Below are 110,471 nucleotides of genomic sequence, written 5' to 3' on the forward strand. Positions count from 1 at the left end.
GGGGCGGCACTCGCGTGCAGCGTGGCGGGCATGCCGATCGCCGACAGCGCCACCAGCACCTCGGTCTCGACCACGCCGTCGTGGTGCAGCGTCACCGTGCGCTCGATGTAGTTGAAGGACAGGTCGTTGACACCGGCCAGCGGGCGCAGCACCTTGGCGATCAGCTGGCCCTCGGTGGGGCAATCCATCGCCGGGATCGCCAGCTGCAGGCGGGCGCTGGCGGCGTTGGCCGGCGGCGGGGTCTCGGCGTGGGCGGCATGATCGTGGCCGCTGTGGTCATGGCCGTGGTGTTCCGGCGTGGCGCAGGATGCGGCCGCGCCGGCGGCGGGCTGGTGCTTGCAACAAGAGGACATGGCGGACTCCCGCAAATTTCATTCGTGTATTGCACACCCTGTAGCTACTATAGGGTCAAGCACGAATTAATGATGGCGGGAGCAGGCTGATGCAAATCGGGGAATTGGCCAGACAGACTGGCTGCGAGGTGGAAACCATCCGCTACTACGAGCGCGAGGGACTGCTGCCGGCACCGGCGCGCAGCGCCAGCGGTTATCGCCGCTACGAGCCGGGCCATGTCGAGCAGCTCAACTTCATCCGCCACTGCCGTTCGCTGGGCATGTCGCTGGCCGACATCCGCCAGCTGGCCGACTACCACCAGCATCCGGCACCGGAGCCCTGCGACCGTGTCAATGCGCTGATCGACGACCAGATCCGCCGCGTGCACAGCCAGATCGAGACGCTGCAGCAGCTGGAGCAGCAGTTGCTGGCCTTGCGCGGGCGCTGCCACAGCCCGCACACGCTGGCCGATTGCGGCATCCTGAAAACGCTGGAAGACGCCTCCAGCGGCGAGCCGTGCGCCTGCCATCCGACGGCGACGGACAAAAAAATAGCCGGCTAAGAAGCCGGCCTAACAACGCTCGTAAGGGGAATCCAAGGAATAAACCTCGTACACAATCCCCGGATGTACGAGGCATCAGTCAATTCTGATTCAGCACTCGGCTGATGCCTTTCAGCGGTATCGCTACCACCGATCACAACCTGTCACTGGCGGCGCGAGTCGGGAGGAGAATCCGTTCTGCAGCCTGGGTGCCAGCGTCGGTTGTCGTTACGAGCCACAACACAACACAGAGAGTGATTGCAGTATAAGCAGGCCCTAGACATTCCGGAAATGAATTAAAATTATCAAAATCATTCCAATATGGAATCAACCAACGGTGGGCAAAAAAATAGCCGGCTAAGTAGCCGGCCTAACATGCTCGTAAGGGGAATCCAAGGAATAAACCTCGTACACAATCCCCGGATGTACGAGGCATCAGTCAATTCTGATTCAGCACTCGGCTGATGCCTTTCAGCGGTATCGCTACCACCGATCACAACCTGTCACTGGCGGCGCGAGTCGGGAGGAGAATCCGTTCTGCAGCCTGGGTGCCAGCGTCGGTTGTCGTTACGAGCCACAACACAACACAGAGAGTGATTGCAGTATAAGCAGGCGCTAGGCATTCCGGAAATGAATTAAAATTATCAAAATCATTCCAATATGGAATTAATCAACGGCGGGCAAAAAAATAGCCGGCTAAGTAGCCGGCCTAACATGCTCGTAAGGGGAATCCAAGGAATAAACCTCGTACACAATCCCCGGATGTACGAGGCATCAGTCAATTCTGATTCAGCACTCGGCTGATGCCTTTCAGCGGTATCGCTACCACCGATCACAACCTGTCACTGGCGGCGCGAGTCGGGAGGAGAATCCGTTCTGCAGCCTGGGTGCCAGCGGCTGGTTGTCGTTACGAGCCACAACACAACACAGAGAGTGATTGCAGTATAGGTAGCCGCCGTTCATTCTGGAAATGAATTAAAATTATCAAATCAATTCCATTAAGGCATAGTCAAGATGGACATCAAGGCGCTGCGTTACTTTACCGAGCTGGTGCGCCAGCAGAACTTTACCCGCGCCGCCGAGGCGCTGTTTGTCACCCAGCCCACCATCAGCAAGATGGTGAAACAGCTGGAGGACGAGATCGGCAGCCCGCTGCTGATCCGCGAAGGCAAGAGCTTCCACCTCACCGACGCCGGCCGCGTGGTCTACCAGCGCGGCCAGGACGTGCTGGCGGCACAGCTGCGCCTCAACAGCCAGCTGGCGGAACTGGCGGAGCTGGCGCGCGGCGAGCTGGTGGTCGGCCTGCCGCCGATGACCGGCGGTGCCTTTTTCGCGCCGGTGGTCGGCGCCTTCCGCGACCGCTATCCCAATGTCGAGCTGAAGATGGTGGAAGACGGCGCCCGCGCCATCGAAAGCAGCGTGCGCAACGGCCTGCTGGAAATCGGCGCCGCGGTGCTGCCGGTGGACAACAGCGTGTTCGAAAGCCTGAGCCTGGTGCGCGACCGGCTGTGCCTGATCGCCCCCACCGGCAGCCCGTGGCACGGCATGAGCAGCGTCACCCTGCTCGACATCGCCGACCGGCCGCTGGTGTTCTATCCGGAGGACTTCTCGCTCAGCGCGCGCATCACCGACGCCTTCCGCCTGCTCGGCAAGAGCGTGCACATCGCCGGGCGCAGTGCGCACTGGGACTTCATCGCCGCGATGGTGGAAGCGCGGCTCGGCATCGCGCTGCTGCCGGAAGTGGTCGCCAGTCACCTGGAGCCGCACCGCTTCGACGTGGTGCCGGTCGACGAGGAGCGCATCATGTGGCACATCGGCCTGATCTGGAAGAAGGACAGCTACCTGTCGCACGCCGCCCGCGCCTGGATCACGCTGACCCGCGAAATCCTGCTGCCGGGACACTGAGCAGCGCACTGCAGCAGGTGCACGGACCGCACAAGGTTGGCCGCAGACGTTGCGGCCAACCTTGCGGTCATAACTCTGCCACACCACTTCCGTCACACAATGAAAAACGCCACCGCGAACGGTGGCGTTGTGCTTGGATCAGGCAGTCTTGCGACTTAGATCATGCCCTTGCTTTTCAGCAGTTCGAACATGGTCTTGCCGATTTCGGCCGGGCTGCGAGTGTAGGCGATGCCAGCCTGCTCGAAAGCCTTGAACTTCTCTTCGGCAGTACCCTTGCCGCCGGAGATGATGGCGCCAGCGTGGCCCATGCGCTTGCCTTTCGGGGCAGTCACACCGGCGATGTAACCAACAACCGGCTTGGTCACGTACTGCTTGGCGAATTCGGCCGCTTCTTCTTCTGCGGAGCCGCCGATTTCACCGATCATCACGATAGCGTCGGTATCCGGATCGTCCTGGAACAGTTTCAGCGCATCGATGTGGCTGGTGCCCGGGATCGGGTCGCCGCCGATACCGATGCAGGTCGACTGGCCCAGACCCAACGCGGTGGTTTGTGCCACGGCTTCGTAGGTCAGGGTGCCGGAACGGGACACGATACCGATGCGGCCCGGGTTGTGGATGTGCCACGGCATGATGCCGATCTTGCACTCACCCGGGGTGATGATACCTGGGCAGTTAGGGCCGATCAGGCGGATGCCGGCTTCGTCGACGGCTTTCTTCACGTACAGCATGTCCAGGGTAGGCACGCCTTCGGTGATGCACACGATCAGCTTCACGCCGGAATCGATGGCTTCCAGGATGGAATCCTTGGCGAAAGCTGCCGGTACGTAGATTACCGAGGCATCGGCCTGGGTCTGGCGTACAGCGTCCTTCATGGTGTTGAACACCGGCAGGCCCAGATGCTCGGAACCGCCCTTGCCCGGGGTCACGCCACCGACAACCTTGGTGCCGACTTTCAGCGCCTGTTCGGCGTGGAAAGTACCGTTCTTGCCGGTGAAGCCTTGCACCAGCACTTTCGTATCTTTGTTTACCAATACGCTCATTTTGAAATCCTTATGCGGTGCAGGTGATTAAAGCGCGGCAACGGCAGCAACGATCTTCTCGGCTGCGTCGTTCAGGCCCTGGGCGGATACCAGCTTCAGGCCGGAGTCGTCCAGAATCTTGGCGCCCAGTTCAGCGTTGTTGCCTTCCAGGCGCACAACGACAGGAACGGTCACGTTCACTTCTTTGACAGCAGCGATAATCGCTTCGGCGATCATGTCGCAACGAACGATACCGCCGAAGATGTTGATCAGCACGCCCTTGACCGAGGTATCGGCCAGGATCAGCTTGAACGCTTCGATCACGCGCTCTTTGGTGGCGCCGCCGCCTACGTCCAGGAAGTTGGCCGGCTGGCCGCCTTTCAGCTTGATGATGTCCATGGTGGCCATCGCCAGACCGGCGCCGTTCACCATGCAGCCGATGTTGCCTTCCAGTGCCACGTAGTTCAGGTCGAACTCGGAAGCTTTCACTTCGCGCTCGTTTTCCTGCGACTTGTCGCGCTGGGCCAGCAGCTCAGGGTGACGGTACAGGGCGTTGGAGTCGAGGTTGATCTTGCCGTCGACGCAGGCCAGTTCGCCGTTTTCACGCAGCGCCAGCGGGTTCACTTCGAACAGTGCGAAATCGTTGGACACGAACGCGTCGTAAGCGCCCAGCATCAGCTTGGTGAATTCACCGATCTGCTTGCCGGACAGGCCCAGGGCGAACGCGCAATCGCGTGCCTGGAACGGCTGCATGCCGACCAGCGGATCCACTTCCACCTTGATGATTTTTTCCGGGGTTTCTTCCGCTACTTTTTCGATTTCCACGCCGCCTTCGGTGGAAACCATGAACACCACGCGCTGGGAGCCACGGTCAACCACGGCGCCCAGGTACAGTTCGCGCTGTACCGGGTACATGTCTTCGCATACCAGTACGCTGTGAACTGGCTGGCCAGCGGCGTCAGTCTGGTAGGTCACCAGATTGGTACCGATCAGGCTCTTGGCAACTTCAGCGGCTTCTTCGCGGCTTTTCACCACTTTTACGCCACCGGCCTTGCCACGGCCACCGGCGTGGACCTGGGCCTTAACAACGGCAAATTTGCCGCCCAGAGTGTCGTAAGCAGCAGCAGCTTCTTCTGGCGAGTTCGCCAGAATGCCCTTTTGCACCGGCAAGCCGTATTTGGCCAGCAGCTCTTTCGCTTGGTATTCGTGCAGGTTCATTGAGTTTCCTTTCGGGTGGATAGTTGGCAGGCCTTGCGGCCAACCTTGCTATGCCTGTGATTCTGCGATTGTACCGCCCGCGGCGCGGGCGGTCTTGTTTAATCGTGTAGCGTGCTTAGCCGTGCAGTGCGCGCTTGTCGGCAGCCAGCGCCGCCTCGTGCACCACTTCCGACAGGCTTGGATGGGCGTGGACAATGCGCGCCAGGTCTTCGCTGGCGGCCTTGAACTCCATCGACACCACACCTTCGGTGACCAGCTCGGACACCATCGGTCCGATCATGTGCAGGCCGAGGATGCGGTCGGTCTTGGCGCAGGCCAAGAGCTTGACGGTGCCCTGTGCCTGACCCAGGCCCAGCGCGCGACCGTTGGCGGCAAAGCCGGAGGTGCCCTTCTTGTACTCGATGCCTTCGGCCTTGAGCTGCTCTTCGGTCTTGCCGACCCAGGCGATTTCCGGCGAGGTGTAGATCACCCACGGAATCACGCCGAAATCGACGTGCGGCTTCTGGCCGGCGATACGCTCGGCCACGGCCACGCCCTCTTCCGACGCCTTGTGCGCCAGCATCGGGCCACGCACCACGTCGCCAATCGCCCACACGTTCGGCAGGTTGGTGAGGCAGTGATCATCGACCACCACGAAACCGCGCTCGTCCAGCTGCAGGCCGACGGTTTCGGCGCCGAGACCGGCAGTGTGCGGCAGGCGGCCGATGGACACGATCAGCTTGTCGAACTCGGCCTTCACGGTTTCGCCGTTCAGCTCGTAGTTCACGGTCACGCCGTTATCGCCCTTGACGATCTCGCCGATCTTCACGCCCAGCTTGATGTCGAGGCCGGTATCCTTGGTCAGCGTCTTGAACGCTTCCTTGGCGATCTGCTGGTCGGCAGCGGCGAGGAAGGTCGGCATCGCTTCGAGGATGGTGACGTCGGCGCCGAGGCGCTTCCATACCGAACCCATTTCCAGGCCGATCACGCCGGCACCGATCACGCCCAGGCGGGCCGGCACTTCTGCCAGCGCCAGTGCGCCTTCGTTGTCCAGCACGATCTGGTTGTCGGTCGGCAGGCCCGGCAGCTGACGCGGGCTGGAGCCGGTGGCCACGATCACGTGAGTGGCTTCCAGGGTGTCGACCACGGCACCGTTGTCGGTCACTTCAATGACCCACTTCTCGCCCTGGCGGCCCTTGAGGCTACCCAGACCGTGCACGTTGGCAACCTTGTTCTTCTTGAACAGGAAGGCGATGCCACCGGCGTTCTTGGTGATGATGTCGTTCTTGCGCGCCAGCATCTTGGCCACGTCCATCTGGGCGCCGTCGACGCTGATGCCGTGCTTCTGGAAGTCGTGCTGTACCGCGTGGAAGTTTTCCGACGACTGCAGCAGTGCCTTGGACGGAATGCAACCGACGTTCAGGCAGGTACCACCCAGCGAAGGCTTGCCTTCCGGGTTCTTGGTGGCGTCCACGCAAGCGGTGCTGAAACCCAGCTGGGCAGCACGGATGGCAGCGACGTAGCCGCCTGGGCCACCGCCGATTACCACCACGTCAAACTGTTGACTCATGATTGTTCCTTGTATTCATTGCGGCCAACCCCTCAAGGTTGGCCGCAACCGGGAAAGCGGGACCAGCCGTCCCGGACAGGCTTACAGGTCGAGGATCAGGCGGGCCGGATCTTCGATCGCATCCTTGATCGCCACCAGCGACAGCACCGCTTCGCGGCCGTCGATGATGCGGTGGTCGTAGGACTGTGCCAAGTACATCATCGGGCGCACCACGACCTGGCCGTTTTCCACTACCGCACGCTCCTTGGTGGCGTGCATGCCGAGGATGGCGGACTGTGGCGGGTTGATGATCGGGGTCGACATCATCGAGCCGAAAGTACCGCCGTTGGAGATGGTGTAGGTACCGCCGGTCAGCTCTTCCACGGTCAGCTTGCCTTCCTGCGCACGCTTGCCGAATTCGGCGATCTGCTTCTCGATGTCGGCCAGCGACAGCTGGTCGGCGTTGCGGATCACCGGTACCACCAGGCCACGCGGGCTGCCAACGGCGACGCCGATGTCGAAGTAGCCGTGGTAGATGATGTCGTTGCCGTCAACCGAGGCGTTCACGATCGGGAATTTCTTCAGCGCGGCTACAGCGGCCTTGACGAAGAAGCCCATGAAGCCCAGCTTCACGCCGTGCTCTTTCTCGAACTTGTCCTTGTACTTGGCGCGCAGGTCCATCAGCGGCTTCATGTTCACTTCGTTGAAAGTGGTCAGAATCGCGTTGGTCTGCTGCGATTGCAGCAGGCGCTCGGCCACGCGCTGGCGCAGGCGGGACATCGCCACGCGCTGCTCCGGACGACCGGAGGCATCGGCAGCAACCGGTGGCAGCGGTGCCAGCGGCTTGGCAGCGGCAGGTGCCGGTTTGGCGGCAGCAGCGGCCACGTCTTCTTTCAGGATGCGACCGTCACGACCGGAGCCGGCCACGCCGGCCAGGTCCACGCCGCTTTCGGCAGCCAGCTTGGCAGCCGACGGCATCGCCGCGCCGCCAGGCGCTGCAGCCTGTACCGGTGCCGCGGCAACCGGGGCCGGGGCAGCGGCTGCTGCGGCCGGGGCGCTATCGCCGGCGGTAGCCGCGGTGTCGATGCGGGCGATCAGCTGACCGGAAACCACGGTCGCGCCATCCTGCTCGATGATTTCGACGATCACGCCGGCCAGCGGTGCCGGCAGTTCCAGCACGACCTTGTCGGTCTCCAGATCGATCAGGTTTTCGTCACGGGCAACCGCCTGACCGACACGCTTGTGCCAGGACATCAGGGTGGCTTCGGAAACCGATTCCGGCAACTGCGGCACTTTCACTTCGATAATGGCCATGTTCTTCTCCGTTTTGGGGCGGCTGGCAGCCGCCCTTTGTTCTACAGGTGTTATTTGTTAACCGACATGGCTTCTTCGATGAAGCCCTTCAGTTGCGCAACGTGCTTGCTCATGTAACCCACGGCCGGCGATGCCGACGACGGACGACCGGCAAACAGCAGGGTCTGCTTGGCGCCCAGCAGCGCCTCCAGACGGTGGCGGATCTGGTACCAGGCACCCTGGTTGCGTGGCTCTTCCTGCACCCACATGATTTCCTTCACGTGGGAGAAGCGTGCCAGCTCGGCCTGCAGCTGTTCGGTCGGGAACGGATACAGCTGCTCGACGCGGATGATCGCCACTTCGCTGTCCAGCTCGCGCTCCTTGCGGCCGTTGACCAGATCGTAGTAGACCTGGCCGGAACACAGGATCACGCGCTTCACTGCCTTGGCATCGCTGATGCCGGCATCGCCGATCACCGGACGGAAGCTGTGGGAAGTGAAGTCTTCCAGCGGGCTCATCGCATCCTTGTAGCGCAGCAGGCGCTTGGACAGGAAGATCACCAGCGGCTTGCGGAACGGACGCAGTACCTGGCGGCGCAGCACGTGGAACATCTGGCTGGCTTCGGACGGCATCACGATCTGCATGTTGTGCTCGGCACACAGCTGCAGCCAGCGTTCCAGACGCGCGGAGGAGTGCTCCGGGCCCTGGCCATCGTAGCCGTGCGGCAGGATGGTGGTCAGGCCGCACAGACGGCCCCACTTGGTTTCGCCGGAGGAGATGAACTGGTCGATCGCAACCTGGGCACCGTTGGCGAAGTCGCCGAACTGGGCTTCCCAGATCACCAGCTGGTCCGGTGCAGAGCAGGCGTAGCCGTACTCGTAAGCGAGGACCGCTTCTTCGTTCAGGATCGAGTCGATCACCAGGAAATCGGCCTGGTTGTCCGACATGTTGCGCAGCGGCACGTAGGTGCCCTGGTCCCAACGCTCGCGGTTCTGGTCGTGCACTACGGCATGACGGTGCGAGAAGGTACCGCGGCCGGAGTCTTCACCGGAGATGCGCACGCCGTAACCGTTGGTTACCAGCGAGGCGTAAGCCAGCGTTTCGGCCATGCCCCAGTCGATCGCCTGCTCGCCGGCAGCCATCGCGCGACGGGCATCCTGCACGCGCTTCACGGTCGGGTGCAGCTTGTAGTTTTCCGGCACCGAGGTGAACTTCTCGGCCAGACGCTGGATGTCGGCGTGCGGCAGCGAGGTGTCGGTTGGGTGTGCCCAGTGGGTGCCCTGGTACTGCGACCAGTCCAGCGCGTGTTCGCGGCGGTAGTTGGACAGCACGGTCTGCTCGACGTGTTCGCCCTTGTCCAGCGCATCGCGGTAGGCCTGGATGAAGTTGTCGGCCTCGGCGGCGGTCAGCACGCCTTCGCCCACCAGACGCTCGGCGTACATCGCGCGCACGCCGCCGTGCTTGGCGATCTTCTTGTACATCATCGGCTGGGTCAGGAACGGGTCGTCGCCCTCGTTGTGGCCCAGTTTGCGGTAGCAGACGAGGTCGATGACCACGTCCTTGTTGAACTTCATGCGGAAGTCCAGCGCTGCCTGCATCACGTAGCACACCGCTTCCGGATCGTCGCCGTTGACGTGGAAGATCGGCGCTTCGATCATTTTCGCCACGTCGGTACAGTACAGCGTGGAACGCATGTCGCGGGTATCGGAGGTGGTGAAGCCGACCTGGTTGTTGATCACGATGTGCAGCGTGCCGCCGGTACCGTAACCGCGCGTTTGCGACAGGTTGAAGGTGCCCTGGTTGACGCCGAGACCGGCAAAGGCGGAGTCACCGTGGATCAGCACCGGTACCGCAGCCTTGCGCTCGCTGTCCTTGCGGCGATCCTGACGCGCGCGCACCGAACCCTCGACCACCGGGTTGACGATTTCCAGGTGCGACGGGTTGAACGCCAGCGACACGTGCATCGGGCCGTTGGCGGTCGGGATGTCGGAGGAGAAGCCCATGTGGTACTTCACGTCGCCGGAAGCCAGCTCCTGCGCCGCCTTGCCTTCGAACTCGGCGAACAGGTCGCGCGGCTGCTTGCCCAGGGTGTTGACCAGCACGTTCAGGCGGCCACGGTGGGCCATGCCGATGATCAGCTCTTCCACACCCACCGAGGTGGCGTTCTGGATCAGGTGGTCCAGCGCGGCGATGGCGGATTCGCCACCTTCCAGCGAGAAACGCTTCTGGCCGACGTACTTGGTGTGCAGGTAGCGTTCCAGCGTTTCGGCAGCGGTGATCTGCTTGAAAATGCGCTTTTTCTTGTCGGCGTTGTAGTGCGGGGTCGACAGGTCACCCTCGAAGCGCTTCTGTACCCAGTGCTTTTCTTCGGAGTTGGTGATGTGCATGTACTCGACGCCGATATTGCCGCAGTAGGTCTGCTTCAGACGGGCAATGATCTCGGACAGCGGCAGCTTTTGCGGCGCCACCAGCGAGCCGACGTTGAAGTGTACCGCCATGTCGGCATCAGTCAGGCCGTGGGTGGCGTGATCCAGCTCGCGCAGCGTTGCCTGGTCCATGCGCTTCAGCGGGTCGAGGTTGGCCTGGCGCGAACCCAGTACGCGGTAGGCCGAGATCAGCTTCAGCACCGCCACCTGTTTCTGCATCGACTCCCAGTCGGTAGCGGCGCTGCTGCGCTGTGCCACCGGCGGGCGCTTGGCCAGCTGGATGAAGGATTCCTGGATCGGCTGGTGAGCGACATCACGGTCGGCAGCACCAGGCGCGGTAGAAAGCTTGTCGAAGTAGTCCCGCCACTCCGGCGAAACGACTGTCGGATCAGCGAGGTACTGCTCGTAGAGATCCTCGATGAACGGTGCATTCCCACCAAACAGGTAGGAATGACTGTACATGGATTGCATCATTATTCGACCCTTTTGTCTGCGTTGCTGCTTTGCAAAAACCGTTTTGACAAAGAGAGTGGGCGCTTGACACCCCCGCTCCCTTTGACAGAACGCTCTGCCCTGCCCCAGCGGGCAGAAAAAGGTTGGCCGCAAGCGTGCGGCCAACCTTGTCTACTGCTTAGCGGTTGCCTTCGTCGATGAAGTCACGACGCGGAGCACCGGTGTACAGCTGGCGCGGACGGCCGATCTTCATCGCCGGATCGGCGATCATTTCGGTCCAGTGCGAGATCCAGCCCACGGTACGTGCCAGCGCGAAGATCGGCGTGAACATCGATACCGGAATACCGATCGCGGACAGCACGATGCCGGAGTAGAAGTCGACGTTCGGGTACAGCTTGCGCTCGATGAAGTACGGATCGGACAGCGCGATCTTTTCCAGTTCCATCGCCAGCTTGAACTTCGGATCGTTCTGCAGGCCCAGCTCGGTCAGCACTTCGTCGCAGGTCTTCTTCATGATGGCGGCGCGCGGGTCCATGTTCTTGTACACGCGGTGGCCGAAGCCCATCAGTTTGTAGCGCTTGTCCTTCACGCCCTGCATGAATTCGGCCACGTTGTCCACGGAGCCGATTTCGTCCAGCATCTTCAGTACCGCCTCGTTGGCGCCGCCGTGCGACGGGCCCCACAGGCAGGCGATACCGGCGGCGATACATGCGAACGGGTTGGCACCGGAGGAGCCGGCCAGACGCACGGTGGAGGTGGACGCGTTCTGCTCGTGGTCGGCGTGCAGGGTGAAGATACGGTCCAGCGCGCGCGCGGTCACCGCATTCACCTTGTACTCTTCGCACGGGGTGGAGAACATCATGTGCAGGAAGTTCTCGGCGTAGGTCAGACCGTTCTTCGGATAGGAGAACGGCAGGCCCTTGTTGTAGCGATAGGCCTGTGCGGCAATGTTCGGCAGCTTGGCGATCAGGCGGTGCGCGGAGATGCGACGATGTTCGGAGTTATTGATGTCCAGCGAGTCGTGATAGAACGCGGACAGCGCGCCGACCACACCCACCATCACGGCCATCGGGTGCGCATCGCGGCGGAAACCCTTGTAGAAGCTGATGATCTGGTCGTGCAGCATGTTGTGGCGCATCACGCCACGTTCGAACTCGGCACGTTGCGCCGCGGTCGGCAGTTCGCCGTTCAGCAGCAGGTAGCAGACTTCGAGGTAGTCGCTCTTTTCGGCCAGTTGTTCGATCGGGTAACCGCGGTAGTACAGCTGACCGATATCACCGTCGATAAAGGTGATGGCGGATTCGCAGCTGGCGGTAGCCAGGAAACCCGGGTCAAAGGTGAACATGCCGGTCTTGGAGAAGGCGCGGATATCAACGACGTCCGGTCCCAGGGTACCCTTCAGCACCGGCATTTCCAGCGTGTCTTTGCCGTCGTTGTAGGTGAGCGTCACTTTACGATTGTTTTCCACAGCAATACTCCCAGTCTAATTTGTGGTCGTTGTAATAATTGTTTGCTGCTGCGGGCCTCAGGCTGCCCGCAAGATCCCGATGATGTGCGCCAGCTCGGGATCGTCCACTTCCGCCTTGCCGTTCACGTAGTCCAGAAAGTCGTTATCGCCCAGATCCAGGCATTTCTGATACGCAAACAGCTCGGCCGTGGTGAGCTGCTCGAAACCGTTGGCGAGGAAACGCTCCAGCACCAGGTCGAGTTCGAGCAGGCCACGGCGCGAGCGCCAGCGGATCCGTTTCAGTTCGATCGGATCAAAATCGGTCATACCGCACGCTTGACCATCAGGTCTTTGATCTTGCCGATGGCCTTGGTCGGGTTCAGACCCTTAGGACATACGTCAACACAGTTCATGATGGTGTGGCAGCGGAACAGACGGTACGGGTCTTCCAGGTTGTCCAGACGCTCGTTGGTCGCCAGATCGCGGGTATCGGCAATGAAGCGATACGCCGCCAGCAGGCCGGCCGGGCCGACGAACTTGTCCGGGTTCCACCAGAACGACGGGCAGGACGTGGAACAGCAAGCGCACAGGATGCACTCGTACAGGCCATCCAGCTCTTCGCGGTCTTCCGGCGACTGCAGACGCTCGCGCTCAGGTGGTGGCGTGTCGTTGATCACGTACGGCTTGATCGAGTGGTACTGTTTGAAGAACTGGGTCATGTCCACGATCAGGTCGCGGATGACCGGCAGGCCCGGCAGCGGACGCAGCTCGATCGGCTGTTTCAGATCGGCGACGTTGGTCACGCAGGCCAGACCGTTCTTGCCGTTGATGTTCATCGCGTCAGAACCGCAGATGCCCTCGCGGCAGGAGCGGCGGAACGACAGGGTGTCGTCCATCGCCTTGAGCTTGACGATCACGTCCAGCAGTTTCACGTCGGTCGGCGACAGCTCGACCTCGTAATCCTGCATGTACGGCTTGGCGTCCTTGTCCGGATCATAGCGATAGATGGAAAAACGTGCTGTTTTCATATAAGTCTCCGGCCGGCGCTTAGAAGGTACGCACTTTCGGTGCGATGTACTCAACCGACAGCGGCTTGGTGTGTACCGGCTTGTAGGTCAGACGACGATCTTCACCGTAGTACAGGGTGTGCTTCATCCAGACTTCGTCGTCGCGCTCCTGGTAGTCGGCGTGGGCGTGGGCGCCACGGGACTCTTTGCGCGCATCGGCCGAGATCAGGGTCGCCACGGCCACTTCGATCAGGTTTTCCAGTTCCAGCGCTTCCACGCGGGCAGTGTTGAACACCTTGGACTTGTCCTTGATCTGGGTGCGCTTCACGCGCTCGGCCACTTCCTGGATTTCCTTCACGCCCAGCGCCAGGTTTTCCGAGTTGCGGAACACGGCGGCACGCGCCTGTACCGTACGCTGCATTGCGGCGCGCACGTCGGCGACTTCTTCGCCACCGGTCTGGTTGTCCAGACGCGCGATACGATCCAGCGAGATCTGGCCGGCGTTGGCTGGCAACGGTTTCCAGGTCGGCATTTCGTTCTTGATGAATTCGACCATGCTGTCACCGGCCGACTTGCCGAACACCACCAGGTCGAGCAGCGAGTTGGTACCCAGACGGTTGGCACCGTGCACCGAGGCGCACGCGCATTCGCCGGCAGCGTAGAAGCCGTTGACGCGGGCTTCCGGATTGTCGCCTTTCGGGATCACCACTTCGCCACGGTAGTTGGTCGGAATACCGCCCATCATGTAGTGGCAGGTAGGGATCACCGGGATCGGTTCCTTGATCGGGTCGACACCGGCAAACTTGATGGCGATCTCGCGAATGCCAGGCAGACGCTGCTTGATGATGTCCGGACCGAGGTGGTCCAGTTTCAGCAACACGTGATCCTTGTTCGGACCGCAACCACGACCTTCCAGCACTTCCTGTTCCATCGAGCGGGCCACGAAGTCACGCGGGGCTAGGTCTTTCAGGTTAGGCGCGTAGCGTTCCATGAAGCGTTCGCCGTTGGCGTTGAGCAGAATACCGCCCTCGCCGCGCACGCCTTCGGTAATCAGCACGCCGGCACCGGCCACGCCGGTCGGGTGGAACTGCCAGAACTCCATGTCTTCCAGCGGGATGCCGGCACGCACGCTCATGCCCAGGCCGTCACCGGTGTTGATGAAGGCGTTGGTGGAGGCGGCGTAGATACGGCCGGCACCACCGGTGGCGAACAGCACGCCCTTGGCGTGGAAGTTGTAAACCTCGCCGGTTTCCATTTCCAGTGCGGTCACGCCAACCACGTCACCGTCTTCGTCACGGATCAGGTCCAGCGCCATCCACTCGATGAAGAACTGGGTGTTGGCGCGCACGTTACGCTGGTACAGGGTGTGCAGCATGGCGTGACCGGTACGGTCGGCCGCGGCACAGGCACGCTGCACTGGCGCTTCGCCTTCATTCTGGGTGTGGCCGCCGAACGGGCGCTGGTAGATCTTGCCGTTTTCCAGACGGTCGAACGGCATACCGAAGTGCTCAAGCTCGATCACGGCTTCAGGCGCCTTGCGGCACATGAATTCGATGGCGTCCTGGTCACCCAGCCAGTCCGAACCCTTCACGGTATCGAACATGTGCCATTCCCAGCGGTCTTCCTGCACGTTGCCCAGCGAGGCGGAGATACCACCTTGTGCGGCAACGGTGTGCGAACGGGTCGGGAATACTTTGGACAGTACGGCAGTTTTCAGGCCGGACTCGGACAGTTGCAAGGCAGCACGCAGACCTGCGCCACCGCCGCCAACAATTACTGCATCAAATCGACGAACGGGAATGGTCATTACAGCCCCCATACAACCTTAAGCGAATAAATAAAACAGGACACCAGCCAAACCGCAGTCAGGGTGTGCATGGTCAAACGCACGCCAACGGGTTTGATGTAGTCCATCCAGAGATCGCGAATGCCTACCCATGCATGCAGGAACAGCGCAATCAAGGTGGTCTGGGTCAGCACTTTTACCCAGGTCTGGCCGAACAGCAGCTTCCAGCCTTCATAGCCGGAAGGCATGGCCAGCAGGAACAGGATCAGTGCGGCGGTATACACCAGCATGATCACGGCCGTGGCGCGCTGGACGATCCAGTCTTTCAGGCCGTAGTGAGCACCGACAACTTGACGGTTTACCATAGGATGCCTCCGATGATGGCGGTCAGGCTCAGGCTAACGGCCAGAACCATTTTCGCGGTAGCGCGGGCAGTTTGCAGCTCAAGTCCCTTGTGGATATCCAGCAGCAGGAAACGGATGCCGGCGGCAGCGTGGTGCAGGAAGCCCCACAGCAAGCCGATCAGGATCAATTTCACCAGGGGATGGGCGACAACAGCGCGGTAGCTGTCAAAGGCGTCGGCGGAACTGAGCGAACCGCTGAGAAGGTAAATCAGGAGTGGCAGGGAGAAAAACAGTGCCACACCGCTGATCCGGTGCAGGATCGAGACAATACCCGGCACGGGCAGTCTGATCTTGCTCAGATCTAAGTGCTTTGGTCGTTGCTTCTGCATATAGCTTCCTTGGATGTGCATGAACCAAGTGGTTTTTTACGTTAGCGGCGGCCCGAAAACTGCCGTCGCCGTTAGGAGCCAGGGGCCACCCCTGATCCATCAAGATCATGCTGCACGATGCTGCACGTGCAACATAATCTGAAGATTCTACCAAATCTGCGCGTCGCTGCCGACCGGGCTATCCGAAATGCGACACAGAGAACCGCGTTTGCGACACATCGTCATGCCGGCAAATGCTGCAGCGTCAACGCCAGCCGGTCGGTCAGACACAAGCGCTGCCGCCACTCCACCGCCGCGCCGTTAACATCCACCGCCAGCCGCAGGTGCGACAGCACCGGCGTGCCGGACAGCGTCGCCAGCAACTGCGCCTCGTCGCGCTCCAGCACCACCGCCCGCCACTGTTCGGTGGCTACCCGCAAGCGGACGCCGAAATGCTGCTGCAGCACCGCCCACACCCCGGGCAACTGGCGCAGCCAGCGCGAATCCAGCGCCGGAAAACGCTCGGCCGACAACAGCACCTCGTCCAGCGCCACCGCCTGACCGCGCAGCCGCCACAACAGGCGGATGCGGAACAGCGGCGCCGCGCGGCGCAAACCCAGCGCCGCCGACACATCATCCGGCGCATTGCCGCGCGCGATACCGAGAAACTCGCGCTGCAGACGGTCCGGACTCTCCGACAACAGCCCCGGCGAGATCATCGACATCCCGGCCCAGTCATCGGCGCCGGGCGCCACAAAGGTGCCCTTGCCCTGCTGCCGGTACAGCACCCCGTCGGCCACCAATTCGGTCAGCGCCTTGCGTACCGTGCCCTGGCTGACGGACAGCTGTTCGGCAAGCTCCCACTCGCTGGGCAGCGACTCCGCCACCTGCCACTCCCCATCGCACAGACGCTCCAGAATCTGCTGTCTTGCCTGTCTATACAAAGGGATACGATTGAGACTCTTGCTGTTCATGGACTTTTTAACACCAAACGCGATCAAGGTAAACACTAGTCTTATATAAGACATAAGACAAAAAGTCACGTCCTGATTGCACAGAGCGGTGCAAGGGCAGCACAAAGGCGGTGCAGCATGCTAAACTCGCTGAAACTGTTGCAAAGCAGCATCCAAAGAGCAGTCATTCCAAAGTTCTAAAGGAGAGTACATCGATGAAAGCCCCCGTTCGCGTCGCCGTCACTGGTGCAGCCGGTCAGATTGGTTACAGCCTGTTGTTCCGCATTGCCAGTGGTGAAATGCTGGGCAAGGACCAGCCTGTCATCCTGCAACTGCTGGACCTGCCACAAGCCCAGACCGCCGTTAAAGGCGTGATGATGGAACTGGAAGACTGCGCGTTCCCGCTGCTGGCCGGCATGGTTGCGACCGACGACCCGGAAGTGGCTTTCAAGGATGTACAGGTTGCCCTGCTGGTTGGCGCCCGTCCGCGCAGCAAAGGCATGGAACGCAAGGACCTGCTGACCGCCAACGCCGAAATCTTCACCGTGCAGGGCGCCGCCCTGAACAAGGTGGCTGACCGCAATGTAAAAGTGCTGGTAGTCGGCAACCCGGCCAACACCAACGCCTACATCGCGATGAAGTCGGCGCCGGACCTGAATCCGAAAAACTTCACCGCCATGTTGCGTCTGGACCACAACCGCGCGCTGTCGCAAATCGCCGCCAAGACCGGCAAACCGGTTGCCGCCATCGAGAAGCTGGCCGTGTGGGGTAACCACTCGCCAACAATGTACGCCGACTACCGCTTCGCCACCATCGATGGCCAGTCGGTCAAAGACATGATCAACGACCACGAATGGAACCGCGACGTGTTCCTGCCGACCGTGGGCAAGCGTGGCGCCGCCATCATCGAAGCACGTGGCCTGTCCTCGGCCGCTTCGGCCGCCAACGCCGCCATCGACCACATCCGCGACTGGGTACTGGGCACCAACGGCAAGTGGGTGACCATGGGTATCCCGTCCGACGGTTCCTACGGCATCCCGAAAGACGTGATGTTCGGTTTCCCTGTGACTTGCGAAAACGGCGAGTACAAGATGGTCGAAGGCCTGGAAATCGATCAGTTCAGCCGTGACTGCATCAACGTCACCCTGAACGAACTGGAAGAAGAACGCGCCGGCGTTGCCCACCTGCTGGGTTGATGACTGAGCGTTCCGGCAAAAGCGCACCGCAAGGTGCGCTTTTTGTCTTTACCGAATTACCGAATCACAACGCAATCCCGCTCTTTTTGGAGGTCGAAACACCATGATTGAAGCCGAAGTACTCAATCAAATTCAGGCACAGATCGACGATCTGGCTACCCGCAACACTGATATCCGGGGGTATCTTTGACTACGACGGTAAAAAAGACCGTCTGGAAGAAGTTTCCCGCCTGACCGAAGATCCCGATATCTGGAACGACCCCAAAAAGGCACAAGAACTGGGCCGTGAGCGCAAGCAGCTGGAAGACGTGGTACTGGTGATCGAAGGCATCGCCGCCACCCTCGCCGATTGCGCCGAACTGTTTGAAATGGGCCGCGCCGAAGGCGACGACGACACCATCCTGGCGGTGAAGGCAGATCTGGACGAGGTCGAGGCCAAGCTGGCCAAGCTCGAATTCCGCCGCATGTTCCATGACCCGATGGACCCGAACCACTGCTTCCTGGACATCCAGGCCGGCGCCGGCGGCACCGAGGCCCAGGACTGGGCCGGCATGCTGCTGCGCATGTACGTGCGCTACGCCGAACGCAAGGGTTTCAAGGTCGACATCCTGGAAGAATCGGAAGGCGAAGTGGCCGGCATCTCCAGTGCCACCATCAAGATCGAGGGCGAGTACGCCTACGGCCTGTTGCGCACCGAAGTCGGCGTCCACCGCTTGGTACGGGTGTCGCCGTTCGACTCCAACGCCCGCCGCCACACCTCGTTCTGCTCGGTGTTCGTGTATCCGGAAGTGGACGACAGCTTCGAGATCACCATCAACCCGGCCGACGTGCGTACCGACACCTACCGCGCCTCCGGTGCCGGCGGCCAGCACATCAACAAGACCGATTCGGCAGTGCGCCTGACGCACATCCCGACCAATATCGTGGTGCAGTGCCAGAACGACCGCTCGCAGCACCGCAACCGCGACGAAGCGTGGCAGATGCTGCGCGCCAAGCTGTACGAGCGCGAACTGAAAATGCGCAACGAAGCCAAGCAGTCGCTGGAAGACAGCAAGACGGACGTGGGCTGGGGCCACCAGATCCGCTCCTACGTATTCGACCAGTCGCGCATCAAGGACCTGCGTACCAGCTATGAAGTTGGCAACATCAAGGGCGTGATGGACGGCGACCTGGACGGCTTTATCGAAGCCAGCCTGAAACAGGGCGTTTAAACGATACCCGAGGTTGGCCGCACGCGATGCGGCCAACCTTTTACATTGATGGAGATACCATGTCGGAACACGAATCCAGCCAGCCGCAGCACGACGAAAACCACATCATGGCCGAGCGCCGTGACAAACTGAAAGCCCTGCGCGAAGCCGGCGTTGCCTTCCCCAACGACTTCAAACGCGAAGACTTCAGCGGCGATCTGCACACCCGCTACAACGACAACAGCAAGGAAGAGCTGGAGCCGCTGAACGTGCAGGTCGCCGTCGCCGGCCGCATGATGCTCAAGCGCGTGATGGGCAAGGCCAGCTTCGCCACCATCCAGGACGTGACCGGCCAGATCCAGTTGTACATCAACGACCAGGGCGTCGGTCCGGAAGTCCATGCCGCGTTCAAGCACTGGGACATGGGTGACATCATTGCCGCGTGCGGCACCCTGTTCAAGACCAACAAGGGCGAGCTGTCAGTCAACGTGACCGAGCTGCGCCTGCTGACCAAGTCGCTGCGTCCGCTGCCGGACAAGTTCCACGGCATGACCGACCAGGAACAGAAATACCGCCAGCGCTACGTCGACCTGATCACCAGCGAACACAGCCGCAACACCTTCATCAAGCGCTCCAAGATCGTGCAGACCATCCGCGAAGTGATGGTCGCCCAGCACTATCTGGAAGTGGAAACCCCGATGATGCACCCGATCCCGGGTGGTGCCACCGCCAAGCCATTCGTCACCCACCACAACGCGCTGGACATGTCGCTGTACCTGCGCGTGGCCCCGGAGCTGTACCTGAAGCGCCTGGTGGTCGGCGGTCTGGAGCGCGTGTTCGAGATCAACCGCAACTTCCGCAACGAGGGGATGAGCACGCGCCACAACCCCGAGTTCACCATGATCGAATTCTACGAGGCCTACAGCGACTACCAGCGCATGATGCAGATGACCGAGCACATCATCCGCCAGTGCGCCATCGCCGCCACCGGCCACACCACCGTGACCTACCACGGCAAGGAAGTGGACCTCGGCAAGCCGTTCGACCGCTTCACCATCGTCGGCGCCATCAAGCACTACAACCCGCAGTACACCGACGCGCAGCTGTTCGATGCCGACTGGGTGGCCGCGGAGATCCAGCGTCTGGGCGGCAAACTGCCACCGGCACCTGGGCTGGGCAGCCTGCAGCTGACGCTGTTCGAAGAGTGTGCGGAAAGCCTGCTGTGGAACCCGACCTTCATCGTCGACTACCCGGTAGAAGTGTCGCCACTGGCACGCGGCTCCGATGCCGACCAGTCGATCACCGAGCGTTTCGAGCTGTTCATCGTTGGCCGCGAACACGCCAACGGCTACTCCGAGCTGAACGATCCGGAAGACCAGGCCGCGCGCTTCCTGTCGCAGGTCGAGCAGAAGGATGCCGGCGACGACGAGGCGATGCACTACGACGCCGACTACATCCGCGCCATGGAATACGGCCTGCCACCGACCGGCGGCTGCGGCATCGGCATCGACCGTCTGGTGATGCTGCTTACCGATTCGCCTTCTATCCGCGACGTCATCCTTTTCCCGCAGATGCGACTGGAAGGCCAGGCCTGAGCAACAGCTTCGCTGATGTAGGTTTGCAGAGTTGATGCAAATTTTCAGCATATAGCTGAAAAATTAAGTAGTCAGAAGAGAAAGGTCCAGTCAGAGATGGCTGGGCCTTTTTGTTTTTGCCCACCTTTCAGCTGGGTTGTTATTCGGTTCACAGTCTATCGATTCCAACCGCTGAAGTGGTAAACAGTAAGATATTTATATCATTTCCAAGGTTGGAAATGATTTCAGTGATTTATTTATATTACAGTACCAGCCCACAATAATGATTGGCCTGTATCTGAGATAATTTAATTGGAAATATCGTATCGAACAGACTAGAATATCCGTCCCGAAATCGGCAAAACAGAGCTACCATATAATTTGGTAGCTAGAGTTCAAAGAAGGGAGTGTGCAGCACACGGATTCGAGAAAGTATTTTGACACTACCCCAGATGCAAACAAGAAAGGGCGGGTGTTCCAGCACCCGCCCCTACTTGAACCTTTAGGAATACGAGCGAAACTCGATACATAAAGGGCTTCCACAAGCCAAGTATCGTTCTCTCGTTCCTCAAGGTCAAGTCCCCGTTTGTCTTTTTTAAGCTAACTCGTTGTGCCGAGAGGGGCTTCTGCGCCTTCTCGGCCGCGAGTCGGGAGATATCATGACCTTTCAAGTACATGCTACAGGCTGTTGGCAGGGCCGGCAGAGGGACGCACATACGCCTGCTCGGCAAGTAGTTACTCCATCCGGAACTATCATTCGTGGGCGCTTCCCATCCGTCACCGCAAGACGAATGGTTTCATTCGAACATTTGCTGGAGCGTGATGCACTATATCTGTTCGACTTTGCTCCACAAGTCGTTTGAATCGCCCCCGCTTTCCTAGATACCTCGTGAGCCTCGTAGGGCAGGATTGCCTACAGGAGCCGGGGCAGTCCACTAGAAATCGTCGCCAGAAACCTTTATGTGAAGAAGCCAGCCATCCTCAATTGTCATCTCAAAAAATTTTCCGTTCCACTGCACGGACAAGGCGTTTAACGTGAAATTCGCCCCGCCGATTTGAACGGCAAATTTCATGTTCTTGCTTAGTCTGGCAGGAAGCACTTGGTTTGCTACGGGATTAAGTATTGATGCGAATGGCGCAGGGCTATAATTCCCAATTATTTCTCGCAGCCTGAGCTCGTAATTTTCTTTCCCTACTTTGGCGACTTTTACCTTTATGGCTGTATCCTTTGGGAGGACATCTTGGGTTTGGTAATATCGAACATTGCTGGCTCCACCTACTTCCCAAGCGATTTGAATACTGTCAGAGAGAGTGAACACTTCGCAGCCTTCTGTCGTGTAATATGGCCCATCGGTGCACCCATCTCCAGCAAAAAAGAACTGCTCACGTACACCATCTACACATGGGCCAAGGTAGCATTCATCACCTATATCCTTGGCTTCGAGTTGAATGCCTCCTGGCACCTCGATCGGTTTTCCACACTTCATCTCTTGCCCAGGAAATAACTCTTGCTTGGTTTTCGCCATTGCACGCCCCTCCTTCAATGATGGAAAAATATACAATTATGCTAGTGCTAAGCTTTTTTTAGTCCAATCTTCTGCATTTGTCCAGATGGGGAAGCTAGTCCTGATCCGTATCCGCTGACTATGTCGTTTGTGTCGTTGTCAGGCCATTGTCTACGATATATTCCAACATGCCCCTTGGCCTTCTGTTGAGCAGGGATATCGAGGCACACGGCTGAGCTACATGCCGAACCAGATGGATTTACTACCATTCATTAAGCTAAATACCTCACGACAGGCCTAGGCGCTTTAATTCCTCTTCAAGGATATTATGCACTTCACTGGATATGCCAGGATAGCTCTGCATAGGGGTATTTCCTACATATCCAATAGCTTTCAAGCCAATATCTGACGTAAAATAGCCTCCGATAACCAGATAGCGAAATCGTTTGAAAAACAACCTTCCTGGTGTCCCTGATCCAGCTTCTGTGTCGCTAGCAATTCCCCACACAATCGTTTGCTTTTGATCCTCAGTCAGATCCACAAAGCCCTTGTTGAATTTTTGCCGTGATTGAGATTCAACTAGCTTCAGACCAGATAGAATCAATTTGTTGTCATTCTGTTGCTGCGGATACGGGGAACTAACCCATTCATCAAGAAAGTCTACTATCCCCATCTTGCTGGGTGCAGGAAATTCATTCTTGGCTGGAAGAATCGTATCGCTGAGTGCTGCAGCAAGCTTACGTTGTTCTTCGGAGAGAGTGTGTGACCAAGGCGTAGAAGGAGAGACAAGGTTAGGATCTGTGCCATAGCCAACTGTTAATGTAGATATGATGGGGATAGCTATTTCTTTGGGCATATTTATCCATCCAGCCGTTCATCGCTGATCATAGTTCACCTTGCCGTTCTAATTCCACAATGCGGGCAGCTCCGCGTGAGGCTATTGCAAGAATTGTTAAGGTTGGATTCTTATCAGGACTACTGACAAAGGTACTCCCATCGAGCACAAAAAGGTTGTGAATATCCCAGCATTGACCATATTCATCAACGACTGAGTCCTTTGATGAAGCCCCCATGCGGGCTCCGCCGACCTCGTGAATCGCTCCCCCTCCTTTCGGCATCTCAGGAGGAGTCTGATCTACGCTGCCACCAAGGCGCCGAAAGATCTCGTTGAATGTAGATTTCATGTGTGCGACTTGGCGATGTTCATAGTCGCTCCATTTCCAATGGAATTTCAGGATAGGGATCCCCCATCTATCTGTCTTGTCTAAATCAATTTCACAATATGTATTGTCATTTGGGACCATCTCTCCTTCACCACTAAGATAAACATAGCTTCCATAAGCACGACGAATCTCATCGTGAAGTGCATTACCGAAAATAGGACTCTCTGCAGGTATATAGCTGCCAACTCCCATTGTTGGCATACGTCGGCCACCTCGTGGTTCAATGTGGTAGCCACGCGGAAAGTCTAACTTTCCTGATGCTTGCTCCTTGTAGAGCCACCAGGGAACATAAATGTGGGGAGTTGAAATACCGTCGTCGTTCTGTGGAGGAATTTTTTCAAGAGATGGAATCCTGGACGACATTGTGAATTCGACAGTGTCCATAATGTACTTCCCGACCAATCCACTAGAATTACCCGCCCCCTTGGGAAAGTTGCTACTCGTTGAATTTAGAAGAATACGGACAGATGAGAATGCTCCTGCGGCGAGCACGATCACTCGCCCTTGTACCGAGCTATGTCCGCCGGTTTGGCGGTCAATGAAACTTACTCCTGTTGCACGCCCGACCGTATCAACATCTACACGATGAACTATTGCATCACAGCGGATAGTAAGTTTGCCCGTGGCTAGGGCAGGAGGAATTAAGACGGTCGTACTTTGGAAATTCGCGCGAATTGAGCATCCCCGAGTGCAGGGCGTAGCATAGAAGCAGGCCGGACGACCATTGATGGATTGAGTAAGTACAGCTGCTCGAATTGCCGCCACCCTCATCCCAAGACTCTCAAATGCACGCGACAGAAATATTTCATGTGCTCGTGGAGGGGGAGGGGGAAGGCAAATCCCTGGGGGGGAATCCGGGGTATTTTCTATGCCATGAGCGAGTCCCGTAACTCCGATGAAGCGTTCCACTTTGTCATACCAAGGAGCAAGATCATCATAACCAATTGGCCAGTCGAACCCCAAGCCATCCCTACTCTTAGGTTTGAAGTCATATGGGCCAAATCGCAGAGCGACACGGCCCCAATGATTAGTGCGCCCGCCTAGCATTCGTGGTCTCCACCAGCGGAATTCCTCAGAGCCGTCCGCTATTGTGTATGGTTCACCTTGAACCTCCCATCCCCCATTGACCGTTGCGTCATAAAAGCCTGCAGGCTTATCCGGCGTAGCACTTCCTCGTAAGGGCGCATGCTCTTGAGTATTGAACATGGGGGTTTCTGTCGCAGGATCGTAGTCACGTCCGGCTTCTAACATTAAGACGTTCAACCCTGCGAGAGTAAGGTCATATGCGGCCATTCCACCAGCTGCTCCTGAGCCAACGATAATGACATCAAAATGGGCAGAATTGACCATCAGCTTGCCTCTTAAATCGTATTTGCAAACACTTGACAGAAATGCTCAAAGAGGCAGCTCAGAGTTGAGTTCTTTGGCCACTACGTCACATGTAATAAGAGTAGTATATGATTAATAATTTGCAAATATCGTATATTGTAGATGATTGATTACTACCCTCGAGCACCACTGTATTGGCATTCTGACCACGTGAAGGGGCAAGTCACACAGCGAGGCGAGGCTGCCAGGCTTGTGTTTGCGGGGTGGGCTTGAGAAGCTGCAGCGAGGATAGAGGATAAAGGACGGTGTGACATGGCAAGTTGCTCCTAGCCCAGGACAGTCCTGTTCAAGCCATTGATTTTGCTTGTCTTGCTACTTTTTTCACAAAGAGAGCAAATTTTGTAGGAATTTTTCATGTAGTTTGCACATGAACAGGCTTGCCGAATGTGTACAGCAGTGAAAAAATCCTTGGAAATCAAGGGCCGCGTTTTTCACGAACTGTGCAAACCTACAGCTGAGTGTGTGAAGAAACTCAGCAGCACCTGAAAAACCAGACCGTGATCAGACCAAAGCCCCGGCAGCGATGCCGGGGCTTTTTGCATTTAACTGTCGTTCATCCCTTATTCGTCGGCGTAGCGCCGGGCGATGGCGCGGAACTCCTCGGCAATCGCGTCGAAGGCATCCACCATGTCGGGGTCGAAGTGCTGGCCGCGCCCGGCGCGGATTATCTCCACCGCCTGCTCGTGCGGAAACGGCGGTTTGTACACCCGGCGCGAGATCAGCGCGTCGTAAACATCGGCGACCGCCATTAGCCGCGCCGATACCGGGATGGCATCACCGGCCAAGCCTTCCGGATAGCCGCTGCCATCCCACTTTTCCTGGTGATAGTTGGCGATCTCGCGCGCCAGCCGCAGAAAGCTGCTGGGCGCGTCCAGCAGCCTCTCCGCCGTGGCGATGGCATCACGCCCCAGCGTGGTGTGCGTCTTCATGATTTCGAATTCTTCCGGCGTCAGCTTGCCCGGCTTGAGCAGGATGGCATCCGGAATGCCCACCTTGCCGATGTCGTGCAGCGGCGCCGACTTGTACAGCATGTCGATGGTGTCGTCGTCCAGCACGGCGCCAAAACGCGGGAGAGACTGCAGCTGCAGCGCCAGCGCCCGCACGTAGTTCTGCGTGCGGCGGATGTGGTTGCCGGTTTCGTGGTCGCGGGTTTCGGCCAGCGACGCCAATGCCATGATGGTGACATCCTGGATCACCTGTACTTCCCGGGTGCGGATGTCCACCTCGCGCCGCAGGAACGCCGCCTGGTCCTCCAAAAAATCCGCCGCCGCCTTCAGCTGCATGTGGGTATTCACCCGCGCCAGCACGATGGGCGGCGAGATCGGCTTGACGATGTAGTCGACCGCGCCGGCATTGAAACCGGCCTGTTCGTCGTCGTGCTCGCTCATCGCGGTCAGGAAGATCACCGGAATCCTGGCGGTGCGCGCGCTGCTCTTGAGCTGGCGGCACACGGCAAAGCCGCCGATGCCCGGCATCATCACGTCCAGCAGCACCAGATCCGGCAGCAGCTCGCCCTCCAGCAGCTGCAGTGCGCGCTCGCCGCTATTGGCCACCAGCACGCGGTAGCGGTCTTTCAGCAGGCCGTACAACAGGGTCAGGTTTTCCGGCGTGTCGTCGACAACCAACACCGTCTGCCGCGCTTGCCGCAGTGGAGAGTCGATCATGGCGCGTCCTCCTGCCAGCAAATGCCGGCCTCCGTTGCGGCCTGCTCCAGCCACTCGCGCGCGGCGGGAAAGTCGAACTGCCGCATCGCCTTGTCGAAAGCGGCATAACTGGCAGCAGGCAACACGGCACGCAGGCTATCGGAATGTTCCAGAAAAACGCCCAGCGCATCGCCGTCGCTGGCTGCCAGCAGGGCGGCCAGTTCACGCAGCTGCAGCGCCGTATTGTCCGGGCGCAGCTCGCCGGCATGCTCCTCCTGCGCCAGCGCGTCTTTCAGCAACGACAGCACCCGCTGCATTTGTTGGTCGAAGTCCGCCAGCAGCGGCTGATAGGCCTCGCGCTCGACGATGGCCCGCTGCAGGCTGGCCGCCACCACCTGCAGGCGCAGGAAGCCCAGGGTACCGGCCAGCCCCTTGAGACTGTGCACCACCCGCACCGCCGTCTCGTAGTCGGCGGCGGCCAGCGCGGAGGCGATCCGCCTGGCCGCGTCGCCCTCTTCCGCCACGAATTGGCGCAGCAGGTGCAGGTACAGGCTGCGGTTGCCGGCCACGCTGGCCAGGCCGGCACTCTGGCTGAGCAGTGCCGCAGGAATAGCAGCGGCGGTAGCCGATACAGCGGGCGGGGTCGCCTCGGCAGCGGCCGGCCCCGACGATAGCCAGCGCAGCAGTGTTTCGAACATCAGGTACGGGTCTACCGGTTTGAGGATGCGATCGACCATCCCGGCCGCCATACAATTATCGTATTCGGTCGCCTGCACATCCGCGGTCAGCGCGATGATGGGCAACTCCAGCAGGCGCGGGTCACCACGGATCAGCCGCGTGGCCTCGATACCGTCCAGCACCGGCATCTGTACGTCCATCAGCACCAGCTGGTAGTGATCCGCCGCCTGCTCTGCCAGGCGGATCACCGCATCGCGGCCATTGTCCACCACCTCGACCATGGCGCCAGCCGCCTGCAACAGCTCCACCGTCAGCTGCTGGTTGATCTTGTTGTCCTCGGCCAGCAGCACGCGCACCCCGTCCAGGCATGGCAAGGCCAGCATCTGGCGTGCGGTATCGCTCTCGCGCTGCACGCCGAACAGGCCCAGCATCACGTCCAGCAGCGACGACTGGCTCACCGGCTTGACCAGGAAGGCCTCCACGCCGGCCGTCTCCGCCGCGGCGCGCACGTCGTCACGGCCGAAAGCGGTGACCATGATGATCCTGGCGCCATTCAGCGCCCGGATACGGCGGGCGGTCTCGACACCGTCCATCACCGGCATCATCCAGTCCACGAACACGATGTCAAAAGGATGGTCCATGCTGGCCTGGCGATAGATATCCAGCGCCTCGCGCCCGGAAGCGCAGGTGCTGACGGCAAAACCCAGTCCGCGCAACTGCTCGGACAGGATGTCGCGCGCCGAGGCATTGTCGTCAATGACCAGCACGCGCAGCCCGCTTGCCAGATCGGACAAGGACTTGCCACGGGTATCGACCGCACTGGACACCCCCAGCCAGGCACTGAACAGGAAACTGCTGCCACAGCCGGGCGCCGACTCCACCTGGATCGCACCGCCCATCAGCTCCACCAGCCGCTTGGCAATCGCCAAGCCCAGCCCGGTGCCGCCAAACCGGCGCGTGGTGGAGCCATCGGCCTGACTAAAGGCCCGGAACAGTCGCGCCTGCTGCGCCTCATCCATGCCGATGCCGCTATCGGTCACACCGATGCGCAGCTTTACCTTGTCGCCCACCTGCTCCAGCAACTGGATGCTCACGGTCACCTGCCCCTGTTCGGTGAACTTGATGGCATTGCCCACCAGATTGGTCAGCACCTGCCCCAGGCGCAGCGGATCGCCCACCAGGTTCTGCGGCACGGCCGGGCTGCATTCGAACAGCAGCTCCAGCCCCTTGTCCGCCGCCTTCTGCCCGACCAGCGACGACACATTTTCCAGCACCTCGTCCAGCCGGAAACTCACCGTCTCCAGTTCGATGCGGTCAGCCTCCACCTTGGAGAAGTCCAGAATGTCGTTGATGATGCCCAGCAGCGAGGTGCCGGCATTGTGGATCTTGCTGACATAGTCGCGCTGGCGCTGGCTCAGCTCGGTTTTCAGCGCGAGGTAGGACATGCCGATGATGGCGTTCATCGGCGTGCGGATCTCGTGGCTCATGTTCGCCAGGAACATGGACTTGGCGCTGGTGGCTTGCTCGGCCTCGTGTTTGGCCGCGCGCAGTGCGGCGGCGCTCTGCGCCAGCCGGGTGTACAGCAGGCCGTTTTCCAGCAGCAGCACGATCAGCACAAAGCTGGCCGCCAGCAACCCGTAGATGCGGCCAGCGTAGAAGCCGAGGTCGAAACGGCCGCCATTCAGCACCGCGGACAAGGCGATATCGCACAACCAGGCGAACATCACCACGCTCAGCCACAAGTCCAGCGTCGTACGCAGCCGGTCGCGCAGCAGCAGCACAAACGCCAGCAGACTGAGCCCCCACACGCTGAACACCACCCCGCGCATGACTGGCGTGTAGCGGTTGCCCTGCATGATGGGCGGCAGATAGGCATGTCCCAGCGTGACCACCAGCAACAAGGCCAGCGTGGCCAGTGCGGCCAACATGCAGCACAGCAGGATGGCGTAGCCAGGGTGCCAGCGTGGTGGCAGTTCCAGCTTTCGCCGCGCCAGCATGGTGTAGACCATCACCAGCAGCGGAAAGCCGCCATGCCAGAACATGTACAGCCAGGCCGTGGTCTGCGGCCCGGCACCCAGTAGCCCACCGGGGGAGAACAGGCCGGGAAAGCTCAGCGCATGCACCACCGCCATAAAGGCGGTGAACAGGTAGCCGGTGGCCAGCGTCAGCAGGGCCAGCGAGCGCAGGATATAGAACTGGCCGAACAGCAGGATCGCGGTAATCAGGTCGTTCAGTACCAGCGCCGACTGATAGGCCGGGATGAACGCCCATACCTTGGCCTGCGGTTGCTTGGCAAACGGCACCAGCGCAGCGAACAGCAGCGCGGAGATGACGATCACCGCCAGCATCAGCCGCTGCTGTTTCTGCGAGGGGGCAGAGGTGGACAGAAAGGCGAACCCTTCGTACTGCAATGAGGCTGATTGCGGCATGGTTCGGGCAACTCGCTATGGATCACATCAGAACGCGGGAGACACCCTTTTCTATGTAGCACAACTGGCGAAATAGTCATTCGACATTTATTGATACTGTCGCACTTTCAGGCAGCACATGACAAATAGCACGTTGGCCGCAAGCCACAGTCAGGAGATTGAGCACCGCACAGTAAAGCGTTGAGCCGGCAGGCGAGCCGACTCGATGCAACATCGCCAACACACACCAGGCAGGCAGCGGTGCTGTGGTGCGCCGCGCGGGCATCACCCTCGGCAGTCGAGAGCAGTCCGTCACGACGGAAAATGACGGACACCGGGCTGCGCCGCCATGCCGCCAGCGCGCCCGGGCAAGGCTGTCCGGCAGGCGCCGGTGGGCTAGCCCGGTTTCAGCTCGAGACGCTGGCGCAGGGTCGGTGCCAGTATCTTCAGCACCTGTACCGGCAGGGCGCTGGTGAAGCGGTAATCGCCCGCCTGCGGCCCCGCCACATAGGCAATCAGCGTGCCGAAGTAGCGGTCGCCGATATAGAACGCGAAGGCACCGGCGCGGCTGACCACCCGCTCAGAGAGCAGCGCCCCGCCTCTGGCAAACACCTTGAAACGGTGATCGCCGGTGCCGGTCTTGCCACCGACCGGGATGCGGGTACCGTCTGCCAGGTCGAAGGCGCCGGCCACACGGCGCGCGGTGCCCAGCTCCACCACCTCGGCCAGCGCCCGGCGCACCACCTGTGCCACCTCGGCCGGCAACACGCGCTCGCCTTTGGCCGGCGTCTGGGTCAGGCTGGTTTCGTACGGGGTGCCGGCGGCAAAGTGCAGCTTGTCGAGGTAGACCGTCGGCAGGCGCACGCCGTCATTGGACAGGATACCCATCAGTTCCGCCAGCGACGCCGGGCGGTCGGCGGAGGCACCCAGCGCGGTGGCGTAGGATGGCACCAGCGCGTCAAACGGATAGCCCAGCCGTTTCCAGCCCTTGTGGATCTGCTTGAAGGCGTCGATTTCCTTGATGGCCCTGATCCGCGACGCCTGCCCTGCCCGGTTCTTGCTGTTGAGCAGCCACTGGTAAACCTCTTGCCGCTGCTGGGTGCTGGCGCGGACCAGCTCGCTCCAGTCGGCGTCCGGATGCTGGTGCAGGTAAGCCACCAGCCACAGTTCGAGCGGGTGCACGCCGGCCAGATAGCCGCGGTCGTTCAGGTTGAAGCGTTGCGGGCCGAGCTCGTCGTACAGCCTGGCCAGCGTCTTGGCGTCCGGCTGCTGCCGCACGTCGAGGTGCCGGGCCAGGAACGCGGTGAACGCATCCAGCCCGGCCTCGGGGCGGATACTGCGGAAAATGACCGCCAGTTTCTTAGGGCTTTGCCGAGCCCGCGCCACCAGCAGGGCGTCGATTTCCTCCGCGCTCTTGTGGCGGTACTTGTTGTAGAAACCGGCAAGGAAGGTGCGCCCTTCGCGATCGGCAAAACGCTGCAGGTATTCGCGGCGCGTGGTGTCGTCGTCCTCGTCCGCGGTTTCGCCGCTGGCCGCCGCCGGCTGCATGTAGTAACGCGCGATGTCGCGCATCAGCCGGATGTAGACCAGATTGACGGAGCGGCGGGTGGCTTCGCGCACGGTGAGTGTCTTGCTGTCGTCATTTTCGTCGAAGTTGTTGAAGGTGTGCAGCCCGCCGGCGGTGAAGAAGCTCTCGCCGGGGCTGGCGGAATAGGTGCGCTCCAGCGCCGCCTCCAGCATGGCGGTCAGGCTGCTGTCCGTCGCCTGCACCAGATAGTCGATCGCCCAGCGGCGCAGCACGGATTCGCTGGCACTGGGCCTGATGGCGGCCAGCTGCTCGCTGCCCAGCGCCGCGTATTGCTGGTGCAGTTCGTGGACCACCATCAGGTAGCTGACCAGCGTGCGCAGCTTGGCGGTGGAGCCGAGATCCAGCTTGGCGCCTTCATTGATGTCGAACGGCTGCGCGAAGTTGTCGGCCTGCACCCGCACCTTGTTGCCGGTGGGCGTGCGCTCGATCAGGGTGAAGCTGTAGGTCACCCCCTGCGGCGAGCCCTGTTGCAGCAGGTACTCGTTGTTAAGGTTGGCCGCACGCGCGTACTCCGGATCGCGCAGCCTGAGCAGCTCGGCGGTGACCTGCTGCTGCAGCGTCAGGTCCAGCGTGCTGCTGGCGGCCAGATCCAGCCGGTCCAGATCGTACATGCGCCGCACACCCAGCAAGCCGGCCAGCTTGATGCGCACCGCATTGACGCCCTTCTGCGCGACCACCGCCACCACCGGCAGCCGCACCCGTTCGCGCTGCTGCCGCAGCGACACCCGCAACGCCGCGTCACGCAGCGCCGGGGGAATCAGCTTGTCCCTTGCCATCATGCGCAGGTAGGCGTCGGTCATCGCCTCCAGCACCTTCATGTCGCCGTTCAGGAAAATGGAGGGGCTGCGCTGTGCGATCATCAGGCTCAGCGCTTCCTTGAATACCACCGCACGCTCCGCCACCGGCACGCTGGCGCCGGTCAGCGCTCGGTTGACCTGCGCAAAATCGCGCCCGTACCACGCCCACATGCCGTCACCGATGCCGGACACTTCGCCGAAACCGGCGCGCGCCGCCAGCGGCACCGTGTTCAGGTATTTGACCACCAGCCGGCGGCGGGCGGCGGTGGTGTCCTCGCCATCAAGATAGGCGCGCACCGAGGCCGACAGCATCTGGCGCAGTTTTTCCTGATCCGAGCTGGTGCGCCCGGCCGGCGAATGGCGGTATTTCTCGATCTGGGTGGCCAGCGTGCTGGCGCCGGCGGCGCGGTAGCCGGAATCAAACAGGTGCAACGCCTTGTCGACCAGCGCCTTGCTGAAGCGCGACCAGTCCACCGCCGGATTGCGCTGCGGGCTGTCCTTCTCCAGTAGCGTCCGGTTCTCGATATACAGCAGGCCGCCGACCAGCAAGGACGGCAAGGCGTTGAAATCCGCGTACACGCGCTGCGGCGTGCGCGACTGATAGATGGTCTGGCCGTAGCCGTCCGTCAGGGTGAGGCCGGTCTGGTCCTTCTCGTGATACGGCAGGAACAGGCCCAGCGGCAGAAGCGGCGCCGTCACGCCGTGATCGGCCAGCGCCAGCATGCCGTCGGACAGCTCGGCCTGGCTGGCGATGGCGTAGCCGCGTGCCTGCAACCGTTGCAGATAGCCGGGCATCGCGGTATAGCCCAGGCGTTGGTCGTAGGGGCCGCCGCTCGTCGGAAAGCGGATGGCCTGACTCGGCCCCGCCTTGACCTGAAAGCTGGCATCCCGCGCCGCATCGCTGAAAAAGCGCGCCTGCTGCCGCGAGTGCTGCAGCTCGTCCAGCAGCAGATACAGCAGTCCGCCAATCAGCAGCAGCAACAGGATGCCGACAGACCACAGCGCATAACGACAGCCGCGGCCGTTACCCTTTTTGAGTTGGATGTCTGAATTATCCATGGCGTCGCTTCACCAGCGAGAATGTCGAGCAGTATGTTTTATTCAAGCAATGCGACTGTGGCGGCCACCGCCGGCGCACTGCCGCTGGCGGGGCAAAACGGCGGCCCCTGTGTCCGGAGCTTAGCAGTACAGCGGCGCTGCTTGCCGATTAAATCGCCGCTTGCCCGCCATGGCGCCGTAATTAAAACGGCGTGCAAGGCGCTTTCCCTTAAAAGCATAGCTGTCGCCGCCACGCTCTGCCGTGTATCCAGTTGCCGTAGCGCTCATCCAGCCGGCGATGCCGCACTTTCCGGCTCGTCGCAGGCCAGTGCAGGAAAAAGGCTAGCGCTGCGGCCAGGGCAGTGTCCACGGCGGCTGTTGCTGCAGGTAGTCGGCCAGCGCCGGCAGCGCGAACTCGCTGCCCTGCGTCGGCGGGCAGACGAAACGCAGCGGCTCGCCATCCAGCGCCAGCGCCAGTGCATAGGCGTGCAGATAGGTGCGGTCGGCGGCGCTGCCGCCATACAGTGCGTCGCCGAGGATGGGCGCGCCCAGCGACTTCATCGCCACCCGCAGCTGGTGGGTCTTGCCGGTGCGCGGCCGCAGCAGGAACAGACGCCGCCCCGGCGCCAGCGAGTGACTGAAGAACTGCGTCACCGCCGGATTGAGCTGGCTCTGGCACAGCTTCCACGCGCCACCACGGCCCTTTTCCATGTCGCCGCGGATCAGGCCCTGTTTTTTCGCCGGTTTGGCATCGGACAGCGCCAGGTAGTATTTCTCCACCTCGCGCCCGGCAAAGGCGGCGCCAAGGTTGGCCGCAACCTGCTGGCTGCGCGCGATCAGCAGCAGGCCGGAGGTAACGCGGTCGAGGCGGTGCACCGGCCACAGCGCGTCATCGCCGAGACCGGCACGCAACGCGCTCATCAGCCCGGCCTCCTCGCCGTCGGCGTGGAAGCTGACGCCAGGATGCTTGGCGATCACGTAAAAACGCGGATCGGTGTGCAGCAGATCAAACATGGCTCTCGCTCGTGGCTGGTGCGCGCGTCACAGCACGCGCAATTCGGCATCGGGCAGCGGCTTGCGCAGAAAGGCCGCCAGCAGCTTGTAGGTATCGGCATCGAAGGTCGGCGTGCCCTGCGGCACGGCCGCTTCCTCGCTGCGCGAGCCGAGATAGCACCAGCGCTCGAACAGGTGTTCCTGCCACTGGCCGGACACCGGATCGGTCTCGCGCACCGCCACCGCGCCGGGATAGGGCCAGCTTTGCAGCTTCAGCCGCGCCAGCGCCTGCTGCAGGCGCTGGTTGTGGCTGGCCGCGTCCTCGCGCCCGATGCAGGCACCCTTGCAGCGGCCCAGCGCAAAGGCGGAGCAGGCGCCCTTGCGCGCGCCGCGCTTTTCCAGCGCCAGGCAGGTCTGGCACAGGCCGTTGCCGGCGCACAGTTCCGCCAGCGCCTTCCTGGCTTCCTTCTGGCTGCGGAACAGGCCGTATAGCGTATCCAGCCGCGAGAAGTCGACCTCGCTGGCCAGCACGATGCGCGGTGTCAGGAAGCCGCTGTCCAGCGGCGTCAGCTGCAGCGAGCACAGCTCCTGCGACAGGCGGCCGCGCAGGTTGTGCAGCGGCTGCAAGGCGCGGATCAGCTGCAATTCCTGCAGTTGCGCACCGAAGTCGCCGACCGTCTCCCGCCACTCGATGCGCTTGATCGGCTCTCCGATACGCACGTCCTTGTGCGGGCGTGGCTCGGCGCCGAAGTGCGCCAGCACGCGGCGGCGCAGGTTGTCGCTGCGGCCAACATACAGCGCCTGGCCGTCCTCGCCGTAGAAGGAATACACCCCCGGCACGTCTGGCAGCTGCTCCATCACCTCCGGGTCCAGCCCCGGCGGCGCGGCCGGTGCCGCCATCAGCAGCGCGGCCTGCGCCTCGACCTCGGCCTGGCCGTGCTCGGCGATCGCCTGCTGCAGGAACTGGTACAGCGCGTCGGCATCGGCCAGCGCGCGGTGGCGCTCAGCCTGCACGATGCCGTGGCGCGCGATGATGCTGTCCAGGCTGTGCTTGAAGTGCTGCGGATACAGCAGCCGCGACAGCTTGACGGTGCACAGCACCTCGCTGCGGAACGGCAGGTTGAGGCGCTTGAATTCGTTCTTCAGGAAACCATAGTCGAAGCGCACGTTGTGCGCGATCAGCAGCCGGCCGCGCAGCTTGTCCAGCAGTTGGGCGGCGATGTCGGCGAATGGCGGCGCATCGGCGACCATCGCGTCGCTGATGCCGGTGATCTGCTCGATGAAGGGCGGGATCGGCTGCCCGGGATTGACCAGCATGTCGAAGCGCTCGACGCGCTCGCCGTCAATCAGGATGACGCCGACCTCGGTCACCCGGTCGCGGCTGATGTGGCCGCCGGTGGTCTCCAGGTCGACAATGGCACAAGGCCGCTCAAACAGCATGCTTACCCCTGACTCCAGTTAATCGTTCCTTCACGCCGCCGCATGGCAATGGCGTTGCGGCCAACCTTGGCCGCATCACGCGCCCGGGCGCAGCGCCTGATAGATGCGCAGCGCCACCCAGGCGTCGTTGGCGGCGTACACCTGCTGCGCTTCGCTCAGCACCTTCGCCCCCCAGTTGGAGGTGGACAGTTTTTTCGACTTGCGGAAATACTGGCCGAACACCCGCGCCACCGCCTGCACCGCGCCGACGGTGATGGTCGGCGAATCGCTCTGGAACAGGCTGCCGACATCCAGCAGCGACTTGCACTCGATGCCGAAGCGGTCGCGCAGGTGGCGCTTGTCGGAGCGCAGGTCAAAGCCGACCACCAGCACCTCGCCGCTGGCCAAGAGCGCGCCCAGCGCCGCCAGCACCTCGGCATCGGACACCGGGAACAGGTAGGCGTGCTCGCTGGTGGCCAGCTGGATCAGGTGCGGGCCGGTGGCCTCTTCGCCCTTGCGGAAGGTTGGCCGCGACTCGGTATCGAAGCCGGCCACCCGCGCCGCGCGCAGCGCCGCGAGCGCCCCCGGCAAGGCGGCGCGATCCACCACCGTGATCTGCGCCGGCCCCAGCGCCGGGAACAGCGGCAGGGTCTTGATCTCGTCTCGGGACAACTGTCTGGTCTGGCTCATGCGCCTCATTTCCTCGGGTTTCGGTTTAGCGTCCGTTCAGAACGGTGCCGCCAGCTGCCACTGCAGCAACGCATCGCTATGTGGATGACGCAGCGCCAGCGACTGCGCGTGCAGCATCAGCCGCGGCGCGGCACGGCCGCCGTACAGCGCGTCGCCGACGATCGGACAGCCCAGCGCCAGCATGTGTATCCGCAGCTGGTGGGTACGGCCGGTCACCGGCGTCAGCAGCACGCGGCTGCCGTCGGCCTGCTGCTGCAACAGCCGGTACTCGGTCAGAGCCGGCTTGCCGGCGGCATCTACCTTCTGCCGCGGCCGCCGCAGCCAGTCGCTCATCAGCGGCAGCGCCACGCTACCGGCCTCGTCCGGCAGTTGGCCGTCCAGCAGCGCGACGTATTGTTTGCTCACCTCACGGCTGGCAAAGGCCTGGCCCAGCGCGCGCTGCACCGCCAGGCTGCGCGCCAGCACCATCAGCCCGGAGGTCGCCATGTCCAGGCGATGCACCACCAGCGCGTCCGGATACTGCTGCTGCACGCGGTGAATCAGGCAGTCCTGCATCGCCGGCAGCCGCCCCGGCACCGCCAGCAGCCCGGCCGGCTTGGCCACCACCAGCAGCGCCTCGTCGGCGTGCAGTACCGCGACCGCCTCTTGCGGCGGCGTGTAATCATCCAGCGTATGCATGCTTGATTGTGGCGACAACGTCATCATCTATTCTGTTCGCTGACCGCTTGCGGCCAACCTTTGCGCGTAACCATACCGGTCGTGCGCCACAAGGCACACGACACCATCAGGGGAAACCATGTCCGAACAATTCAATCTCGACGCCTACCAGCGCACGCTGGACACCCGAGTGCTGCAGCACGACGCCCACGGCCTGGTGCTGGCCGACACCCTGTGCTACCCGCTGGGCGGTGGCCAGCCCGGCGACCGCGCCACGCTGACGCTGGCCGACGGCCGCAGCCTGACCGTCCACGACACCCGCCGCGACAAGGAAAGCCGCCGCATCGTGCACCAGCTCGACGCCGATGCGCCGCTGCTGGCGCCAGGCACGCCGCTGACGCTGACGCTGGACTGGGAGCGCCGCTACCGCCACATGCGGGTGCACACCTGCCTGCACCTGCTGTCGGTGGTGATCAAGGCCGGCGTCACCGGCGGCAACCTCACCGCCGAGGGCGGCCGCCTCGACTTCGACCTGCCGGAAGGCATGCAGCTGGAGCCGCAGGCCATCGAACAGGCGCTCAACGAGCTGATCGCGCGCGATCTGCCGGTCGGCGTCAAGATGACCAGCGGCGCCGCGCTGCAGGCGCAACCCGAGCTGATCAAGACCATGTCGGTGACGCCGCCGCTGCACCTGCCGGAAATCCGCCTGATCGAGATCGACGGCGTCGACCTGCAACCCTGTGGCGGCACCCACGTCGCCCGCACCGGCGAAATCGGCCGCGTGCTGGTGAAGAAGATCGAGAGCAAGGGCGCTCGCAACAAGCGGGTGGTGATCACCCTCGCAGGCTAGGCGCGCCGGAAAAACAAACCCGCGCAATACAGCTTGCGCGGGTGGGGGCGGAACCGCGGCGCTTAGCGCTCCTGGTTCACCTTGTAACGCGGCGGCAACAGCAGCGCCGGCACTTCACGCTGCCGTTGCGGCAGGATGCGGCCGCCGATCTCGCCGACGCGCGCCACTTTCAGGCCTTCCTGCGGGTCACGCTGCTCGCGGCTGCGGGTGGCCGCATCGCGCAGGTCACGCGGCGCGCGCGGCGCACGTTCAGTACGCTCCGGACGTTCGCTGCGTTCCGGGCGTTCGCTGCGCTCGGGACGCTCACTGCGCTCCGGCCGTTCGCTGCGTTCTGCCCGCTCGGCGCGCGGTTCGCGTGCTGGCCGCGCGTCGCTGCGCTCGCGCCCGGCGTTGCGGCTGCCAAAGCCGCTGTCGGCGGCGGACGACGCATCGCGGCGCTCGAAACCGTTGACGGTCTGCGGCGGCAGCGTCTGCCGGGTCAGTTTCTCGATGGCTTCGTGCTGCTTGACCTCGTCCGGCGACATCAGCGAAATCGCCACCCCGGAGGCGCCGGCACGGCCGGTACGACCGATACGGTGCACGTAGTCTTCCGGCGAGTTCGGCATTTCGTAGTTGACAACGAACGGCAGCTCGGAGATGTCGAGACCGCGCGCCGCCACGTCGGTGGCCACCAGCACCTTCACCTCGCCGCTCTTGAAGCTGTTCAGCGTTTCCAGGCGTGCGCTCTGCGCCTTGTCGCCGTGGATCGCCTCGGCGGCGTGGCCGTCACGCTTCAGGTCGCGCGACAGCTGGTCGGCGGAAATCTTGGTCTTGCAGAACACGATCACCTGGCTCATCTCGCGTTCGCGGATCAGGTGCGACAGCAGCGCGCGCTTGCGGCCGCTGTCGACGGCATACACCAGCTGCTCGACCTGGGCGTTGGTGGAGTTCTGGCGCGCCACCTCCACCGTTTGCGGGTCGTGCATGAAATCTGCGGCCAACCTTTTGATTTCCGGCGCGAAGGTGGCGGAGAACAGCAGGGTCTGGCGCTGCTTGGGCAACAGCGACATGATCTTGCGGATGTCCTGGATAAAGCCCATGTCCAGCATGCGGTCGGCCTCGTCCAGCACCAGCACGTCGACCTTGTTCAGCTGGATGGTTTTCTGCTGGATGTGGTCGAGCAGGCGGCCCGGGGTGGCGATCACGATTTCGATACCGCGACGCAGGTCCGCCGTCTGCGGATCCATGTTCACGCCACCGTAGATGGTGGTGCAGCGCAGCGGCAGGTGTTTGGTGTAGGCCTTGGCGTTGACGCCGATCTGGTCGGCCAGCTCGCGCGTCGGGGACAGGATCAGTGCGCGCACCGGGTGCATCGCCGGCGACACGCTGGGATTGGCAAATTTTTTCAGACGCTCCAGGATCGGCAGCAGGAAGGCCGCCGTCTTGCCGGTACCCGTCTGCGCCGCGGCCAACAGGTCCCGTCCGGACAATACCAGCGGAATCGCCTTGGCCTGGATCGGGGTGGCTTCGCTGTACCCCAGTTCATCTACGGCCCGCAGGATTTCGGGCGATAGACCCAGTTCGGCAAAAGACATGTCGGGAACTCCATCAGGGCTGGCGCTGTGCTGCGCCCCGGCCCCTGTTCAATAATCAATTAAAAAGCGAAGCGCCGCCAACACTGGCGGCGCAGCAACAGGCTGTGTTCAGCCAAAGAATGAGATCACGCTGATCAGCAATACCACGAACAGCCACAACAGCACGGTACGCCATACCAGGCCGACGGCGCTTTTCAGGTAGTTGGGATCGGCATCGTCGCCGACACCCAGTTCCGGGCGGTATTTCACGGTGTAGTCCTGGCGCAGCGGATCGCCGAGCTTGACGCCCAGTGCGCCGGCCGCCGAGGCCAGCAGGATGCCGGTCGCGTAGTTGCCCCAGGTCTTGGCCTGCGAGCGCCAGCAGTACACCGCGTCCTCGAAGTCGCCCATCACCGCAAAGCTGGCCGCGGTCAGGCGCACCGGAATCCAGTCCAGCCATTCACCGGCACGGCGCGAGAAACGGCCGAACAGGTCGTCGTCGCGGGCGCCCCACTTCTGCGCCAGCATCTGCGTGGCACGGTACAGCACGGCACCGGCCGGACCGGGCAGCAGCACGAACCAGAACATGGTACCGAACACGTGGCGGTAGCTGTCCAGCACGCCCTGCTCGATGGCCAGCCGCGAGACTTCCTCGATCGACAGCTCGGAGGTTGGCTGGTTGGTCCAGCGTGCCAGTTCCTTGCGTGCGTCAAAATCCCGCCCCTCGCCCAGTGCCAGCGCGATTTCGGAAAACGAGCCCGAGAAATGACGGAAGCCCATGGTCAGGTACAGCACCAGGATGTTCCACAGCAGGGCAAACAGCGGGCTGGCCTGGTACAGCGCGTAGTACACCGCCATCACCACCGCCACGACCGGCAGCACCGCCACCACCCAGGCCAGTACGCCGTGCCGGTTGTAGCCGGCATTCAGCGTGCGTTCCAGATGGTTGGCGTAACGGGTAAACACGCGCCATACCCGGTTGCGGTTACCCAGGGGGCGCAATTGTTCCAGAGCCAGTGCAACGATAAGGGAGATCAGGGTCATGAATTAACGCAGACGCAAGAGATGAACTCGCGAGGGAAGATAACACAAAAACAACAATCGCTGTCAGGCAGAACCCAGACGGCGCGACGCGGCCAGCGTGGCGGCGAAGTTGCCGTCGCGGCCGTAACCGTCGATGGCCTTGGCTTCCTCGCGCAGCGCGGTCAGCGCCTCGGTGGCAAAGGTCATCCGTTCCGCCGCCATCGCGGCATTGCTGTCGTTCAGCGCCTGCACCTTGGCCAGCTCGTGCTCCAGCGCCATCCAGGCTTGCTGCAGCGCCGGCTCGGCGGCGGACAACCACGAGAGGAAGGCGGTCTTGCCGTCCAGCTGGTGCGCGGCCAGCAGCGCAAGACGCTGCGCCTTGCTGTCCTGCAGCAGCTGCAGTTGCTGCTGCTTGCTGACGGCACAGGCATCCAGTTTCAGCGCGTCAAAACGCACGATCGCGCGCTGCTCTTCTTCCAGCAGCGACAATAGCGCATGCAGTGCCGCCGTTTCCTGCTGGCACTGCTGTAGGAACAGTTCGCTTGGCATCACGCGTTTCCGCTATCAGCCGGCCAGCAACTCGCGCGTGCTGGCGATCAGGCTGTCGGCAATGGCTTCCGGATTGATCTTGAATTCGCCGGCGGCAATGGCAGCCTTGATGGCGGCAACCTTGTCCGCATCGAAAGCCTCGGCCGCTTGCGCCGCCTTGGCAAGTCCCTGCGAGCTGATGGCGACGCTTTCGCTACGCGATGTGGCGCCTGACGCCGTGGTGGCCACGTCTTCCTTCTTGGCAGCACGTACCGGCGCGCCATAAGCCGCCGCTACCTTGCCCGAATTGTCGATTTTCATATGTCACCCGCCCGACAAAAAGTTTTGTAATCTGAAGTCATTATCGCCTGAAAATGCAAAAACTTGACTATTTTTTCAGGGCGCCGCGACCAGCACGCTCAGATCTTCCTGCACCACACCCGAGATCACCTTGCCGGACGGTACCCGCACATTCAGCCGTTCGCCGACGGCGGCATTGCCCAGCGCCACCGCATCACTGCCGATGGCGAAGCCGTTGCCCTGCACCAGCACCCGCACCGGCTGGTTGGTCTTGATCACCAGCGGCAGGCGTAGCTGGCTTTCGCGCAGCAGGCTGCCGGCCGGCAAGGTGCTGCGCAGCGCCTTGCCCACGATCAGCGCCGGATCGCGCACCGCCTGCAGCGCCAGTGCGCGGTTGCTGACCGGCATCAGCTTGATGTCGCCTAGCTGCAGCACCTCGCCAGCGCGCAACTGCCGGGTGGTGACGTAGCCGACGCTGAGCTGGCTGGCGGTCACCGGTAGCAGGATGCGCCAGCCCTGCCCGGCACAGGCCAGCTCCAGCGCCGTGAACGGCGGCTTCTGGCCGCCGGGCCAACCGGCCGTCGGCGGCTGCGCACAGGCGGGCAGCCGCAAACGCGGATCGGCCTTGCCGGCCTGGTAACGGAAGCCGTCACTGCCAGCCTCGGCCTCGGCAAACGCCGTTGCCACCTGCTCCAGCTGGCGCAGATCCTGCACTCCGGCGGCGCTGGCAAACAGGCTGAGCAGCAGCAGGCCGTACAACAATGGATTTCGCATCATCCGCCCATTGTACCCGCGCCACCCGAGCATGCAAAAACGATTGCCGGCTAGCCCGTTGTCTGCGCGGCTGAGAGCAGCGGCGCGCACCGGGCAACAAAAAGCCCCCGCCTTATGGCGGGGGCCGGATGCTTCGGGCGCAGCCGGACTCAGGCCAGCGTCTGCTCGATATAGGCCTTCACCGCCGCGGCGTCGGCATCGAATACCGTCACCCGTTGCGGCAGGTCTTCCAGACCGTCAAAGCCGTCCGGACGTGGCGCGTCGCGCCCCAACGCCTCGCGGATGGTGTCGGCGAACTTGGCCGGCAGCGCCGTTTCCAGGCAAACGACGGTTTCGCCCGGCAGGCGCACTTCACGTGCCACCTTGATGCCGTCGGCGGTGTGGGTATCCACCACCACGCCGTCCTCGGCATCGACGGCGCGGATGGTCGCCAGTCGGTCGGCGTGTGTGCTCTTGCCGGACACGAAGCCGAACTGCTCGCGCACCGCGCGAAGGTTGGCCGCAAGATCGAAACCGTTGCCGCTGTCCACCTGCGCCCACAGCGCCTTGACCTGCGCGCCGTCACGGCCGACCAGATCGAAAATGAAACGCTCGAAGTTGGACGCCTTGGAGATGTCCATCGACGGGCTGGAGGTGACCCAGGTGTTGGCGGTGCCGCGCGGCGCGTACTTGCCGCTGCCGAAGAACTCGTCCAGCACGTCGTTCTCGTTGGTGGCCACGATCAGGCGCTGTACCGGCAGCCCCATCTGTCGCGCGATGTGACCGGCGCAGACGTTGCCGAAGTTGCCGGACGGCACGCAGAAGCTGACCTGTTCGTCGTTGCTGGCGGTAGCGTTGAAGTAGCCCTTGAAGTAGTACACCACCTGCGCCACGATGCGCGCCCAGTTGATGGAGTTGACGGTACCGACCTTGTACTTGGCCTTGAAGGCATGATCGTTCTGCACCGCCTTCACGATGTCCTGGCAGTCGTCGAACATGCCGCGGATGGCGATATTGTGGATGTTGGCATCCTGCAGGCTGTACATCTGTGCGCGCTGGAACGGGCTCATCAGGCCGTCCGGGCTGAGCATGAACACGTTGATGTTCTGCTTGCCGCGCATCGCGTACTCGGCGGCGGAGCCGGTATCGCCGGAGGTGGCGCCGAGGATGTTGAGCTGCTCGCCCTTTTTCGCCAGCACGTACTCGAACAGGTTGCCGAGGAACTGCATCGCCATGTCCTTGAACGCCAGCGTCGGGCCGTTGGACAGTTCCAGGATCACCAAGCCGTCGTGCAGACGCTTCACCGGGGTGATCTCGGCCGAGCCATACACCTTGGCGGTGTAGGTACGGTCGAGGATGTCCTTGAGGTCGGCGGCCGGAATGTCGGTGGCGAACAGGCTGATGATCTCGAAGGCGAGGTCGGCGTAGGACAGACCACGCCAGGCGTCCAGCTGTGCGCGGCTGATCTGCGGATAGCTTTCCGGCAGTGCCAGACCGCCGTCCGGGGCCAGCCCCATCAGGATGGTGTCGGAGAATTCAAGCGGCGCCATGCCGCCACGGGTGCTGATGTATCGCATGTTGTTTATTTAACCAGTTGATCCAGACATTGCAGTCCGACATTGAGCAGGCGCCGTTTCCACACCGGATCCTGCGCCACGCCCTTGCCCTTGCTGACTGCATCCAGCAATTCGTCGTCGCTGAGGCCGCTGACGATGCGCTCGCCGGCGCAACCGCAGTAAGCGCTGGCCGCCGCCGGGCTGCTGAGCAGGCTTTTCAGCAGCGGCTCCTGTCCGGCCTTGGCCAGACAGGCAGTGGTCAGCAGCTGTATCACCGGCTGGCGCGGGATCGCGCCAGCGCTGCCACTGGCACCGTTGCCGGCACAAGCCAGCGCCGGCAGCAACAACAGCAGCCAGCCACACTTAGCCATTCAGCTCTTCCATGCGCAGGCGCACCACCTTGCCGGCGACGCTGTCCAGCGCCTCGATGGCGGCGATCGCCTTGTTGGCCGACTTTTCCACCACGCGGTGGGTCAGGATCACGATCTCGGCGGAACCGTCGGTGGCGGAGCCCTTCTGGATCAGCGCTTCGATCGAGATGTTGTTCTCCGCCAGCAGGCGGGTGATGTCGGCCATCACCCCGGCGCGGTCGGCGGCCTGGATGCGCAGGTAGTAGCTGCTGACCACTTCGCCCATCGGCAGGATAGGCAGGTTCTGCAGCTGGTCCGGCTGGAACGCCAGGTGCGGCACGCGGTGTTCCGGATCGGAGGTCAACAGGCGTGCGACATCGACGATGTCGGCCACCACGGCAGAAGCAGTAGGCAGCGCACCGGCGCCCGGGCCGTTGAACAGCGCCTGGCCGATGGCGTCGCCACGCACCAGCACCGCGTTCATCACGCCGTTGACGTTGGCGATCAGCTGGTCTTCCGGGATCAGCGTCGGGTGCACGCGCAGTTCGACACCGGCGGCGGTGCGACGGGTCAGGCCCAGCAGCTTGACGCGGTAACCCAGTTCTTCCGCGTACTGGATGTCCTTGCCTTCCAGCTGGCTGATGCCTTCCAGATAACAGTTGTCGAAGTTCATCGGGATGCCGAACGCGATCGCTGCCATGATGGTCAACTTGTGACCGGCGTCGTGGCCTTCCACGTCGAAGGTCGGGTCGGCTTCAGCGTAGCCCAGCGCCTGCGCCTCTTTCAGCACGTCGCCGAAATCGGCGCCTTTTTCGCGCATTTCCGACAGGATGAAGTTGGAAGTGCCGTTGATGATGCCGGCCAGCCACTCGATGCGGTTGGCGGACAGGCCTTCACGCAGCGCCTTGATGATCGGGATGCCGCCGGCCACCGCGGCCTCGAACGCCACCATCACGCCCTTTTCCTGGGCGCGGGCGAAGATCTCGTTGCCGTGCATCGCCAGCAACTTCTTGTTGGCGGTGACCACGTGCTTGCCGTTGTCGATGGCCTTGAGCACCAGCTCCTTGGCGATGGTGTCGCCGCCGATCAGCTCGACCACGATGTCGACTTCCGGATGGTTGACCACCTGGAAGGCGTCATCGACCAGCGGCACGCCGTCGCCGACAACTTCGCGCGCGCGCGCCAGATCACGGTTGGCAGCCATGAACAGGCGGATCTCGCGTCCGGCCCGGCGGCTGATCTCTTCCGCGTTGCGCTTCAATACGGTGGCGGTACCGCCACCGACTGTCCCCACTCCCATCAGACCAATGTTGATCGGTTTCATGCTGAACTCCAAAGTGTTATTGATTTGTCCCTGGCGCAAGGCGTCCAGTGCGGCCAACCGTGGCGGGCCGTACTGGGCGTCCTGCCGCGTGCAAAAAAGGGGAGCCCGCGGCTCCCCTTTGCATCACGATCAGGCGGTACCGTGTTGTTTGCGGTAGTTTTCCAGAAAACGCGCGATACGGCCAATGGCCTCGGTCAGGTCGTCGCTATTAGGCAGGAATACCACGCGGAAGTGATCGGGGGCAACCCAGTTGAAGCCGCTGCCCTGCACCAGCAACACCCGCTCCTGCTGCAGCAGTTCCAGGATGAACTGCTGGTCGTCCTCGATCGGATACACCGCCGGGTCCAGCCGCGGGAACAGGTACAGCGCGCCCTGCGGCTTGACGCAAGTCACGCCGGGAATCGCGGTCAGCAGCTCCCAGGCCAGATCGCGCTGTCGCGCCAGGCGCCCGCCCGGCGCCACCAGATCGTCGATGCTCTGGTAGCCGCCCAGCGCGGTCTGGATCGCATACTGCGCCGGCACGTTGGCGCACAGGCGCATCGAGGCCAGCATATTGAGGCCCTCGATGTAGTCCTTGGCGTGGCGCTTTTCGCCGGCGAGGATCATCCAGCCGGCGCGGTAGCCGCAGGCGCGGTAGTTTTTCGACAGGCCGTTGAAGGTACACACCAGCAGGTCCGGCGCCAGCGAGGCAATGGAAGTGTGGGTGGCGCCGTCGTACAGCACCTTGTCGTAGATTTCGTCGGCGTAGAGGATGAGGCCGAACTCGCGGGCGACCTCGACCAGTTGCTGCAGGATGTGGTCCGGGTACAGCGCGCCGGTCGGGTTGTTGGGGTTGATCACCACCAGCGCCTTGGTGCGCGACGTGATCTTGGCGCGGATGTCGGCGATCGACGGCAGCCAGCCCTCGGCCTCGTCGCACAGGTAGTGCACCGGGCGGCCGCCGGCCAGGCTCACCGCCGCGGTCCACAGCGGATAGTCCGGCGCCGGCACCAGCACCTCGTCGCCGTTGTCGAGCAAGGCCTGCATCGCCATCACGATCAGCTCGGACACGCCGTTGCCGATGTAGATGTCTTCCATGCCGACGTTGGGAATATGCTTTTGCTGCGCGTAGTGCATGATCGCCTTGCGCGCGGCGAACAGGCCCTTGGAATCACAATAGCCGGACGCATTCTGCAAATTGGCGATCACGTCTTCGATGATCTCGTCCGGGGCGAAAAAGCCGAATGGTGCCGGATTGCCGATATTGAGCTTGATGATGCGATGACCTTCTTCTTCCATGCGCTTGGCGTGCTCAAGCACCGGGCCGCGAATGTCATAGCAGACGTTGGCAAGTTTTTGTGATTTCTGGATAGGCTGCATGGGCACTGTTACCACTGGCTGGGGGTCGGTTCACGATATGTCGCAAGCGCAATGCAGGGCATGCACCGCTTGCGGGCAAGGTATAATCCTATCCCAATACGTGGTGCACTGCACCAGCTTCTCACGCCAGGATGACATCATGAAACTTCACGAAGCCAACACCGCCGGATCCAACCTGTTCACCGCCTCCGGCGCCGGCCATGTCGAGATCAACAAGGTGCGCCACGAGGGCAGCCTGATCGTCACCGCCGACAGCATCACGCCGTGGCGCCCGGCCCGTTTCGAGGATTTCAGCGACGCCGACTTTGCCGCGGTGCTGGCCAAGCAGCCTGAACTGGTGCTGCTGGGCACCGGCAGCAAGCTGCTTTTTCCGCACCCGAAGCTGTACGCGGCGCTGACCAATGCCGGCATCGGCGTCGAGGTGATGGACACCGCCGCGCTGTGCCGTACCTATAACATCCTGCTGGCCGAAGGCCGCGGCGTGGTCGCCGCGCTGCTGCAGGACTGATGCTGGCGCTGTTCGCCAAGTGCAGCCTCGGCGCATTGGCGGTCCTGCTGATCGCGCTGCTGTCGCAGTCGCGCGCCTTTTACATTGCCGGCCTGGTGCCGCTGTTTCCCACCTTCGCGCTGATCGCGCACTACATTGTCGGCAGTGAACGCGACGCGCTGGCCTTGCGCAGCACCGCGCTGTTCGGGCTGTGGTCGCTGCTGCCCTACGCGCTGTACCTGCTGGCGGTGTACTGGCTCAGCACCCGCACCACGCTGGTGCCAACGCTGCTGCTGGCCACGCTCGCCTGGCTGCTGGCCGCCGCCCTGCTGCTGTGGGGCTGGACTCGGCTGATGAGCTGAAGCCCGCAAGCTTGGCCGCAAGCCGGCCTGCCCCCCATCACCATTGTCAGCCGGCGCGTTCGCCGCCGAAGCTCTCGTAGGCCAGCAGTGCCTCCGCAGCTGTCATCAACGACGGCCCGCCCCCCATGTACACCGCCACCTGCAGCATCTCCATGAATTGCGCACGGGTGCAGCCCAGCTCCACCAGCGCCTTGCCGTGAAAGGCGAGGCAGCCCTGGCAGCGGCCGGCGATGCCGATGGCCAGCGCGATCAGCTCCTTGGTCTTGTTGTCCAGCGCGCCATCGCTGTGCGCGCTTTTGCTCATCTGGCCGAAGCCACGCATGGTGTCCGGCATTTCCTTGCGGAATTCGGCCAGCTTGGCCGACAGCGCGGAGGTCAGTTCCTGATAGTTGTGACTCATGTTCTTCCCCTTACGATTAAATAATTTACGTTATATATTTTTGTATATTTAATTCGCAAGGTCAAGCCTGCGGCCAACGTTGGCCGCAAAAAAGCCGCCCGCAGGCGGCTTATATATAGACGGGATGGATCGTGTTACAGCCAGTCGCGCAGCAGCAGTGCGGCGAGCAGCAGCGCGATCAGCTTCAGCATGAAGTTCTGCGTTTTCTGCTCGCGCATCAGCTGGATGTAGCCCTGCACCACCAGCTCGCTACCCTTGCCCGACAGCGCCTCGTTCAGCTTGCGCGGGATCGCCGGCAGCGTGGTCGCCCACTCCGGCGCCTCGTTCTTCAGCGTGCGCAGCAGGCCGCGCCAGCCGATCTGCTCGTTCATCCACTTGGTCAGGAAGGGCTTGGCGGTATCCCACAGGTCGAGATCGGGATCGAGCTGACGGCCGAGGCCCTCGATGTTGAGCAGCGTCTTCTGCAGCAGCACCAGCTGCGGCTGGATCTCGACGTTGAAGCGACGGCTGGTCTCGAACAGGCGCAGCAGCACCAGGCCGAAGGAGATCTGCGACAGCGGCTTGTCGAAGATCGGCTCGCACACCGTGCGCACCGCCGCTTCCAGTTCCTCGGCGCGGGTGTCTTTCGGCACCCAGCCGGATTCGATGTGCGCGGTGGCGACGCGGTGGTAGTCGCGGTTGAAGAAGGCGAGGAAGTTCACCGCCAGGTAGTGCTTGTCGGATTCGGTGAGGCTGCCGACGATGCCGAAATCGAGCGCGATATAGCGGCCGTCGTCGGCGACGAAGATATTGCCGGGGTGCATGTCGGCGTGGAAGAAGCCGTGGCGGAACACCTGGGTGAAGAAGATCTCGACGCCGAAGCGGCTGAGTTTTTTCAGGTCGACGCCGGCGGCGCGCAGGCGCTCGATCTGCCCCACCGGAATGCCGTCCATCCACTCCAGCGTCAGCACCTCGCGCGCCGAGTAGTCGTAGAACACCTCCGGCACCAGCAGCATGTCGGAACCGGTGAAATTGCGGCGCAACTGGCTGGCGTTGCCGGCCTCGTGCATCAGGTCCAGCTCGTCGTGCAGGTGGCGGTCGAATTCGGCCACCACTTCCAGCGGCTTCAGTCGCTTGCCGTCCGGCAGGAAGCGCTCCACCAGACGCGCCAGCAGCCGCATCAGCGCCAGGTCCTGCTCGATCACCGGCAGGATGCCCGGACGCAGCACCTTCACCGCCACCGCTCGCCCCGGCTTGCCGTCAGTACCGTGCAGCCGCGCGCGGTGCACCTGCGCCACCGAGGCGCTGGCCACCGGCACATCGTCGAATTCGGCGTACAGCGCCGCCACCGGCTGCCCCAGATTGCGCTCGATCACCTGGTGCGAGATGGCGCCGTCAAACGCCTGCACATTGTCCTGCAGGTGGGCCAGCGCGTCGGCGTACGCCTCCGGTAACAGGTCGCGGCGGGTAGACAACACCTGGCCGAACTTGACGAAGATCGGCCCCAGCGCTTCCAGCGCCAGCCGCACCCGCTGCGGCAACGGCGCCGACAGATCGCGCGGCAGCGGCGTCAGCTGGCACAGGCGGTGGATAAAACCGACGCGCGCGCGGCCGGCAAAGAATTCGTCGAGACCGAAACGGTAAAAGGTGGCAACGATTTTGCTAAAACGGGCAATGCGCATGATGAGGGAGGTCAGTTCCGGTTGCTGGCTTGCGCCAGGGCTTCGAGATGGGCGAGGCGTTTTTCCAGCCGCTCGGCGTCGTCGCGCAGGGTATCCACCGCACGCACGAACTGCTCGACGCTGTCCTTGCGCGCCAGCAGCGGGCTTTCCTCGCGCAGGTGTTCCAGCCAGTTGTCCAGCAGGCGGCCGCCGATCTCGCCCTTGATGCCGAACAGGCCGCGGGCAAAGCCCTGCAGCCGCTGCGCAGCAATGTCGCCGACCACCCGCGACAGGTCTTCGGTGGCATCCCACTTCAGCTGGCGCACGATGCGGCCAACGTTGGCCGCCAGTTCGGTATCGCCTTCCAGCAGCACGTCGGCCAGATCCGGCGCGCGGCCGGACAGCTGCGCCAGCGCCACGCCGTGTTTCAGGCGCAGCGTGGCTTCGGCGCCGCCCTCGCACACCGCCAGCCAGCCCTCCTCGGTGACCACGCCGTGCACATCCAGCGGCGGCAGCACGATGCCGATGCGGCGCCCGGCGAACTGTGCCAGCTCGGCGCGCTGCGCCGGATGCTGGTTCAGCAGATGATTGAAAGCCGCCACGCGGATACGCATCATTAATGTCCTTTGCCCGACAAACTCAACAAGATGGTGCCGATCATGATCGCCAGCAGCCCGGCGATACGCAGCGGCGACAGGCTCTCGCCGAACAGCAGCACGCCCACCGTCGCCACCACCGCGATGCCGACCCCGCACCAGATCGCGTACACCACGCCGAGATCGAGCCTGAGCAGCACTTGCGACAGCAGCCAGAACGAGGCGATGTAGCCGAGCACCACCAGCAGCGACGGCAGCGGTTTGGTGAAACCGGCGGCTAGCTTCAGCGAACTGGTGGCGATCACCTCGGTGCCGATCGCCAGCGCCAGCATCAGCCACGGATTCATGCCGTCACCTGCTGGTAGCACCAGTGCCACGGCTCGTACAGATAGCCGCAGGCGTTGTCGCGCGGAAAGCTCAGCACGAAGCCGAAGCGGGCGGCATTGGCCTGCAGCCAGGCGAAGGCCGGCGTCTGCTCGAATGCTTCTTCCAGCGCCGGCGAATCCGGGGTGCCGATATCGACGGCGCGGCCGGTGTGGTGCTCGCTGAAGCCGGGCGCGGCGCTGACCTGCAGGATGGCGTCCAGGCTCTGACCACGCGCCAGCTTGGCGGCGACGATCTCGTGCTGGCGCGCGACGCTGCGATAGGCCGACACCAGCTGCAATATCACCCCGTCCGCGGCAGCGGCGTCGCGCATCGCCTGCCAAGCGCTAGCGGCGGCCGGCGTCAGCTCGAACTCGCGGCCGCTGGCATTGCGCTCCGCCACCACCAGCGTGTCCGCCTCGGCGAACGGCACCAGGCCGCGTGCGGCCAACGTTTGCACGTCGATGCCGAGGGTGGCGTTGAGCGCGGCCAGCTCGTCCGGCATCAGAACTTGACGCCCTTGTGCAGCGCGACCACGCCGCCGGTCATGTTGTGGTAGTCGACGCGACCGAAGCCGGCGTCCAGCATCATCTGCTTCAGCGTTTCCTGGTCCGGGTGCATGCGGATGGATTCGGCCAGGTACTGGTAGCTGTCGGCGTCGCCCGCCACCAGCTTGCCCATCACCGGCAGCGCCTTGAAGGAATAGAAGTCGTAGAACGGCGACAGCGGCTTCCACACCTTGGAAAACTCCAACACGAACAGCTTGCCGCCCGGCTTCAGCACGCGGCACATCTCCTTCAGTGCCGCGTCCTTGTGCGTCATGTTGCGCAGGCCGAAGGCCACCGACACCGCGTTGAAGTAGTTGTCGGGGAAGGGCAGCTTCTCGGCGTCGGCCAGCGACACCGGCAGGATCATGCCCTCGTCCAGCAGCCGGTCGCGGCCAACGGTCAGCATCGAGCTGTTGATGTCGGTCAGCCACACTTCGCCGCTCTTGCCGACGCGCTTGGCCCAGCCGCGGGCGAGGTCGCCGGTACCGCCGGCGATGTCCAGCACCTTGTCACCGGCGCGCACGCCGGAGGTGGTCAGCGTGAAGTGCTTCCACACCCGGTGCAGGCCACCGGACATCAGGTCGTTCATCACGTCGTACTTCTGTGCCACCGAGTGGAACACCTCGGCGACCTTGTCCGCCTTTTCGCTCTCGTCGACGGTCTTGAAACCAAAGTGCGTCTGCTTGTCCATGTTTACTCCCTGAGCGCGCCGGCAGCGGCGAGCCGATTCAGATAATCCTGCCAGTACTGGTCGTGCTTGACGCCCAGCTCATATAAGTAGGCCCAGCTATACAGGCCGCTGTCGTGGCCGTCGTCAAAGGTGATCTTCAATGCGTAGTGGCCGACCGGCTCCAGCGCGGTGATGCCGACGTGCATCTTGCCGGTCTGCAGCGTTTCGTTGCCGACACCGTGGCCGCGCACTTCCGCCGACGGCGAATAGACGCGCAGGTACTCGGCCGGCAGCTGGAAGCTGGCGCCGTCGTCAAAGCTGATCTCCAGCTTTTTCGACACGCTGTGCAGCTTGATCTCCACCGGGCGGGCGCTGTCCGGGCTCAGTCCGCTCATGGCATCACTCCTTGCGGGTTAGCAGCATGGCATCGCCATAGCTGAAGAAACGGTATTCCTGCGCCACCGCGTGGGCATAGGCGGCGCGCATTTCCTCGTAACCGGCAAACGCCGACACCAGCATCAGCAGCGTCGACTTCGGCAGGTGGAAATTGGTCAGCAGCTTGTCCACCACGTTGAAGCGGTAGCCGGGGGTGATGAAGATGTCGGTTTCGCCGCGACCGGCGCGCAACACGCCGTCCGGCCGTGCCGCCGATTCCAGTGCGCGCATGCTGGTGGTGCCCACCGCCAGCACCTTGCGGCCAACCTTGTGCGCGGCGTCGATGGCGTCCACCGTCGCCTGCGGAATGTCGTAGATCTCGCTGTGCATTTTGTGCTCGGCGATGTTCTCCACCCGCACCGGCTGGAAGGTGCCGGCGCCGACGTGCAGCGTCACGCTGCACAGGATCACGCCCTTGTCGCGCAGCGTCTGCAGCATGGCGTCGGTAAAGTGCAGGCCGGCGGTCGGCGCGGCCACCGCGCCCTTCTCCCGTGCGTACACCGTCTGGTAGCGCTCGTCGTCGTCGCCGTCGGTGTCGCGCTCGATATAAGGAGGCAGCGGCAGCTTGCCGGAGGCATCGAGGATGTCGAACACGTTGGCCGCATCCAGAAAGCGCAGCTTGAACAGCTCGCCGGCGCGCTCGACCATCTCCGCCTGCCAGCGGCCGGCAAACACCAGCCGCGTGCCCGGCTTCGGCGACTTGCTGGCGCGCACGTGCGCCAGCACCTCGTGCTCGTTCAGCACCCGCTCCACCAGCGCCTCGATCTTACCGCCGCTGGCCTTCTCGCCAAACAGGCGCGCCTTGATCACGCGGGTATCGTTGAAGACCAGCACGTCGCCGGCGTCGAGGGCGTCGGCGATGGCGGCAAAGTGATCATCCTGCAACACCCGCCCGTTGACGCGCAGCAGACGGCTGCCGCCGCGTTCGGCCGGCGGATGCTGGGCAATCAGGTGTTCGGGCAGGTGGTAATCGAAATCGGAAACAAGCATGACAGGCATCTTCAAGGAAACCGGCGGATTATACCTTTCGAGCGCGTTTGCCGCACAGCGTTCCGCCGGCGGCATCACTTGCCCCAGATCAAGTCATCGCCGGCGACAAGGCGGCAAGCTGCCGTGTCGCGGGAACCGGCGCTGGGATTTTTACTCCAAACCACCACAATTTTCCGCCACCGCAAAAAGCAAACGCGCGTTTGAAATACTGCAAATACTGGACATCGTGCTGACAATTGCGGCAAACTCGCGCCCATATCAAAACCGAGACTGCTACCTTGACCCGAAAAATCCTTGTGCTGCACGGCCCCAATCTGAATCTCCTCGGACTGCGCGAGCCACAGCATTATGGCCGGGACACACTGGACGACATCAACCGTCGTCTGCAGGAACAGGCCGCTGCGGCCGGTATTGAACTGGATTCGCTGCAAAGCAACGCCGAGTCCGTACTGATCGACCGCATCCACGCCTGTCTCGGTGACGGCACCGATCTGGTCATCATCAATCCGGCCGCATTCACCCATACCAGCGTCGCCCTGCGCGATGCCCTGGCCGGTGTCAAGGTACCGTTCATCGAAGTTCACCTGTCGAACGTCCACGCCCGCGAAGCCTTCCGCCACCATTCCTATTTCTCGGATCTGGCGATCGGCGTCATTTGCGGTCTGGGCGCACACGGCTACGAGCTGGCCCTGGCCCACGCGATCAAGCGTCTGGCACAGCCGGCATAAACACCCGAATACCTAAAGAAGGAAAACCATGGACCTGCGCAAACTGAAAAAGCTGATTGATCTGGTCGAAGAGTCCGGCATTGCCGAACTGGAAGTGACCGAAGGCGAAGAAAAAGTCCGCATTACCCGCGTTTCCCCGAACAGCACCGTGCACTACGCACAGCCGATGACCATGCAGGTGCCGCAGCACGCCGCACCAGCCGCCGCGCCGGCCGCCGCCGAAGCACCGGCCGTGGTATCGGTGGCCAACAACCCCGGCACCGTCAAGTCGCCGATGGTCGGTACCTTCTACCGTCGCCCTAGCCCGCAATCGACCCCGTTCGTTGAAGTTGGCCAGCAGGTCAATGTCGGCGACACGCTGTGCATCATCGAAGCGATGAAGCTGATGAACGAGATCGAGGCCGAGCGCGCCGGCGTGGTGAAAGCCATCCTGATCGAAGAAGGCCAGCCGGTCGAGTTCGGCGAGCCGATGTTCATCATCGAATAAGCAGCCTGCCGCACGACATGCTGAACACAGGGCACGCCAGTCTGGTCAGTGCCCTTGTTGTTTGACGCACCGTTTACGGGAAAAACCCCAGCCTGCGCACGGCGCCCGGTCCAGATCGCACACCGGCGCGCGCCCTGCAGTGGAGAAATACATGTTTGAAAAGATCCTGATTGCAAACCGCGGCGAAATCGCCCTGCGCATCCAGCGCGCCTGCCGCGAAATGGGCATCAAGACCGTGGTGGTGCACTCCGAGGCCGACCGCGAAGCCAAGTACGTGAAGCTGGCCGACGAATCGGTCTGCATCGGCCCGGCCTCCTCGACCCTCAGCTACCTGAACGTGCCGGCGCTGATCGCCGCCGCCGAAGTCACCGACGCGCAGGCGATCCACCCCGGCTACGGCTTCCTGTCAGAAAACGCCGACTTTGCCGAACGCGTCGAGCAGTCCGGCTTCGTGTTCATCGGCCCGCGCTCGGAAACCATCCGCCTGATGGGCGACAAGGTGTCCGCCAAGCAGGCGATGATCGAAGCCGGCGTGCCGACGGTACCCGGCGTCGCCGGTGCGCTGCCGGATGATCCGGCCGAAATCACCAAGATCGCCCGCAAGATCGGCTTCCCGGTGATCATCAAGGCCTCCGGCGGTGGTGGCGGTCGCGGCATGCGCGTGGTGCACACCGAAGCCGCGCTGATCAACTCGGTGAACATGACCCGTACCGAAGCCGGTGCCGCCTTCGGCAACCCGACCGTGTACATGGAAAAGTTCCTGGAGCAGCCGCGCCACATCGAGATCCAGGTGCTGTCCGACCAGCACGGCAACGCCGTGCATCTGGGCGAGCGCGACTGCTCGATGCAGCGCCGTCACCAGAAGATCATCGAAGAAGCACCGGCACCGGGCATCACCACCGAGCAGCGCAAGCGCATCGGCGAAGCCTGCGCCGACGCCTGCCGCCGTATCGGCTACCGCGGCGCCGGTACCTTTGAATTCCTGTACGAAAACGGCGAGTTCTACTTCATCGAGATGAACACCCGAGTGCAGGTGGAGCATCCGGTATCGGAGCTGATCACCGGCATCGACATCGTGCAGGAACAGATCCGCATCGCCGCCGGCCTGCCGCTGCGTTTCAAGCAGAAGGACATCCACTTCCGTGGCCACGCCATGGAATGCCGCATCAACGCCGAAGACCCGTTCACCTTCGTGCCGTCGCCAGGCAAGATCGAGAGCTACCATCCGGCCGGCGGCCCGGGCATCCGCATCGATTCGCACATCTACCAGGGCTATACCGTGCCGTCACATTACGATTCGATGGTGGGTAAACTGATTGCCTACGGCGATACCCGCGACCAGGCGATGGCGCGCATGCGCGTCGCGCTGTCGGAAATGGCCATCACCGGCATCAAAACCAATATCCCGCTGCACCAGGAACTGTTCCTCGATGCCGCCTTCCAGAAAGGCAGCACCAGCATTCACTACCTGGAAGAACGTCTGGCGCAGTTGAAGAAAGGCAGTTAATTCTATGGCATGGCTGCAAGCCACCATTCAAGCTGACTCGGCGGTGGCCGAGCGCTTCGCCGACGTCCTGATGGACGTCGGCGCCCTGTCCGCCACCATTGAGGACGCGCTGGCCGGCACCGCCGAAGAGCAGCCGATTTTCGGCGAACCGGGCGAGCCGGTTGACCAGATGTGGCAACACAGCCTGATCAACTGCCTGTTTGCCGAGGACGCCGACGTCGCCGCCATGGTCGCCATGGCCGCACTCAAGTGCGGCCTGCCGCTGCCGCAGTACGAGCTTGGCCGTGTCGAGGAACAGGACTGGGTGCGTCTGACGCAAAGCCAGTTCGACCCGATCCGCATTTCGTCGCGATTGTGGATCACCCCGACCTGGCACCAGTCGCCGGATCCGGCGGCGATCAACCTGCAGCTGGACCCGGGCCTCGCCTTCGGTACCGGCAGCCACCCGACCACCCGCCTGTGCCTGCAGTGGCTGGATGAACAGATCAAGGGCGGCGAAACAGTGCTCGACTACGGCTGCGGCTCCGGCATCCTCGCCATCGCCGCGCTGAAACTGGGCGCCGGCGCCACCCGCGGTATCGACATCGATGCCCAGGCGGTGCGCGCCAGCATCGACAACGCCGCGCAGAATGACGTCAGCGCCGACTTCGGCCTGCCCGACAGCCTGCTGCCGGGCGAGTACGATGTCGTGGTCGCCAACATTCTGGCCAATCCGCTGCGTCTGCTCGGCGGCCTGCTAGCCGGCCATGTGCGTGCCGGTGGCCGCATCGTGCTGTCCGGCATCCTGCAGGAACAGGCCGAAGAACTGGCGGCGATCTACAGCCAATGGTTCGACATGGACGCGCCTGTGTTCGACGACGGCTGGACCCGCCTTTCCGGCGTGAAACGCGGCTGAACCATGAGCTACACCACACAGTGCCCCGCCTGCCAGACCCGTTTCAAGGTCTCCGATGCCCACCTCGCCCTTGCTGCCGGCATGGTGCGCTGCGGGCGCTGTAGCCATGTCTTCCACGCACCCAGTCATTTCGAGCAGGCTCCGACGATAGCCGAGGCGCCGCCGGTCATCAGCACCCCAGCTAATGCGGCCAGCAATCGCCTCGAAACGGTGCCCGACGACGACTTCGAGCTGGAGCTGCCGGACTTTCATCCGGAACGGGATGCGGCCAACCTTGCCGCCAGCGCCGAGCCGCGCGCGGCAGCGGTAGCCGCCCCCACCGAGCCTGAGACCGCACTGGATCTGCCCGACTTCGACCTGCTGCCGGAACCGGAACAGCCGCTGTCGTGGCAGGACCTGGATACCCCACCCCGGCAGGACAGCACCCCGGCCGCCGAGCCGCAGCAGGACATCGCCGCCTTCCAGCGCGCACTGGCCGAAGCGCTGCAGACACCGGCCAGTCGTGCCAGCGAGCCGGTGGCATTGGTCGACGAACCGCCGACACCCACAACGCCGGCACCCGGCCGCCAGCAAAGGTTGGCCGCACAGTACGACACAGACAGCGCGGACAGCCCGCTGCCACCGATTTCCGCCGCCGACCTGGACGACGACGTGCCCGCGCCGGCCGCCAGCAATCACGACGCAGAAACAGAAGAAAGCGACACCGCAAGCACCGCCGACGGCAACTGGCTGCGCGCCACCGCCTTCGGCCTGCTCGGTGTCATCGGCGTGCTGCTGCTGCTGTTGCAGCTGGCCTTCATAAACCGTACCGCGGTCAGCGCCGAGCTGCCGGAGCTGCGCCCCGCCTTCGAGTCGCTGTGCCAGTCGCTCGGCTGCGAGGTGCCGCTGCCGACCCAGCGCCAGCTGATCCGCACCGAGTGGTCCGAGCTATCGTTCGTGCCGCAGCACGAGCACCTGATCCAGCTGGACGCCACGCTGAAGAACCTGGCCCCCTATCCGCAGGCCTTCCCGCTGATGGAGGTGTCGCTGAAGGATGGCGAGGACCGCGTGCTGATTCGCAAGACGCTGAAACCGGAACAGTACCTGTCCGCCGACGACCTCAAGCTGGGCCGCTTCAACGCCAGCAGCGAGCTGAAGATCGTCACCCGCATGGAAGTCCGCGACGCCAAGGCGCTGGGCTACAGCCTGCACTTCTACTACCCCTGATTCCGCCTGGCGCTAAAGCCGGTGTCCGCAGCCATCACGCTGCCGGGCACCGGCTTTTTTCATAAGCTCACCGCCCCGCGCTTGCTTTTCGCATGTTCTGTTCCACCATGAAGAAACAACCAGGAGCAGACCATGACCCACACCCATTTCCGCTATGCCGACGAATGGCTGGCGGTAGAAGGCCGTTTCCCGCAGGCGGGCGAGACCCTGCCCAGCTTCATGCTGGTCGACGAGCAGCTGCGCGACGTGTCGCTGGAGCGTTTTCTCGGCCACGACAAGCTGGTGGTGACCCTGCTGTCGCTGGACGCGCCCAAGGCCGGGCTGGCGCTGCTGCAGGAATTGCGCCGCCAACTGGAGCCGTGGCCGCAGCTGCAGCTGATCGTGATCACCGTCGACTCACCGTTCAGCCTCGCCCGCGCGCGCCAGGCGCACGGCCTGCCCTATGCGGTGCTGCTCTCCACCCTGCGCGGGCGCGATTTCCACAAGCACTTCGGCGTGTTGATCCAGGATGTGCCGCTGGCCGGCATGACCTGCCCGGCGCTGTGGCTGGTGGATGGCGACGACCGCATCGGCTACGCGCAGCGGCTGCGCCACGAAGACGACGACTTCGACTTCGCCGCGCTGCGACAGAAGCTGGTGGAACGCTACTCCACCCTGCCGCGCTAGAGGACAAGCCAGACGTGAAAACCGGCAGCGCCAGGCTGCCGGTGAGGATGTTGCGCTTGCTGCGTAGCAAAGGTTTAGGCGCCGGGGGCATGAAACTCCGGCTTGGGCGAGCGTCCGAGCAGGCGTTCCACCACGTGCTGCGGCGTGGCCTGGTGATAGAGCAGCTCGCACACCGCGGCGGTGATCGGCATGTCCACCTGCAGCCGCTCCGCCATCTTCAGCACCTCGCGCGCGGTCGGCACCCCTTCGGCGACGTGGCCCAGCTCGGCGAGGATGGTGTCCAGCGACTTGCCCTCCGCCAGCTTGAGGCCGACCTGGCGGTTGCGCGACAGCGCGCCGGTGCAGGTCAGCAGCAGGTCGCCGACGCCGGACAAGCCCATCATGCTCTGCTGGCTGCCGCCAAGTGCCACTGCCAAGCGGGTGATTTCGGCCAGGCCGCGGGTAATCAGCGCCGCGCGCGCGTTCATGCCGAAGCCGAGGCCGTCGGCGACGCCGGTGGCGATCGCCATCACATTTTTCACCGCACCGCCAACTTCCACCCCGACCAGATCGTCATTGGCGTAGATGCGCAGCAGCGGGCTGTGCAGCTCGCGTGCGTAGTCGCGGGCAAAGGCGTAGTTTTCCGACGCCAGCGTCACCGCCGCCGGCAGCCCCTGCGCCACTTCGCGGGCGAAGCTCGGGCCGGACAGCACGCCGACGCTCTTGAGATGGGGGAATTCCTCGGCCACCACCTGGTGCGGCAGCAGGCTGGAGCCGGCCTCGAAGCCCTTGCACGCCCACAGCAGCGGCGCATCCACCTTCAGCCGTGCCAGCTCGCGCAAGGTTGGCCGCAAGCCGGCGATCGGCGTCACCACCAGTACCAGATCGACCCCGACCACCGCCTCGGACAGATCGGCCGACAGGTGCAGATCGGCCGGGAACGGGCACTCCGGCAGGTAGCGCCGGTTCAGGCGCGTGGCCTGCATGTCGATCATCTGCTCGGCGTTGCGGCCCCACAGCGTGACATGATGCTGGCGGCAAAACGCGAAGGCCAGCGCCGTGCCCCAGGCACCGGCACCAAGTACGGCTATTTTCATCGTGTTCCTTACAGCCCCCACAGGCCGGCAATGCGGGCATAGCCCACGGTATTGTCGCGATGACGTACCTTGACCCAGCCGCTTTGCGGCGGCTCCAGCAGCTCCAGCGCCAGATCCTTGCCGGCCTGGTACAGCACGGCCGCGCTTTCCGCCGGCGCGGCACGCACCGGCAGCTGTTCGGCGGTGACCAGCAGCATCTGCCGCGTCGACAGCGCCGCCGCCGGAATCCAGGCGATGCCGCCGGTGGCATCACGCACCCGCGCCCAGTCCTTCTGCGTCACCAGCACCTCCACCGGATAGTAGCGGCTGACCACGAACAGTTTCTTGGCGGCAAGGTTGGGCGCCTCGTACAGCGCGACGCCGGTTTCCTTGACCGAACGGAATTCCAATGCAAAAACCGTACTGGCCAGCAGGGCCAGTACGGCTGCAAACACAATGCGAGTCGGTTTCATCGCGATCAGGCTGTACCGGCTTCGGCCTGGGCGGCGCGTTGCTGCATGTACAGGGCTTCGAAGTTGATCGGTGCCAGCAGTACCGGCGGGAAACCGGCGCGGCCAACCAGGCTGGACACGGTTTCGCGGGCGTACGGGAACAGGATGTTCGGGCAGGCCACGCCGAGGATCGGGTCGATGTCTTCAGCAGGAATATTCTGGATCTGGAAGATGCCGGCCTGTGCCACTTCGCACAGGAACATGGTTTTTTCCGGCAGCTTGGCGGTGACGGTCACGGTCAGCGACACTTCGAAGAAGCCGTCTTCCAGCTGGCGGCCTTCGGAAGCCAGCTGCATGTCGATTTCCGGCTGTTCCTGCTCCAGGAAGATGGCGGGTGCGTTCGGGATTTCCAGCGACAGGTCTTTGACGTAGATTTTTTCGATGGAGAATACCGGTTGCAGCTCTTGTTGTTCGCTCATGGTGTTGGATCTCGGTAGCGCCGTCAGGCGCGGGGTTGGAATCAAGTGCGGATCATCGCACGAAAATGATGACAGCTGCGCGCGTCAACCGGCCAGCAGCACATCCAGCTTGCCGGCCGAATGCAGCGCCACTAGGTCGTCACAGCCGCCGACGTGTACGTCGCCGATGAAGATCTGCGGCACGGTACGGCGCCCGGTCAGCGACATCATGGTGTCGCGCGCCTGCGGGTCAAGGTCGATGCGGACTTCTTCAATGTCGGTCACGCCGTTCTGGGCCAGCACCTGCTTGGCACGAATGCAGTACGGGCAATAGGCCGAGGTGTACATGGTAACGGGTTTCATGGTGACGGCCTTAAGCTAAAACAAACAGTGATTATAAGGCCAGTTACCGCGCCCAAGGCAAGGCTCAGGGCTGCCCTTGCAGCTGCGCCGCGTATCGCCCGACCACCTCGCTAACCAGCGCATCCAGCGCCTCCTGCAGTTGTGCCGCGCGAGCCGAGTTGACCAGCACCACGATCGCCAGCCGCTGCCCGGTGGGCGCCTGCCAGTAGCCGGCCAGCGCACGGGCATCGCCCAGCGTGCCGGTCTTCAGCCGCAACCGTGGCCCCAGCTCGGCGAAACGGCGACGCAGGGTGCCGTCCTCGCTGGCCAGCGGCAGGCTGGCGATGAATTCGGCCGCATACGGCCCACGCGCGGCATCGAGCAGGATCGCGCCCAGCTGGCGCGCGCTGATGCGCTCGCGCCGCGACAGGCCGGCGCCGTTTTCCAGCTGCAGTGGCTCGGCGGCGATGCCGCGCTCCAGCAGCAGCGAGCGCACCGCCAGCTGCGCATCGGCCACGGTATCGCCGCTGTGCGGGTTTTCCGCGCCCAGCGTCAGCCACACGCTGCGTGCCATGGTGTTGTTGCTGTACTTGTTGATGTCGCTCAGCGCCTGCGGCAGCGGCTCGGAATCCAGGCGTACCAGCTGGCGCGCGTCGGGCGGGGTGCTGCCCTGCGCGATGCCGCGCGGCCCCTCGCCGCCCAGCATCTGCCAGATGGCGGCAAAACTCTGTCCGGCGTAGCCGTCGTTATCCAGCACGTTGACGTAGCTGGCCGTCCCGTCGCAGGCCGGCGGCAGCTTGCCGCTGACGCGGATGCTGTTGCCGCTGATGCTGACCGCGGCGTGCTCGCGCACGTCGCCGCAACTGGCGGCGGCACCGGGCTGCAGCCGGTTGTCGAGGCGGAAGGCCGGCAGCGGCGGGTCCAGCACCACCTGCGGCCGGCCCTGCTCGTAGAAATAGCGCAGCCATGCCACCTTCAGGTTGGACAGGTGGGTATCCGGCGGCACCGAGAACACGCGCTCGGCGTCGCCGTCGAAGCCGTCGGCGCTGCTGATGCGGCTGAAGGCGCGCTTGTCCAGCAGCAGCTGGCCATCGATGCGCTGCACGCCGCGCAGGCGCAGCTGGCGCAGCAGCTCGGTCAGGCGTGCGGAATCGAAACGCGGATCGCCGCGGCCGATCCAGTACAGGTCGCCACGCAGCACGCCGTTTTCCAGCACGGCATTGCTTTTCAGCTCGCTACGCCAGCGGTAGCCCGGCCCCAGCCGGTTCAGCGCCGCCCAGGCGGTGACCAGCTTCATGGTCGAGGCCGGGTTCATCGCGGCGTCGGCGCGGTGCTCGTCGAACACCGCGCGCCCTTCCACCGGCGCCGCCCACAGCGCCACCTCGTCGGCGCGCAAGGTGCCAAGGTTGGCCGCAAGCGCCAGCGGCGCGACGGCGAGCATGGCAATCACCAAACGTAATGTCACTCAGATCTCCTGCGGGTCGACATCCAGCGACCAGCGTAATTGGCGCGGCGCCTTGCGCGCCAGCGCATCCAGTTGCGGCAGCAGCGCGCGCAGCCAGGCGTGCAGCGCCGCCCGTTGCGGCGCCTCAAGGTCAGCTGTGCGCGCTCGCGGCCGGCAAGGCGCGCCATCAGCGCCGGCGCCGGGCCGAACACGAACAGCGGCGGCGGCAGTTCGCCGCACAGCGTCAGCACCTGCTGCAGGAAGACCTCGGCCTCGTGGTACTGCGGCGCATCGGCACGCAGGATTACCTGGCTGGCCGCCGGTGGGAAGCCGGCCTCGCGCCGCTCCTGCAGCTGGCTGGCGGCAAAGCCGTCGAAATCATGCCGCGTCAGCGCGAGATACAGCGGGTGCTCCGGCCAGTTGGTCTGCACGATGACATCGCCGCCCAGCTCGGCGCGGCCGGCACGGCCGGAAACCTGCAGCAGCTGCGCGAACAGGCGCTCGCTGGCGCGGTAATCGGCGGAATAGAGGCCGCCGTCGCTGCCCAGCACCACCACCAGCGACAGCGCGCCAAAGTCGTGGCCCTTGGCCAGCATCTGGGTGCCGAGCAGGATGTCCACCTCGCCGGCGTGCACGCGCTGGTACACCGCGTCCCACGCCGCCTTGTGGCTGGTGCTGTCGCGGTCGATGCGCAGGATGCGCGCCTCCGGCAACAGCCGGCGCAGCGCCTCTTCCAGCCGCTGCGTGCCCTCGCCCAGCGGCTGCACGTCGGGATTGCCGCAGGCCGGGCACTGCAGCGGCACCCGCTGCTGCGCACCGCAATGGTGGCAGCGCAGCTGGCGCGCCGACAGGTGCAGCACCATGCGTGCGCTGCAGTGCTTGCAGGCCGAGGTCCAGCCGCAGGCGGTGCAGGCCAGCACCGGCGAGTAGCCGCGACGGTTGATGAACACCAGGCTCATCTCGCGGCGTTCCAGCCGCTGCTGCAGCGCGGCAATCACCGGCTCGGACAGGCCGTCCACCAGCTTCAGGCGGCGGGTATCGACCAGGCCGATGCGCGGCAGCCGCGCGCTGCCGTGCGCCCGCGCCGACAGCAGCAGCTTGCGGTAGCGGCCGGCCTCGACGTTGGCCACCGTTTCCAGGCTGGGGGTGGCGCTGCCCAGCAGCACCGGCACCTGCGCCTGGTTGGCGCGCCACACCGCCAGATCGCGCGCGTGGTAGCGCAGGCCATCCTGCTGCTTGAACGAGCCGTCGTGCTCCTCGTCGACGATCACCAGCCCGGCACGCGGCAGCGGTGTGAACACCGCCAGCCGGGTGCCGATCACGATGTCGGCGACGCCCTGCCAGGCGTCGACCCAGCCCTGCAGCCGCTCGCCATCGGACAGGCCGCTGTGCAGGCAGACGATGTGGCTGGCGGGAAAACGCTGCGCGAAGCGCTCGATCAGCTGCGGGGTGAGGTTGATCTCGGGAATGATCACCAGCGCCTGCTGCCCGGCGGCCAGCACACGGGCGATCAGCTGCAGGTAGACCTCGGTCTTGCCGCTGCCGGTGATGCCGTGCAGCAGGAAGGCGCCGAAGCGGCCAAGGTTGGCCGCCACCGCGTCCAGCGCCGCCTGCTGCTCGTCGTTCAGCGTCAGCGCCGCGGCGATCTGCAAGGGCGGTGCCTGCCACGGCAGGATGTCGATATGGCCTGCGGCCAACCTTTGTTTGAGAAAAGCCGTCGCCTGCGGGTGCACACGGCGCAGCGCGTCGCGCGATTTCGGCTGCTGCAGCGCCTGCCACAACTGGCGCTGTACTGTGCTGCGCGCCGATGGCTCGGCGTCAAGACCGGCGGCATTGAGGCGGTAGGACTGGCGATCGGCCAGCGTCACCGCGCGCGGCTCGCGCAGCGCGGTGGGCAAGGCGGTGAACAGCGCCTGCCCCTGCGGATGCAGGTAGTAGCGCGCGGCAAAGCGTACTTGCTGCAGCAGCGCCTCCGGCAGCGGCGGCAGCTCGTCCAGCACCGCCAGGATAGGCTTGCAGCGCGCCTCGTCCAGCGCCTGCGGCGGCACGCTGTTGTCGACCACGCCGCACAATTCGCGATTGCCGAAGGCGACGCGGACGCGCTGGCCGCTGGGCAGTGGCTGCGGATGCAGGTAGGTAAATGCACCACGCAAGGGCACATCGAGCCAGACACTGATGTGCTGCATTGCAGTCATGATTGGACGGACTCCCCGCTAATCCAGCACTGGCGCGGCTTGGCGCCAGCTGTGCACAGATACTGTGGATAACTTTGTGAACAACTGACGAGCCAGCTGGCAAAAAGCACGTCAATCGGGCATTCCATTAGATTGCACAAATTTTAATCTGAAATATTAAATTCAATAAAATCAGATGCTTATATAAATTTCATCTTTCTTTGGCAACAAGCCTTGACAGGCCGGAAAAATGCCCCGTTTTGGTGTGCATAAGTCGTGGAACAACTGCGGCGACAACTGTCAAGCCTTGCCGGCAAGCTTTGTTTATGCATCAAAAAAAGCCACCGCCGGCAGGCGGTGGCTGTGACCGGTTTGACGCGTCAGACGGCGTGGTACGGGCGCGACAGGCGGTGTACGGCGGCGACCAGTGCCTTGGCGTGTTCCGGGTCGGCAAACTGCGAAATGCCGTGACCGAGGTTGAACACGTGGCCGGAGCCGTGGCCGTACGCCGCCAGGATGCGGCCGGCTTCCTGCTCGATCGCCGCCGGGCTGCCGAACAGCGCGTTGGGGTCGAAGTTGCCCTGCAGCGCCACCTGGTCGCCGACGCGCGCGCGCGCCTGGCCGATGTCGGTGGTCCAGTCCAGGCCGACGCAGTCGGCGCCGATGGCGGCGATCTGTTCCAGCCACTGGCCGCCGCCCTTGGTGAACACGATCACCGGCACGCGGCGACCGTCGGCCTCGCGCTTGAGGCCGGCGATGATCTGCTGCATGTAGGCCAGCGAGAATTCCTGGTACGCGGCGTGACTCAGCGCGCCACCCCAGGTATCGAAGATCTGCACCGCCTGGGCGCCGGCATCGATCTGCGCGTTGAGGTAGGCGGTCACCGAGTCGGCGGTGATGCGCAGGATGTGGTGCAGCAGTTCCGGGCGGCCGTACAGCATCGCCTTGACGTGACGGAAGTCGGCGGAGCCGGCGCCCTCGATCATGTAGCAGGCCAGCGTGAACGGGCTGCCGGAGAAGCCGATCAGCGGCACGCGACCGTCGAGCGCCTTGCGGATGCTGGATACCGCGTCGAACACGTACTGCAGCTTGTCCAGTGGCGCCACCTGCAGCGCCTTGATCGCCGCCTCGTCGCGCAGCGGACGGGCAAAGCGCGGGCCCTCGCCCTCGGCGAAGGACAGCCCCAGCCCCATCGCGTCCGGCACCGTCAGGATGTCGGAGAACAGGATGGCCGCGTCCAGCGGGAAGCGCTCCAGCGGCTGCAGCGTGACTTCGGTCGCGTAGTCCGGGCTGGTGCACAAGCCCATGAAGCTGCCGGCGCGGGCGCGGGTGGCGCGGTATTCCGGCAGGTAGCGGCCGGCCTGGCGCATCATCCAGATCGGGGTGTATTCAACCGGCTGCTTCAGCAGCGCGCGCAGGAAGGTATCGTTCTTGAGCTGGGTCATGTTGGCTATACGGGCAGAAAAAGGTTGGCCGCATTATACCCTGCGCCGGCGGCGCTGCCTTGACCTGACTGCGGCATCGCCCGATGTTTTTGCCCGCCAGCGGCGACAATTCATGCAAATGAACTTGTTGCCGGCAATGCCAGCTGCTTAACTGGATGCAGATCCCACCCGTCCGACAAGGAGTTGTCATGAATCAGATCGACCTTTCCCACTGGCAGCAGGTCGCCACGGATTATGCGTTCAATATCGGCGGCACGCTGCTGGCCGCGCTGGCCTTCTGGATCATCGGCCGCTGGCTGATCGGCCAGGTCGGCCGCCTGCTGCAGCGCACGCTGGAGCGGCAGCATGTCGACGCCACCATCATGCGTTATCTCGGCACCACCATCAACGTCACCCTCAACGTGATCCTGGTGGTCGGCATCCTCGGCTACTTCGGCATCCAGACCACCACCTTTGCCGCGCTGTTCGCCGCCGCCGGCGTCGCCATCGGCATGGCCTGGTCCGGCCTGCTGTCCAACTTCGCCGCCGGGGTGTTCCTGATCATGCTGCGGCCGATGAAGGTCGGCGATTTCGTCACCGCCGGCGGCGTCACCGGCACGGTGAAGGAGATCGGCCTGTTCACCACCGCCATCAACACCCCGGACAACGTGCTGACCATGGTCGGCAACGGCAAGATCATGGGCGACACACTGCAGAACTTCAGCAGCAACCCCTACCGCCGCGTGGAACTGAAGGCGCAGCTGGCCGGCAGCGCCGACCCCGCCGCCGCGATGGCGCTGCTGCGGCAGCGGCTGGCGACGATTCCCAACGTGCTGGCGGAGCCGGCGGTGGAGGTGGCGATCCTGGAATTCAACCTGGTGGGGCCGGTGCTGGCGGTGCGCCCGTTCTGCCATAACGACCACTACTGGCAGGTGTACTTCGACAGCAACCAGCAGATCCGCGACGCACTGGGCGGCGAGGCGTTCCCGCCGCCGATGCCGGCACAGGTGGTGTACGTCAGGCAGTAAGGTTGGCCGCAACCGTTCTCAATGCCCAAGGCCGCTGCCGATAAACATCGGCAGCGGCCTTGGCCGTTCGTGCGCGGCGGCTCAGTGCGGCGAGGCCGCCGTCTGGCCGGTTAGCCGCGCCAACAGGCCACGGATGCGGGTGCGCAGGCTGTCAAGGTAGGTGTACACCACCGGCAGCACGATCAGCGTCAGCACGGTGGAGGTGATCAGGCCGCCGATGATCGCGTGCGCCATCGGCCGCTGCGTCTCCGAACCGGCGCCACTGGCCAGCGCCAGCGGCAGCATGCCGAAGATCATCGCCAGGCTGGTCATCATGATCGGGCGCAGCCGCACGCGGCCGGCCTCGACGATGGCATCCAGCCGCGCCATGCCTTCCTTGCGGCTCTGGTTGATGAAGTCGACCAGCAGGATGCCGTTCTTCGCGGCCAGGCCCATCAGCATGATGATGCCGATCACCGAGAACATATTGAGGGTGGAGCCGAACAGCCACAGCGCGACGAACACGCCGACGAAGGCCAGCGGCAGCGCCATCATGATGGTCACCGGCAGCGTAAAGCTGCGGAACTGCGCGGCGAGAATGAGATAAATGAAGATCACCCCCATCGCCAGCGCCTGCACCGCGTAGTCCAGCGATTCCTGCATGCTCTTGCGCTCGCCCTCCTGCGACAGCATCACCCCGGCCGGCAGCCGCAGCTGTTTCAGCGCGGCGTCGACACCGGCAAACACCTCGCCGGCGCTGCGACCGCTGATGTTGGCGGTGACGCTGATCTCGCGCATCAGGTCGGTACGCTCGATCTGGCGCGGGCTGCTGCCCGGCTCGATGCGCGCCAGCTGCGCCAGCGGCACCATATTGGCCTCGCCGTTATCGCGCCGTGTGCCTGGCACCATCAGCACCTCCAGCAGCGCCGCCTCGCGCCCCTCGCGCGGCAATTGCAGGCGCACATCGTAGTTTTCACCATCCGGCGCCTCCCACGTCGTCACCGTGCTGCCGGCCAGCAGCACCGACAGCGTGTTGCCGACGCGGGTGAGATCCACGCCCAGCGAGGCGGCGGCATCGCGGTCGAGGCGCACGTCCAGCGCCGGATCGGCGTCGGAAAAGCTGCTCTGCACGTCGCGCACGCCGTTGACGCGTGCAATCGCCACCATCACCGCGTCGGTGGCCTGGCTCAGCGCCTGCAGGTCGCTGCCGCGGATGCCGATATTGACCGGCTTGCCGCCGGGGCCGTGCTGGCCCAGCTCCTGCACCGAGTCCAGCTCGATTCCGGCCACCCGCTGCGCGCTGCTGCGCGCCGCCGCCATCAGCTGGAACAGGTCGCGCTGGCGCGACTGCTTGTCGCCGACATCGATGGTCAGCTGCGCCTCGTTGCGGCCGGCGCCGAAGCGGCCGCCGCCGATCTTGCTGTCGACGGTGTTCACCTCCGGAATGCTGCGCAGCTGCGCCTCCACCTCGCGCGCCTTGGCGGCGGTGTATTCCAGCGTCGAGCCGGGTGCGGTCTTGAACGACAGGCGGAAATCGCCGTTGTCGGCACGCGGCAGGAACTCGCCACCGATCACCGGCACCAGCATGAAACTGCCGACGGTCAGCGCCAGCGCCGTGACCAGCACCGTCTTGCGGTGCGCCAGCGCCCAGCGGATCACCCGCACGTAGCCGTCGGCGAGACGGTCGAGCGAGGCCTCGAACCAGTCCAGCGCGCGGCCGACCGGGCCCTTGTGGTGATCGCCGTGGCGGTGCGGGTCGTGCCACACCGAGGACAGCATCGGGTCCAGCGTGAACGACACGAACATCGAGATCAGCACCGCCACCGTCACCGCGAGGCCGAACTGGTGGAAGAACTTGCCGATGATGCCGCCCATGAAGCCGACCGGCAGGAACACCGCGACGATGGTCAGCGTGGTGGCCAGTACCGCGAGGCCGATCTCGTTGGTGCCGTCCAGCGCCGCCTGGTAGTGACCCTTGCCCAGCGTGGCGTGGCGTACGATGTTCTCGCGCACCACGATGGCGTCGTCGATCAACAGGCCGATGGACAGCGACAGCGCCATCAGCGTCATCACGTTGAGGGTGAAGCCCAGCGCCTGCACCGCGAACAGGGTGCCCAGCAGTGCGATCGGCAGCGTCAGGCCGGTAATCACCGTGCTGCGCCAGCTGCCGAGGAACAGGAACACGATCAGCACCGTCAGCCCGGCGCCTTCCAGCAGCGTCTGCTGCACCCCGCTCAGCGACTTGCGCACCTCGTCCGACTTGTCGTAGGTGAGCTTGACCTCGCTGCCGGCCGGCATCAGCGGCCGCTGCTCGCCGATGATTGCCTTCACCGCATCGGCCACCGCCACCACGTTGGCGCCACGCGCGGCGCGCACGTCCAGCCCCACCGCCGGCTTGCCGTCGATCAGGCTGATGCTGTTCTTTTCTTCCTCGCTGTCGCGCACCTCGGCCACGTCCGCCAGGCGGATGGTGGCGCCCTGGCGCGTGGCGATGCCCAGCTCGCGGAAGTCGTCCACCGACGCAAGCTTGCCGGCGACGCGCACCGACAGCTCGTTGCGCTGGCTGCTGACCTGGCCGGCCGGGAAATCACGGTTGGCCGCGGCGATGGCGTCGGCCACCTCGCTGACCGACAGCCCCAGCGCCTCCAGCCGGTACGGCTGCAGCTCGATGCGGATCTCGCGCTTGCTGGCGCCGACCAGCTTCACCTCGCCGACCCCGCTCACCGTCTGCAGCCGCTTCTTCAGCACATTGTCCAGCCAGTTGCTCAGCTCGCGCTGCGAACCGTCCTGCTGGCTGAAGGTGTACGACATCAGCGGCTCGTCGTTGGGGTTCATCTGCGAGATGGTCGGCGTGCTCACCTCGCGCCGCAGCCGGCCCTGCGCGGCGCCGACCTTGTCGCGTACCTCCTGCAGGCCGATGGCCGGATCGGTGGACAGCTCGAACTCCACCACCAGCGTGGCGACGCCCTCGGAGGAGTAGGAACGGATGTGCTTGACGCCGTTGATGGTGTTGACCGCCTCTTCCAGCGGGCGGGTGACCTCGCTCTCGATCACCTCCGGCGAGGCGCCGGGATAGGTCGCCGACACCACCGCCACCGGGAAACGGATATCGGGAAACTCCTCTACCGGCAGCTGCTTCCAGGCAAACAGGCCCAGCACCGTCAGCAGCAGCATCATCACGGCGGCCAGATAGGGGTTCTGCACGCTGACGCGGGTTAACCACATAGTGTCACCTTCTCCTTAGCGCGGCAGCGCCACGCGGTCGCCGGGTTTCAGCCCCAGCAGCGGCGCCGCCAGCAGCGTGCGGCCAAGCTCGACGCCGCGCACCGCCAGCACCCGCTCGCTGTCGTTGCGCAGCACGATGCTGACCGGCTGGCGGCGCAGGGTGTTGCCGTCCAGCAGCATCACCCACGGCTTGCTGCCGTCGGCATCGCGCACCGCCGCCTGCGGCAGGCGCACCGCGTCGCTGATTTCACGCAGGATCACCTCGCCGGTGACGAACTGGCCGGCCTGCAGCCGGCCGGCGCGGTTGTCGACGCGCAGGTAGGCATTGAAGGTGCGGCTGCCGGCATTGGCCACCGGGTTGATGCGCAGCAGCTGCGCGGCAAACGGCTCGGTCGCACCCTCGACGCGGAAGTGCGCGCGCTGGCCGGGCTGCAGCTGGGCCACCTGCCGTGCAGGGATACTGGCAGTCGCCTCCAGCTGGCTGAGGTCGGCAATGGCGAACAGCTTCTGGTTGCGGCTGACCTGCTCGCCCGGCTGGATGCGGCGGGCGTAGACCACGCCGTCCATCGGCGAATGCACCGCGGTATCGGCCAGGCTCTTGCGCGCGCGCGCCAGCTGGCTGCGGCGGGCGTTGACATCGCCTTCGCGGATGCGGTATTCGCTGTCCACCTCGTCGAACGCCAACTTGGAAATGAAGCCCTGCTGGTACAGCTCGCGCTGCTTGTCCAGCTTCAGCCGCGCCAGCCGCAGCCGTGCCTCGTCGTTGGCCAGCTGCGCCTGCTGTTCCACCAGCGCCTGCTGCAGCGTCTCGCCGTCCAGCCGCGCCAGTAGCTGGCCGCGGCGTACGGTTTCGCCCTCGCGCACCAGCACCTCGCGCACGCTGGCGTCGATCTCGGCGGCGACCTCGATACTGGTCAGCGCGTTGAGGGTGGCGGTAAACGGCAGGCTGGCGGCCACCGGCGCCAGCCGCGCCTGCAGCACGTCGCCGCGCGCCAGCTGGCGCAACGGCGCGGCGGCGGCCGCGGCGCTGGCGTCATGGCCACCGCCGGAAGGTTGGCCGCAGGCGGCAAGCAGCACGCAGGCAGCAAGACAGGCGCTTCGGAACAGGGTCGGACTGGTCATGGTGACAAACTTTCTCAAATCTGGTGGCGGCGCAGAGCCGGCTCACGATCGGCGGTGGCGCCTCCCGGCGCGACGAGGCGGCGCTGGCAGCGTCATGCCTGTTTATCTGTCGACAAACGCCGCGGTCTCAGCCGTTTTCGCCGGCGTTCGCGGGAGTGCGCGCGATCGTGAACACGCGCTCAGGGACGCGCTACCGGGGTCATGCCGCGCGGCAACAGCAGCCAGAACCTGCCCTGCTGCTTCATGCGGCCGGCGTACATGCCGGCCTCGGTGCCGAAGCCGAAAAAGAAGTCGCCGCGCACCGCCCCGCGGATGGCACCGCCGGTGTCCTGCGCGTGCATCAGCCGGGTCAGCGGCTTGGGGCTGCCGTCCAGCGGCCAGGTGGTGGCCAGGTACACCGGCGCCCCCAGCGGGATGTAGCGTGGATCGACCGCCAGGCTGTGGCCGTCGGTCAGCGGCACGCCCAGCGCGCCGATCGGGCCGCCGCCGCTGCTGTTCAGGGTACGGAAGAACACGTAGCTCGGGTTGACGTCGAACAGCTCGCGCCGGCGCTGCGGGTTGGCTTCCAGCCAGCCCTTGATGCCCTGCATGCTGGCCTCGGCCAGCGTCAGCTGCTGCTGGTCGATCAGCCAGCGGCCGATGGACTTGTACGGGTGGCCGTTCTGCTCGGCATAGGTCACGCGCAGGAAACTGCCGTCTTCCAGCTGGATGCGGCCGGAGCCCTGCACCTGCAGGAAGAACAGCTCGGTTTCGTCCTCCACCCAGGCCAGCACCGGTGCGCTGGCGATGCCCTTGCCGGCGTTGATCTCGGCGCGGCTGTAGTACGGCAGCAGGCGGTTACCGTCGAGGCGCCCTTTCAGGGTACGGGTACGGCTGTCGATGACGAAATCGGCCAGCGTCACCAGCAGCTCGTCGGCGCCAGGCTGGGTCCTGCCCGCCACCACCTGCAGCCGGTTGCCGCCGCTGCGGCGCGCCACCAGTTGCGTCGCCGCGCGCTGCTCGGCGCTGATGTCGAGCAGCAGCAAGTCCTGCGGCACGCCGTACACCGGGTACGGCGTCTGCGCGCTGCGCTGGCGGCTGCCAGTCAGCAAGGGCTCGTAGTAGCCGGTGATCAGCCCGCTGTCCTTGCCGGCGTCACTGACCTGCCACGGCACAAAGCGGCTCTCGTAAAAGCGGCGGATGCCGTCAACGTTGGCCGCATCCAGCGTCGCGGCCTCGCTGCAGACCGCCTGCCACTGCGGGCGGCCGGCCAGCGGGCGGCAGCTTTCGCGCAGCGCCAGCAGGCTCTCGCTGGCCAGCGAGCTGTCCCATTGCGGTAGCTGGCTGAACGCGGCCGGCTGGTAGCGGATGCTATCGGCGGGCGACGATGTCGGCGGGGTGGAAACGGTGGAACAGGCGGCCAGCAACAGCAGGCTGCCGCACAGCAGTAAGCGGTTCAGCATGGAAACAGGACTCTCGGAAAACCCGGAACAGGCATGGGCGGTAGAGCGGCACGGCACCGGAAAGTTCGGATGGTACTGGAACGGTGGCCGGAATAACAATGCAGCTGTCGTGCATCCGGCCTGCGCCGCGCTCAGGGCGTGGCCGGTAGCCGCTGCTGCAGCGCCTTGAGGAAGGCCGGATCATCCGGCCGCGTCAGCGGGCCGAAGGCGATCACCGACTTGCCGCCCGGCGCGATGATGTACTTGTAGAAATTCCACTTCGGCGTGCTGCCGGCCGCGCTGGCCAGCGCCTGGTAGAACGGGTGCGCGTTGCTGCCACGCACGCTGATCCGGCTCATCATCGGGAAATCGACGCCGTAATTGCTGTGGCAGAACTCGGCAATGTCCTTGGACTGTTCCAGTTCCTGGAAGAAATCGTCGCTGGGGAAGCCGAGCACCACCACGCCGCGGCTGCGGTATTGCTGCCACAGCGTCTGCAGCTGGGCAAACTGCGGCGTGAAACCGCACTCGCTGGCGGTGTTGACCACCACGATGGTCTTGTCCTGATACTGGCACAGGTCGGTGCTGCCGCCGGTCAGGCGCGGCACCCGGTAATCCAGCAGCGGCGGGCAGGCCGCCTGTGCCAGCGGTGCCGCCAGCAGCAGCCACAGCCACCATGATTGCTTGCGCATCAGCCTGTCCACCCCGCCTTGCGGCTTAGAGCCGTGTTCACGATCTCGCGAGCTAGCGCGAGACAAGACGAAAACGGCTGGGGAAGCGGAGTTGACATGGGGTCAATGAGCATTCCAAAACCGTTTTCAACGCCGTATCGCCCGCTTGAGATCAGTCGCAGCAGATCATGAACAGGCGCTCAGCCCTGGTCCTGGGCGGCCATGTCGGCGCGCACCTGGTCCATGTCCAGATCACGTACCGCCTGCACCAGTTGCTCGAACTGCGGCGCCATCATCGCGCCGGCCTGGTGGAACACCACGATACCGTCCTTCAGCGCCATCAGCGTCGGGATGGAACGGATCTTGAAGTGGGCGGCCAGCTCCTGCTCGTCCTCGGTGTTGATCTTGGCGAACACGATGTCGCCGTGTTTTTCCGCCGCCGCCTCGAAGATCGGGCCGAACGACTTGCACGGGCCGCACCACGGCGCCCAGAAGTCGAGAATCACCATGCCGTCGCCCTCGACGGTGTCGTTAAAGGTATCAGCGGTGATGTTGACGTAGCTCATGCGGGTTTCCTGACAGGGTAAGCGATGGCAAAGGCCATCCATACCCTGCAAGATGGCATCTTGCCCGGCAAACACAAGCTTTTCGAGAATCGAATTTTTCTATCGGGACGATAGCGGCTCGAACCTCCCCACCTGCGCGGACAAGGTTGGCCGCAAAGGCTACAAGGCATCCAGCGGGCTGGCCACGCCGCGCCCGCCCTTGTTCAGCACATGGGTGTAGATCATCGTGGTCGTCACATCGGCATGGCCGAGCAGCTCCTGTACCGTGCGAACCGCTCGAAATCCACATCCTTCACCCGCAAGCGCAGACACTCCATCAGCCGCATCCCCGTGCCATACAGCAGGCGCAGCTGCAAGGCATGCACACCCGCCACCTGCGCCACCTCACGCTGTGTCAGTACCACCGGCAGCCGCGCCGGACGCTTGGCACGCACCACCTCGTCCAGCCACGGCAGCTGAATCTCCAGCACCTCGCGGTATAAAAACAGCAAGGCCAACAGTGCCTAGTTCTGTGTCGATGCCGATACCTGGCCATCTACCGCCAGATAGGTGAGGAAGGCCGTGACCTCGGCCGCCCCCATCTCGCTCGGATGGCGCAAATGGTGAAAGTGCACGAATCGTCGTACCCAATCCACATAGAAACGCTCGGTACGTAGGCTGTAATGCCTGAACCGCAAACGTGCACGCAGCAAATCGAGCAAATGCGGCTGCGCAGTCCCGTCCTGATGTGTATTTTCTGGCATGACACCACCACAAGCCCTGAAAAACAAGGAAATATGCCAAAGCCATTAACAGATATACACAGCCGCAACCGAAATAGACAGCCGAAAGTATGGTTTCGCCAGACGCGGATACCAAAACAGCCCCGTCTGGCTGTGTACTTCGCCAGTCCATCTATCGCCAAAGTGTTGCCCGCCAAGAATTTATCGAAATATCATGGCGTGATATACACATCAACCAAAGAAATAGATACCTGAACAGGTGTCTATTACACGTTAGCATTAAGGATAGCCAAGTGCTCAAGCCAGTAGTACAAGAAGAAACCACCGGATGCGGAATAGCATCAGTTGCCAACATTCTTGGTAAAACCTATTCAGAGATGAAGGCCATGGCCAATGCTATGGGTATCCACGCCTCGGATAAATCGTTGTGGTCGGATACCCAGCATGTCCGGCGTATGCTTTTCAGCGCGGGAATGGAAACGTCCATCGATGAAAGTCCATTTGAATCTTGGGATGCATTACCCGACCTAGCCTTGTTGTCCATTAAACATCATCAGGAAGAAGGTAAAAACTTCTGGCACTGGGTTGTGTTCAAGCGCGTCAACGGCCAACCTTTCGTACTGGACTCGGCGGATTACCTGCCTTCCAATGTCCGCCAAGATTTCGATGCTATGCAGCCCAAATGGTTTATCAAGGTCACAAATGCATAACACTACGCTCAACCCCGTTCGCTTCGCTCTCTGGACGCTGCGCGATAAAGCGCCGCGTAGCGCCCCTTACCTACAACGTTAGGGGTCGCAAAGTGAAATTACGGACGACTGCGCTACAGCGCCAGAACCGACGGCAGACGCAAGATTCGGCGCAAACATCTCTGGCCAAATGGCAGTCCATTGCCACCATCGCTGCGTCGATCGCAATACCGCTTATCCTCGCGGTCTTCGGGTTCCTAGTACAACGTCAGCTTGCAACCGAAGGGCTAAAGAAAGACTACGTTCAAATTGCAACAAGCATTCTCAAGGAGAATCCGAACGGTCAAGAGAAGGAACTAAGAGCTTGGGCCGTAGAAGTCTTGGATCGAAATGCCGAAATTCCATTTTCCAAGAATGCCAAGGCAAGCCTAGAGAAGGGATTTCCACTTGTTCGCAGTCAACTTGTTTTCCCCGCCCCACCTGAACCGTGTATGAAACCACCGGAGAAACTTCGGCTCGATACTTTGGTTAAGTCGACAATGAAAGGGGAATATCTTGAGATCGACGATCAAAAGCAATTCGTAATTGATGTCGTTACCGAGAGCGGAAAAGCAGAACAAACATCCCTTCGCTTGACCTGTCTGCAGACGTGGATTCGAGAAATCAAGAAGAGTACAGATGAGTTTAACGCGAAGGAGTATGGCCTCACGCCAGCTGCACCAAGTGCTTCAGAACAGAGTAGCCCCGCAAAGTCGAACCCTAACCCTGCGGTGCAGGGTTAGGCATTAAATCTTGCGGCCAACGTTCCGGTTGCCGGATTGTTGACTAGGGTTTCATCAGGCCGATGCCACATGATGGCGATTCAGCAGAAAACGAGGCGATGGCAGATGCCGCCGGGCGACGGCTTCTGCTGTAGCGGGGGCTATTTCTTGTGACAAATCCGCCAGCACTGGTGGATCTTCTTGTTACGGAAGTCCTCCGGCACCGATTGTGCGCTGATGTCCTGCACCGCGTAGTCGGCAATCAGGCGTTCGTCCAGCGTAAAGCTGCGCAGGTTGTTGGAGAAGTACAGCACGCCGTCCGGCGCCAGCAGCCGCATCGCGCCATCGACCAGCTTGACCTGGTCGCGCTGCACGTCCAGCTCGTCCATCATCTTCTTGGAGTTGGAGAAGCTGGGCGGGTCCATCACGATCAGGTCGAACTGCTTGCCGGCAAAGGCGGCGTCTTCCAGATACTGGAACACGTCGTCGCGGATCAGCTGGTGCTTGGCCGGGTCCAGGCCGTTGAGCTCGAAATTGCGCCGGCTCCACGCCTGGTAGGTATTGGACAGGTCGACGGTTTCGCTGCTGACCGCGCCACCGTTGGCCGCATACACGGTAAAGCTGCCGGTGTAGGCGAACAGGTTGAGGAAGCGCTTGCCGGCGGCCTCGTCGCGTACCCGCTTGCGGGTGTTGCGGTGATCGAGAAACAGGCCGGTGTCGAGATAGGCGTCGAGGTTGACCCAGAAGCGCTGCCCCTGCTCGGCCACCACGAAGTCCTCGCCATCGCGGCCGGTCTTCTCATACTGGCTTTCGCCCTTCTGGCGGCGCCGAGTCTTCAGCGCGATGTTCCACAGCGGCACGCCGGTGATGTCGCTGATCGCCTGCTGCACCGCGGCGATCCACGCCACGTACTCGGATTCCTCGATCTGCCAGCCGGTGTCGTATTCCTGCAGGTGGATGCGCTGGCCGTAGACATCGATGATCAGCGGAAACTGCGGCACGTCGCGGTCGTAGACGCGCCAGGCGTCCAGCTCGTTGCGGCGCGCCCATTTGGCGTAGTGCTTGTAGTTCTTGGCAAGCCGGTTGGCAAAGGCGGAAACGTCAACCATGCAACTTCCTTTTCAATAAAAACCAAACGCCGGAACATGTCCGGCGCCTATTCAGCTCTCGGTGGCGGCCAGGGTTGGCCGCACGGCTAGTCGTTGTTCAGCGCGGCCTGCTGCCGTTCATGATAGGCCACCAGGCGGCGGTATACCGGTTCCGGCACGTACTGGCGGATCATCTGTTCCCAGCCCTGCGGCCCCATCAGTCCCTTGACCATGGTGGAGGATACCTCGGCGTACTCGCGCGGCGGCAGCAGGAAGATGGTGGTGATGTCGGCGTGCAGGTCGGAATTGATGTAGCGCATGGTGCGCTCGTACTCGTAGTCGCTGGCGGTGCGGATGCCGCGAATGATGTAGTTGGCTTCAATGCTCTGCGCGTAGTTGACCAGGAACTGGTTCTCGAATACCTCGACCCGCAGCTTGGAAAAGCCGCGCGTCACCGCACGCAGCATGTCCAGACGCTCGTCCACGCTGAAGGTGCAATGTTTTTCCGGATTGACGCCGATGGCCACCACCACCTCGTCAAACAGTTCCACGGCCTCGCGAATCATCCACAAATGCCCGTTGGTCACCGGGTCAAAACTACCGGCATAGACGGCGCGCTTCAATTGATGCTTTCCTTTGCGACTATTTGTCATGGCGGAATGTAGCGTGGCTAGGGATGGTGGACAAGGTATTTTTGCTGCATTGCAAAAATAAAAGCACCGGCGCGGTGCAGTAACGCATCACGCCGGTGCGGCACTCCATTGCAGAATATCAGGCGTTGATGGTTTCCGCATGATGGCACGCCACTTCGCGGCCTTCCAGGCTGCGCAATTGCGGTACTTCCTTGCCGCACAGATCGGTCGCGTAGGGGCAGCGCTTGTGGAAGGCGCAGCCGCTTGGCGGATTGAGCGGGCTGGGCAGCTCGCCGTGGATCTTGATCTTGATGCTGCGGTCTTCCGGATAGATCGACGGTGTCGCCGACAGCAGCGCCTGGGTATAGGGATGCAGCGGCTTGGCGTAGATCACCTCCTTGCTGCCCACCTCCACCGCGCGGCCGAGGTACATCACCATCAGGTCGTCGGCGACGTGCTCCACCACCGCCAGGTTGTGCGAGATGAACACGTAGGCGGTGTTGAACTCTTCCTGCAGGTCCATGAACAGGTTCAGCACCTGCGCCTGGATCGACACGTCCAGTGCCGAGGTCGGCTCGTCGGCAATCACGATCTGCGGCTGCAGCATCATGGCGCGGGCGATGGCGATGCGCTGGCGCTGGCCGCCGGAGAACATGTGCGGGTAGCGGTAGTAGTGCTCCGGGCGCAGGCCGACGCGCTTCATCATCGCCTTAACCTTGTCCTCGCGCTGCTGCGCCGTCAGCTTGGTGTTGATCAGCAGCGGCTCGCCCAGCTGGTCGCCAACCTTCTGCCGCGGGTTGAGCGAGGCGTACGGGTTCTGGAACACCATCTGCACCTTGCTGCGCAGTGCCTTCAGCGCGGCTTTGCCAGCGCTGGCGATGTCGACACCGTCCAGCACCAGCGAACCGGCGGTCGGCGCCTCGATCAGCGTCAGCTGCCGCGCCAGCGTGGACTTGCCGCAGCCGGATTCGCCGACCACCGCCAGCGTCTTGCCGGCCTGCAGTTCAAACGACACGCCATTCAGCGCCTTGACCACGGCCTTCGGTTTCATGAAGCCCTGCGACACCTCGTAGTGACGGGTCAGGTCGCGAGCCTGCAATACAGTCTGGCTCATGGGGCCTCCTTCTTCTCGAATAGCGGGTAGAAGCAACGCACGGCACCATGCTCGTGCGCGGTGATGCCGGGGCGCTCGGCACGGCAGCGTTCCTGCACGTACGGGCAGCGCGGCGACAGCAGGCAACCGCTGGGGCGGTCGTACTGGCCGGGCACGATGCCGGGCAGGGTCACCAGCCGGCGTGCACCCTTGCTGTGTTCCGGAATGGAGGACAACAGCGCGTTGGTATAAGGATGCACCGGGTGACGGAACAGCTGCGGCACGCGGCCTTCCTCGGCTACCTGGCCGGCGTACATCACCGCCACGCGGTGCGCCACCTCGGCAATCACCGCCAGATCGTGGGTGATCATCAGCAGTGCCATATTGCGTTCTTTTTGCAGGTTGACCAGCAGGTCCATGATCTGCGCCTGGATGGTGACGTCCAGCGCGGTGGTCGGCTCATCGGCAATCAGCAGCTTGGGGTTACAGGCCAGTGCCACCGCGATCATCACGCGCTGGCTCATACCACCGGACAGCTGGTGCGGGTAGGCTTCGAGACGGGTCTTCGCCGCCGGAATCTCCACCAGTTCCATCAGCTCCAGTGCGCGCGCCTTCAGCTCGGCGCCGCGCAGGCCCTGGTGCACCTTCAGCACTTCCATGATCTGGTAGCCGACGGTATAGCTCGGGTTGAGCGAGGTCATCGGGTCCTGGAAGATCATGGCGATGTCCTTGCCCACGATCTTGCGGCGTTCCCGCGCGCTGATGGTGAGCAGGTTCTTGCCGTCGAAGGTCAGTTCATCGGCGACGATGCGGCCCTGCCCTTCCAGCAGGCCCATCATCGCCATCATGGTTACCGACTTGCCGGAGCCGGATTCGCCGACGATGCCGACAATCTCGCCCTGGTCGACCGACAGGTCCAGCCCTTCCACGGCGCGGAACGGGTTTTTCTCGGAGCCGAACTCGACCGAGAGGTTCTTGATTTGCAACAGACTCATGATTTTCCCTTACGCCGCGCGCTTCATTTTCGGGTCCAGCGCATCGCGCAGGCCGTCGCCCATCAGGTTGATCGACAACACAGAGACCAGGATGGTCAGACCCGGCAGGGTTACCACCCACCAGGCGCTGTCCATGTAGTCACGCGCCGAGGCCAGCATGGTGCCCCACTCCGGTGTCGGCGGCTGTACGCCGAGGCCGAGGAAGCCCAGGGCGGCGATTTCCAGGATGGCGGAGGAAAAGCTCATGGTGGCGTGCACGATCAGCGGCGCCATGCAGTTGGGCAGCACGGTGACGAACATCAGACGGAACAGGCCGGCACCGGCAACGCGCGAGGCGGTCACGTAGTCACGGTTCAGTTCGGTCATCGCCGAGGCACGCGTCAGCCGCACGTAGGCCGGCAGCGACACCACGGCAATGGCGATCATCGCGTTGACCAGACCTGGCCCGAGGATGGCCATGATCGCCACCGCCAGCAGCAGCGACGGCAAGGCCATCATCACGTCCATCAGGCGCATGATCAGGGTGCCCAGCGCCTTGGGGAAGAAGGCGGCCAGCAGGCCCATCACCACGCCGGGAATCAGCGCCATCACCACCGATACCAGACCGATCAGCAGCGACAGGCGCGCACCGTAGATCAGGCGCGACAGGATGTCGCGGCCAAGCTCATCGGTGCCGAGCAGGAACTGGCTGCTGCCACCCACGGCCCAGGCCGGCGGTGTCAGGAAGTAGTCGCGGAACTGTTCGATCGGGTCATACGGCGCGATCCACGGCGCAAACAGCGCACAGAAAGCGACGATGGACATGAACACCAGCCCGGCGACGGCGCCCTTGTTGTGGGAGAAGCCCTGCCAGAACTCCTTGAGCGGCGAAGGATAGCCGGCGGCCAGCTCTTCGAGCGGCGCCGCAGCGGGCGCAGTAGAAATGGATGTCATTGCTCGCCTCTTACTTGGCATGACGGATGCGCGGGTTCGCGATGCCGTACAGGATGTCTACGATGAAGTTGGTGACGATCACCAGCGTGGCCACGATCAGGATGCCGTTCTGCACCACCGGGTAGTCGCGGCGGCCGATGGCGTCGATCAGCCACTTGCCGATGCCGGGCCAGGAGAAGATGGTCTCGGTCAGCACCGCACCACCCATCAGAGTGCCCACCTGCAGCCCGATCACGGTCAGCACCGGGATCAGCGCGTTACGCAGGGTGTGGATGAAGATCACGCGTGCCGGCGACAGGCCCTTGGCGCGGGCGGTGCGCACGTAGTCTTCGCGCAGCACTTCCAGCATCGACGAGCGCGTCATCCGCGCGATCACCGCCAGCGGGATGGTGCCCAGCACGATGGCAGGCAGGATCAGGTGCATCACCGCATCCTTGAAGGCGCCGGCGTTGTATTCGGGATCGGCCATTTCGGCGCGCCAGGCGTCGATCAGCATGAAGCCGGTCTGAGGCTGCACGTCAAAGGCAAGATCGAGGCGGCCGGAAACCGGGGTCCAGCCCAGCTGTACCGAGAACAGCATGATCAGGATCAGGCCCCACCAGAAGATCGGCATCGAGAAGCCGGTCAGCGAGATGCCCATCACGCCGTGGTCGAAGATGGAGCCGCGCTTGATCGCCGCCACCACGCCGGCCAGCAGGCCACAGACGGTGGCGAACACCAGCGCGCACAGCGCCAGTTCCAGCGTCGCCGGGAACAGGGTGGTGAATTCGCTCCACACGCTTTGCTGGGTTTTCAGCGAGGCGCCCAGGTTGCCCTGGAACAGGTTGCTGATGTAGTCGAAGTACTGGATATACAGCGGCTGATCCAGACCCAGACGCTTCATCGCCGCCGCGTGCAGGGCGGGGTCAAGCGAACGCTCCCCCATCATCACTTCGATGGGATCGCCCGGGATCATGCGGATCAGGCTGAAGGTAATCAGCGTGATGCCGAAAAATGTCGGAATCAGTACGCCAAGACGACGCAGGATAAAGAAAAACATGTGAAGGTCTCCCGTACACGCACAAGACTGGCGTGACGTATTGCTGCAAGAGACAGGGAACGGGAACAGCAGGAAGGAAAGCGGAAGGGGTGCCGGGCGACGTAGCTGCATCTGACCACCCACCTACACCAGATGCAATCGCCGCCACGGCAAGACGCACTTTACGGATCGCACGCCGTGACCGCCTTGATGCAGGTCAATCACGAGACATCAACCCACCGCTGCCGCGCCCCGACTTTCCTTTTGCATAAACCGTTCGCCTGATAATGAACAAGGAGGGGCCAAAGGCGCCCTCCTTGCCATTCACCCGGACCAGCCGGGCGATACCGCGAACTTACTTGACGCTAACACCCTTGAAGGAATAGTCGCCGAACGGGCTGATCTTGAAGCCGTTCACTTCCTTGCGCATCGGCTGGTTCACCACCGAGTGGGCGATGGTCGACCATGGCATGTCTTTCTTGAAGATTTCCTGGGCCTTCGCGTACATGGCGGTGCGCTGCTTCAGGTCGGTGCTCTTGCGGGCGCCCAGCACTTCCTTGTCGAAGGCCTTGCTGCAGTAGCGCGCGTAGTTGGAACCGCCGATGGCTTCGCAAGTCAGCAATACGCCGAGGAAGTTGTCCGGGCTGGCGTAGTCGCCGGTCCAGCCGATCAGGCCGGCATCATGCTCGCCGTTCTTCATGCGCTTGAGGTATTCGCCCCACTCGTAGGAAGTGATCTTGGCCTTGACGCCGATCTTGGCCCAGTCGGCCTGGATCATTTCCGCCATCAGCTTGGCGTTCGGGTTGTACGGACGCTGTACCGGCATCGCCCACAGGGTGATTTCAAAGCCGTTCGGGTAGCCGGCCTTGGCCAGCAGGGCCTTGGCCTTGGCGATATCGGTTGGCTGGTTGCGCAGCGACTTGTTGTACGACCACAAGGATGCCGGGAACGGGTTGGCCGCTTCCTGGCCCTGGCCCTGGTACACGGCATCGATGATCGCCTTGCGGTTGATGGCCATGTCCAGTGCCTGGCGCACTTCCAGCTTCTTCAGTTGCGGCTTTTCAACGTTGTAGGCGAGGTAGCCGATGTTGAAGCCCGGAGCGGACAGCATCTTCAGCGACGGATCAGCCTTCATGCCGGCCAGATCCTGTGGCTTAGGATAGGACATGATCTGGCATTCGCCGGCCTTCATCTTCTGCGCACGTACCGACGGGTCGGTGGTGATCGCGAAAATCAGGTTGTCGACCTTGACGTCGCCTTTTTTCCAGTACTGCTTGTTGGCCGCATAACGGATCTGCGCGTCTTTCTGGTAGCGCTTCAGGATGAACGGACCAGTGCCGACCGGCTGCTGGTTGATCATCGACGCCTTGCCTTCCTTCATCAGCTTGTCGCCGAATTCGGCAGACAGGATCGACGCGAACGGCATCGCGATCTTGGCCAGCAGGTCGGCATCCGGAGCCTTCAGCTTGAACACCACGGTGTACGGATCGGTCTTCTCGACGGCGGTGATGTTGCTGTCCAGGCCGGTATCGGAGGCGTACGGGAATTCAACGTTGTACGCTTTGCGGAACGGATGGTTCTTGTCGATCATCCGCATGAAGCTGAACACCACGTCATCGGCGTTGAAATCGCGGGACGGGGTGAAGTATTCGGTCGTGTGGAACTTGACGCCCTTGCGCAGCTTGAAGGTGTAAGTCAGGCCGTCCGGCGACGAAGTCCACGACTCGGCCAGACCCGGCTCGATATTGGTGGAGCCGGCCTTGAACTCGATCAGGCGGTTGAACATGGCGTGACCGGCAGCGTCAAAGGTAGAGCCGCCAGTGTATTGTGCGGAATCAAAGCCCTCAGGGCTGGCTTCGGAGCAGTAGATCAGGGTCCCTGCAGCCTGGGCGGCGGATGCCGCGGCAGTCAGACCGGCGGCCAGCAAAAGGTGTTTAGCAACTCGCATAGTTTCTCTATTCCTTATTGTGTTTTTAATGACGGCGTTGATACGCCTCCATGTTCCGGGCTGACGGGCCGCTCGTTTTCCGCTGCCATCCTGACGGACGACCGCGGCAAAGCCCTTCCCGATTACGACATGCAACTAACAAGCCGATAACGTTCTACGTGTATGGCTGGCAGCAGCATGTTTGAGTTGACTTTATACCGATCGCTGCAACGGAGCATCAGAAAAAGCACACCTCAGCCCAAGTAAAAAAACTGCGAACCGGGCAAAGTCTGCCGGCTGCGGCGCAGTATTTCACAGCCAACCTATCACATCCACTAAGTTATTATCATCATCAATGTGATTTTGTTATAGGATTTTGCTTTCACTTTTCCAGGGCCGCGGCATGATCCGTTTTCGCCAAATTGAGGCATTCCGCTCGTTAATGGACACCGGCACCACGGTGGGCGCGGCGCGGCGCATGCACATCACCCAGCCGGCGGTCAGCCGCCTGATCGCCGACCTGGAGGCCGACCTCGGCTTCCGCCTGTTCAACCGCACCAAGGGCCGCATGGAACCAACCACCGCGGCGGTGCGCTTCCAGCTGGCGGTAGAAGAGAATTTCCTCGGCCTCGAACGCCTGCGCAAGGCCGCCGAAACCATCCGCAAGGACGAGACCCAGGCGCTGAGCGTCGCCTGCATGCCGGTACTGTCCACCACGCTTTTACCGTTGATTTTAAAAGAGTTTTTCAGGATGCAGCCGGATGTACCGGTCAACATCGACTCGGTCGGCAATGCCGAGGTACTGGTGCGACTGCAGGACCTGAAAGTGGACGTCGCACTCAGCCTCGCCTTCCCCGCGATCGCCGGCATCGAGGTGGAACCGATCCTGCAGGCCGAGGTGCTGTGCGCGCTGCCGGCCGGACACCGACTGTGCGACAGGGACGTGATCACCCCGGCCGACCTCGCCGGCGAGAACGTGATCGGCTGGATACCCAACCGCCCGCTCAGCCAGGGACAGGAAGACAAGTACTTCCCGCAAGGCATTGAAAAGCCTAGGTTTCCGATCCGCACCCACACCTCGCACACCCGCTACGCGATGGTGGCGCACGGTCTCGGCGTCTCCATTGTCGAGCCGTTTGGCGCCCAAGTATGGGAGAAACATGGCGTTGTCGTAAAGCCATTCCAGACCGAGGCGACCCACGATTACGTGCTGGCCTACCCCAGCACCGGCCGCCGCTCCACTCTGGTGCATGACTTCCGCACCGCCACCATGAAAGTGATCCAGGACCCGGCGCTGGTGCCATGGCAACATGCCGCCAACCACTAAAAAAAGCCGCAAAAAATGCCACCGTAAACTGTGGCATTTTAGTGACACTTAAATTTTGCCACTCAGCATTTGCGCAGGATCACGCTACCCACCGAGTAACCGGCACCGAATGACGACAGCACGCCAAGCTCGCCGGTGACCATGTCCTCGTGATGCAGGTGCAGCGCGATCACCGAGCCGGCGGAGCTGGTATTGGCGTAGCGGTCGAGAATCACCGGCGCCTCGGTGGCATCGGCGTCGCGCCCCAGCACGCGGCGCGCAATCAGCTGGTTCATGCTCAGGTTGGCCTGGTGCAGCCAGAAGCGCTTCACGTCGCCAGGCTGGATGGCCTGGCTGTCCAGGTGCGCGACGATGTGTTCGCCCACCATCGGACACACCTCTTTAAATACCTTGCGCCCCTGCTGCACAAACAGCTTGTCCAGTGCGCCGATGCCGCGCTCGTCGCAACGATTGAGGAAGCCGAAGTTGTTGCGGATATTGTTGGAGAACAGCGTCGCCAGCTTGCAGTCCACCACCTCGAAGCGCTGTGCCGCCGTGGCCAGCTCGGCACGCTCCAGCAGCACCGCGGTGCAGGCATCGCCGAAGATGAAATGGCTGTCGCGGTCGCGGAAGTTGAGGTGCGCCGAGCAGATCTCCGGGTTCACCATCAGCACCGCGCGCGCCTGGCCGCTGGCGATGGCGCTGACCGCAGTCTGGATGCCGAAGGTGGCCGAGGAGCAGGCCACGTTCATGTCGAAGGCGTAGCCGCTGATGCCCAATGCCTGCTGCACCTCGATCGACAGCGCCGGGTACGGCCGCGGCATATTGGAGCAGGCCACGATCACCATGTCGATGTCGGCCGCCGTGCGCCCGGCGCGGGCCAGCGCCTCGCGCGCCGCCGCCACCGCCATCTCCGCCTGCACCGACAGCGCGTCGTTGTCGCGCTCGGGCAGCGATGGCGCCATGCGCCGGCTGTCGAGCACGCCGGCGGCGTCCATCAGGTAGCGCTGCTTGATGCCGGAAGCCTTCTCGATGAATTCGGCGCTGGATTCGGTCAGCGCCGCGATCTCGCCGCCGGCGATCTGCGCCGCGTGGGCGGCGTTGAAGTCGGCGACGTACTGGTTGAAGGCCACCACCAGGGCCTCGTTGCTGACGGCGTGGGGCGGGGTAAACAGGCCGGTGCCGCTGATGACAACCTTATACATAGAGAATCCTTCGGCGTGTGCGCTATGGCAGCTAAAATTCAAACAATTGTTTGTGCGAATCATACACCAGTCGCGGCGGAAAAATCCCGGCCACGCGCAGCAAAGCGCGTTATAATCACGCGCTAGCCTGCCCCGGCCCTTGCGGCCAACCCTTGCCAGACGGCACTCCCGATACCACAGTCCCGTGGAACCAAGACCCGTAATAGTTGACTAAATTACTCGGATTTAGGGTATAATCGCCACAACTATTCAGGGAGCCTTTCACCATGCGCTTGACCACCAAAGGCCGCTTTGCCGTAACAGCCATGCTGGACCTCGCCCTGCGCGAAGCAAACGGTCCGGTGACACTGGCCGGCATCAGCGAGCGCCAGGGCATTTCCCTGTCGTATCTCGAGCAACTATTTGGCAAGCTGCGCCGCTCGCAGCTGGTAGACAGCGTGCGCGGCCCCGGTGGCGGCTACACGCTGGCGCGCACCGTGCAGGAAATCTCCGTCGCCGACATCATCGTCGCGGTCGACGAATCGGTGGATGCCACCCAGTGCGGTGGCCGCGAGAACTGTCACGACAACCACCGCTGCATGACACACGACCTGTGGACCAACCTGAACCTGACCATTTTCGACTACCTGTCGAAGGTCAGCCTGGCCAGCCTGGTCGACGCGCAGCGCGCCAAAGAAACCTGCGTAGTAATAGATCAACGCCCACAACGCCGTAATGGCACCTGTAGCGAGCCTCTCGCCGGCACCATCTGACCGTCGACCTCGTGGAGAACCCGTAATGAGCGAGCTGAAACACCCCATTTACCTCGATTACTCCGCGACCACGCCGGTCGACCCGCGTGTGGCGGAGGTAATGATCCCGTTCCTGACCGAAAACTTCGGCAACCCGGCATCGCGTAGCCACGCCTACGGCTGGACCGCCGAGGAAGCGGTGGAAAACGCCCGCGCCCAGGTCGCTGCCCTCGTGAACTGCGATCCGAAAGAAATCGTGTGGACCTCCGGTGCCACCGAATCGATCAACCTCGCGCTGAAAGGCGCCGCCCAGTTCTACAAGAGCAAGGGCAAGCACCTGATCACGCTGAAGACCGAACACAAGGCCACGCTGGACACCATGCGCGAGCTGGAACGCCAGGGCTTCGAGGTTACCTACCTCGACGTGCAGGACAACGGCCTGCTCGACCTCGCGGCACTGGAAGCGGCACTGCGTCCGGACACCATCCTGGTCTCCGTGCTGTTCGTGAACAACGAAATCGGCGTGATCCAGGACATCCCGGCCATCGGCGAAATGCTGCGCAGCCGCGGTATCCTGCTGCACGTGGATTCGGCGCAGGCCACCGGCAAGATCGACATCGACCTCGACAAGCTCAAGGTCGACCTGATGAGCTTCTCCGCGCACAAGACCTACGGCCCGAAAGGCATCGGCGCGCTGTACATCCGCCGCAAGCCGCGCGTGCGCCTGGAAGCGCAGATGCACGGTGGTGGCCACGAGCGCGGTTTCCGCTCCGGCACCCTGGCCACGCACCAGATCGCCGGCATGGGTGAAGCCTACCGCATCGCCCGTGAAAGCATGCACGCCGAGAACGAGCGCATCCGCATGCTGCGCGACCGCCTGTGGGCCGGCCTGCAAGGCATCGAGGAAACCTACCTCAACGGCGACATCGACGCCCGCGTGCCGCACAACCTGAACGTGAGCTTCAACTTCGTCGAAGGCGAAAGCCTGATCATGGCGATCAAGGACCTGGCGGTATCGTCCGGCTCCGCCTGTACCTCGGCCTCGCTGGAACCGTCCTACGTGCTGCGTGCACTGGGCCGCAACGACGAACTGGCGCACAGCTCGATCCGCTTCTCCATCGGCCGCTTCACCACCGAAGCCGATGTCGACTACGCGATCAAGCTGCTGCAGGAAAAGATCGGCAAGCTGCGCGAGATGTCCCCGCTGTGGGAGATGTTCAAGGACGGCGTCGACCTCAACAGCATCGAATGGGCTGCACACTAACAGATGGCATGATGCGGCCAACCTTGCACCGGCCGGCCGCATCGACAAGGAGAAAATCATGGCATACAGCGACAAGGTAATGGACCACTACGAGAACCCGCGTAACGTGGGGGCTTTTGACAAGGGCGACGAATCGGTCGGCACCGGCATGGTCGGCGCCCCGGCCTGTGGCGACGTGATGAAGCTGCAAATCAAGGTCAACGAACAGGGCGTGATCGAAGACGCCAAGTTCAAGACCTACGGCTGTGGCTCCGCCATTGCCTCCAGCTCGCTGGTGACCGAATGGGTCAAGGGCAAGACGCTGGACCAGGCGATGGCGCTGAAGAACACCGAAATCGCCGAAGAACTGGCCTTGCCACCGGTCAAGATCCACTGCTCGATCCTGGCCGAAGACGCGATCAAGGCGGCCGTCGCCGACTACAAGCAAAAGCACGCTAAATGATTCCGGGCGGCCGTGGCCGCCCTCTTAATCCTGAAGGCAAACGCACTATGGCTATCACGCTTTCCGAAAACGCCGCCCGTCACGTCAGCAACTTTATCGCCAAGCGCGGCAAGGGTCTGGGCGTCCGCCTCGGCGTCAAGACTTCCGGCTGTTCCGGCATGGCCTACAAGCTGGAGTTCGTCGATGTCGCCAGCGATGACGACATCGCGTTCGAGAGCTTCGGCGTCAAGGTGTTCACCGACGCCAAGAGCCTCGCCTACCTTGACGGCACCGAGCTGGACTACACCAAGGAAGGCCTCAACGAAGGCTTCAAGTTCAACAACCCGAACGTGAAAAACGAATGCGGTTGTGGCGAGAGCTTCAACGTCTGATTTCCTTGCCGTGCTGACGGCCCCTGTCTGACAGGGGCCGCAGTCGCGTCCCGAGCCCGCCTCGGGTGTTGCCCGCAGAAAGCCTCCATGACCGCCGACCTGTTCTCCGATTTCCAGCAGGACCACTTTGCCCTGTTCGGCCTGCCGCGCCGCTTTGCGCTGGACGGCGCCGCGCTGGACACGCTGTGGCGTACCGCCGCGGCGCAGGTGCATCCGGACCGTTTCGCCAGCGCCGGCGATGCCGAAAAGCGCGTCGCGCTGATGGCCGCCACCCGCGTCAACGAAGCCTACCAGACGCTGAAATCACCGCTGGCGCGCGCGCGCTACCTGCTGCGACTGGCCGGTGTCGACACCGCCGAGGAAACCAACACCAGCATGCCGCCGGCCTTCCTGATGGCGCAGATGGAATGGCGCGAAGCGATCGAGGACGCCCGCCACGGCCATGACGTCGACGCGCTGGAACGGCTGTCGCGCCAGCTGCGCCAGGACGTACGCGCGATGGAAGACGAGCTGGGTACCGCGCTGGATGAGCAGCACGACCACGCCAGCGCCGCGCTCCTGGTGCGCAAGCTGCGCTTTCTGGAAAAGCTGGATCAGGAAATCGGCGACGCCATCGAGGCGTTGCTGTTTTGAGCATACCCAAGGTTGGCCGCAATACCGCGGCCAGCCCGGATCATTGAATAAAGAGTAGCTAGCAGCCATGGCCCTACTGCAAATCGCCGAACCCGGCTTATCCGCCGCCCCGCACCAGCACCGTCTGGCGGTCGGGATCGACCTTGGCACCACCAACTCGCTGGTCGCCACCGTGAAAAGCGGTGCCGCCACAGTGCTGCCGGACGAACACGGCCGCAGCCTGCTGCCGTCGGTGGTGCGCTACCGCGACGACGGCCGCACCATCGTCGGTTTCGAGGCGCAGGCGGAACAGAGCCGCGACCCGAACAACACCATCGTGTCGGTGAAACGCTTCATGGGCCGCGGCCTGGCCGACCTGCTGGACGTGGCGCGCAGCCCGTACCGCTTCGTCGACGCGCCGGGCATGGTGCAGCTGGTGACCCGCGCCGGCCACAAGAGTCCGGTGGAGGTGTCCGCCGACATCCTGAGGACCCTGCGTGAACGCGCCGAGGCCAGCCTCGGCGGCGAGCTGATCGGCGCGGTGATCACCGTGCCGGCCTACTTCGACGACGCGCAGCGCCAGGCGACCAAGGACGCCGCACGTCTGGCCGGCCTCAACGTGCTGCGCCTCCTGAACGAGCCGACCGCTGCCGCCATCGCCTACGGGCTGGATAACGGCGCCGAGGGCACCTACGTGGTGTACGACCTCGGCGGCGGCACCTTCGACGTGTCGGTGCTGGCGCTGACCCGCGGCGTGTTCGAGGTGCTGGCCACCAGCGGCGACTCTTCGCTCGGCGGCGACGACTTCGACCACCGCATCTACTGCTGGATCCTGGAACAGGCCGGCCTGCACGGCCTGTCCGCGCACGACACCCGCCTGCTGCTGACCCGCGCCCGCGAGGCGAAGGAAGCACTGACCGAGCACGCCGACACCCGCATCACCGCGCTGTTGTCCGACGGCCAGACCATCGACCTGCAACTGTCGCAGGCCACCTTCCACGCCATCAGCAAGACGCTGATCGACAAGACGCTGCTGCCGGTACGCAAGGCGCTGCGCGACGCCAAGATCGGCGCCGAGGACGTCAAGGGCGTGGTGATGGTCGGCGGCGCCACCCGCATGCCGCAGGTACAAAAAGCCGTCGGTGATTTCTTCGGCACCCCGCCGCTGACCAACCTCGACCCGGACAAGGTGGTGGCGCTCGGCGCCGCCATCCAGGCCAACGTGCTGGCCGGCAACAAGGGCGACGACGAGTGGCTGCTGCTGGACGTGATCCCGCTGTCGCTGGGGCTGGAAACCATGGGCGGCCTCACCGAGAAGATCATCCCGCGCAACAGCACCATCCCGATCGCGCGGGCGCAGGAATTCACCACCTTCAAGGACGGCCAGACCGCCCTCTCCGTGCACATCCTGCAGGGCGAGCGCGAACTGGTGTCCGATTGCCGCAGCCTGGCCAAGTTCGTGCTGCGCGGCATTCCGCCGATGGTGGCCGGCGCCGCGCGCATCCGCGTCACCTTCCAGGTCGACGCCGACGGCCTGCTGGCGGTGACCGCACGCGAGATGATCTCCGGCGTCGAGGCCAGCATCGAGGTGAAACCGTCCTACGGCCTGTCCGATGACGAGATCACGCGCATGCTGAGCGACTCGATCGCCCACGTCGCCGACGACATCAACGCGCGCAAGCTGCGCGAGGCGATGGTCGACGCCGACAGCCTGCTGGACGCGATCGGCGTTGCGCTGGCCAGCGACGCCGACCTGCTCGACGACGGCGAACGCGCCGCGCTGGACGCCGCGATGCAGGCGCTGCGCGACGCCATCGCCGCCGAAAGCACCAAGGACATCAACGCCTGCTCGCACCGGCTGAACCAGGCCAGTGAACCGTTTGCCGCGCGCCGCATGGATCGCAACATCCAGCGCGCGCTGACCGGCAAGAACATCGAAACCCTGTAAGCCTTGCGGCCAACGTTGGCCGCAACGCAGAACGACACCTGAAGGATTGACCATGCCGCGTATCATTGTGCTGCCACACGCCGACCTGTGCCCCGAGGGCGCCGTGCTCGACGATGTCGCCACCGGCACCACCGTGTGCGAAGCCCTGCTCGCCCACGACATCGAAATCGAACACGCCTGCGAGATGTCCTGCGCTTGCACCACCTGCCACGTCATCGTGCGCGAAGGCTTCAACTCGCTGCCGCCGTCCGACGACCTGGAAGACGACATGCTGGACAAGGCGTGGGGGCTGGAAGCGCAGTCGCGACTGTCCTGTCAGGCCATCGTCACCAGCGAAGACCTAGTGGTGGAGATCCCGCGCTACACCATCAACCACGCCCGCGAACACCACTGAGCCGCGCCGCATCCAAGGAGACGTGCCATGAAATGGACCGACATCAACGATATCGCCATCGAACTGTACGAGGCGCATCCGGACATCGACCCGACCACCATCCGCTTCGTCGAGCTGCACAACTGGGTGGTAGACCTGCCCGGTTTTGACGACGACCACAGCCGCGGTGGCGAAAAGGTGCTGGAAGCGATCCAGCAGGCCTGGATCAACGAAGCCGACTAGCGCCTGCCAACGCTTGCCTGTCCGGATGCCGCACACGAAAACCGGCCCTGACAACGTTGGCCGCAACAGCCGTCACGCCCTGCCCGCCCCGGCAGGGCGTTTTGCTTGTCCTGATGCCGGTGCTGGGCTGTAATGCAGCATGACCCTCAATCCTGCACTGGAGCCATCATGCTGACCCTCGTCATCGGCAACAAGAACTTCTCGTCGTGGTCGCTGCGACCGTGGCTGGTACTGAAACAGCTGGGCGAGCCGTTCGCCGAGAAACACATCCACCTCTACCACCCGGACAGCAAACAGCAGCTGCTGGCCGCCAACCCCGCCGGCAAGGTGCCGGTGCTGTTCGACGGCCTGCTGCGGGTGCACGACTCGCTGGCGATCTGCGAATACCTCGCCGAGTTGTTCCCGGCGGCGCGGCTGTGGCCGCAGGAGCGCGCCGACCGCGCCGAGGCGCGCGCCATCAGCGCCGAGATGCACGCCGGTTTCACCGCGCTGCGCAGCGAGATGCCGATGAACGCCTGCCTGCGTACCCAGCTGCAGCCGTCCGCCGACTGCGCCGCCGACATCGCGCGCATTACCGCCATCTGGCGCCAGCTGCGCCAGCGTTTCGTCGCCGACGGCGACTTCCTGTTCGGCCACTTCGGCATCGCCGACGCCATGTTCGCGCCGGTGGTGCTGCGCTTTGTCAGCTACGGCGTGACGCTGGATCCGGTGTCGCAGGCCTACGCCGACAGCCTGCTGTCGCTGCCGGCCATGCAGCAATGGCTGGATGAGGCGGAACTGGAACAGGCCGCCACCGACGCCTGACCATGCCGTTGCCAGAAAACAGCCGGCCACGGCGTTTTTCTGGCATATCCGGCCAGCGATGACGCATTGCCGATGGAGAAGTTGGCGGCAAGTCATTAGAATGGCCGGTTTTTCATTTCGATCGAGCACAGACAAATGACGACTCCGTTCATCATCGGCGTCGCTGGCGGCAGCGGCAGCGGCAAAACCACGGTGACCCGCAAGGTGCTGGAAACCATAGGCGCAGAGATGGCGGCGGTGATCGTGCAGGATGACTACTACCGCGACCAGAGCCACCTCAGTTTCGAGCAGCGCCTCGCCACCAACTACGACCACCCGCACGCCTTCGACTGGCCGCTGCTGATCGAGCACATCGACGAGCTGCGCTGCGGCCGCGCCATCGAGATGCCGAGCTACGACTTCACCAATCACACCCGCGCCAGCCGCACCGTGACCATCCAGCCGGCGCCGGTGATCGTGATCGAGGGCCTGTTTCCGCTGTACGACGCCGCACTGCGCGAGATGATGTCGCTGAAGATCTTCGTCGACACCGACGCCGACGTGCGTTTCATCCGCCGCCTGAAGCGCGACATCGCCGAACGCGGCCGCACCACCGACAGTGTGATCGAGCAGTACCTGGCCACGGTGCGCCCGATGCACAACCAGTTCATCGAGCCGACCAAGCGCTTTGCCGACGTGATCCTGCCGCACGGCGCCAACGATCCGGCGGTGGATATCATCACCACCAAGGTGGCCAGCCTGATCGCCTGAGAACCTGTTCAATGTCTGCTGCGCTTCGTGAAACTTTACGCGGTGAGTACGCCTTCGGCATGCTGGTTATATCCAGTTAAACGCCGCCTCCTCAGTCGTTTTCGCCTTGTCTCGCTCTAGCTCGCGAGACTTTGAACAGGCTCTGACGCAGCAGCGCACACGCGACAAGGGCGTGTCTCCGTTATGGAGGCACGCCCTTTTTTTGCGGCCAACCTTGCGCCGTGGCGGCGGCTAAGGCAACGCCAGCAGCGACAGCACGCGGTAGCGGCTGACGCCCAGCAGCGCCGGCACCACCTCGTACAGCCCCGACTCGCTGTCCGGCGTGTTGAAGCGGGCATTGAAATCGTTGACGAAGCCGTCGGCCCACAGCTGTTCGCTCATCTGCGACAGCTGCGCGATGGCGTGGCGCACCTCGGCCATCGCGCGGCTGATGGCGGCGCGCGACAGCTGCAGCTGGTCCAGCGCGCGCAGCACCTTCTGCAGCGTCTGACGGGTGCCGGCGTGGTCCGCACTTTGCCACTGCTGCGGCTGCAGCGCCTGCTCCGTCGGCTGCAGCTTCAGGTGCTGCGGCTGGCCGGCGGGGAAGCGGATGCCGCCGCCGCGCAGGCTGAAGCGCTCGCGCACGCCCTGCCACGCCGTTTCCGCCACCGAAAACTGCAGCTGCCCCTGTTCGTCCAGCTGCGGCTGGATGCCGGACGGCGCCAGCGCGCGACCGAGCGCGGCCAGCAGCGCCGCTTCGCTCAGCGGCTCGCCGACCTTGACCGCCGCCGGGCCGCTACCCGGCTCGCCGCTGAAGAACACCAGCGTTTCCGGTGCGCCCTGGGTCAGGTTGGCGATTTCCAGGCCGCGCACGGTGAAGGTCTGCCGCGCGTCGGCGGCGAGGCGGAACTGCAAACGGCTGTCGAGACTGCCGCCGCTGGCCGCGCCGCGCTGCGACCAGTGCTGCGCCACCTGCTCGATGCCGCGCGCCAGCCGCGCGCTGTCCACCCGCCGCTGCGTCAGCTGGCCGCTGAGTTCGCCTTTCAGCGCCTCCAGCTGGCCGGCCAGGCCGTCGACAAAGCCGAGCGCGCGCTGTGCCGCGGTCAGTTGCTGGTTGAGCTGGCTGCTATAGCGCCAGTGATCGCCGCCGCTGCGCGGCAGTGATGGCGACGGCGTGCTGGCGGGGGTGGCCGGCGCGGCGCCGGCGTTGCTGGCCGGGGCCGGACTGCCGGCACCGGTGCGGGCCAGCGGCTGGCGCGGGCTGTCCAGATGAAGCGAGGAGCGACTCATGGTGCGGCCAACCTTACAGCACGTCGAACAGCGTCAGGCTGCTGACGCGGCCGTAGGCCTTCTGGCTGGACTGCAGCGCCAACATGTAGCTGTTCATATTGATATTGGCCTGCGCGTAATCCAGGCTTTCCAGCTGGGTGATGCTCTGCTGGTTGGAGAGGCTGACGTTGCCGTGGTTGTCGGCCATCATCTGCAGCGTGTTCTGGCTGCTGCCCAGCTGCGAGATCTTGCTGGTATTGCGGTTGTGCGCCACGTCCAGCGCCTGCAGCGTGGCGCTCAGCTGGCTGCCGGTGGCCGGGTCCTGCGGGTTCAGCGCCGGGTCCTGCAGCACGGCGATGGTCGCGTCCAGGCTGTTGAGGAAGTCCGGCAGGTGTTCCAGCGTCACGTTGGCCGCCTGGGTCACGCCGTGGCCGACCATCACCTGCTGCGGCAGGCTGTTGCCGGTGAAGCTGTAGCGACTGCCGGCCGGCTGCGCCGCATCGAGGCTCAGCGCCGGCTGCGCGATGGCGGTGCCGGAGAACAGGTAGCGCCCCTCCTGGTCCTTGCTGTTGGCGGCGTAGAACAGGCTGTCGCGCAGGCTCTGCAGCGGCCCCGCCATGTCGCGCAGGTCCTGCGCGGTGTAACTGCCCTCCAGCGTCATCAGCAGCAGGTCGCGCACGTCGAGCATGTCGCGCCCCATGCCGGCAAGATAGGATTCGTTCACCGACAGCTTGCTGCGCACGCTGGCGATGTTGTCGCGGTACTGCCCCAGCGCCGCCTCTTCCCGCCCCAGGCGCAGCAGGCGCACGCTGGCGATCGGGTCGTCGGACGGCAGCAGCAGGCGCTTGCCGGACGACATCTGCTGCAGCAGCTCGGCGGTCTTGGCGCTGGTCTGGTCCAGCGCCAGGCTCATGGCGGTGTGGTACTGGGTACTGGCGATGCGCATCGGCGGCTCCTTACAGCATGGCCAGCGTGCTGTCGAACAGCTCGTTGGCGACGGCGATCACTTTCATGTTCGCCTGGTACATTTTCTGGAATTCGATCAGGTTGACCGCTTCTTCGTCGTTGTTGACGCTGCTGGTCGACTTCCAGCTGCTCTCCGCCTCGGCGCGCACCACCTCGGCGGTGCTCAGCGCCGCCTTGTTCTGCTGGCTGTCGATGGCGAGGCGGCCGGTGAGCTGCGAGTAGGCGTCGCTCAGCGTCACGCTGCCAAGGCCGGGGATCACCACCGGCTGGTCCTTCACCGTGATCAGCGCCAGCAGGTTCTGGCTGTCGCCGGCGGCGGTGGCGTCGCCGGAAAAACCCAGCTGCGACGACTGGATCGCGGCCAGCTGCAGCATGCCGTCGGCGCTGGCGGCGTCAAACACGAACAGCGGCGCACCGGGGTTGCCGGCCATGTCGAAACCGGCGGCCAGCTGGCCGTTGACGCGGTCGGCCAGTTCCTGCGCCAGCGTGCTCACCGCCGCCACCATCGGGCGCAGCACCGCGCGTTCGTAGTGGTTGAGGCCGCCGAGCTGGCCGCCGACATTGTCATTGGCCAGCACGAAGGTTTCCTGCGCGAAGGCCAGCGTCACCCGCTGCGAGCCGTCCGGCTGCGTGCTGCTGGCAAGCAGAGCGGCGGTGTCGCCCATCACCAGCGGCTGGCCGCTGCGCAGGGTCAGACTCTTGCTGCCATCCGGCTGCGACATCACCCGCACGTCGACCAGCGCCGCCAGCTGGTCGATCTGGCGGTCGCGCTCGTCGAGCAGGCCGGAGGTGTTCACTTGCGACGACTGCGCCGCGGCGATCTTGGCGTTGAGGGCCGCGATATTGCCGGACAGGCTGTTGATCTGGGTCAGCGTGGCGCCGCGCTGTTCGTTGACCGACGCCTGCTGCGTGGCATAGACGCGGTTGAGGTGGTTAACGCGCTGCGCCAGCGCGCCGGCCTCGCTGATTACCTGGTCGCGCAGCGGGCTGGAGCCGACATCGGCGCTGACCGCGTTCAGCGCGGCGTAAAACTTGTCGAGGCCGACCGACAGGCTACTGCCGTTGTTGCCCATCACCTGTTCCAGCTGGGTGTAGTACGGACGTGCCGCGCCCAGCTCGCCACGGCTGGCCGCCGCCTGCCACAGCTGCAGGTTCTTGTAGTCGTCGCTGAAGCGGCGGATGGCGCTGACATCGACGCCGGAGCCGGCACTGTGCGGATCGCCGGCATTGGGCACCAGCGTGGCCAGCACCACGCCCTGGCGCGAGTAGCCGGGAGTCATCACGTTGGCGATGTTCTGGCTGACGGTATTGAGCGCGGCCTGGGCGGCGGCGGTACCGGACAGCGCGTTGTGCACCATGCGCATAGCGTAACCTTACTGACGGAATGGGAGATTCACCGGCATCGCAAAGGCAGCAAGTTCGCTGCCGGCACCGGCCTGTACTGGGGAATAAGCGACCGCCGCCGGCGATTCCTTAAGTGGCGGCGTCGCATTTTGCGGCAGCAGCTGCGCGATCAGCACCTCGCTGATGCCGAAGCGGCGCTCGCGCGCCAGCTGCTCGGCAATCGCCATGTCGGCAAAATCGAGCATGTCGCTGTTGATGCTGTCGGCAAAGATGCTGTCTTCTCCCGCCATGGTGCGCGTCGCCTTGCGCATCTGCGCCAGCATCTCCTTGATGAACAGCGCCTCGAAACCTTCCGCCGCGCGCTCGACCTGCTGCCGCTGCGCCGGCGCGATCGCCGTCGTGCTGTCGGCCGTTGCGGCCAACCTTGCGCCGCCGTCCGGGGGAAAAACCGTTTCCATCAGATCACCACCAGTTCGCCGTCGATGGCGCCGGCCTGGTCCAGCGCCTGCAGGATGGCCATGATGTCGTCCGGGGTGGCGCCGGTGCTGTTGACGGTGTCGATGATGCTCTGCAGCCGCGCGCCGGCCGGCCACTGGAACATGCGGCCCTCGCCCTGCTCCACCCGCAGCTGCGATTCCGGTACCGCGGTGGTGGTGCCGTTGCTGAAGGCGCCGGGCTGGCTGACCTGCTGCCGCTCGGAAATCACCACCTTCAGGCTGCCGTGCGATACCGCCGCCGGGCGTACCGTCACCCCCTGGCTGACCACCACGGTGCCGGTGCGCGAATTGAACACCACCTTGGGCAGCTCGCCGCCGACATTGACGTTCAGCGCCTGCAGCCGCGCGACGAAGGCGACGCGCGCGGTCGGGTCCGCCGGTGCCTGCACCTCGATGGCGGTGGCGTTACGGGTGCTGGCGATGCGGCCGAAGCGCTGGTTGATGGCGTTGACCACGTTGGTGGCGGTCTCGAAATTGGGTTTCTTCAGGCTGAGGTGGACGCTGGGGCCGCTGTCGAAATCGCTGGCGATCTCGCGCTCCACCGAGGCGCCGTTGGGAATGCGGCCGGAGGTCGGGGTGTTGACGGTGATGCTGGAGCCGCTCTTGCCCTGCGCCGACAGCCCGGCGATCACCACATTGCCCTGCGCCAGCGCGTAGATTTCGCCGTCGGCGGCGCGCAGCTGCGTCAGCAACAGGGTGCCGCCGCGCAGGCTCTTGGCGTCGCCCAGCGACGACACCGTGACGTCGATGGTCTGGCCACGGCGGTAGCCGGGCGGCAGCACTGCGCTGACCGTCACCGCCGCCACGTTCTTCACTTTCGGATCGGCCTGCTCGCCCTGCTGCAGGCCCAGCTGTTTCAGCAGGTTGGCCACCGCCTGGCCGGTAAACTTGACCTGCGAATTGTCGCCGCTGCCGTCGAGGCCGACCACGATGCCGTAGCCGATCAGCTGGTTGTCGCGGATGCCCTCGACGTGCACCAGGTTGCGCAAGGGTTGCGCCTGCGCCGGGAGGAGGCTGCCGCACAGCAGCAGCGCGGCCAGCAGGGAAAGGAATTTCGGCATGATTTCTCTTAGAACGGCATCCACGGACTGGTAAAGAAGCGCGTCAGCCAGCCGGGGGCGTTGGCGTCGCTGAGCGCGCCGCGGCCGGAATAGGCGATGCGGGCATTGGCGATGCGCAGCGAGGACACGCGGTTGCGCGCGTCGATGTCGTCGCTGCGTACATAGCCGGCCAGGCGCAGGAATTCCTCGCCCTGGTTCAGCGTCAGCTGCTTCTCGCCCTTGATCAGCAGCAGGCCGTTGGGCAGCACCTGCTGCACCACCACGGTCAGCGCGCCGGACAGGCTGTTCTGCTGCGAGGAGGAGGCGTTGCCGTCAAACTCGCGGCCGGCGGAGATGCCGACCCGGGTGTCGAACTCGCGGGTGCCGATGATGGACGGGGTGATGCTGACGCCGGACTGCTTGTCGAAGCTGGTGCCGGCGCTCTTGCTGGCCTGGGTGGTTTCTTCCAGCAGCACCGTCAGCACGTCGCCGCTGCGAAAGGCGCGCCGGTCGGACAGCAGCGACCAGCCGGCGGCCGGATTGAACACACCACCGGCCACGCCCCGCGCCGCCACCTCCGCTACCGGCGGCAGCGGCAGCTCCGCGCTGTCCTGTGCCAGCGGCAGCGGCGCGCAGGCCGACAGCAGCAGCAACAGCGGCAGCAGCGCCTTCATCGCACCGCCTGCGCCAGGTTCTGCATCATGTTGTCGGCGGCGGACAGCACCTTGGTGTTCATCTCGTAGGTGCGCTGCGCGGCGATCATGTCCACCATTTCTTCCACCACCTGCACGTTGGAGCCTTCCAGCGCGCGCTGGCGCAGCTTGCCCAGCGCATCGCTGCCGGGATTACCGACCACCGCCTCGCCGCTGGCGGTGGTCTGCTGGAACAGGTTGTCGCCCAGCGCCAGCAGGCCGGTGGGGTTGACGAAGTTGGCCAGCGTCAGCTGCCCGACCTCGGTGGTGGAAGTGCCGCCGGACAGCGTCACCGACACCATGCCGCTGTCGCTGATGTTGACCGCGGTGGTGTCCGCCGGCAGCGTGATCGCCGGCAGCAGCGGCAGGCCCTGCGCGTTGACCAGGCGGCCCTCGGCGTTGACCTGCAGCTGGCCGGCACGGGTGTAGCCGGTTTCGCCGTTGGCCATCTGCACCTGCAAAAAGCCCTGGCCGACGATGGCCACGTCCAGCGCCTGGCCGGTGGTGTTGATGCTGCCGGTGGTGAAGATCTTCTGGGTGCCGACCAGGCGGGTGCCGTTGCCCAGCTGCACGCCGGACGGCGACAGGTTGTTGTCGTCCACCTGCGCACCGGGCTGGCGTTCCACCTGGTAGAACAGGTCTTCGAACACCATGCGGTCGCGCTTGAAGCCGACGGTATTGGCGTTGGCGAGGTTGTTGGCGATGGCGCCCAGGCGCGCGTCCTGCGCCTGGATACCGGTCTTGCTGATCCACAGTGCTGGATTCATGGTGGTTTCTCCTGTCAGCCGCGCACCAGGCGGTTGCCGGCCTCGACCATGTCATTGGCGGCATTGAACATCTTCAACTGCATCTCGAAGCTGCGGTTCAGCGTCATTGAGGCAATCATCTCTTCCACCGCCGATACGTTGCTGCGCTCCAGATGGCCGCCCTGCACCCGTACCGTGTCGTCTGCGGCCAACGTTGGCTCCAGCCGGCTGACGATCAGGCCGTCGCTGGTCTTGCTCAGCTCTTCCGGCGCCGGTTTCACCAGCTTGAGGCGGCCGACCACCTGCATCGCCTCCGAGCCCGGCGGCAGCACCGACACCGTACCGTCGGCGGCTACCTGCACCTGGCGGTGTTCCGGCAGCACGATGGCGCCGCCGTCACCCAGCACCTGGCGGCCGCCCAGCATCAGCGTGCCGTCGGCGGCGACATCGAACTGGCCGCCGCGGGTGTAGGCCTCGCCGCTGGCGGTGGCGACGGTGAAGAAGCCCTCGCCCTGGATCGCCACGTCCAGCTCGCGGCCGGTCTGTGCGATCACGCCCTGCTTCACCGACACCGCGCTGGGCTGCAGTACCGTCATGTGGCGCGCGTCGTAGCCGTAGCCGGGCACCACCTGGCTGCTGGCAACCTCGATGTCGGCGCGAAAGCCGGGGGTGTCGGCGTTGGCCAGGTTGTTGGCGCGCACCTGCTGCGCCTTGAGGGTGCGGTTGGCACCGCTCATGATGGTGTAGATCAGCGCGTCCATGCTCAGACGGCCTGCATCAGGGCCTGGATCACCTGGTTCTCGGTGGAGATCACCTTGGTGTTGGCCTGGTAGTTGCGCTGCGCGGTCATCAGGTTGACCAGCTCGGCGGTAAGGTCGACGTTGGACTGCTCCAGTGCGTTGACCGCCAGCGTGCCGACGTTGCCGCTGCCCGGCGCCGACAGCAGCGCGGTGCCGGAGGCGCCGGATTCGGTCCAGCTGGTATCGGACACCGCCACCAGGCCGTTCTCGTTGGGGAAGGTCGCCAGCGCGATGGTGCCGACGGCGCGTTTCTCGCCGTTGCTGTAGGTGGCGGTGACGGTGCCGTCCTCTTCCAGCCGCAGGCCGGTACGGGTGCCGGCGGCGTAGCCGTCGCTGCTGTTCACCGCCGAGGTGGTCTCGCCGGCAAACTGCGAGGTGCCGCTGTAGTCGACGTTGACGCTCAGCGCCGCGGCGCCGGCCGGGGTGCCCAGCGGCAGCGCCACCGGGGCCGCCGGGGCGGTCAGTTGGCCGTCGGTGCCGAAGGTCATCACCGCGGTGGTCGGCAGCAGTGCGCCGTTCATCGCGTAGTGCACGGTCACTTCGTTGGGATTGGTCTTCACGAAGTACTGCGTGACGCTGTGCTTCTGGCCCAGCGAGTCGAACACCGTCGATACGCTGGAGCCGTTGAAGGTGGCCGGATTGTCCTTGTCGAACGCCACCGCCGGCGCTACCCAGCCGGAGGACAGGTTGCCGCTGTACGCCAGCGTGCTGCTGGCCTTGGCCGCGACCTGGCCGGTCGGCACCTGGATGTCGCCCAGTGCGCCCAGCGTACCGGCCGGTGCGCCCTCTACCGCGGCATAGCCCTGCACCTTGCGGCCGAAGGCATCGACCAGCACGCCGTCCTTGTCGGTATTGAAGATGCCGACGCGGGTGTAGGCGACGCTGCCGTTGTTGTCCTTGGTGACGAAGAAGCCGCCGCCCTGGATCGCCGCGTCCAGCGCACGGCCGGTGGCGACCACGCTGCCGCCGCGGCCGATGTTCTGGGTGGTGGAGCCGACCTCGACGCCGGTGGCCTGGCTGCCGGCGTACATCGAGGCGAAGTTGTCGCGGCTGGACTTGAAGCCGTAGGTCCCGGAGTTGGCGATGTTGTTGCTGATGTTGCCAAGCTGGCTATTGACGGCGTTGATGCCGGAAAGCGCGATTTCGAAACTCATGCTGAGTTAGCTCCTGGTAGACGAGGTGCTGCTGGCAGCCCCCAACAGTCGGGTGATCGACGACGCCGGGTACTCACCCAGCCCGGCAAGGGAAAGAATCGGTTCGCCGCCCTGCACCGGCAGCCGCACCGCCTGCACCTCGGCGGCAAACTCCAGCCGCGCGGCGGACTTGGCGGCGGTGATCACCTGCGCCTGGTACTGGCCGGCCGGCAGGCCGTGGGCGGCCGGGTCCAGCGTGAAGGCAAATTCGCCGGCGGCCTGTCGCCCCAGCGTGATCAGTTTGCTGCTGCCGTCGGCGCCGGTGAGCTGCAGCTGCACCTCGTCGCTGCCGTCCAGCGTGATGCGGCCGTCGACCGGCTTGCCGTCCAGCAGCAGCTGGTCGGTCTGCACCAGCACCTGCTTGCCGACCTGCTCGCCCAGCGCCAGGCCCTGCAGCTCGCGCATCATCAGCGCATTGCTTTTCAGCTCCGACAGCATGCCCAGCGTGCTCTGCATCTGGTTCATCTGCACCAGCTGGCTGACGAACTGCGCCGGGTCGGTCGGCTCCAGCGGGTTCTGGTTCTTGATCTGCGCCATCAGCAGCGTCATGAACATGTCGCCATCGGCGCCCAGCTGCTGGCCGGCCACCGCGGTGGCCTGCGTGCTGCTGCCGTTCTGGCTGCGCTGGTTGAGCGCGCTTGCGTCGATGGCCATCAGCCTTCTCCCAGTTTCAGCAGGTCCTGCTGCATCACCTTCACCCGCGCCATCACCTCGACGTTGGTCTGGAACGCGCGCGAGGCGGCCATCATGTCGGTCATCTCTTCCACCGCGTTGACATTGCCGAAGTAGACGTTGCCGTCCTGGTCGGCCAGCGGATTGGACGGATCGTTGACCTTGCGCACCGGCTTGTCGCTTTTCACCACGTCCAGCACGCGCACGCCGACGCCCTGCCACTCGCCGCTGCCCTGCATCTGGCTGGCGAATACCGGCTTGCGGCCGCGAAAGGCGGCGGCTTCGGAGCCGGCGGCGGAATCGGCGTTGGCCAGGTTGCTGGCCACGGTATTGAGGCGCACCGTCTGCGCGGTCATCGCCGAGCCGGCGATACGGGAAATATCTCGGAAGGACATGGTTTATTGCCCGGCAATCACTTTTGCCAGCCCCTTGTATTTCATGTTGAGAAAAGTCAGGCTGACCTGGAAATCGGCGACGTTCTGCGCGAACTCGGCCTGCTCCACGCCCAGCTCCACGGTATTGCCGTCCCGCGACGGATGATTGGGCGTGCGATACGCCAGCTCGCCGCCGTCGGTTTGCAGCAGCAGGCCGCCGCCGGTGTCGGATTCGGCAAGGGCGCTGCGGAAATCGAAATCCCGCGCCTGGTAGCCGGGGGTGCTTTCGTTGGCGATATTGGATGCCAGTACCTTGGTACGCTCGGCACGCAGTTTCAGCGCCTCCGGATGCACGCTCAGCGCCTGACTCAGACTGAAGCCCATTGCCACACCTCTTGCGGTTCTCTTAAGATGGATATGGTGGCAATGATTGACAATCCGGCCACCAGTTATAAGGCGATACTAATTAATCGTCCTACCGCAAGTACACGTAATAATTACCAAGACCGAGCCAATGGCAATATTCACAAACCGCCCGCCGGCTGCGCTGTGGCGCACGGCAGGCCTGCTGCTGGCCAGCGCCGGCAGCCTGCTGTCGCCAGCCGCGCAGGCCGCCACAGCGACCGAGCTGGCGCAGCAGAGCGCGCAGCAATGGCTGCTGCAACAGGCCGCCGCCAGCGGCCTGCGCGCACCGCAAGTACGGCTGCAGGCGCTGCCCGCCCGATTGGCTCCGGGCAGCTGCCTCGGCAAGCCCGTGGCCGAGATCGGCAGCGACAGCCAGCTCGGCCGCGTGCGGGTACGGGTGCGCTGCCAGGGCGCCGGCGAGATCGGCTACCTGTTCCGCGCCGAAGTCAGCGGCCTGGCACTGGCCGCGGCCAGGGACATCGCCCCCGGCCAGGCGCTGAGCACGGCCGACGTCAGCGAGCAGCGCGTGACACTGCGCAGCCCGCAGTCGCTGCTGGCTGCGGACGCGGCACTGGACGGCCTGCGCAGCAAGACGCTGATCCGCCAGGGCACGCCGCTGCGCGGCCTGCTGCTGGAAACGGCGCCGCTGGTGAAACGCGGCATGGCGGTAGCGATCGTCGCGCAGCAGGAAGGCATCCGCGTCGAGGTGGCGGGAACGGCGCTGGAAACCGCCGGCAAGGACGAGTGGGTACGGGTGAAGAACGGCAACAGCGGCAAGGTGATCCGCGCCCGCGTCATCGATACCGGCGTGGTCAGCCCGGAAATCAGCCAGTAACACGCAGGGCCGGCAACGCTGCCGGCATTGCCACGTCGCCACCATCGCGGCGGCGAGCCGGGTTCAGGCCGGGTTCAGGCCGGGCCGCGCAGGCGGCTGACGGTCTGCTGCAGCTTGCTGGCGTAGGCGGGATCGGTGGCGTAGCCGCCGCGGGCCAGCACCGCGGCAAAGGCGGCGGCATCGCTGCCCACGCCCTGCACCGCCTTGAAGCGCGGCGACGACGACAGCAGGCTGACGTAGTCGGCAAAGGCGCCGTCGTAGTCGGCGTAGGCGCGGAACGGCGCCACCTGCTTCACGTCCACCCCGTCCTGGTGTTCGGTGGTCAGCGCGGCGATGCGCTCGCCGCGCCAGCCCTGGCCGGCCTTGATGCCGAACAGGTTGTGACTGCTGGAACCATCGGCACGGCGCAGCGGCGCCTGCCCCCAGCCGGATTCCAGTGCCGCGTGCGCGGCGATGATGTCGGGCGACACCCCCAGCGCGCGCGCCGCCTTCTGCGCGTGCGGCAGGATGTCGCCGAGAAACGCCTGCTGCTGCGCGTCGAGATGACTGCCATCCACCGCCAGCGGCGCCGCGGCTACCTGCGACCGCTGCCGCAGCAGCAGCCCTTGCGGGGTCAGCGCCTCGTCGCCGGCCGGAAAGCCCTGGTCGATCAGTGCCACGATTTCCTGCCGCGTGTCGCGGAACACGGCGGCGAACTGGCCGCCATCCGCCGCCGGCGCGATGCTGCTGGCGGAGGGCGTCATGGCCGGGGAGTTGATACGGAAATCAGGGTGCAGCATAGGTATCGCTTTCGCCAAACAGGACGCGCTGGTAGCACTCGTGCTGGTTGAGCAGCAGCTGGCCGTTGCGCTCGTTGAGCTGCTTGCAGTCGGCCGCCAGCGCCTGCAGCGCCTGCCACTGTTGCTGGCAGCGCTGGCGTGCCGGCTCCGGCAGCAGCGCGAACAACGCCATCAGCGACGGCTTGCGGCCAACGTTGCCGGCCAGCAGCTGCCGCGCCAGCTGTTCGCGGCGCAGGCGGCGTTGCTGCAGCTGCGTCACCAGCTGGCCGATGCGATCGGCGTAGCAGGACAGCGCCGCCGCGTCGTGCCCCAGTGCGGCGGAAAACTGCTGCTCCAGCGCCAGCTGCAGCTGCCGGTAATCGTCCAGATCGCTGTGGATGTCCTGCAGCAACTGTCGCCACTGCGCCTTCGCCGTCATGCTCAGCCCCGGTGATAGGCGGCGATGGTGGCCGCCAGCTTGTGTGCGTCGAGGCTGATTTCGCCGCGCGCCAGCGCGGCACGCACCACGGCCACCTTGTCGAGGTCGACCTCCGGCAGCGCCTGCAGCACGCCGGCGGCCTGGCTCAGCGGCTGGGCAGCCGGCAGCGGCGCCACCGCGGCCTTGCCACTGACGGCCGGCGCCTGGCTGCGGTCGGACTGGATTGCGTTGTCACGCAGTTCGGGACGGAGTGGGGTGATGCGCATGTCGGCCTCGGACAGGAATAAGACGGTTATCCAGTAAAGGACGACCGTCGCGGCGGAAAACTTAAATCGGCGCCGGCGCCGGCTCAGAAGTTCTCCGGCAGCATCTTCAGCAGCACGATGCGGCGGTTTTCCATGGTGATGTAGCGGCCGAACACCAGCTCCTTGAGGATGCGCGCCACCATCTCGCGCGAGGAGCCGATCAGATCGGCGATTTCCTGCTGGGTAAAGGTTTTTTGCAGCTGCATCACGCCGTCACGGGTCACGGTGTAGTCGTTGAACAGCAGGCGGATGCGACCGTAGACATCGAGCAGCGCCAGGCTTTTGGCCGACGCCGAGATGCGGCGCACCATGCCGGCCAGCCGCATCAGGATCTGGTTGCGCACCGTGTCGCTGGGCAGGCCGTCGGCGGTGCCGAAAATGCTGATCAGGTCGTTGCGGTTGAACTTGAACAGCAGGCAGTCCTCCTCCGCCATCGCGCTCCAGGCACAGGGGCCGCCGTCAAGGTAGGACACCTCGCCCATCAGCTCGCCGGGGTTGTTGAACATCAGCACGTACTTGCGATTGGCGCTGTCCGAGACGTGCGCCTGCAGGCGGCCGCTGACCACCAGGTAGATGGCGGACACGGTCTGCCCTTCCTGGAATACGTACTCGCCCTTGCGTACGCGCAGGGAAATGGCATGGTCGATCACTCTGTCCAAAACCACGGGGGGCTGGTCGGCAAAAAAATCGGTTGCGGCCAACTGCGCCTTGATGTCGTCCAGGTTCATTTCTTCACTTCTTCCTACAGTGTGCATTACGGGGTTGCGTTCCCGGCCGGGATCTTCCGGCGGGGTCGTTTTTGATATTGTGATTTGATTGTAAATATTACCAATCAACCCGTCAATTAGATACACAATGTTTACAATCTCGATAAATGCCGCGATCACGCCACGACAATGTGTTAGCCGCAATAAATAAACCCGGCACGAGGCCGGGTTTTTTCTTGCCGCAACAAGGACTTGCGTCGTCAGCCGGGGTTGTTCATCTTGGCGCGCAGCATGTCCAGATCGGGGTTGGGCGTCACGCTGATTTCGCTGCGTTTTTCGGCGGCACCCGCCGCTTGCGGCGAGCCGAACATGGCGCTGATGCTGTCCGCCTGTGCCGGTGTCAGCACCAGCAGCTCGATGCGGCGGTTGTGCGCCGCGGTCGGTTGCCGCTTGTCCAGCGGCGCGCGGTCGGCCATGCCCACCACCTGCAGCACGCTCTCCTTGCGCAGGCCGCCATCGAGCAGATGCAGCCGCGCGCTCATCGCGCGGTTGGCGGACAGGCTCCAGTTCGACAGCGCGGTATTGCCGGCGCTGCGGTACTGCATGGCGTCGGTGTGGCCGATCACCAGCAGCTGGTTGTCGAGCGAGGACAGCAGCTGCCCCATCTCCTGCAACAGGCCCTTGAAGCGGCGGTTGATGATGGCGCTGCCGCGCTCGAACATGCCCTCGCGCTCGGTGTCGTGCAGCATCACGCGCAGCCCCTGCGGCGTCACCACCAGTTGCAGGTTGCTCTCCAGCCCGGCCTGTTTCGACATCGACGCCAGCATCTGCGCCAGCTGGTTCAGCGCCGCCGGCGATTCCAGCCGCTGCCGCACACGGCGGCCGTCGCCGTCCAGCACCGTCGGGAAGCCGGTGGTCTTCAGCCGGCTGTCCGCGCTCGGCTGCGTGCTGCTCAGCCCCGGCACCAGTTCGCGCGGGATCAGGCTGCCCGGCGGCGTGCCCTGGTGCTCGATGCGGTAGTTGGTGCCTTCCGCGGTCGGCTTGCCGCCGCCGTCGCGCAGCAGCTGTTCCAGGTTTTCCTGTTCGCGCGCCGCCAGCACCCACAGCACCAGGAACAGGCACATCAGCGCCAGCACGAAGTCGGCAAACGCCACCTTCCACGCACCGCCGTGGCCGCCGTCCTCCTCGCGCCGCGCCACCTTCTTGATGACCGTGCCCTCGTGCTGCTCGCGGTGTTTCAGTGCACTCATTGCGCGCTATGCCTCACACGCCTTCCAGCGCATTGATCCACGACTCCAGCTGCGAAAAGCTGGGCTTGGTATTGAGCTGCACCAGGCGGCGGCCGGCGTCGATCGCCAAGAGCGGCGGCTTGCCGGCGGCGTGGGTGGTCAGCACCACCTTCACCGATTCGAAGTTGGACAGTTCTTCCTTCACCTGCTGGTGCATCACGTTGCTCAACGGGTCGAGCACGCCGTAGCAGAAGAAAATGCCGATGAAGGTACCCACCATCGCCGCCGCCACCTTCTGGCTGATCTCGCCGGCGCTGGCCCCCTCGCTGACGCTGTTCATCGCCATCACGATGCCGAGCACCGCCGCCAGGATGCCGAAGCCGGGCATCGCCTCGCCGATCTTGTGCAGCGATTTCGACGGCTGGTTCAGCTCCTCGTGGATGGCGTCGATCTCCTGGTCCAGCACGCCCTCCAGCTCGTGGGCGTTGATCTTGCCCATCGCCATCAGCCGGAAGTTGTCGACGATGAAGGCCAGCAGTTTCGGCTGCTGCAGCACCAGCGGGTAGCGGTTGAACAGCGGGCTCTGCCGTGGCGATTCCACGTGCTCGTCCAGCGCCTTCAGCCCCTGGCTGGCGGTGATCAGCAGCTCGTACATCAGCAGCAGCAGCTGGCGCTGGAATTCGGCGCCATGTTTCTTGCGCATCACGATGCGCCTGATCTGGCCCAGCATCTCCACCAGCACGTGCTTGGGGTTGCCCAGCACCAGTGCCCCCAGCGCCGCGCCGCAGATGATCAGCAGCTCCACCGGCTGCCAGATCACCGCCATCGAGCCGCCATGCAGCATGAAGCCGCCAAATACACACACCAGCACGATGCCGATGCCCAGGATGAGCTGCATGTTGATCCTTCCCTGTTAAGCAAGACCCGGCGCTGACCCTCAGTCGGGCGCGGCCGCCAGGCAGTTTTTCATCTTCTTCAGTGCCGCCTTGTTGATCTGGCACACCCGCGCCTCGGTCAGCTCCAGCACCAGCGCGATTTCCTTCAGGCTCAGCTCGTGCTCGTAGTACAGCTGGATCACCTGCTGCTCGCGCGGCGCCAGGTGCTGCAGTGCCGACGCCAGCGCGATGCGCAGCTGCATCTGCTGCTCCGGCGCGCGCTCGTCGCCGACATCGCCGCCGTTGGCGACGATCTCGTCAAAGCTGTGCATCGCCTCGGCGTTTTCCGCCAGCAGCAGCGCCTGCACCTCGTCCAGGCCGATACCCAGCGCCGCGGCCGCCTCGCGCTCCGACGGCTCGCGCCCCAGCTGCCGCGTCAGCGCGCGCCAGCCGTCGCGCAGGCGGTGCGCATCCTGGCGCACGCTGCGCGGCCGCCAGTCCAGGCGCCGCAATTCGTCGAGAATCGCCCCGCGGATGCGCAGCATGGCAAAGCCGGTGAACTGCTCGTCCGGCTCGCCGTAACGCCGCGCCGCCTCCAGCAGCGCCAGCAGGCCGACCTGCTCCATGTCCTCGCGCTCCAGCACCGCGCCGACCTGCGACGACAGCTGCCGTACCGCGCGCTTCACCAGCGGCGCATGGCGGGCGATCAGCGCGCCCTCGTCCAGCGCCGGGGTCTCGAACAGCGCGTAGGCGGCGTTCATCGCTTACTCGACGATCAGCTTGCTGACCATCACGTCGCTGAACGGCTGCGGCTGCTGGTCCTTGCGGTAGGCCGCGCTGTAGTGCTGCAGCAGCAGGGCCTGGAATTCGTCCACGCTCATCGCCGCCGCCTGCGTGCGCGTCAGCTGCGACAGCGCGCGTACCGCGATGCTCTTCAGCAGCGGCAGCTGTTCCTTCACCTGCGCCTGCTGCTCGTTGTCGGTGCGGAACACCAGGTCGATCGACATGTAGTGCAGCTCGTCCTGCCCCGCCTCGCGCAGCATCACGATGATCTTGTCGAGGGTAAGGTAGCGCTTCGGCGTCGCCGGCTCGGCCGCCTCCGTGGCTACCGGCTCGCGCAGCGGGCTGCTCAGGGCTGCGCCGCCCTGCTGCTGCAGCCACCAGTAGGTGCCGCCGCCGCCCAGCAACAGCGTCAGCAGCATGCTGACCAGGAAAATCACCACCGTTTTGCTTTTCATGCTTCTGCTCCTGCCTGATAACCTGCCAGGCCAAATCCGTCATCTTCTGCCGCCAGCTGCAGCGCACGTCCCGGGCTCGCCTGCTGCTCCGGCTCGCGCCGTCCCTGCTGCTGCCCGCCGTGGCCGTCACCGGCGCCGTGGCGCACCTCCAGCTGCACCGACTGGAACTGGCGGTTGCCCAGCTCCTGGCGCAGCAGCTCGCCGATGCCCTGCAGCTGGCGCGCCATGTCGCCGTTGCTGGCGGTCAGCTGTACCGTCAGGTGGCCACCCTCGTGGCGTAACGCGATTTCCAGCGAGCCGAACGACGGCGGATCGAGGCGGATCAGTGCGCGGTCGATGCCGTGACTGGACTGCACCGCCAGCCGCTGCGCCAGCAGCTGGTGCAGGGCACCGCCCTGAGCGCCCGCGCTGCCGTCATCGACCGGCAGCGGCGCCCACTCCGGCAGCGCCGCCGCGGCCGCCGGTGGCTTACCCAGTTCGTGCGCCGGTACTGGCAACGCGGGCACGCCGCCAGCCAGCAGTCTCGGCTCGGCCGGCAGCGGCGTACTGGCCGCCGCGTCGGTCGCCAGCGGCGCGGCCGCCTCGCCGCTGTTGCCTGCGGACGGGGTATTGCTGTCGCTGCTCGTACCGCCATTGCGGCCAACGTTGGCCGCAA

General features: G+C 64.0%; 112 protein-coding genes and 1 pseudogene. 30 read left to right on the forward strand and 83 right to left on the reverse strand.

The genetic code is table 11. The features are described 5' to 3' along the window. Positions 1-353: pseudogene (locus ACG97_RS07810) on the reverse strand (hypothetical protein); the annotation flags it as partial. Positions 354-442: 89 nt separating this feature from the next. Here ACG97_RS07810 and cadR point away from each other — a divergent pair. Continuing rightward, on the forward strand, positions 443-895 hold the full coding sequence (cadR, locus tag ACG97_RS07815; protein ID WP_047966796.1) for a Cd(II)/Pb(II)-responsive transcriptional regulator: 453 nt from the start codon (positions 443-445) through the stop codon (positions 893-895). A 993-nt stretch (positions 896-1,888) separates the two neighbouring features. Then, positions 1,889-2,779, forward strand: coding sequence for a LysR family transcriptional regulator (locus ACG97_RS07820; protein ID WP_047966797.1), 891 nt, complete (start codon positions 1,889-1,891; stop codon positions 2,777-2,779). Between the two features lie 155 nt (positions 2,780-2,934). On the opposite strand, the gene sucD is transcribed toward ACG97_RS07820, so the two are convergent. The 12 genes from sucD to ACG97_RS07880 form a co-directional block, all read right to left on the reverse strand. After that, on the reverse strand, positions 2,935-3,819 hold the full coding sequence (gene sucD / locus ACG97_RS07825) for a succinate--CoA ligase subunit alpha (protein WP_047966798.1): 885 nt from the start codon (positions 3,817-3,819) through the stop codon (positions 2,935-2,937). 27 nt (positions 3,820-3,846) lie between these two features. Then, positions 3,847-5,016, reverse strand: coding sequence for an ADP-forming succinate--CoA ligase subunit beta (gene sucC, locus ACG97_RS07830; RefSeq protein WP_047966799.1), 1,170 nt, complete (start codon positions 5,014-5,016; stop codon positions 3,847-3,849). A 115-nt stretch (positions 5,017-5,131) separates the two neighbouring features. Further along, positions 5,132-6,565 (reverse strand): dihydrolipoyl dehydrogenase, encoded by a 1,434-nt coding sequence (gene lpdA / locus ACG97_RS07835; protein WP_047966800.1) that lies wholly within the window; start codon positions 6,563-6,565, stop codon positions 5,132-5,134. 81 nt (positions 6,566-6,646) lie between these two features. Further along, complete coding sequence (gene odhB, locus ACG97_RS07840) at positions 6,647-7,858, reverse strand: 2-oxoglutarate dehydrogenase complex dihydrolipoyllysine-residue succinyltransferase (protein ID WP_047966801.1); 1,212 nt, start codon at positions 7,856-7,858, stop codon at positions 6,647-6,649. 50 nt (positions 7,859-7,908) lie between these two features. Further along, a complete protein-coding gene (locus tag ACG97_RS07845; protein ID WP_047966802.1) occupies positions 7,909-10,737 on the reverse strand; it encodes a 2-oxoglutarate dehydrogenase E1 component in 2,829 nt (942 codons plus the stop codon). A gap of 157 nt (positions 10,738-10,894) precedes the next feature. Further along, entirely contained in the window at positions 10,895-12,184 is a 1,290-nt protein-coding gene (gene gltA / locus ACG97_RS07850) for a citrate synthase (protein ID WP_047966803.1), read from the reverse strand. Between the two features lie 57 nt (positions 12,185-12,241). Continuing rightward, entirely contained in the window at positions 12,242-12,490 is a 249-nt protein-coding gene (locus tag ACG97_RS07855; protein WP_047966804.1) for a succinate dehydrogenase assembly factor 2, read from the reverse strand. Then, entirely contained in the window at positions 12,487-13,191 is a 705-nt protein-coding gene (locus ACG97_RS07860; RefSeq protein ID WP_047966805.1) for a succinate dehydrogenase iron-sulfur subunit, read from the reverse strand. Before ACG97_RS07860 ends, ACG97_RS07855 begins: the two co-directional genes overlap by 4 nt. Before the next feature lie 19 nt (positions 13,192-13,210). Further along, positions 13,211-14,977 (reverse strand): succinate dehydrogenase flavoprotein subunit, encoded by a 1,767-nt coding sequence (sdhA, locus tag ACG97_RS07865; RefSeq protein ID WP_047966806.1) that lies wholly within the window; start codon positions 14,975-14,977, stop codon positions 13,211-13,213. Continuing rightward, positions 14,977-15,321, reverse strand: coding sequence for a succinate dehydrogenase, hydrophobic membrane anchor protein (sdhD, locus tag ACG97_RS07870; RefSeq protein WP_047966807.1), 345 nt, complete (start codon positions 15,319-15,321; stop codon positions 14,977-14,979). Before sdhD ends, sdhA begins: the two co-directional genes overlap by 1 nt. Next, on the reverse strand, positions 15,315-15,689 hold the full coding sequence (gene sdhC / locus ACG97_RS07875) for a succinate dehydrogenase, cytochrome b556 subunit (RefSeq protein ID WP_047966892.1): 375 nt from the start codon (positions 15,687-15,689) through the stop codon (positions 15,315-15,317). The genes sdhD and sdhC overlap by 7 nt, the downstream gene beginning before the upstream one ends. A gap of 221 nt (positions 15,690-15,910) precedes the next feature. Further along, positions 15,911-16,642 (reverse strand): GntR family transcriptional regulator, encoded by a 732-nt coding sequence (locus ACG97_RS07880; RefSeq protein WP_047966808.1) that lies wholly within the window; start codon positions 16,640-16,642, stop codon positions 15,911-15,913. Between the two features lie 194 nt (positions 16,643-16,836). On the opposite strand from ACG97_RS07880, the gene ACG97_RS07885 reads away from it, so the two are divergent. The 3 genes from ACG97_RS07885 (at position 16,837) to lysS (ending at position 20,602) form a co-directional block, all read left to right on the forward strand. Further along, the gene (locus tag ACG97_RS07885; RefSeq protein ID WP_047966809.1) at positions 16,837-17,817 is read left to right on the forward strand and encodes a malate dehydrogenase; all 981 of its coding nucleotides are present in this window, start codon (positions 16,837-16,839) and stop codon (positions 17,815-17,817) included. A 106-nt stretch (positions 17,818-17,923) separates the two neighbouring features. Continuing rightward, positions 17,924-19,028 (forward strand): peptide chain release factor 2 gene (gene prfB, locus ACG97_RS07890; RefSeq protein WP_120810658.1). Its coding sequence is split into 2 segments (ribosomal slippage): positions 17,924-18,004 and positions 18,006-19,028, totalling 1,104 coding nucleotides; the frame shifts between segments, so codons are not numbered across the junction. Positions 19,029-19,087: 59 nt separating this feature from the next. Continuing rightward, positions 19,088-20,602, forward strand: coding sequence for a lysine--tRNA ligase (gene lysS, locus ACG97_RS07895; RefSeq protein ID WP_047966810.1), 1,515 nt, complete (start codon positions 19,088-19,090; stop codon positions 20,600-20,602). 914 nt (positions 20,603-21,516) lie between these two features. Here lysS and ACG97_RS17575 read toward each other — a convergent pair. From ACG97_RS17575 to ACG97_RS07935, 10 genes are all read right to left on the reverse strand, one after another. Then, on the reverse strand, positions 21,517-22,107 hold the full coding sequence (locus ACG97_RS17575; RefSeq protein ID WP_156167994.1) for a hypothetical protein: 591 nt from the start codon (positions 22,105-22,107) through the stop codon (positions 21,517-21,519). A 265-nt stretch (positions 22,108-22,372) separates the two neighbouring features. Then, the gene (locus tag ACG97_RS17225) at positions 22,373-22,942 is read right to left on the reverse strand and encodes a gluconate 2-dehydrogenase subunit 3 family protein (protein ID WP_082133692.1); all 570 of its coding nucleotides are present in this window, start codon (positions 22,940-22,942) and stop codon (positions 22,373-22,375) included. A 28-nt stretch (positions 22,943-22,970) separates the two neighbouring features. After that, positions 22,971-24,659 (reverse strand): GMC family oxidoreductase, encoded by a 1,689-nt coding sequence (locus tag ACG97_RS17230; RefSeq protein WP_082133693.1) that lies wholly within the window; start codon positions 24,657-24,659, stop codon positions 22,971-22,973. Positions 24,660-25,258: 599 nt separating this feature from the next. Next, positions 25,259-26,362 carry an HD-GYP domain-containing protein gene (locus ACG97_RS07905; RefSeq protein ID WP_047966812.1) on the reverse strand — a complete coding sequence of 368 codons (1,104 nt, stop codon included), beginning with the start codon at positions 26,360-26,362 and terminating at the stop codon, positions 25,259-25,261. Beyond that, positions 26,359-29,448, reverse strand: coding sequence for a response regulator (locus tag ACG97_RS07910; protein WP_082133694.1), 3,090 nt, complete (start codon positions 29,446-29,448; stop codon positions 26,359-26,361). Before ACG97_RS07910 ends, ACG97_RS07905 begins: the two co-directional genes overlap by 4 nt. A gap of 375 nt (positions 29,449-29,823) precedes the next feature. Then, positions 29,824-32,871, reverse strand: coding sequence for a transglycosylase domain-containing protein (locus ACG97_RS07915; RefSeq protein WP_047966813.1), 3,048 nt, complete (start codon positions 32,869-32,871; stop codon positions 29,824-29,826). 321 nt (positions 32,872-33,192) lie between these two features. Then, complete coding sequence (locus ACG97_RS07920; protein ID WP_047966814.1) at positions 33,193-33,864, reverse strand: TIGR01621 family pseudouridine synthase; 672 nt, start codon at positions 33,862-33,864, stop codon at positions 33,193-33,195. Positions 33,865-33,891: 27 nt separating this feature from the next. Next, complete coding sequence (locus ACG97_RS07925) at positions 33,892-35,283, reverse strand: exonuclease domain-containing protein (protein WP_047966815.1); 1,392 nt, start codon at positions 35,281-35,283, stop codon at positions 33,892-33,894. Positions 35,284-35,358: 75 nt separating this feature from the next. Then, positions 35,359-35,952, reverse strand: a complete 594-nt coding sequence (locus ACG97_RS07930) for a 3'-5' exonuclease (RefSeq protein WP_053068108.1) — start codon at positions 35,950-35,952, stop codon at positions 35,359-35,361. 36 nt (positions 35,953-35,988) lie between these two features. Then, the gene (locus tag ACG97_RS07935) at positions 35,989-36,630 is read right to left on the reverse strand and encodes an RluA family pseudouridine synthase (protein WP_047966817.1); all 642 of its coding nucleotides are present in this window, start codon (positions 36,628-36,630) and stop codon (positions 35,989-35,991) included. Positions 36,631-36,748: 118 nt separating this feature from the next. Between ACG97_RS07935 and ACG97_RS07940 the strand changes: the two genes are divergently transcribed. Further along, positions 36,749-37,459 carry an alanyl-tRNA editing protein gene (locus tag ACG97_RS07940; protein ID WP_047966818.1) on the forward strand — a complete coding sequence of 237 codons (711 nt, stop codon included), beginning with the start codon at positions 36,749-36,751 and terminating at the stop codon, positions 37,457-37,459. A 62-nt stretch (positions 37,460-37,521) separates the two neighbouring features. Here ACG97_RS07940 and ACG97_RS07945 read toward each other — a convergent pair whose 3' ends face one another. The 9 genes from ACG97_RS07945 to ACG97_RS07985 form a co-directional block, all read right to left on the reverse strand. Continuing rightward, on the reverse strand, positions 37,522-39,033 hold the full coding sequence (locus tag ACG97_RS07945) for a DEAD/DEAH box helicase (protein ID WP_047966819.1): 1,512 nt from the start codon (positions 39,031-39,033) through the stop codon (positions 37,522-37,524). A 108-nt stretch (positions 39,034-39,141) separates the two neighbouring features. Beyond that, positions 39,142-40,056 (reverse strand): CobD/CbiB family protein, encoded by a 915-nt coding sequence (locus ACG97_RS07950; protein WP_047966820.1) that lies wholly within the window; start codon positions 40,054-40,056, stop codon positions 39,142-39,144. Between the two features lie 63 nt (positions 40,057-40,119). Next, positions 40,120-40,584 carry a flagellar export chaperone FlgN gene (flgN, locus tag ACG97_RS07955; protein WP_047966821.1) on the reverse strand — a complete coding sequence of 155 codons (465 nt, stop codon included), beginning with the start codon at positions 40,582-40,584 and terminating at the stop codon, positions 40,120-40,122. A gap of 15 nt (positions 40,585-40,599) precedes the next feature. Next, on the reverse strand, positions 40,600-40,884 hold the full coding sequence (gene flgM / locus ACG97_RS07960; protein WP_047966822.1) for a flagellar biosynthesis anti-sigma factor FlgM: 285 nt from the start codon (positions 40,882-40,884) through the stop codon (positions 40,600-40,602). Between the two features lie 75 nt (positions 40,885-40,959). Further along, entirely contained in the window at positions 40,960-41,640 is a 681-nt protein-coding gene (gene flgA / locus ACG97_RS07965; RefSeq protein ID WP_053068109.1) for a flagellar basal body P-ring formation chaperone FlgA, read from the reverse strand. 146 nt (positions 41,641-41,786) lie between these two features. Next, positions 41,787-43,193 carry a threonine synthase gene (gene thrC / locus ACG97_RS07970; protein WP_047966824.1) on the reverse strand — a complete coding sequence of 469 codons (1,407 nt, stop codon included), beginning with the start codon at positions 43,191-43,193 and terminating at the stop codon, positions 41,787-41,789. 5 nt (positions 43,194-43,198) lie between these two features. Further along, positions 43,199-43,543: a hypothetical protein gene (locus ACG97_RS07975; RefSeq protein WP_047966825.1), complete on the reverse strand. Its 345-nt coding sequence runs from the start codon at positions 43,541-43,543 to the stop codon at positions 43,199-43,201. Further along, on the reverse strand, positions 43,536-44,846 hold the full coding sequence (locus ACG97_RS07980) for a homoserine dehydrogenase (protein WP_047966895.1): 1,311 nt from the start codon (positions 44,844-44,846) through the stop codon (positions 43,536-43,538). Before ACG97_RS07980 ends, ACG97_RS07975 begins: the two co-directional genes overlap by 8 nt. 129 nt (positions 44,847-44,975) lie before the next feature. Next, positions 44,976-46,205, reverse strand: a complete 1,230-nt coding sequence (locus tag ACG97_RS07985) for a pyridoxal phosphate-dependent aminotransferase (protein ID WP_047966826.1) — start codon at positions 46,203-46,205, stop codon at positions 44,976-44,978. A 139-nt stretch (positions 46,206-46,344) separates the two neighbouring features. Between ACG97_RS07985 and ACG97_RS07990 the strand changes: the two genes are divergently transcribed. Both ACG97_RS07990 and ACG97_RS07995 read left to right on the forward strand, forming a co-directional pair. Further along, complete coding sequence (locus tag ACG97_RS07990; protein ID WP_047966896.1) at positions 46,345-46,713, forward strand: Mth938-like domain-containing protein; 369 nt, start codon at positions 46,345-46,347, stop codon at positions 46,711-46,713. Next, the gene (locus tag ACG97_RS07995; protein ID WP_047966827.1) at positions 46,713-47,054 is read left to right on the forward strand and encodes a GlpM family protein; all 342 of its coding nucleotides are present in this window, start codon (positions 46,713-46,715) and stop codon (positions 47,052-47,054) included. Before ACG97_RS07990 ends, ACG97_RS07995 begins: the two co-directional genes overlap by 1 nt. A 46-nt stretch (positions 47,055-47,100) precedes the next feature. Here ACG97_RS07995 and ACG97_RS08000 read toward each other — a convergent pair whose 3' ends face one another. The 8 genes from ACG97_RS08000 to queA all read right to left on the reverse strand — a co-directional run bounded on the left by ACG97_RS08000 (position 47,101) and on the right by queA (position 52,696). Continuing rightward, entirely contained in the window at positions 47,101-47,454 is a 354-nt protein-coding gene (locus ACG97_RS08000; protein WP_047966828.1) for a carboxymuconolactone decarboxylase family protein, read from the reverse strand. 134 nt (positions 47,455-47,588) lie between these two features. Beyond that, a complete protein-coding gene (gene ubiB, locus ACG97_RS08005; protein ID WP_047966829.1) occupies positions 47,589-49,115 on the reverse strand; it encodes a ubiquinone biosynthesis regulatory protein kinase UbiB in 1,527 nt (508 codons plus the stop codon). An 11-nt stretch (positions 49,116-49,126) separates the two neighbouring features. Further along, positions 49,127-49,711: an SCP2 domain-containing protein gene (locus tag ACG97_RS08010; RefSeq protein WP_238377292.1), complete on the reverse strand. Its 585-nt coding sequence runs from the start codon at positions 49,709-49,711 to the stop codon at positions 49,127-49,129. Continuing rightward, the gene (locus ACG97_RS08015; RefSeq protein WP_047966830.1) at positions 49,711-50,037 is read right to left on the reverse strand and encodes a multidrug efflux SMR transporter; all 327 of its coding nucleotides are present in this window, start codon (positions 50,035-50,037) and stop codon (positions 49,711-49,713) included. Before ACG97_RS08015 ends, ACG97_RS08010 begins: the two co-directional genes overlap by 1 nt. After that, positions 50,034-50,558: a D-alanyl-D-alanine carboxypeptidase family protein gene (locus ACG97_RS08020; RefSeq protein ID WP_047966831.1), complete on the reverse strand. Its 525-nt coding sequence runs from the start codon at positions 50,556-50,558 to the stop codon at positions 50,034-50,036. The genes ACG97_RS08015 and ACG97_RS08020 overlap by 4 nt, the downstream gene beginning before the upstream one ends. Beyond that, the gene (ubiE, locus tag ACG97_RS08025) at positions 50,558-51,292 is read right to left on the reverse strand and encodes a bifunctional demethylmenaquinone methyltransferase/2-methoxy-6-polyprenyl-1,4-benzoquinol methylase UbiE (RefSeq protein WP_047966832.1); all 735 of its coding nucleotides are present in this window, start codon (positions 51,290-51,292) and stop codon (positions 50,558-50,560) included. The genes ACG97_RS08020 and ubiE overlap by 1 nt, the downstream gene beginning before the upstream one ends. 2 nt (positions 51,293-51,294) lie before the next feature. Beyond that, entirely contained in the window at positions 51,295-51,666 is a 372-nt protein-coding gene (locus ACG97_RS08030) for a gamma-butyrobetaine hydroxylase-like domain-containing protein (RefSeq protein WP_047966833.1), read from the reverse strand. Between the two features lie 4 nt (positions 51,667-51,670). Beyond that, positions 51,671-52,696 (reverse strand): tRNA preQ1(34) S-adenosylmethionine ribosyltransferase-isomerase QueA, encoded by a 1,026-nt coding sequence (gene queA / locus ACG97_RS08035; protein ID WP_047966834.1) that lies wholly within the window; start codon positions 52,694-52,696, stop codon positions 51,671-51,673. 278 nt (positions 52,697-52,974) lie between these two features. On the opposite strand from queA, the gene aroQ reads away from it, so the two are divergent. The 6 genes from aroQ (at position 52,975) to ACG97_RS08065 (ending at position 58,185) form a co-directional block, all read left to right on the forward strand. Beyond that, positions 52,975-53,424 carry a type II 3-dehydroquinate dehydratase gene (aroQ, locus tag ACG97_RS08040; RefSeq protein WP_047966835.1) on the forward strand — a complete coding sequence of 150 codons (450 nt, stop codon included), beginning with the start codon at positions 52,975-52,977 and terminating at the stop codon, positions 53,422-53,424. Between the two features lie 28 nt (positions 53,425-53,452). Beyond that, positions 53,453-53,911: an acetyl-CoA carboxylase biotin carboxyl carrier protein gene (accB, locus tag ACG97_RS08045; RefSeq protein ID WP_047966836.1), complete on the forward strand. Its 459-nt coding sequence runs from the start codon at positions 53,453-53,455 to the stop codon at positions 53,909-53,911. Between the two features lie 151 nt (positions 53,912-54,062). Beyond that, the gene (gene accC, locus ACG97_RS08050; protein WP_047966837.1) at positions 54,063-55,418 is read left to right on the forward strand and encodes an acetyl-CoA carboxylase biotin carboxylase subunit; all 1,356 of its coding nucleotides are present in this window, start codon (positions 54,063-54,065) and stop codon (positions 55,416-55,418) included. Positions 55,419-55,422: 4 nt separating this feature from the next. Then, positions 55,423-56,313, forward strand: a complete 891-nt coding sequence (gene prmA / locus ACG97_RS08055) for a 50S ribosomal protein L11 methyltransferase (RefSeq protein ID WP_047966838.1) — start codon at positions 55,423-55,425, stop codon at positions 56,311-56,313. A 3-nt stretch (positions 56,314-56,316) separates the two neighbouring features. After that, on the forward strand, positions 56,317-57,519 hold the full coding sequence (locus ACG97_RS08060) for a DUF3426 domain-containing protein (RefSeq protein WP_047966839.1): 1,203 nt from the start codon (positions 56,317-56,319) through the stop codon (positions 57,517-57,519). A 132-nt stretch (positions 57,520-57,651) separates the two neighbouring features. Continuing rightward, positions 57,652-58,185, forward strand: a complete 534-nt coding sequence (locus ACG97_RS08065) for a redoxin family protein (RefSeq protein WP_047966840.1) — start codon at positions 57,652-57,654, stop codon at positions 58,183-58,185. Positions 58,186-58,259: 74 nt separating this feature from the next. On the opposite strand, the gene ACG97_RS08070 is transcribed toward ACG97_RS08065, so the two are convergent. The 7 genes from ACG97_RS08070 to hemE form a co-directional block, all read right to left on the reverse strand. Next, positions 58,260-59,261, reverse strand: a complete 1,002-nt coding sequence (locus ACG97_RS08070) for an NAD(P)H-dependent glycerol-3-phosphate dehydrogenase (RefSeq protein WP_047966841.1) — start codon at positions 59,259-59,261, stop codon at positions 58,260-58,262. A gap of 8 nt (positions 59,262-59,269) precedes the next feature. Beyond that, positions 59,270-59,650, reverse strand: coding sequence for an SH3 domain-containing protein (locus ACG97_RS08075; protein WP_238377293.1), 381 nt, complete (start codon positions 59,648-59,650; stop codon positions 59,270-59,272). 68 nt (positions 59,651-59,718) lie between these two features. Continuing rightward, entirely contained in the window at positions 59,719-60,171 is a 453-nt protein-coding gene (gene secB / locus ACG97_RS08080; protein WP_047966843.1) for a protein-export chaperone SecB, read from the reverse strand. 84 nt (positions 60,172-60,255) lie between these two features. Continuing rightward, positions 60,256-60,513, reverse strand: coding sequence for a glutaredoxin 3 (grxC, locus tag ACG97_RS08085; protein ID WP_047966844.1), 258 nt, complete (start codon positions 60,511-60,513; stop codon positions 60,256-60,258). Positions 60,514-60,577: 64 nt separating this feature from the next. After that, a complete protein-coding gene (dacB, locus tag ACG97_RS08090) occupies positions 60,578-61,957 on the reverse strand; it encodes a D-alanyl-D-alanine carboxypeptidase/D-alanyl-D-alanine-endopeptidase (protein ID WP_238377294.1) in 1,380 nt (459 codons plus the stop codon). Next, positions 61,954-64,131: a primosomal protein N' gene (locus ACG97_RS08095; protein ID WP_238377295.1), complete on the reverse strand. Its 2,178-nt coding sequence runs from the start codon at positions 64,129-64,131 to the stop codon at positions 61,954-61,956. Before ACG97_RS08095 ends, dacB begins: the two co-directional genes overlap by 4 nt. Before the next feature lie 359 nt (positions 64,132-64,490). Then, complete coding sequence (gene hemE, locus ACG97_RS08100) at positions 64,491-65,555, reverse strand: uroporphyrinogen decarboxylase (protein ID WP_047966846.1); 1,065 nt, start codon at positions 65,553-65,555, stop codon at positions 64,491-64,493. Between the two features lie 188 nt (positions 65,556-65,743). Here hemE and ACG97_RS08105 point away from each other — a divergent pair, with 188 nt between their 5' ends. After that, on the forward strand, positions 65,744-66,562 hold the full coding sequence (locus ACG97_RS08105) for a mechanosensitive ion channel family protein (protein WP_047966847.1): 819 nt from the start codon (positions 65,744-65,746) through the stop codon (positions 66,560-66,562). Between the two features lie 81 nt (positions 66,563-66,643). On the opposite strand, the gene ACG97_RS08110 is transcribed toward ACG97_RS08105, so the two are convergent. The 7 genes from ACG97_RS08110 to ACG97_RS18255 form a co-directional block, all read right to left on the reverse strand. Further along, on the reverse strand, positions 66,644-69,766 hold the full coding sequence (locus tag ACG97_RS08110) for an efflux RND transporter permease subunit (RefSeq protein WP_047966848.1): 3,123 nt from the start codon (positions 69,764-69,766) through the stop codon (positions 66,644-66,646). A 15-nt stretch (positions 69,767-69,781) separates the two neighbouring features. Next, on the reverse strand, positions 69,782-70,888 hold the full coding sequence (locus ACG97_RS08115; RefSeq protein ID WP_053068111.1) for an efflux RND transporter periplasmic adaptor subunit: 1,107 nt from the start codon (positions 70,886-70,888) through the stop codon (positions 69,782-69,784). 179 nt (positions 70,889-71,067) lie between these two features. Then, positions 71,068-72,330 (reverse strand): murein transglycosylase A, encoded by a 1,263-nt coding sequence (locus ACG97_RS08120; RefSeq protein WP_047966849.1) that lies wholly within the window; start codon positions 72,328-72,330, stop codon positions 71,068-71,070. 131 nt (positions 72,331-72,461) lie between these two features. Next, on the reverse strand, positions 72,462-73,001 hold the full coding sequence (locus ACG97_RS08125) for a glutathione peroxidase (protein ID WP_047966850.1): 540 nt from the start codon (positions 72,999-73,001) through the stop codon (positions 72,462-72,464). Between the two features lie 179 nt (positions 73,002-73,180). Beyond that, a complete protein-coding gene (trxA, locus tag ACG97_RS08130) occupies positions 73,181-73,546 on the reverse strand; it encodes a thioredoxin (RefSeq protein WP_047966851.1) in 366 nt (121 codons plus the stop codon). Between the two features lie 233 nt (positions 73,547-73,779). Continuing rightward, entirely contained in the window at positions 73,780-74,037 is a 258-nt protein-coding gene (locus ACG97_RS18250; RefSeq protein WP_369793035.1) for a hypothetical protein, read from the reverse strand. A 12-nt stretch (positions 74,038-74,049) separates the two neighbouring features. After that, the gene (locus ACG97_RS18255; RefSeq protein ID WP_053068113.1) at positions 74,050-74,289 is read right to left on the reverse strand and encodes a phage integrase N-terminal SAM-like domain-containing protein; all 240 of its coding nucleotides are present in this window, start codon (positions 74,287-74,289) and stop codon (positions 74,050-74,052) included. On the opposite strand from ACG97_RS18255, the gene ACG97_RS17760 reads away from it, so the two are divergent. The 3 genes from ACG97_RS17760 (at position 74,209) to ACG97_RS17580 (ending at position 75,739) form a co-directional block, all read left to right on the forward strand. Beyond that, positions 74,209-74,523 (forward strand): hypothetical protein, encoded by a 315-nt coding sequence (locus ACG97_RS17760; protein ID WP_162199003.1) that lies wholly within the window; start codon positions 74,209-74,211, stop codon positions 74,521-74,523. The genes ACG97_RS18255 and ACG97_RS17760 overlap by 81 nt on opposite strands. Positions 74,524-74,561: 38 nt before the next feature. Further along, complete coding sequence (locus ACG97_RS08140) at positions 74,562-74,978, forward strand: hypothetical protein (protein WP_047966852.1); 417 nt, start codon at positions 74,562-74,564, stop codon at positions 74,976-74,978. 92 nt (positions 74,979-75,070) lie between these two features. After that, positions 75,071-75,739: a hypothetical protein gene (locus ACG97_RS17580; RefSeq protein ID WP_156167995.1), complete on the forward strand. Its 669-nt coding sequence runs from the start codon at positions 75,071-75,073 to the stop codon at positions 75,737-75,739. Between the two features lie 140 nt (positions 75,740-75,879). Here the strand turns inward: ACG97_RS17580 and ACG97_RS08145 are convergent, their stop codons facing one another. The 7 genes from ACG97_RS08145 to ACG97_RS08175 form a co-directional block, all read right to left on the reverse strand. Beyond that, the gene (locus ACG97_RS08145) at positions 75,880-76,827 is read right to left on the reverse strand and encodes a class I SAM-dependent methyltransferase (RefSeq protein WP_047966853.1); all 948 of its coding nucleotides are present in this window, start codon (positions 76,825-76,827) and stop codon (positions 75,880-75,882) included. 86 nt (positions 76,828-76,913) lie between these two features. Then, on the reverse strand, positions 76,914-77,459 hold the full coding sequence (gene coaD, locus ACG97_RS08150; RefSeq protein ID WP_047966854.1) for a pantetheine-phosphate adenylyltransferase: 546 nt from the start codon (positions 77,457-77,459) through the stop codon (positions 76,914-76,916). 118 nt (positions 77,460-77,577) lie between these two features. Continuing rightward, positions 77,578-78,552, reverse strand: coding sequence for a peptide ABC transporter ATP-binding protein (locus ACG97_RS08155; RefSeq protein ID WP_047966855.1), 975 nt, complete (start codon positions 78,550-78,552; stop codon positions 77,578-77,580). Further along, positions 78,549-79,526 carry an ABC transporter ATP-binding protein gene (locus tag ACG97_RS08160; protein ID WP_047966856.1) on the reverse strand — a complete coding sequence of 326 codons (978 nt, stop codon included), beginning with the start codon at positions 79,524-79,526 and terminating at the stop codon, positions 78,549-78,551. The genes ACG97_RS08155 and ACG97_RS08160 overlap by 4 nt, the downstream gene beginning before the upstream one ends. A 9-nt stretch (positions 79,527-79,535) precedes the next feature. After that, positions 79,536-80,459 (reverse strand): ABC transporter permease subunit, encoded by a 924-nt coding sequence (locus ACG97_RS08165; protein WP_047966857.1) that lies wholly within the window; start codon positions 80,457-80,459, stop codon positions 79,536-79,538. Positions 80,460-80,469: 10 nt separating this feature from the next. Then, on the reverse strand, positions 80,470-81,498 hold the full coding sequence (locus ACG97_RS08170; protein ID WP_047966858.1) for an ABC transporter permease subunit: 1,029 nt from the start codon (positions 81,496-81,498) through the stop codon (positions 80,470-80,472). Between the two features lie 334 nt (positions 81,499-81,832). After that, positions 81,833-83,425, reverse strand: coding sequence for an ABC transporter substrate-binding protein (locus ACG97_RS08175; RefSeq protein WP_047966859.1), 1,593 nt, complete (start codon positions 83,423-83,425; stop codon positions 81,833-81,835). 382 nt (positions 83,426-83,807) lie between these two features. Here ACG97_RS08175 and ACG97_RS08180 point away from each other — a divergent pair, with 382 nt between their 5' ends. Continuing rightward, positions 83,808-84,731 (forward strand): LysR substrate-binding domain-containing protein, encoded by a 924-nt coding sequence (locus tag ACG97_RS08180; RefSeq protein ID WP_047966860.1) that lies wholly within the window; start codon positions 83,808-83,810, stop codon positions 84,729-84,731. A 62-nt stretch (positions 84,732-84,793) separates the two neighbouring features. Here ACG97_RS08180 and ACG97_RS08185 read toward each other — a convergent pair whose 3' ends face one another. Next, a complete protein-coding gene (locus tag ACG97_RS08185; RefSeq protein WP_047966861.1) occupies positions 84,794-85,915 on the reverse strand; it encodes a beta-ketoacyl-ACP synthase III in 1,122 nt (373 codons plus the stop codon). 266 nt (positions 85,916-86,181) lie between these two features. Here ACG97_RS08185 and iscR point away from each other — a divergent pair, with 266 nt between their 5' ends. The 10 genes from iscR (at position 86,182) to udk (ending at position 93,453) form a co-directional block, all read left to right on the forward strand. Then, entirely contained in the window at positions 86,182-86,667 is a 486-nt protein-coding gene (iscR, locus tag ACG97_RS08190) for a Fe-S cluster assembly transcriptional regulator IscR (RefSeq protein WP_047966862.1), read from the forward strand. A 34-nt stretch (positions 86,668-86,701) separates the two neighbouring features. Then, complete coding sequence (locus ACG97_RS08195) at positions 86,702-87,910, forward strand: IscS subfamily cysteine desulfurase (RefSeq protein WP_202902726.1); 1,209 nt, start codon at positions 86,702-86,704, stop codon at positions 87,908-87,910. A gap of 58 nt (positions 87,911-87,968) precedes the next feature. Next, complete coding sequence (iscU, locus tag ACG97_RS08200; RefSeq protein WP_047966864.1) at positions 87,969-88,352, forward strand: Fe-S cluster assembly scaffold IscU; 384 nt, start codon at positions 87,969-87,971, stop codon at positions 88,350-88,352. 47 nt (positions 88,353-88,399) lie between these two features. Beyond that, positions 88,400-88,723 carry an iron-sulfur cluster assembly protein IscA gene (gene iscA / locus ACG97_RS08205; RefSeq protein WP_047966865.1) on the forward strand — a complete coding sequence of 108 codons (324 nt, stop codon included), beginning with the start codon at positions 88,400-88,402 and terminating at the stop codon, positions 88,721-88,723. Positions 88,724-88,810: 87 nt separating this feature from the next. Then, complete coding sequence (hscB, locus tag ACG97_RS08210; protein ID WP_047966866.1) at positions 88,811-89,356, forward strand: Fe-S protein assembly co-chaperone HscB; 546 nt, start codon at positions 88,811-88,813, stop codon at positions 89,354-89,356. Positions 89,357-89,423: 67 nt separating this feature from the next. Further along, positions 89,424-91,283 (forward strand): Fe-S protein assembly chaperone HscA, encoded by a 1,860-nt coding sequence (gene hscA / locus ACG97_RS08215; RefSeq protein WP_047966867.1) that lies wholly within the window; start codon positions 89,424-89,426, stop codon positions 91,281-91,283. 52 nt (positions 91,284-91,335) lie between these two features. After that, positions 91,336-91,677: an ISC system 2Fe-2S type ferredoxin gene (gene fdx, locus ACG97_RS08220; protein WP_047966868.1), complete on the forward strand. Its 342-nt coding sequence runs from the start codon at positions 91,336-91,338 to the stop codon at positions 91,675-91,677. A gap of 27 nt (positions 91,678-91,704) precedes the next feature. Continuing rightward, a complete protein-coding gene (gene iscX, locus ACG97_RS08225; RefSeq protein ID WP_047966869.1) occupies positions 91,705-91,899 on the forward strand; it encodes a Fe-S cluster assembly protein IscX in 195 nt (64 codons plus the stop codon). A 168-nt stretch (positions 91,900-92,067) separates the two neighbouring features. Beyond that, positions 92,068-92,703 (forward strand): glutathione S-transferase family protein, encoded by a 636-nt coding sequence (locus tag ACG97_RS08230; RefSeq protein WP_047966870.1) that lies wholly within the window; start codon positions 92,068-92,070, stop codon positions 92,701-92,703. Between the two features lie 135 nt (positions 92,704-92,838). Continuing rightward, positions 92,839-93,453 carry a uridine kinase gene (gene udk / locus ACG97_RS08235; RefSeq protein WP_047966871.1) on the forward strand — a complete coding sequence of 205 codons (615 nt, stop codon included), beginning with the start codon at positions 92,839-92,841 and terminating at the stop codon, positions 93,451-93,453. A 231-nt stretch (positions 93,454-93,684) separates the two neighbouring features. On the opposite strand, the gene ACG97_RS08240 is transcribed toward udk, so the two are convergent. Genes ACG97_RS08240 through flgB form a run of 12 tightly spaced genes read right to left on the reverse strand, consistent with a single transcriptional unit; the run spans position 93,685 to position 103,409 of the window. Continuing rightward, positions 93,685-94,722: a hypothetical protein gene (locus ACG97_RS08240; RefSeq protein ID WP_053068114.1), complete on the reverse strand. Its 1,038-nt coding sequence runs from the start codon at positions 94,720-94,722 to the stop codon at positions 93,685-93,687. A gap of 13 nt (positions 94,723-94,735) precedes the next feature. Further along, positions 94,736-95,647 (reverse strand): flagellar hook-associated protein FlgL, encoded by a 912-nt coding sequence (gene flgL / locus ACG97_RS08245; protein WP_047966872.1) that lies wholly within the window; start codon positions 95,645-95,647, stop codon positions 94,736-94,738. 10 nt (positions 95,648-95,657) lie between these two features. Then, positions 95,658-97,031 (reverse strand): flagellar hook-associated protein FlgK, encoded by a 1,374-nt coding sequence (flgK, locus tag ACG97_RS08250; RefSeq protein WP_047966873.1) that lies wholly within the window; start codon positions 97,029-97,031, stop codon positions 95,658-95,660. Positions 97,032-97,040: 9 nt separating this feature from the next. Next, positions 97,041-97,469, reverse strand: coding sequence for a rod-binding protein (locus tag ACG97_RS08255; RefSeq protein WP_047966874.1), 429 nt, complete (start codon positions 97,467-97,469; stop codon positions 97,041-97,043). After that, a complete protein-coding gene (locus ACG97_RS08260) occupies positions 97,469-98,569 on the reverse strand; it encodes a flagellar basal body P-ring protein FlgI (protein WP_047966875.1) in 1,101 nt (366 codons plus the stop codon). Before ACG97_RS08260 ends, ACG97_RS08255 begins: the two co-directional genes overlap by 1 nt. Positions 98,570-98,577: 8 nt before the next feature. After that, a complete protein-coding gene (flgH, locus tag ACG97_RS08265) occupies positions 98,578-99,222 on the reverse strand; it encodes a flagellar basal body L-ring protein FlgH (protein WP_047966876.1) in 645 nt (214 codons plus the stop codon). Continuing rightward, complete coding sequence (gene flgG / locus ACG97_RS08270; RefSeq protein ID WP_047966877.1) at positions 99,219-100,007, reverse strand: flagellar basal-body rod protein FlgG; 789 nt, start codon at positions 100,005-100,007, stop codon at positions 99,219-99,221. The genes flgH and flgG overlap by 4 nt, the downstream gene beginning before the upstream one ends. A 14-nt stretch (positions 100,008-100,021) precedes the next feature. Next, positions 100,022-100,747: a flagellar basal body rod protein FlgF gene (locus ACG97_RS08275; RefSeq protein ID WP_047966878.1), complete on the reverse strand. Its 726-nt coding sequence runs from the start codon at positions 100,745-100,747 to the stop codon at positions 100,022-100,024. Positions 100,748-100,749: 2 nt separating this feature from the next. Continuing rightward, positions 100,750-101,940, reverse strand: coding sequence for a flagellar hook protein FlgE (locus ACG97_RS08280; protein ID WP_047966879.1), 1,191 nt, complete (start codon positions 101,938-101,940; stop codon positions 100,750-100,752). 6 nt (positions 101,941-101,946) lie between these two features. After that, on the reverse strand, positions 101,947-102,633 hold the full coding sequence (locus ACG97_RS08285) for a flagellar hook capping FlgD N-terminal domain-containing protein (protein ID WP_047966880.1): 687 nt from the start codon (positions 102,631-102,633) through the stop codon (positions 101,947-101,949). Then, positions 102,633-103,046: a flagellar basal body rod protein FlgC gene (gene flgC / locus ACG97_RS08290; RefSeq protein WP_047966881.1), complete on the reverse strand. Its 414-nt coding sequence runs from the start codon at positions 103,044-103,046 to the stop codon at positions 102,633-102,635. The genes ACG97_RS08285 and flgC overlap by 1 nt, the downstream gene beginning before the upstream one ends. A gap of 3 nt (positions 103,047-103,049) precedes the next feature. Next, positions 103,050-103,409, reverse strand: a complete 360-nt coding sequence (gene flgB / locus ACG97_RS08295) for a flagellar basal body rod protein FlgB (protein ID WP_047966882.1) — start codon at positions 103,407-103,409, stop codon at positions 103,050-103,052. A gap of 130 nt (positions 103,410-103,539) precedes the next feature. Here flgB and flgA (ACG97_RS08300) point away from each other — a divergent pair, with 130 nt between their 5' ends. Further along, entirely contained in the window at positions 103,540-104,265 is a 726-nt protein-coding gene (gene flgA, locus ACG97_RS08300) for a flagellar basal body P-ring formation chaperone FlgA (protein ID WP_047966883.1), read from the forward strand. Positions 104,266-104,339: 74 nt separating this feature from the next. Here the strand turns inward: flgA (ACG97_RS08300) and ACG97_RS08305 are convergent, their stop codons facing one another. The 9 genes from ACG97_RS08305 to ACG97_RS08345 form a co-directional block, all read right to left on the reverse strand. Further along, positions 104,340-105,044 carry a glucosaminidase domain-containing protein gene (locus ACG97_RS08305; protein WP_047966884.1) on the reverse strand — a complete coding sequence of 235 codons (705 nt, stop codon included), beginning with the start codon at positions 105,042-105,044 and terminating at the stop codon, positions 104,340-104,342. Further along, entirely contained in the window at positions 105,031-105,462 is a 432-nt protein-coding gene (gene flgN, locus ACG97_RS08310; RefSeq protein ID WP_047966885.1) for a flagellar export chaperone FlgN, read from the reverse strand. The genes ACG97_RS08305 and flgN (ACG97_RS08310) overlap by 14 nt, the downstream gene beginning before the upstream one ends. Positions 105,463-105,464: 2 nt before the next feature. Beyond that, on the reverse strand, positions 105,465-105,728 hold the full coding sequence (flgM, locus tag ACG97_RS08315; protein WP_047966886.1) for a flagellar biosynthesis anti-sigma factor FlgM: 264 nt from the start codon (positions 105,726-105,728) through the stop codon (positions 105,465-105,467). Positions 105,729-105,811: 83 nt separating this feature from the next. Beyond that, on the reverse strand, positions 105,812-106,495 hold the full coding sequence (locus ACG97_RS08320; RefSeq protein WP_047966887.1) for a Crp/Fnr family transcriptional regulator: 684 nt from the start codon (positions 106,493-106,495) through the stop codon (positions 105,812-105,814). Positions 106,496-106,734: 239 nt separating this feature from the next. Continuing rightward, complete coding sequence (locus tag ACG97_RS08325; RefSeq protein WP_047966888.1) at positions 106,735-107,724, reverse strand: flagellar motor protein MotB; 990 nt, start codon at positions 107,722-107,724, stop codon at positions 106,735-106,737. Between the two features lie 13 nt (positions 107,725-107,737). Further along, positions 107,738-108,601: a flagellar motor stator protein MotA gene (gene motA, locus ACG97_RS08330; RefSeq protein ID WP_047966889.1), complete on the reverse strand. Its 864-nt coding sequence runs from the start codon at positions 108,599-108,601 to the stop codon at positions 107,738-107,740. A 39-nt stretch (positions 108,602-108,640) separates the two neighbouring features. Next, positions 108,641-109,339, reverse strand: a complete 699-nt coding sequence (locus tag ACG97_RS08335) for a FliA/WhiG family RNA polymerase sigma factor (protein WP_047966890.1) — start codon at positions 109,337-109,339, stop codon at positions 108,641-108,643. Positions 109,340-109,342: 3 nt separating this feature from the next. After that, entirely contained in the window at positions 109,343-109,816 is a 474-nt protein-coding gene (gene fliL / locus ACG97_RS08340; protein WP_047966891.1) for a flagellar basal body-associated protein FliL, read from the reverse strand. After that, on the reverse strand, positions 109,813-110,471 hold a 659-nt coding region (locus tag ACG97_RS08345; RefSeq protein WP_202902724.1), incomplete at its 5' end, for a flagellar hook-length control protein FliK. The genes ACG97_RS08345 and fliL, both read right to left, overlap by 4 nt.

It is taken from the genome of Vogesella sp. EB (assembly GCF_001037925.1).
Taxonomy (GTDB): Bacteria; Pseudomonadota; Gammaproteobacteria; order Burkholderiales; family Chromobacteriaceae; genus Vogesella; species Vogesella indigofera.

Bases quoted from the DNA above. Each gene is read 5' to 3' on its own strand.
- ACG97_RS08030 (WP_047966833.1), bottom strand. From the start codon at position 51,666: ATGAGCGGACTGAGCCCGGACAGCGCCCGCCCGGTGGAGATCAAGCTG.
- prmA (WP_047966838.1), top strand. From the start codon at position 55,423: ATGGCATGGCTGCAAGCCACCATTCAAGCTGACTCGGCGGTGGCCGAG.
- cadR (WP_047966796.1), top strand. From the start codon at position 443: ATGCAAATCGGGGAATTGGCCAGACAGACTGGCTGCGAGGTGGAAACC.
- ACG97_RS07845 (WP_047966802.1), bottom strand. From the start codon at position 10,737: ATGATGCAATCCATGTACAGTCATTCCTACCTGTTTGGTGGGAATGCA.
- ACG97_RS07925 (WP_047966815.1), bottom strand. From the start codon at position 35,283: ATGCTGTTTGAGCGGCCTTGTGCCATTGTCGACCTGGAGACCACCGGC.
- ACG97_RS08175 (WP_047966859.1), bottom strand. From the start codon at position 83,425: ATGCGAGTTGCTAAACACCTTTTGCTGGCCGCCGGTCTGACTGCCGCG.
- odhB (WP_047966801.1), bottom strand. From the start codon at position 7,858: ATGGCCATTATCGAAGTGAAAGTGCCGCAGTTGCCGGAATCGGTTTCC.
- lysS (WP_047966810.1), top strand. From the start codon at position 19,088: ATGTCGGAACACGAATCCAGCCAGCCGCAGCACGACGAAAACCACATC.
- ACG97_RS08000 (WP_047966828.1), bottom strand. From the start codon at position 47,454: ATGAGTCACAACTATCAGGAACTGACCTCCGCGCTGTCGGCCAAGCTG.
- hscB (WP_047966866.1), top strand. From the start codon at position 88,811: ATGACCGCCGACCTGTTCTCCGATTTCCAGCAGGACCACTTTGCCCTG.
- hemE (WP_047966846.1), bottom strand. From the start codon at position 65,555: ATGACCCAGCTCAAGAACGATACCTTCCTGCGCGCGCTGCTGAAGCAG.
- hscA (WP_047966867.1), top strand. From the start codon at position 89,424: ATGGCCCTACTGCAAATCGCCGAACCCGGCTTATCCGCCGCCCCGCAC.
- ACG97_RS08120 (WP_047966849.1), bottom strand. From the start codon at position 72,330: ATGCTGAACCGCTTACTGCTGTGCGGCAGCCTGCTGTTGCTGGCCGCC.
- ubiE (WP_047966832.1), bottom strand. From the start codon at position 51,292: ATGGACAAGCAGACGCACTTTGGTTTCAAGACCGTCGACGAGAGCGAA.
- ACG97_RS07860 (WP_047966805.1), bottom strand. From the start codon at position 13,191: ATGAAAACAGCACGTTTTTCCATCTATCGCTATGATCCGGACAAGGAC.
- flgB (WP_047966882.1), bottom strand. From the start codon at position 103,409: ATGGGCTTCAGTCTGAGTCAGGCGCTGAGCGTGCATCCGGAGGCGCTG.
- accB (WP_047966836.1), top strand. From the start codon at position 53,453: ATGGACCTGCGCAAACTGAAAAAGCTGATTGATCTGGTCGAAGAGTCC.
- ACG97_RS17575 (WP_156167994.1), bottom strand. From the start codon at position 22,107: ATGGCGAAAACCAAGCAAGAGTTATTTCCTGGGCAAGAGATGAAGTGT.
- ACG97_RS07855 (WP_047966804.1), bottom strand. From the start codon at position 12,490: ATGACCGATTTTGATCCGATCGAACTGAAACGGATCCGCTGGCGCTCG.
- ACG97_RS07905 (WP_047966812.1), bottom strand. From the start codon at position 26,362: ATGATCGACTCTCCACTGCGGCAAGCGCGGCAGACGGTGTTGGTTGTC.
- ACG97_RS07880 (WP_047966808.1), bottom strand. From the start codon at position 16,642: ATGAACAGCAAGAGTCTCAATCGTATCCCTTTGTATAGACAGGCAAGA.
- thrC (WP_047966824.1), bottom strand. From the start codon at position 43,193: ATGCGATACATCAGCACCCGTGGCGGCATGGCGCCGCTTGAATTCTCC.
- flgA (WP_047966883.1), top strand. From the start codon at position 103,540: ATGGCAATATTCACAAACCGCCCGCCGGCTGCGCTGTGGCGCACGGCA.
- ACG97_RS18255 (WP_053068113.1), bottom strand. From the start codon at position 74,289: ATGCCAGAAAATACACATCAGGACGGGACTGCGCAGCCGCATTTGCTC.
- ACG97_RS08180 (WP_047966860.1), top strand. From the start codon at position 83,808: ATGATCCGTTTTCGCCAAATTGAGGCATTCCGCTCGTTAATGGACACC.
- iscX (WP_047966869.1), top strand. From the start codon at position 91,705: ATGAAATGGACCGACATCAACGATATCGCCATCGAACTGTACGAGGCG.
- ACG97_RS08255 (WP_047966874.1), bottom strand. From the start codon at position 97,469: ATGGAAACGGTTTTTCCCCCGGACGGCGGCGCAAGGTTGGCCGCAACG.
- ACG97_RS07975 (WP_047966825.1), bottom strand. From the start codon at position 43,543: ATGGCTAAGTGTGGCTGGCTGCTGTTGTTGCTGCCGGCGCTGGCTTGT.
- fdx (WP_047966868.1), top strand. From the start codon at position 91,336: ATGCCGCGTATCATTGTGCTGCCACACGCCGACCTGTGCCCCGAGGGC.
- ACG97_RS08305 (WP_047966884.1), bottom strand. From the start codon at position 105,044: ATGCTGCACCCTGATTTCCGTATCAACTCCCCGGCCATGACGCCCTCC.
- flgA (WP_053068109.1), bottom strand. From the start codon at position 41,640: ATGATGCGAAATCCATTGTTGTACGGCCTGCTGCTGCTCAGCCTGTTT.
- ACG97_RS08110 (WP_047966848.1), bottom strand. From the start codon at position 69,766: ATGTGGTTAACCCGCGTCAGCGTGCAGAACCCCTATCTGGCCGCCGTG.
- iscR (WP_047966862.1), top strand. From the start codon at position 86,182: ATGCGCTTGACCACCAAAGGCCGCTTTGCCGTAACAGCCATGCTGGAC.
- ACG97_RS07885 (WP_047966809.1), top strand. From the start codon at position 16,837: ATGAAAGCCCCCGTTCGCGTCGCCGTCACTGGTGCAGCCGGTCAGATT.
- ACG97_RS07935 (WP_047966817.1), bottom strand. From the start codon at position 36,630: ATGCATACGCTGGATGATTACACGCCGCCGCAAGAGGCGGTCGCGGTA.
- motA (WP_047966889.1), bottom strand. From the start codon at position 108,601: ATGCAGCTCATCCTGGGCATCGGCATCGTGCTGGTGTGTGTATTTGGC.
- ACG97_RS08105 (WP_047966847.1), top strand. From the start codon at position 65,744: ATGAATCAGATCGACCTTTCCCACTGGCAGCAGGTCGCCACGGATTAT.
- ACG97_RS08095 (WP_238377295.1), bottom strand. From the start codon at position 64,131: ATGACTGCAATGCAGCACATCAGTGTCTGGCTCGATGTGCCCTTGCGT.
- flgN (WP_047966821.1), bottom strand. From the start codon at position 40,584: ATGCCAAGCGAACTGTTCCTACAGCAGTGCCAGCAGGAAACGGCGGCA.
- ACG97_RS08010 (WP_238377292.1), bottom strand. From the start codon at position 49,711: ATGATGCGTATCCGCGTGGCGGCTTTCAATCATCTGCTGAACCAGCAT.
- flgL (WP_047966872.1), bottom strand. From the start codon at position 95,647: ATGCGCATCGCCAGTACCCAGTACCACACCGCCATGAGCCTGGCGCTG.
- ACG97_RS08230 (WP_047966870.1), top strand. From the start codon at position 92,068: ATGCTGACCCTCGTCATCGGCAACAAGAACTTCTCGTCGTGGTCGCTG.
- ACG97_RS07820 (WP_047966797.1), top strand. From the start codon at position 1,889: ATGGACATCAAGGCGCTGCGTTACTTTACCGAGCTGGTGCGCCAGCAG.
- ACG97_RS17760 (WP_162199003.1), top strand. From the start codon at position 74,209: ATGCCTGAACCGCAAACGTGCACGCAGCAAATCGAGCAAATGCGGCTG.
- ACG97_RS08065 (WP_047966840.1), top strand. From the start codon at position 57,652: ATGACCCACACCCATTTCCGCTATGCCGACGAATGGCTGGCGGTAGAA.
- ACG97_RS17230 (WP_082133693.1), bottom strand. From the start codon at position 24,659: ATGGTCAATTCTGCCCATTTTGATGTCATTATCGTTGGCTCAGGAGCA.
- grxC (WP_047966844.1), bottom strand. From the start codon at position 60,513: ATGAAACCCGTTACCATGTACACCTCGGCCTATTGCCCGTACTGCATT.
- ACG97_RS07985 (WP_047966826.1), bottom strand. From the start codon at position 46,205: ATGCAGCCTATCCAGAAATCACAAAAACTTGCCAACGTCTGCTATGAC.
- ubiB (WP_047966829.1), bottom strand. From the start codon at position 49,115: ATGCGCATTGCCCGTTTTAGCAAAATCGTTGCCACCTTTTACCGTTTC.
- ACG97_RS08160 (WP_047966856.1), bottom strand. From the start codon at position 79,526: ATGAGTCTGTTGCAAATCAAGAACCTCTCGGTCGAGTTCGGCTCCGAG.
- lpdA (WP_047966800.1), bottom strand. From the start codon at position 6,565: ATGAGTCAACAGTTTGACGTGGTGGTAATCGGCGGTGGCCCAGGCGGC.
- ACG97_RS08015 (WP_047966830.1), bottom strand. From the start codon at position 50,037: ATGAATCCGTGGCTGATGCTGGCGCTGGCGATCGGCACCGAGGTGATC.
- flgM (WP_047966822.1), bottom strand. From the start codon at position 40,884: ATGAAAATCGACAATTCGGGCAAGGTAGCGGCGGCTTATGGCGCGCCG.
- ACG97_RS08020 (WP_047966831.1), bottom strand. From the start codon at position 50,558: ATGCCGGACGAGCTGGCCGCGCTCAACGCCACCCTCGGCATCGACGTG.
- sucC (WP_047966799.1), bottom strand. From the start codon at position 5,016: ATGAACCTGCACGAATACCAAGCGAAAGAGCTGCTGGCCAAATACGGC.
- ACG97_RS07980 (WP_047966895.1), bottom strand. From the start codon at position 44,846: ATGAAACCGATCAACATTGGTCTGATGGGAGTGGGGACAGTCGGTGGC.
- ACG97_RS08260 (WP_047966875.1), bottom strand. From the start codon at position 98,569: ATGCCGAAATTCCTTTCCCTGCTGGCCGCGCTGCTGCTGTGCGGCAGC.
- ACG97_RS08125 (WP_047966850.1), bottom strand. From the start codon at position 73,001: ATGCGCAAGCAATCATGGTGGCTGTGGCTGCTGCTGGCGGCACCGCTG.
- ACG97_RS07990 (WP_047966896.1), top strand. From the start codon at position 46,345: ATGAAACTTCACGAAGCCAACACCGCCGGATCCAACCTGTTCACCGCC.
- flgC (WP_047966881.1), bottom strand. From the start codon at position 103,046: ATGTCCTTCCGAGATATTTCCCGTATCGCCGGCTCGGCGATGACCGCG.
- ACG97_RS08060 (WP_047966839.1), top strand. From the start codon at position 56,317: ATGAGCTACACCACACAGTGCCCCGCCTGCCAGACCCGTTTCAAGGTC.
- sdhD (WP_047966807.1), bottom strand. From the start codon at position 15,321: ATGGTAAACCGTCAAGTTGTCGGTGCTCACTACGGCCTGAAAGACTGG.
- ACG97_RS08170 (WP_047966858.1), bottom strand. From the start codon at position 81,498: ATGTTTTTCTTTATCCTGCGTCGTCTTGGCGTACTGATTCCGACATTT.
- ACG97_RS08320 (WP_047966887.1), bottom strand. From the start codon at position 106,495: ATGAACCTGGACGACATCAAGGCGCAGTTGGCCGCAACCGATTTTTTT.
- ACG97_RS08185 (WP_047966861.1), bottom strand. From the start codon at position 85,915: ATGTATAAGGTTGTCATCAGCGGCACCGGCCTGTTTACCCCGCCCCAC.
- ACG97_RS08145 (WP_047966853.1), bottom strand. From the start codon at position 76,827: ATGGTTGACGTTTCCGCCTTTGCCAACCGGCTTGCCAAGAACTACAAG.
- ACG97_RS08325 (WP_047966888.1), bottom strand. From the start codon at position 107,724: ATGAGTGCACTGAAACACCGCGAGCAGCACGAGGGCACGGTCATCAAG.
- ACG97_RS17225 (WP_082133692.1), bottom strand. From the start codon at position 22,942: ATGCCCAAAGAAATAGCTATCCCCATCATATCTACATTAACAGTTGGC.
- flgN (WP_047966885.1), bottom strand. From the start codon at position 105,462: ATGACGGCGAAGGCGCAGTGGCGACAGTTGCTGCAGGACATCCACAGC.
- ACG97_RS08335 (WP_047966890.1), bottom strand. From the start codon at position 109,339: ATGAACGCCGCCTACGCGCTGTTCGAGACCCCGGCGCTGGACGAGGGC.
- accC (WP_047966837.1), top strand. From the start codon at position 54,063: ATGTTTGAAAAGATCCTGATTGCAAACCGCGGCGAAATCGCCCTGCGC.
- ACG97_RS07950 (WP_047966820.1), bottom strand. From the start codon at position 40,056: ATGACCCTGATCTCCCTTATCGTTGCACTGGCTCTGGAACAATTGCGC.
- ACG97_RS07910 (WP_082133694.1), bottom strand. From the start codon at position 29,448: ATGCCGCAATCAGCCTCATTGCAGTACGAAGGGTTCGCCTTTCTGTCC.
- secB (WP_047966843.1), bottom strand. From the start codon at position 60,171: ATGAGCGAACAACAAGAGCTGCAACCGGTATTCTCCATCGAAAAAATC.
- ACG97_RS07930 (WP_053068108.1), bottom strand. From the start codon at position 35,952: ATGAGCCAGACCAGACAGTTGTCCCGAGACGAGATCAAGACCCTGCCG.
- flgM (WP_047966886.1), bottom strand. From the start codon at position 105,728: ATGCGCATCACCCCACTCCGTCCCGAACTGCGTGACAACGCAATCCAG.
- ACG97_RS08240 (WP_053068114.1), bottom strand. From the start codon at position 94,722: ATGAGTCGCTCCTCGCTTCATCTGGACAGCCCGCGCCAGCCGCTGGCC.
- flgK (WP_047966873.1), bottom strand. From the start codon at position 97,031: ATGCGCATGGTGCACAACGCGCTGTCCGGTACCGCCGCCGCCCAGGCC.
- ACG97_RS08155 (WP_047966855.1), bottom strand. From the start codon at position 78,552: ATGAGCCAGACTGTATTGCAGGCTCGCGACCTGACCCGTCACTACGAG.
- ACG97_RS07915 (WP_047966813.1), bottom strand. From the start codon at position 32,871: ATGGATAATTCAGACATCCAACTCAAAAAGGGTAACGGCCGCGGCTGT.
- sdhA (WP_047966806.1), bottom strand. From the start codon at position 14,977: ATGACCATTCCCGTTCGTCGATTTGATGCAGTAATTGTTGGCGGCGGT.
- ACG97_RS08285 (WP_047966880.1), bottom strand. From the start codon at position 102,633: ATGGCCATCGACGCAAGCGCGCTCAACCAGCGCAGCCAGAACGGCAGC.
- ACG97_RS08070 (WP_047966841.1), bottom strand. From the start codon at position 59,261: ATGAAAATAGCCGTACTTGGTGCCGGTGCCTGGGGCACGGCGCTGGCC.
- queA (WP_047966834.1), bottom strand. From the start codon at position 52,696: ATGCTTGTTTCCGATTTCGATTACCACCTGCCCGAACACCTGATTGCC.
- flgG (WP_047966877.1), bottom strand. From the start codon at position 100,007: ATGAATCCAGCACTGTGGATCAGCAAGACCGGTATCCAGGCGCAGGAC.
- sdhC (WP_047966892.1), bottom strand. From the start codon at position 15,689: ATGCAGAAGCAACGACCAAAGCACTTAGATCTGAGCAAGATCAGACTG.
- iscU (WP_047966864.1), top strand. From the start codon at position 87,969: ATGGCATACAGCGACAAGGTAATGGACCACTACGAGAACCCGCGTAAC.
- ACG97_RS08165 (WP_047966857.1), bottom strand. From the start codon at position 80,459: ATGACATCCATTTCTACTGCGCCCGCTGCGGCGCCGCTCGAAGAGCTG.
- coaD (WP_047966854.1), bottom strand. From the start codon at position 77,459: ATGACAAATAGTCGCAAAGGAAAGCATCAATTGAAGCGCGCCGTCTAT.
- flgH (WP_047966876.1), bottom strand. From the start codon at position 99,222: ATGAAGGCGCTGCTGCCGCTGTTGCTGCTGCTGTCGGCCTGCGCGCCG.
- ACG97_RS08275 (WP_047966878.1), bottom strand. From the start codon at position 100,747: ATGGACGCGCTGATCTACACCATCATGAGCGGTGCCAACCGCACCCTC.
- fliL (WP_047966891.1), bottom strand. From the start codon at position 109,816: ATGAAAAGCAAAACGGTGGTGATTTTCCTGGTCAGCATGCTGCTGACG.
- ACG97_RS07995 (WP_047966827.1), top strand. From the start codon at position 46,713: ATGCTGGCGCTGTTCGCCAAGTGCAGCCTCGGCGCATTGGCGGTCCTG.
- ACG97_RS07945 (WP_047966819.1), bottom strand. From the start codon at position 39,033: ATGTCTTTTGCCGAACTGGGTCTATCGCCCGAAATCCTGCGGGCCGTA.
- ACG97_RS08115 (WP_053068111.1), bottom strand. From the start codon at position 70,888: ATGACCAGTCCGACCCTGTTCCGAAGCGCCTGTCTTGCTGCCTGCGTG.
- ACG97_RS08280 (WP_047966879.1), bottom strand. From the start codon at position 101,940: ATGAGTTTCGAAATCGCGCTTTCCGGCATCAACGCCGTCAATAGCCAG.
- trxA (WP_047966851.1), bottom strand. From the start codon at position 73,546: ATGAGCTACGTCAACATCACCGCTGATACCTTTAACGACACCGTCGAG.
- sucD (WP_047966798.1), bottom strand. From the start codon at position 3,819: ATGAGCGTATTGGTAAACAAAGATACGAAAGTGCTGGTGCAAGGCTTC.
- iscA (WP_047966865.1), top strand. From the start codon at position 88,400: ATGGCTATCACGCTTTCCGAAAACGCCGCCCGTCACGTCAGCAACTTT.
- ACG97_RS07940 (WP_047966818.1), top strand. From the start codon at position 36,749: ATGTCCGAACAATTCAATCTCGACGCCTACCAGCGCACGCTGGACACC.
- udk (WP_047966871.1), top strand. From the start codon at position 92,839: ATGACGACTCCGTTCATCATCGGCGTCGCTGGCGGCAGCGGCAGCGGC.
- ACG97_RS07920 (WP_047966814.1), bottom strand. From the start codon at position 33,864: ATGTTTGATCTGCTGCACACCGATCCGCGTTTTTACGTGATCGCCAAG.